The sequence below is a fragment of the Acinetobacter bereziniae genome (genome assembly GCF_016576965.1).
GTDB classification, from domain to species: domain Bacteria; phylum Pseudomonadota; class Gammaproteobacteria; order Pseudomonadales; family Moraxellaceae; genus Acinetobacter; species Acinetobacter bereziniae.
On record NZ_CP066119.1, the window covers coordinates 3,575,270 to 3,690,612 of the forward strand.

The 115,343-nt window shown below is 37.7% G+C and carries 99 protein-coding genes, 1 other RNA gene and 1 pseudogene (2 of these 101 running past the window's edge); 35 read left to right on the top strand and 66 right to left on the bottom strand.

Features of this window, described 5'->3' with window-relative positions:
• The 6 genes from I9192_RS16715 to I9192_RS16740 form a co-directional block, all read right to left on the bottom strand.
• On the bottom strand, positions 1-999 hold the 5' portion of the coding sequence (locus I9192_RS16715) for a purine-cytosine permease family protein (RefSeq protein WP_005033274.1). Its footprint begins 396 nt before the window's first position; the window shows 999 of its 1,395 coding nt (coding positions 1-999); its start codon is at positions 997-999; the stop codon falls past the left edge of the window.
• Between the two features lie 368 nt (positions 1,000-1,367).
• The gene (gene tgnC, locus I9192_RS16720; protein ID WP_005033278.1) at positions 1,368-2,837 is read right to left on the bottom strand and encodes a (Z)-2-((N-methylformamido)methylene)-5-hydroxybutyrolactone dehydrogenase; all 1,470 of its coding nucleotides are present in this window, start codon (positions 2,835-2,837) and stop codon (positions 1,368-1,370) included.
• An 11-nt stretch (positions 2,838-2,848) separates the two neighbouring features.
• Positions 2,849-3,886: a flavin-dependent trigonelline monooxygenase oxygenase component gene (gene tgnB / locus I9192_RS16725; RefSeq protein WP_005033280.1), complete on the bottom strand. Its 1,038-nt coding sequence runs from the start codon at positions 3,884-3,886 to the stop codon at positions 2,849-2,851.
• Positions 3,887-3,888: 2 nt separating this feature from the next.
• Positions 3,889-4,821 (bottom strand): flavin-dependent trigonelline monooxygenase reductase component, encoded by a 933-nt coding sequence (tgnA, locus tag I9192_RS16730; RefSeq protein ID WP_005033283.1) that lies wholly within the window; start codon positions 4,819-4,821, stop codon positions 3,889-3,891.
• Between the two features lie 24 nt (positions 4,822-4,845).
• The gene (locus tag I9192_RS16735; protein WP_005033285.1) at positions 4,846-5,637 is read right to left on the bottom strand and encodes an alpha/beta fold hydrolase; all 792 of its coding nucleotides are present in this window, start codon (positions 5,635-5,637) and stop codon (positions 4,846-4,848) included.
• Positions 5,606-6,208 (bottom strand): amino acid synthesis family protein, encoded by a 603-nt coding sequence (locus I9192_RS16740; protein ID WP_005033287.1) that lies wholly within the window; start codon positions 6,206-6,208, stop codon positions 5,606-5,608. The genes I9192_RS16735 and I9192_RS16740 overlap by 32 nt, the downstream gene beginning before the upstream one ends.
• Positions 6,209-6,356: 148 nt before the next feature.
• On the opposite strand from I9192_RS16740, the gene I9192_RS16745 reads away from it, so the two are divergent.
• A complete protein-coding gene (locus I9192_RS16745) occupies positions 6,357-7,019 on the top strand; it encodes a GntR family transcriptional regulator (RefSeq protein ID WP_005033289.1) in 663 nt (220 codons plus the stop codon).
• A gap of 47 nt (positions 7,020-7,066) precedes the next feature.
• Positions 7,067-7,354 (top strand): DUF1330 domain-containing protein, encoded by a 288-nt coding sequence (locus I9192_RS16750; protein WP_005033291.1) that lies wholly within the window; start codon positions 7,067-7,069, stop codon positions 7,352-7,354.
• Between the two features lie 129 nt (positions 7,355-7,483).
• On the opposite strand, the gene I9192_RS16755 is transcribed toward I9192_RS16750, so the two are convergent.
• The 7 genes from I9192_RS16755 to I9192_RS16785 all read right to left on the bottom strand — a co-directional run bounded on the left by I9192_RS16755 (position 7,484) and on the right by I9192_RS16785 (position 17,067).
• Positions 7,484-9,712 (bottom strand): TonB-dependent receptor, encoded by a 2,229-nt coding sequence (locus I9192_RS16755; protein WP_005033293.1) that lies wholly within the window; start codon positions 9,710-9,712, stop codon positions 7,484-7,486.
• Between the two features lie 140 nt (positions 9,713-9,852).
• Entirely contained in the window at positions 9,853-10,839 is a 987-nt protein-coding gene (locus tag I9192_RS16760) for a siderophore ABC transporter substrate-binding protein (protein WP_005033295.1), read from the bottom strand.
• Between the two features lie 4 nt (positions 10,840-10,843).
• A complete protein-coding gene (locus I9192_RS16765) occupies positions 10,844-11,614 on the bottom strand; it encodes an iron ABC transporter ATP-binding protein (protein ID WP_005033297.1) in 771 nt (256 codons plus the stop codon).
• A complete protein-coding gene (locus I9192_RS16770; RefSeq protein WP_005033300.1) occupies positions 11,611-12,558 on the bottom strand; it encodes an iron chelate uptake ABC transporter family permease subunit in 948 nt (315 codons plus the stop codon). Before I9192_RS16770 ends, I9192_RS16765 begins: the two co-directional genes overlap by 4 nt.
• Positions 12,558-13,499 carry an ABC transporter permease gene (locus tag I9192_RS16775; protein ID WP_004829639.1) on the bottom strand — a complete coding sequence of 314 codons (942 nt, stop codon included), beginning with the start codon at positions 13,497-13,499 and terminating at the stop codon, positions 12,558-12,560. Before I9192_RS16775 ends, I9192_RS16770 begins: the two co-directional genes overlap by 1 nt.
• Positions 13,490-15,268, bottom strand: coding sequence for an ABC transporter ATP-binding protein (locus tag I9192_RS16780; protein WP_005033302.1), 1,779 nt, complete (start codon positions 15,266-15,268; stop codon positions 13,490-13,492). Before I9192_RS16780 ends, I9192_RS16775 begins: the two co-directional genes overlap by 10 nt.
• The gene (locus tag I9192_RS16785; RefSeq protein WP_005033304.1) at positions 15,262-17,067 is read right to left on the bottom strand and encodes an ABC transporter ATP-binding protein; all 1,806 of its coding nucleotides are present in this window, start codon (positions 17,065-17,067) and stop codon (positions 15,262-15,264) included. Before I9192_RS16785 ends, I9192_RS16780 begins: the two co-directional genes overlap by 7 nt.
• Before the next feature lie 206 nt (positions 17,068-17,273).
• Between I9192_RS16785 and I9192_RS16790 the strand changes: the two genes are divergently transcribed.
• On the top strand, positions 17,274-17,882 hold the full coding sequence (locus I9192_RS16790; RefSeq protein ID WP_005033306.1) for a TetR/AcrR family transcriptional regulator: 609 nt from the start codon (positions 17,274-17,276) through the stop codon (positions 17,880-17,882).
• 142 nt (positions 17,883-18,024) lie between these two features.
• Here I9192_RS16790 and I9192_RS16795 read toward each other — a convergent pair whose 3' ends face one another.
• Positions 18,025-18,870: a siderophore-interacting protein gene (locus tag I9192_RS16795; RefSeq protein WP_010590936.1), complete on the bottom strand. Its 846-nt coding sequence runs from the start codon at positions 18,868-18,870 to the stop codon at positions 18,025-18,027.
• Positions 18,871-19,060: 190 nt separating this feature from the next.
• Positions 19,061-19,528, bottom strand: a complete 468-nt coding sequence (gene soxR / locus I9192_RS16800) for a redox-sensitive transcriptional activator SoxR (protein ID WP_005033313.1) — start codon at positions 19,526-19,528, stop codon at positions 19,061-19,063.
• A 321-nt stretch (positions 19,529-19,849) separates the two neighbouring features.
• On the opposite strand from soxR, the gene I9192_RS16805 reads away from it, so the two are divergent.
• The 3 genes from I9192_RS16805 to I9192_RS16815 are packed head-to-tail and all read left to right on the top strand — an operon-like array spanning position 19,850 to position 24,468.
• Positions 19,850-20,278, top strand: a complete 429-nt coding sequence (locus tag I9192_RS16805; protein WP_005033315.1) for a DoxX family protein — start codon at positions 19,850-19,852, stop codon at positions 20,276-20,278.
• Positions 20,275-21,375, top strand: coding sequence for an efflux RND transporter periplasmic adaptor subunit (locus I9192_RS16810; RefSeq protein WP_005033316.1), 1,101 nt, complete (start codon positions 20,275-20,277; stop codon positions 21,373-21,375). Before I9192_RS16805 ends, I9192_RS16810 begins: the two co-directional genes overlap by 4 nt.
• A gap of 12 nt (positions 21,376-21,387) precedes the next feature.
• Positions 21,388-24,468, top strand: a complete 3,081-nt coding sequence (locus I9192_RS16815; RefSeq protein ID WP_200149945.1) for a MexW/MexI family multidrug efflux RND transporter permease subunit — start codon at positions 21,388-21,390, stop codon at positions 24,466-24,468.
• 360 nt (positions 24,469-24,828) lie between these two features.
• Here I9192_RS16815 and I9192_RS16820 read toward each other — a convergent pair whose 3' ends face one another.
• The 4 genes from I9192_RS16820 to I9192_RS16835 form a co-directional block, all read right to left on the bottom strand.
• Entirely contained in the window at positions 24,829-25,581 is a 753-nt protein-coding gene (locus I9192_RS16820; protein WP_200149946.1) for a PA1136 family autoinducer-binding transcriptional regulator, read from the bottom strand.
• 109 nt (positions 25,582-25,690) lie between these two features.
• Complete coding sequence (gene hchA, locus I9192_RS16825) at positions 25,691-26,560, bottom strand: glyoxalase III HchA (protein ID WP_151804076.1); 870 nt, start codon at positions 26,558-26,560, stop codon at positions 25,691-25,693.
• 397 nt (positions 26,561-26,957) lie between these two features.
• Positions 26,958-27,818: a Vmh family MBL fold metallo-hydrolase gene (locus I9192_RS16830; RefSeq protein WP_046760571.1), complete on the bottom strand. Its 861-nt coding sequence runs from the start codon at positions 27,816-27,818 to the stop codon at positions 26,958-26,960.
• A 4-nt stretch (positions 27,819-27,822) separates the two neighbouring features.
• Entirely contained in the window at positions 27,823-28,500 is a 678-nt protein-coding gene (locus tag I9192_RS16835) for a DsbA family protein (RefSeq protein WP_200149947.1), read from the bottom strand.
• A gap of 134 nt (positions 28,501-28,634) precedes the next feature.
• Between I9192_RS16835 and I9192_RS16840 the strand changes: the two genes are divergently transcribed.
• Positions 28,635-28,976, top strand: coding sequence for a winged helix-turn-helix transcriptional regulator (locus tag I9192_RS16840; RefSeq protein WP_005033331.1), 342 nt, complete (start codon positions 28,635-28,637; stop codon positions 28,974-28,976).
• Positions 28,977-29,262: 286 nt separating this feature from the next.
• Here the strand turns inward: I9192_RS16840 and pobA are convergent, their stop codons facing one another.
• Complete coding sequence (pobA, locus tag I9192_RS16845) at positions 29,263-30,477, bottom strand: 4-hydroxybenzoate 3-monooxygenase (RefSeq protein WP_151805803.1); 1,215 nt, start codon at positions 30,475-30,477, stop codon at positions 29,263-29,265.
• 133 nt (positions 30,478-30,610) lie between these two features.
• On the opposite strand from pobA, the gene I9192_RS16850 reads away from it, so the two are divergent.
• The 5 genes from I9192_RS16850 to I9192_RS16870 all read left to right on the top strand — a co-directional run bounded on the left by I9192_RS16850 (position 30,611) and on the right by I9192_RS16870 (position 39,345).
• Positions 30,611-31,420, top strand: a complete 810-nt coding sequence (locus I9192_RS16850; protein WP_042088222.1) for an IclR family transcriptional regulator domain-containing protein — start codon at positions 30,611-30,613, stop codon at positions 31,418-31,420.
• Between the two features lie 291 nt (positions 31,421-31,711).
• A complete protein-coding gene (locus tag I9192_RS16855; protein ID WP_200149948.1) occupies positions 31,712-33,922 on the top strand; it encodes a TonB-dependent siderophore receptor in 2,211 nt (736 codons plus the stop codon).
• Between the two features lie 165 nt (positions 33,923-34,087).
• The gene (locus tag I9192_RS16860; protein ID WP_005033336.1) at positions 34,088-35,149 is read left to right on the top strand and encodes an alpha/beta hydrolase; all 1,062 of its coding nucleotides are present in this window, start codon (positions 34,088-34,090) and stop codon (positions 35,147-35,149) included.
• 854 nt (positions 35,150-36,003) lie between these two features.
• Positions 36,004-37,689 (top strand): aspartate-alanine antiporter, encoded by a 1,686-nt coding sequence (aspT, locus tag I9192_RS16865; protein WP_200149949.1) that lies wholly within the window; start codon positions 36,004-36,006, stop codon positions 37,687-37,689.
• A 54-nt stretch (positions 37,690-37,743) separates the two neighbouring features.
• Complete coding sequence (locus tag I9192_RS16870; RefSeq protein WP_200149950.1) at positions 37,744-39,345, top strand: bifunctional aspartate transaminase/aspartate 4-decarboxylase; 1,602 nt, start codon at positions 37,744-37,746, stop codon at positions 39,343-39,345.
• A gap of 134 nt (positions 39,346-39,479) precedes the next feature.
• Here I9192_RS16870 and I9192_RS16875 read toward each other — a convergent pair whose 3' ends face one another.
• The 9 genes and pseudogenes from I9192_RS16875 to I9192_RS22605 all read right to left on the bottom strand — a co-directional run.
• Positions 39,480-39,941 carry a hypothetical protein gene (locus I9192_RS16875; protein ID WP_171496307.1) on the bottom strand — a complete coding sequence of 154 codons (462 nt, stop codon included), beginning with the start codon at positions 39,939-39,941 and terminating at the stop codon, positions 39,480-39,482.
• A 253-nt stretch (positions 39,942-40,194) separates the two neighbouring features.
• On the bottom strand, positions 40,195-42,255 hold the full coding sequence (locus I9192_RS16880) for a choline transporter (protein WP_005033340.1): 2,061 nt from the start codon (positions 42,253-42,255) through the stop codon (positions 40,195-40,197).
• Positions 42,256-43,185: 930 nt separating this feature from the next.
• Positions 43,186-44,394 (bottom strand): IS256-like element ISAbe10 family transposase, encoded by a 1,209-nt coding sequence (locus I9192_RS16885; RefSeq protein ID WP_100886046.1) that lies wholly within the window; start codon positions 44,392-44,394, stop codon positions 43,186-43,188.
• A 317-nt stretch (positions 44,395-44,711) separates the two neighbouring features.
• Complete coding sequence (gene arsH, locus I9192_RS16890; RefSeq protein WP_151751413.1) at positions 44,712-45,416, bottom strand: arsenical resistance protein ArsH; 705 nt, start codon at positions 45,414-45,416, stop codon at positions 44,712-44,714.
• Positions 45,417-45,421: 5 nt separating this feature from the next.
• A complete protein-coding gene (gene arsB / locus I9192_RS16895; RefSeq protein ID WP_151751412.1) occupies positions 45,422-46,465 on the bottom strand; it encodes an ACR3 family arsenite efflux transporter in 1,044 nt (347 codons plus the stop codon).
• 7 nt (positions 46,466-46,472) lie between these two features.
• Positions 46,473-46,946 (bottom strand): arsenate reductase ArsC, encoded by a 474-nt coding sequence (locus I9192_RS16900; protein ID WP_151751411.1) that lies wholly within the window; start codon positions 46,944-46,946, stop codon positions 46,473-46,475.
• Between the two features lie 6 nt (positions 46,947-46,952).
• On the bottom strand, positions 46,953-47,273 hold the full coding sequence (locus I9192_RS16905) for a metalloregulator ArsR/SmtB family transcription factor (RefSeq protein ID WP_042090135.1): 321 nt from the start codon (positions 47,271-47,273) through the stop codon (positions 46,953-46,955).
• A 58-nt stretch (positions 47,274-47,331) separates the two neighbouring features.
• The gene (arsC, locus tag I9192_RS16910; protein WP_200149951.1) at positions 47,332-47,766 is read right to left on the bottom strand and encodes an arsenate reductase (glutaredoxin); all 435 of its coding nucleotides are present in this window, start codon (positions 47,764-47,766) and stop codon (positions 47,332-47,334) included.
• Between the two features lie 88 nt (positions 47,767-47,854).
• Positions 47,855-47,968, bottom strand: a pseudogene (locus tag I9192_RS22605) (DUF2513 domain-containing protein); the annotation flags it as partial.
• Positions 47,969-48,217: 249 nt separating this feature from the next.
• Here I9192_RS22605 and I9192_RS16920 point away from each other — a divergent pair.
• Positions 48,218-48,781: a hypothetical protein gene (locus I9192_RS16920; RefSeq protein WP_151751410.1), complete on the top strand. Its 564-nt coding sequence runs from the start codon at positions 48,218-48,220 to the stop codon at positions 48,779-48,781.
• A gap of 115 nt (positions 48,782-48,896) precedes the next feature.
• Here the strand turns inward: I9192_RS16920 and I9192_RS16925 are convergent, their stop codons facing one another.
• From I9192_RS16925 to I9192_RS16945, 5 genes are all read right to left on the bottom strand, one after another.
• Complete coding sequence (locus tag I9192_RS16925; RefSeq protein ID WP_100885831.1) at positions 48,897-49,082, bottom strand: zf-HC2 domain-containing protein; 186 nt, start codon at positions 49,080-49,082, stop codon at positions 48,897-48,899.
• Positions 49,076-49,696: an RNA polymerase factor sigma-70 gene (locus I9192_RS16930; RefSeq protein WP_100885832.1), complete on the bottom strand. Its 621-nt coding sequence runs from the start codon at positions 49,694-49,696 to the stop codon at positions 49,076-49,078. The genes I9192_RS16925 and I9192_RS16930 overlap by 7 nt, the downstream gene beginning before the upstream one ends.
• The gene (locus I9192_RS16935; protein ID WP_100885833.1) at positions 49,693-50,451 is read right to left on the bottom strand and encodes an HvfC family RiPP maturation protein; all 759 of its coding nucleotides are present in this window, start codon (positions 50,449-50,451) and stop codon (positions 49,693-49,695) included. Before I9192_RS16935 ends, I9192_RS16930 begins: the two co-directional genes overlap by 4 nt.
• Positions 50,402-51,265: an HvfB family MNIO-type RiPP peptide maturase gene (locus I9192_RS16940; RefSeq protein ID WP_151779440.1), complete on the bottom strand. Its 864-nt coding sequence runs from the start codon at positions 51,263-51,265 to the stop codon at positions 50,402-50,404. Before I9192_RS16940 ends, I9192_RS16935 begins: the two co-directional genes overlap by 50 nt.
• A gap of 70 nt (positions 51,266-51,335) precedes the next feature.
• The gene (locus I9192_RS16945) at positions 51,336-51,644 is read right to left on the bottom strand and encodes an HvfA family oxazolone/thioamide-modified RiPP metallophore (RefSeq protein ID WP_100885835.1); all 309 of its coding nucleotides are present in this window, start codon (positions 51,642-51,644) and stop codon (positions 51,336-51,338) included.
• Between the two features lie 158 nt (positions 51,645-51,802).
• Here I9192_RS16945 and I9192_RS16950 point away from each other — a divergent pair, with 158 nt between their 5' ends.
• Both I9192_RS16950 and I9192_RS16955 read left to right on the top strand, forming a co-directional pair.
• Positions 51,803-52,408: an HvfX family Cu-binding RiPP maturation protein gene (locus I9192_RS16950; RefSeq protein ID WP_151751408.1), complete on the top strand. Its 606-nt coding sequence runs from the start codon at positions 51,803-51,805 to the stop codon at positions 52,406-52,408.
• A 741-nt stretch (positions 52,409-53,149) separates the two neighbouring features.
• The gene (locus I9192_RS16955) at positions 53,150-53,989 is read left to right on the top strand and encodes a metal-dependent hydrolase (RefSeq protein WP_100885837.1); all 840 of its coding nucleotides are present in this window, start codon (positions 53,150-53,152) and stop codon (positions 53,987-53,989) included.
• A gap of 269 nt (positions 53,990-54,258) precedes the next feature.
• On the opposite strand, the gene I9192_RS22510 is transcribed toward I9192_RS16955, so the two are convergent.
• The 4 genes from I9192_RS22510 to I9192_RS16970 form a co-directional block, all read right to left on the bottom strand.
• The gene (locus I9192_RS22510) at positions 54,259-54,738 is read right to left on the bottom strand and encodes a DUF6670 family protein (RefSeq protein ID WP_308464222.1); all 480 of its coding nucleotides are present in this window, start codon (positions 54,736-54,738) and stop codon (positions 54,259-54,261) included.
• Entirely contained in the window at positions 54,726-55,355 is a 630-nt protein-coding gene (locus tag I9192_RS22400; protein WP_227567132.1) for a hypothetical protein, read from the bottom strand. Before I9192_RS22400 ends, I9192_RS22510 begins: the two co-directional genes overlap by 13 nt.
• 173 nt (positions 55,356-55,528) lie before the next feature.
• Positions 55,529-55,978 (bottom strand): limonene-1,2-epoxide hydrolase family protein, encoded by a 450-nt coding sequence (locus tag I9192_RS16965; RefSeq protein ID WP_100885839.1) that lies wholly within the window; start codon positions 55,976-55,978, stop codon positions 55,529-55,531.
• A gap of 19 nt (positions 55,979-55,997) precedes the next feature.
• Positions 55,998-56,852, bottom strand: a complete 855-nt coding sequence (locus I9192_RS16970; RefSeq protein ID WP_100885840.1) for a metal-dependent hydrolase — start codon at positions 56,850-56,852, stop codon at positions 55,998-56,000.
• Positions 56,853-57,047: 195 nt separating this feature from the next.
• On the opposite strand from I9192_RS16970, the gene I9192_RS16975 reads away from it, so the two are divergent.
• The 3 genes from I9192_RS16975 to I9192_RS16985 all read left to right on the top strand — a co-directional run bounded on the left by I9192_RS16975 (position 57,048) and on the right by I9192_RS16985 (position 61,730).
• Positions 57,048-57,716, top strand: coding sequence for a TetR/AcrR family transcriptional regulator (locus I9192_RS16975; protein WP_100885841.1), 669 nt, complete (start codon positions 57,048-57,050; stop codon positions 57,714-57,716).
• 383 nt (positions 57,717-58,099) lie between these two features.
• A complete protein-coding gene (locus I9192_RS16980) occupies positions 58,100-60,190 on the top strand; it encodes a TonB-dependent siderophore receptor (protein ID WP_151751407.1) in 2,091 nt (696 codons plus the stop codon).
• Positions 60,191-60,389: 199 nt separating this feature from the next.
• Entirely contained in the window at positions 60,390-61,730 is a 1,341-nt protein-coding gene (locus I9192_RS16985) for a PepSY-associated TM helix domain-containing protein (protein ID WP_100885843.1), read from the top strand.
• 40 nt (positions 61,731-61,770) lie between these two features.
• On the opposite strand, the gene I9192_RS16990 is transcribed toward I9192_RS16985, so the two are convergent.
• From I9192_RS16990 to I9192_RS17035, 10 genes are all read right to left on the bottom strand, one after another.
• Positions 61,771-62,226, bottom strand: coding sequence for a copper resistance protein NlpE N-terminal domain-containing protein (locus tag I9192_RS16990; protein ID WP_100885844.1), 456 nt, complete (start codon positions 62,224-62,226; stop codon positions 61,771-61,773).
• A 37-nt stretch (positions 62,227-62,263) separates the two neighbouring features.
• Entirely contained in the window at positions 62,264-64,369 is a 2,106-nt protein-coding gene (locus I9192_RS16995; RefSeq protein ID WP_151751406.1) for a TonB-dependent receptor, read from the bottom strand.
• 39 nt (positions 64,370-64,408) lie between these two features.
• Complete coding sequence (locus I9192_RS17000; protein ID WP_151751405.1) at positions 64,409-66,688, bottom strand: TonB-dependent receptor; 2,280 nt, start codon at positions 66,686-66,688, stop codon at positions 64,409-64,411.
• A gap of 72 nt (positions 66,689-66,760) precedes the next feature.
• Complete coding sequence (locus I9192_RS17005; protein WP_100885847.1) at positions 66,761-67,171, bottom strand: DUF2946 family protein; 411 nt, start codon at positions 67,169-67,171, stop codon at positions 66,761-66,763.
• A 246-nt stretch (positions 67,172-67,417) separates the two neighbouring features.
• A complete protein-coding gene (locus I9192_RS17010; RefSeq protein ID WP_100885848.1) occupies positions 67,418-68,110 on the bottom strand; it encodes a GntR family transcriptional regulator in 693 nt (230 codons plus the stop codon).
• Between the two features lie 3 nt (positions 68,111-68,113).
• A complete protein-coding gene (gene uca, locus I9192_RS17015; RefSeq protein WP_100885849.1) occupies positions 68,114-71,716 on the bottom strand; it encodes an urea carboxylase in 3,603 nt (1,200 codons plus the stop codon).
• 14 nt (positions 71,717-71,730) lie between these two features.
• Positions 71,731-73,563, bottom strand: coding sequence for an allophanate hydrolase (gene atzF / locus I9192_RS17020; protein WP_151751404.1), 1,833 nt, complete (start codon positions 73,561-73,563; stop codon positions 71,731-71,733).
• Between the two features lie 815 nt (positions 73,564-74,378).
• A complete protein-coding gene (locus I9192_RS17025; RefSeq protein ID WP_151751403.1) occupies positions 74,379-76,400 on the bottom strand; it encodes a DUF262 domain-containing protein in 2,022 nt (673 codons plus the stop codon).
• A complete protein-coding gene (locus I9192_RS17030; RefSeq protein WP_151751402.1) occupies positions 76,401-77,828 on the bottom strand; it encodes a DUF262 domain-containing protein in 1,428 nt (475 codons plus the stop codon).
• Between the two features lie 124 nt (positions 77,829-77,952).
• Complete coding sequence (locus tag I9192_RS17035; RefSeq protein ID WP_151751401.1) at positions 77,953-80,865, bottom strand: type I restriction endonuclease subunit R; 2,913 nt, start codon at positions 80,863-80,865, stop codon at positions 77,953-77,955.
• Between the two features lie 100 nt (positions 80,866-80,965).
• On the opposite strand from I9192_RS17035, the gene I9192_RS17040 reads away from it, so the two are divergent.
• Positions 80,966-81,307: a hypothetical protein gene (locus I9192_RS17040; protein WP_151751400.1), complete on the top strand. Its 342-nt coding sequence runs from the start codon at positions 80,966-80,968 to the stop codon at positions 81,305-81,307.
• 44 nt (positions 81,308-81,351) lie between these two features.
• Here the strand turns inward: I9192_RS17040 and I9192_RS17045 are convergent, their stop codons facing one another.
• The 4 genes from I9192_RS17045 to I9192_RS17060 form a co-directional block, all read right to left on the bottom strand.
• The gene (locus I9192_RS17045; RefSeq protein ID WP_227567133.1) at positions 81,352-81,525 is read right to left on the bottom strand and encodes a hypothetical protein; all 174 of its coding nucleotides are present in this window, start codon (positions 81,523-81,525) and stop codon (positions 81,352-81,354) included.
• A 94-nt stretch (positions 81,526-81,619) separates the two neighbouring features.
• A complete protein-coding gene (locus I9192_RS17050) occupies positions 81,620-83,179 on the bottom strand; it encodes a type I restriction-modification system subunit M (RefSeq protein ID WP_151751399.1) in 1,560 nt (519 codons plus the stop codon).
• A gap of 53 nt (positions 83,180-83,232) precedes the next feature.
• Complete coding sequence (locus I9192_RS17055) at positions 83,233-84,498, bottom strand: restriction endonuclease subunit S (RefSeq protein ID WP_151751398.1); 1,266 nt, start codon at positions 84,496-84,498, stop codon at positions 83,233-83,235.
• Positions 84,498-86,069: a type I restriction-modification system subunit M gene (locus I9192_RS17060; RefSeq protein WP_151751397.1), complete on the bottom strand. Its 1,572-nt coding sequence runs from the start codon at positions 86,067-86,069 to the stop codon at positions 84,498-84,500. The genes I9192_RS17055 and I9192_RS17060 overlap by 1 nt, the downstream gene beginning before the upstream one ends.
• A 206-nt stretch (positions 86,070-86,275) precedes the next feature.
• On the opposite strand from I9192_RS17060, the gene I9192_RS17065 reads away from it, so the two are divergent.
• Entirely contained in the window at positions 86,276-86,722 is a 447-nt protein-coding gene (locus tag I9192_RS17065; RefSeq protein WP_151752360.1) for a hypothetical protein, read from the top strand.
• A gap of 104 nt (positions 86,723-86,826) precedes the next feature.
• Here the strand turns inward: I9192_RS17065 and I9192_RS17070 are convergent, their stop codons facing one another.
• The 5 genes from I9192_RS17070 to I9192_RS17090 form a co-directional block, all read right to left on the bottom strand.
• Complete coding sequence (locus I9192_RS17070) at positions 86,827-87,054, bottom strand: helix-turn-helix transcriptional regulator (protein WP_151752359.1); 228 nt, start codon at positions 87,052-87,054, stop codon at positions 86,827-86,829.
• Positions 87,055-87,135: 81 nt separating this feature from the next.
• Positions 87,136-88,071: a recombination directionality factor gene (locus I9192_RS17075; protein WP_151752358.1), complete on the bottom strand. Its 936-nt coding sequence runs from the start codon at positions 88,069-88,071 to the stop codon at positions 87,136-87,138.
• A gap of 110 nt (positions 88,072-88,181) precedes the next feature.
• Positions 88,182-89,243: a YqaJ viral recombinase family nuclease gene (locus I9192_RS17080; protein ID WP_180644642.1), complete on the bottom strand. Its 1,062-nt coding sequence runs from the start codon at positions 89,241-89,243 to the stop codon at positions 88,182-88,184.
• Between the two features lie 181 nt (positions 89,244-89,424).
• Complete coding sequence (locus I9192_RS17085) at positions 89,425-90,456, bottom strand: DUF932 domain-containing protein (RefSeq protein WP_200149952.1); 1,032 nt, start codon at positions 90,454-90,456, stop codon at positions 89,425-89,427.
• Positions 90,457-90,612: 156 nt separating this feature from the next.
• Positions 90,613-91,890 (bottom strand): hypothetical protein, encoded by a 1,278-nt coding sequence (locus tag I9192_RS17090; RefSeq protein WP_200149953.1) that lies wholly within the window; start codon positions 91,888-91,890, stop codon positions 90,613-90,615.
• Between the two features lie 630 nt (positions 91,891-92,520).
• Here I9192_RS17090 and I9192_RS17095 point away from each other — a divergent pair.
• The 5 genes from I9192_RS17095 (at position 92,521) to I9192_RS17110 (ending at position 94,485) form a co-directional block, all read left to right on the top strand.
• Complete coding sequence (locus tag I9192_RS17095) at positions 92,521-92,775, top strand: hypothetical protein (RefSeq protein WP_151798676.1); 255 nt, start codon at positions 92,521-92,523, stop codon at positions 92,773-92,775.
• Between the two features lie 3 nt (positions 92,776-92,778).
• Positions 92,779-92,910 (top strand): hypothetical protein, encoded by a 132-nt coding sequence (locus I9192_RS22475; RefSeq protein ID WP_257790575.1) that lies wholly within the window; start codon positions 92,779-92,781, stop codon positions 92,908-92,910.
• Positions 92,907-93,131, top strand: coding sequence for a hypothetical protein (locus tag I9192_RS17100; protein ID WP_100885856.1), 225 nt, complete (start codon positions 92,907-92,909; stop codon positions 93,129-93,131). The genes I9192_RS22475 and I9192_RS17100 overlap by 4 nt, the downstream gene beginning before the upstream one ends.
• Positions 93,132-93,164: 33 nt before the next feature.
• Positions 93,165-93,611: a hypothetical protein gene (locus I9192_RS17105; protein WP_200149954.1), complete on the top strand. Its 447-nt coding sequence runs from the start codon at positions 93,165-93,167 to the stop codon at positions 93,609-93,611.
• 280 nt (positions 93,612-93,891) lie between these two features.
• Positions 93,892-94,485: a hypothetical protein gene (locus tag I9192_RS17110; RefSeq protein WP_180644646.1), complete on the top strand. Its 594-nt coding sequence runs from the start codon at positions 93,892-93,894 to the stop codon at positions 94,483-94,485.
• Between the two features lie 190 nt (positions 94,486-94,675).
• Here the strand turns inward: I9192_RS17110 and I9192_RS17115 are convergent, their stop codons facing one another.
• Positions 94,676-94,975 carry a hypothetical protein gene (locus I9192_RS17115; protein WP_100885859.1) on the bottom strand — a complete coding sequence of 100 codons (300 nt, stop codon included), beginning with the start codon at positions 94,973-94,975 and terminating at the stop codon, positions 94,676-94,678.
• A gap of 111 nt (positions 94,976-95,086) precedes the next feature.
• Positions 95,087-95,956 (bottom strand): YagK/YfjJ domain-containing protein, encoded by an 870-nt coding sequence (locus I9192_RS17120; protein ID WP_100885860.1) that lies wholly within the window; start codon positions 95,954-95,956, stop codon positions 95,087-95,089.
• Between the two features lie 585 nt (positions 95,957-96,541).
• Here I9192_RS17120 and I9192_RS17125 point away from each other — a divergent pair.
• Positions 96,542-97,474 (top strand): hypothetical protein, encoded by a 933-nt coding sequence (locus I9192_RS17125; RefSeq protein WP_180644647.1) that lies wholly within the window; start codon positions 96,542-96,544, stop codon positions 97,472-97,474.
• 171 nt (positions 97,475-97,645) lie between these two features.
• On the opposite strand, the gene I9192_RS17130 is transcribed toward I9192_RS17125, so the two are convergent.
• Both I9192_RS17130 and ssrA read right to left on the bottom strand, forming a co-directional pair.
• Positions 97,646-98,788: a tyrosine-type recombinase/integrase gene (locus tag I9192_RS17130; RefSeq protein WP_180644648.1), complete on the bottom strand. Its 1,143-nt coding sequence runs from the start codon at positions 98,786-98,788 to the stop codon at positions 97,646-97,648.
• A gap of 183 nt (positions 98,789-98,971) precedes the next feature.
• Positions 98,972-99,330, bottom strand: a transfer-messenger RNA (tmRNA) gene (ssrA, locus tag I9192_RS17135).
• A 130-nt stretch (positions 99,331-99,460) separates the two neighbouring features.
• Here ssrA and glpK point away from each other — a divergent pair.
• Complete coding sequence (glpK, locus tag I9192_RS17140; RefSeq protein ID WP_005033341.1) at positions 99,461-100,942, top strand: glycerol kinase GlpK; 1,482 nt, start codon at positions 99,461-99,463, stop codon at positions 100,940-100,942.
• 63 nt (positions 100,943-101,005) lie between these two features.
• On the opposite strand, the gene def is transcribed toward glpK, so the two are convergent.
• Positions 101,006-101,485 (bottom strand): peptide deformylase, encoded by a 480-nt coding sequence (def, locus tag I9192_RS17145; protein WP_058967529.1) that lies wholly within the window; start codon positions 101,483-101,485, stop codon positions 101,006-101,008.
• Positions 101,486-101,689: 204 nt separating this feature from the next.
• On the opposite strand from def, the gene I9192_RS22405 reads away from it, so the two are divergent.
• Positions 101,690-101,893: a hypothetical protein gene (locus I9192_RS22405; protein WP_005033343.1), complete on the top strand. Its 204-nt coding sequence runs from the start codon at positions 101,690-101,692 to the stop codon at positions 101,891-101,893.
• 152 nt (positions 101,894-102,045) lie between these two features.
• Positions 102,046-103,320 (top strand): MFS transporter, encoded by a 1,275-nt coding sequence (locus I9192_RS17150; RefSeq protein WP_005033345.1) that lies wholly within the window; start codon positions 102,046-102,048, stop codon positions 103,318-103,320.
• On the opposite strand, the gene I9192_RS17155 is transcribed toward I9192_RS17150, so the two are convergent.
• From I9192_RS17155 to pnuC, 3 genes are all read right to left on the bottom strand, one after another.
• The gene (locus I9192_RS17155; RefSeq protein ID WP_005033347.1) at positions 103,317-104,459 is read right to left on the bottom strand and encodes a GGDEF domain-containing protein; all 1,143 of its coding nucleotides are present in this window, start codon (positions 104,457-104,459) and stop codon (positions 103,317-103,319) included. The genes I9192_RS17150 and I9192_RS17155 overlap by 4 nt on opposite strands.
• An 831-nt stretch (positions 104,460-105,290) precedes the next feature.
• A complete protein-coding gene (locus tag I9192_RS17160; protein ID WP_005033350.1) occupies positions 105,291-105,572 on the bottom strand; it encodes a hypothetical protein in 282 nt (93 codons plus the stop codon).
• Positions 105,573-105,590: 18 nt separating this feature from the next.
• Positions 105,591-106,175 (bottom strand): nicotinamide riboside transporter PnuC, encoded by a 585-nt coding sequence (gene pnuC, locus I9192_RS17165; RefSeq protein WP_026040281.1) that lies wholly within the window; start codon positions 106,173-106,175, stop codon positions 105,591-105,593.
• Positions 106,176-107,196: 1,021 nt separating this feature from the next.
• Here pnuC and I9192_RS17170 point away from each other — a divergent pair.
• From I9192_RS17170 to I9192_RS17180, 3 genes are all read left to right on the top strand, one after another.
• Positions 107,197-107,841, top strand: a complete 645-nt coding sequence (locus I9192_RS17170) for a YqiJ family protein (RefSeq protein WP_046760583.1) — start codon at positions 107,197-107,199, stop codon at positions 107,839-107,841.
• Between the two features lie 30 nt (positions 107,842-107,871).
• The gene (locus tag I9192_RS17175) at positions 107,872-109,578 is read left to right on the top strand and encodes a flotillin family protein (RefSeq protein WP_004829766.1); all 1,707 of its coding nucleotides are present in this window, start codon (positions 107,872-107,874) and stop codon (positions 109,576-109,578) included.
• A 219-nt stretch (positions 109,579-109,797) separates the two neighbouring features.
• The gene (locus I9192_RS17180; RefSeq protein WP_005033358.1) at positions 109,798-110,529 is read left to right on the top strand and encodes a sulfite exporter TauE/SafE family protein; all 732 of its coding nucleotides are present in this window, start codon (positions 109,798-109,800) and stop codon (positions 110,527-110,529) included.
• A gap of 267 nt (positions 110,530-110,796) precedes the next feature.
• Here I9192_RS17180 and I9192_RS17185 read toward each other — a convergent pair whose 3' ends face one another.
• The gene (locus I9192_RS17185) at positions 110,797-112,395 is read right to left on the bottom strand and encodes a BCCT family transporter (protein ID WP_005033360.1); all 1,599 of its coding nucleotides are present in this window, start codon (positions 112,393-112,395) and stop codon (positions 110,797-110,799) included.
• A gap of 257 nt (positions 112,396-112,652) precedes the next feature.
• Between I9192_RS17185 and betI the strand changes: the two genes are divergently transcribed.
• The 3 genes from betI to betA all read left to right on the top strand — a co-directional run.
• Complete coding sequence (betI, locus tag I9192_RS17190; protein WP_005033361.1) at positions 112,653-113,276, top strand: transcriptional regulator BetI; 624 nt, start codon at positions 112,653-112,655, stop codon at positions 113,274-113,276.
• On the top strand, positions 113,269-114,741 hold the full coding sequence (gene betB / locus I9192_RS17195; RefSeq protein WP_005033363.1) for a betaine-aldehyde dehydrogenase: 1,473 nt from the start codon (positions 113,269-113,271) through the stop codon (positions 114,739-114,741). The genes betI and betB overlap by 8 nt, the downstream gene beginning before the upstream one ends.
• Positions 114,742-114,831: 90 nt before the next feature.
• A protein-coding gene (gene betA / locus I9192_RS17200) for a choline dehydrogenase (protein WP_200149955.1) crosses the window boundary here: on the top strand, positions 114,832-115,343 show its 5' end (the start). The gene runs 1,186 nt beyond the window's last position; the window shows 512 of its 1,698 coding nt (coding positions 1-512); it begins with the start codon at positions 114,832-114,834; the stop codon falls past the right edge of the window.

A 115,343-nucleotide genomic window follows, 5' to 3' on the forward strand; every position in this document is an offset into this window, starting at 1 on the left:
CAGAATCAGTACCACAACTGACAGCACAATTCGAATATTCTTACTCGGTATCCATTGTCCTGCAAAGGTTTGAATCGAAGTAATGCATGACAACACTGCACCATATAGATTCATGGCATTGTGACCGATAATATTACAAAGAAATAAAATCATCAGAATGTAGCCAAATATGCCTGTGCCTGATTTAACTGCTTCCATCGCATCTGTTGTGGAACCAATACTGACCGCTACAGTTCCAAAAGCCATAGCAAAAATTGTACCGAGAGATGCACCCAAATAGGTGTAAATAAAGGGTTTATAAATGCCAATACTTTTAGGTAAATATCTTGAATAATCTGAGGTATATGGAGAAAAACTAATTTGCCAAACCGCACATAAACCAAACATGGCAAACCAGCCTTTCAGGTTGAATGTTCCTTTTGCCAAAACCTCAGCATTGATATGCGGCAGCATAATGATTAGACCAATCAACAGCGAACCACCCATAAACCAAGTCCCAATCTTATTGAACTTATGAATCAGGTGATAACCGATGATCCCAATGGTCGTTGCGGCAATTGCTCCGATCACGGTTGCTGTAGGTACAGGAATTGCAGGCACAACCGTGTGCAAAGTTTTACCCGATAAAATAATATTGGAAATAAAGAATCCAAGGTAAATCAGGGTCGTAAATAACACCACCAACAAAGCCCCATAGCGCCCAAACTGCGCACGGCTTTGAATCATTTGTGGAATACCCACTTGCGGTCCTTGTGCCGAGGTTAGTGCTAAAATCGCTGCACCAAAGAAATGTCCTGCACAAATTGCCACCAAAGCACTGATTAAGCTTAGCTTAAAAGTGAGCATCGACATTGCACCTGTAATCACAGCCAAAGGCGCAATATTGGTACAAAACCATAAAGTAAAAAGATCCCGAACCTTGCCATTGCGTTCAGAGGGATCTACATAATCAATCGAATGGCTTTCTATCGCAAAAGCATTTTTTTCATTTTGACTCATATCCTTAATCTCTCTTTGAGGAATTCATTTTCCTCAATCTGAATTTATTTGTGAGCGTAAATGTAGATTTCACAACCTACTTTGTCAGCATCCTATTCAAATGACCTGACCACGATATTGACGATAAGGCTGACTAATACGCTGTCGTTTGCGTGAATTCAGCCTAAAAAAGATAAAAGACACCCCATGTGAGACTTTTTTCAAAGCTCAACAATATTTATCCTTTTCAATTACAGTAAAAATTTATAGAACTTTAGTGTTCTGCATATATTTTCATCCTTGAAGTTAAATTCCTTGAATTAAAGTTTGATCATTTACCACATGACCATCATCTATTTCATGATCATCATTTATCTCATGACTATTATTTATCTCATGATAAAGGGATCATCAATCGGTTGATCAGAGGTACGTAACCAAACCGTTTTGGTGGTGGTGTAGTCAAATACCGCCTCAAAACCACCTTCTCGACCATGTCCAGATAAACCATGACCACCAAAAGGTGCAAGTGGTGACACTGCACGATAAGTATTGAGCCAAACAATTCCGGATTGAATCGCTTTTGTCATGCGGTGTGCGCGACTTAGATTTGTAGTAAACACGCCTGCGGCAAGACCATAAGCGGTATTGTTTGCCGTGTGTATTGCCTCAAGCTCTGTTTTAAAACTGACCACAGACAGCACTGGACCAAACAACTCATTCATTACACAATCGGCCTGAGTCGCATCACTACAATCCAAAATAGTGGGTGGATAGTAATAGCCTGCACGGTCAATACTCTCCCCACCTGTCAATAGCTTTGCCCCCTGCTGAATTGAACTGGCGACAATCTGTTCAATTTTTTGCCGTTGGCGTAAAGTACACAATGGACCGAACTCAGTTGCCATATCCTCAGGCAGACCAATTTTGATGCTTTGCACACGTTGTACCAAGCGCTGTACAAATTCATCTTTGATGCTTTCTTCGACCAATAAGCGAGAACCTGCCACACAACTTTGTCCAGTTGCAGCAAAGATCGCTGCGACTTGAGCATTTACAGCACTTTGTAAATCAGCATCTGCGAACACAATAAATGGAGATTTCCCCCCTAACTCAAGAGATACTTTGGCAAGATTTTCAGCAGAATTTCTGACAATATGCTGCGCTGTTTCAGGTCCGCCTGTGAATGCCACATGTGCAACGTCAGGATGACAGGTTAAAACAGCACCACATTCAGCCGCAAAACCTGTAATCACATTTACCACACCCGCAGGGAAACCAGCTTCATGTACTAAGCGTGCAAAAGCCAGCAAAGGTGCTGGACCTTCTTCCGACGCTTTTAAAACCACGCTACAGCCTGCTGCCAAAGCAGGACCAACTTTAACTGCGGATAAAAATAACTGACTGTTCCAAGGTACGATTGCTGCAACAACACCTACAGGCTCTCGAATAGTCCAAGCTAGCATATCAGGCTTATCAATCGGTAAATATCGACCTTCAAGTTTGTCAGCAACACCAGCATAATAGCGGTAATACTCGGCTACATATGCAATCTGGCTCGACGTTTCACGGATAATTTTACCGGTATCTTGTGTCTCAAACAGCGCCAACTCTGGTGCTGATCGTTCAATCAAATCCGCAAGTTTATATAGCAACTTACCCCGCTGAGATGCGGTTAAATCGGCCCAAGCTGAATCTTTTAATGCTTGTGAAGCAGCTGCAACCGCACGATTCACTTCATCTGTACGTGCTTCAGGCATTTTTGCCCAAACTTGTCCTGTTGCAGGATTGATACTGTCAAATTGTGCAGCACCATCCTCAAACTGACCATTGATATATAACTGAAATGGAGAAGTCATGGTCTTCTCTCCTATGCAAAAGCTGGCATCACTTCGTTGATCATACGTTCCAATGAGGCTTTTTTACGTTCAAAGCTCATTCCTGTATCGATCCAGAATGAGTATTCGTTATAGCCCATTGCCTCATAAGCTTTTAAACGATCAATCACTTCTTGCGCTTGACCAATCACATTATTTTTACGCATAGCTTCTGGACTATAGAAAGGATGTTGCGCCATTTCTTCCTTGGTCATCGGTGCGATCAGCCCTTGGCTAATTTCACGCTCATTTTTAAACCATGCACCAAAATAATTATAGAATATATTGATTTCATCTGCGGCGAGTTGAGCATCTTGCTCACTGTCAGCGACATAGGTATGACGAAGTAACATAATTTCAGGACGTGGAATGTCTGCAAATTTCTCACATGCTGCATTAAAGTTGCCCATCAATTTCTCAACTTCTTCATCACCCAAATGTAATGGTGTCACTTGCACATTACAGCCATGCTGAACTGCAAATTCATGACTATTTGGATCACGTGCTGCAACCCAAATCGGTGGATGTGGCTCTTGTAAAGGTTGAGGAGCAGAGGTTGTTTTCGGGAATTGCCAAAACTCACCTTGATGCTCGTAATCGCCTTTCCACAAGTTTTTAATGGCAGGAATCATTTCACGCAAACGTTGCCCTGCACTCCATGCATCCATACCCGGTACCATGCGCTCATATTCGAAAGAATAAGCTCCACGGGCAATACCAATATCCAAACGACCATTGCTGATAATATCTGTCATCGCTGCTTCACCAGCCAATTTGATTGGATGCCAAAACGGTGCAACGACTGTACCTGTACCTAAGCGCACATGTTGAGTTTTGTTGGCCAAATCAGCCAAATTGATAAATGGATTAGGCGCAATGGTAAAATTCATCGCATGATGTTCACCTGTCCAAATCGCATGCATTCCGCCTCGATCTGCAATCTGACAAAGTTCAACCATTTCATCATAAAGCTGTTTTTGTGTTTGCTGATCAGAAACACGTTCCATGTGTACAAATAATGAAAAACGCATAGTTAAACTTCCTCTTTAACAATTTGACGAACTGTACCTGTTGTTTGATTACCGTAATACACCCCATAAGTTTTGAGGTAATTTTCTTTACGATAACGCATCAACATACTTTCCAAGGCACTATCAACAAAAGTAAGCTGCTCAAGATCATTCAAATCTATAAACTGCCCCTTATGTGCTTGAAGTACTGGGGTATTACATAAGAAGGCAATATACTGTTGCTGTGTGGTGATATCGTCATATACAGAATATATAAAGCTTGGCGATGCCTCAGGTTGATAGACACTGAAGATTTTTTCGAGGGCTTTTTCAGCACCGTCTTTGTTGACGAGCAAATGCGGCAAAGTCCATTTGCCATCAGCAGTTTGTTCAAGCAAAATCTGGTTTTCATGACCGATTAACGCCATCATCATGACTTTCATACTTGAAATCACATCTGTCGATGATTTAGCTGGTGTGAAATAAGCACCACGATAATAACCAAGACCTGCAAAGCCTGCTGAAGCAAAGTTTTCTACTTGACCAATCAAAATCGCATGGTCACCTGCATCTACAATTTGATAAGTGGTGCAATCAAACCATGCACTCACGTGGTCAATAATTGGATTTTGATACTGACTCGTCTTCCAAGACAGATTTGCAAAACGATCATCACTTGGTCGTGCAAAAGTATTGGAAATATCTTTCTGCTCTTCGGCCAAAATGTTAATCGCAAAATGCTGAGCCTTGGCAAAATGATGATAATTGCTCGATGTCTTGGCAATGCTGACCAGTAGCAATGGTGGGTCCAAAGACACCGAAGCAAAAGAGTTTGCAGTAAAACCGAGCGCAGTTCCATCATCTGTACAGGTTGTGACTACGGTAACGCCGGTCATAAATGATCCAAAAGCATCACGTAGTTCACGTATTTTATTTATCGTATCCATTTCACTCATTGCTATATCCCTTCATCAAGCAATTTAGACGCTGGTTTCCAACCATGCTTGCATTGCATTATTCACTTTGTCTGGTGCAGTTAAATTCACCATATGTCTTTCATTTTCAATCACAATTGCTTTTGCATTTTGTGCTTGCTGAGCCATTTGTACTGCCATTTCAGCGGTTGAGTTGGGATCACCTGTTCCTGTTAAAATCAAAGCAGGACATGTGATTTTTGACCAATCATCTGCGTAGGTTGAATCTCCTTGGGCAAATGCTGAATAAGCTGTAGCGTAGCCAGCCATGTTCACATTTTGCAGCCATGTTTTTACCTTTAATGCTGCTTGGCGTTCTACTTCGCTGTCACCAAACCAACGTTGCAATGGTGTATCAATGTCGATCTTTCCTGTTTTCAGTGCTTCAGCACGCTGAAGTACTGCATCTTTGGCTTTTTCTGTGCGTTTATAAACACCATTTAAAACAGCCATTCGTTTAACTAAATCAGGACGTGTTGCACTCACGCCTGTGGTAATCAAAGAACCCATTGAGTGCCCTGCTAAATTCACAGCACCCACATTCAGTTGGCATATAAACTCAATGGTCCAGTCCACAAATGCCTGTAAAGGCGCATCATTGGTCAATTGGGTACTCTGTCCATGACCTGGCATATCCACCGAAATCACACGATAGTGTTTCGAGAAAAATTCTATTTGTGGATACCATGCTTCGGCTTGCATACCCACACCGTGAATAAGTACCAATGGCTCGCCTTCACCCTGCTCAAAATAATGAGCAATCCGATTATTTGACAGCTGCAGGGTTTTTGAGATCATGACCTAACTCTTCCAAATCTTGATAACGATCACCAATACGATGATGTGGACGACCACCTGTTGCGGCACCAATCACCACAACCAATTCATCTGCTGCAGGTGCATCAGGAATAGCAAATTGTAAAGTCAGATAATGAGAACGACGACCTTCATCATTTTTATCCATCATCGGGATCAAGATCGGTGCATTGGCAGGACCACGGGTATTGTTAAATGCTAAGTAAGATTTTGCACCGACCGCACTACGGTAAGTATTACCAAAATGTAAGGTGTGAATCAGTGCAGAAGCATGCTCAAGCTCACCGTTTAAACCCACAACCGCACTCTTACCAAATGCTTGTACAGCTTCACCTGAACCGATCTCATCCAAAATCAGACGAGTTAAATGCTCACTTAAAATAGGCGCAATACGGCGAATTTCTGGTGCCAAGTTTTCAACATAGCCCTGTGCTGCCCACGGATTTTGGATGACCGCTGCTGCTGCTACCATTTTTAAAGGTATTGCTGCTTCTTTACCACCATCGGCATAGGTCGTTTCAACATGCAGTACAGTTTTACGGATTAGATTCATTGCTCTTCCTTGTGAATTCAACTTGTCATTCGTATTATGGTATACCATAATACATGGTGAAAAAAAAGCAAGAGTTTGCTATGCTAATTTTGACAAAAAAACATGTAACAAAATTGTGCATGATTAAAATTGGGAAAGTTCAATCACCATGAATCTTAAAATTGAAAATCCACCTGTGACTTTACGTGAGTTGTGTTTGAACAAACTTCGTAATGCCATTATTACGGGATACTTCCCCTCTGGAAAAAGATTAGTTGAAAGAACCTTGTGCGAAGAACTTGGTGTAAGCCGTTCAGTGGTTCGAGAAGTCATTCGTTATTTGGAAGCAGAAGGTTTGGTTGAAATCCTGCCGAACAAAGGACCTATTGTGTCCTTGTTGGATTGGGAACTTGCATCACAAATTTATGAAATTCGTCTGTTATTGGAACAAAGTGCAGTTGCTGATTGCACCAAGAACCTCACCGATGAAACGACAACTCTACTCAAACGTTTACTCAATGAACTCGAGCAAGCATTCGCTACTGATGATATTGATCTGATTATTTCAACCTCAGCCAAACTTTACGAAACCATTTTTACCACAGCCAAACATTTTATCGCTTGGGAAGTTGTGCAACGTTTAAATGGACGTATCAGCCGTCTGCGTGTCATGACCATGAAATCCACCAAACGACAAATTTCTGGTTATCAACGCATTAAAAATATGTGTGAAGCAATCTATTTACATCAGGATGCTGAAAAAGCCAAACAAGCAGTTGCAGAACATATTGCAGAAGCGGCATCAGTGGCAAAAAATATTTTGAATGCCTGAAAGCATAGATCGTGAAATGATTTAAACCTCAACAAAGGAATGAAAAGATGTCTGCATATTGGATTGCCCACGTCACCGTACATGATTTAGAACAGTACCAACAATATATGGCTTTAGCACCATTGGCTTTTGAAAAATACGGAGCAAAATTTCTTGCACGTGGTGGGAAGTCATTGGTGATGGAAGGTTCTGAATATGCACGACATGTCATTATTGAATTTGTAGATTTGGCCACAGCTCAGGCTTGTTATCACTCCGAAGAATACCGTAAAGCCAGATTGGCACGTGAAAATTGTGCTGATGTCATGATCAGTATTGTTGAAAGCTTAGACTAAGTGATTGGAATATTTTAAGGCAGTGCTTGATCGATGCCATTGTTCAATAGATTGAAAAGAGCAGCTAAACTCTTTTCAATCTGCTCGCTGACTGGTTCTCACTGTTTGGAAAAACTTAGACAAGGCATATTAAAAGTCCAAAGAAACTGACAACATATATGTTCGTGGAGCGCCCAGTGCTAAACTGGATAACTGCGGCATTCCCCAATAAGCTTTATTGGTGACATTATTCACACTGGCACGTATGGTCATTGGAAACTGTATTAGCGCTGATTTATACCTTGCGCCCAAGTCAAATAATGTTCGACCTGAAGCAGATAATGTATTTTCCTGATTGATATATTGCTTAGAAACCGCAGTTGCATTTGCTGTCAAAGTCAAGCCATCTAAGATCGACGTATCCCACTCTAAGCCCAGCTTAGCTTGTTGTTTTGCAACACCTGTTGCGGTATTGCCCTGATTTTTTCCGCCTGCTGTTTTGGTTAATTCAGGATCAATATAAGCAATCCCCCCCAGTAGACGAACATGCTCAACAGGTGTCGTTAAAAAGCTCCATTCAACACCTCGGTTACGCTGTTCGCCATCCGCAGTGAAAATATTGGTCACTGGGTCGGTATAGCTACTTGGTTTTTCAATTTCAAACACGCTTAAAGTGTTACTGAATTGACCGATATCAACTTTTAATCCCACCTCTTTTTGCTTGGTTTTAAAGGGTGCAAATACCTCCCCAGCATTTACAGCAGTATATGGAGCGGTTGTTCCTTGGCTTAATCCTTCAATATAGTTTGCATAGAGTGACAGATAATTCGTGGCTTTAAATAAAATTGCTGCGCCTGGTGTAGTCGCACTTTTGTCATAACGAAAAATTCGATTGCCTGTGACAATATTAAGCGATTCGCTCACCACCTCCTGTTGTCGTACACCCACGGTCAGTTGCACCTTGTCTTGGGCAAAAGATAAAGTATCGGCAATACCATAACTACTGAGGCGCGAAGAAGTTTTTGAGATATGTGGTGTATTAAATGGTACTGGTTTTCCCCATACTGGATCATATAAATTTGTGATCCATTCAGCACCAGCAACATTTCTGACTCCATAATCATTTTGATCATGTTCATAATAGGTCGCATTGGCAACCCATTGGTGGGCAACTACACCTGTATTCAAATGTCCTTTGAAGCCAATATCTGCCGATTTTTTTTCAAGATCAAATGCCAATTGACCCATTTTAGTTTCTAAAGTTCCTTGTTGATCAAGCACTGTGGCGGACATTGCACCATTATATTTATAATCAGTTTTGCTCTGTCCATAACTTGCATAAGCCATCAACTGATCATTGATATCATATTCACCACGTATCATTGCTCCTTTATCTTTGGTTTCAACAAATGACCAGTCTGGATTGAGTAAAGTATTTGGCTTAGGCGGTTTTGGAATATCCACCCCGGGCGCAAGGTTAATTCCTCGATTCACACCGTCTACACGATCCTCTGCACGATATAAATCTGCAGAGAAACGGGCATTTTCTCCACGCCAGTCGAGTCCTAAAGAAAATTGTTGGGTCTGCTTATCTTGATCTTTGATTGCTCCATTTCCATCACGATAGACACTATTGAAACGCACACCAAATGCTTTATTTTCTCCAAAACGTCTCCCCAAATCCAGATGTCCCCCCCATTGGGAGTCTGACATATACGTTGCCGTGAAACGGTTTAATGCTTCATCATCCGCCCTTTTGGTCACCAAGTTAACCACACCTCCTACCGAACCTGCTGGTGGCATTCCATTTAACAAAGCCGAAGGTCCTTTCAAAACTTCAACTCTTTCAAACATCTCTGGAGAGGTGCGATAAAAAGGTGTAATTCCAAACATTCCATTCATCGACATATCACTGGTACTCGATGAAAATCCACGAATGTAGTAATTTTCACTCCACCCACCACTCGCCCCATTGGTAAAAACAGAAGGATCAGTTTTTGCAATCACCTCAGTGATATCTTTAGCTTGTTGGTTTTCAATATATTGATCTGTATAGCCAATACTATTAAATGGCGTTTCCATGAAGTCTTTATCACCCAGAAAACCTAGGTTATTTTGCGATGAAATCTGTCCTGCAAAAGTTGTAGATTTATCTTGTAACGCTTGTACATTGATGGTCGGTAATTGTGGTGATGCGGATTGAGACAAGTTTAACTTTTGGGTGTCTTCTGCATGTACTAAAGAAATCGGGATGCTTAATGTAAGCCCCCAACCCAACATCATTTGTGCAGAAATCAAGTTTTTAAGCTTAAATTTAGACTGTAAACATCTGAATAATTGCGTTTGACCAGTCGATACAACGCTATTGAAAAATTTCATATCTGTATATCCATTGATTTTTTAGACACAGCTTTCCTGAGCACACTTTTTTCAATAAAAGTATGCGATCTGAATATCTGAACGGTATGTTTTTGGCTAGATGTTTATCTGGCTATAAATTTATCGTAGAAAGACTTAATTCATAGTCGATACCCCTTGAGAACATCATTCATTAAAATTTGCATAGAACTCGGACTTGCTGCCGTGGTGTACCACGCATCTGCATCAACAAAAACAACTTTGCCTGTTTTCCATGCTTTGGTCTGACGCAACAATGGATTGCTAACATTTTGTGCATCAATTGTTGGGCGATGTTCCATAACCGCAGTACGGTCTACGATATACAAAATATCGGGATTCGCCTGTTGAATGAATTCACTCGAAATAGGTTGTCCATGCAAACTGGTATCTACCATCGTACTGGCAGGTTTTACACCCAAGTCATTAAAAATAAAGCCATAACGTGACTGAATACCAAAATTACTAAATGCACCATTGTTATGTAGAACCACCAATGCTTTTTCTGGACGAGTAGCAGTTATCTGTTGAACTTGTCTAATTTTTTTATCTAATTCAGCCACTTTTTGTTGAGCCAAAACTGTTCGATCAAAAATTTTTCCCAAACTCATCAAATGGGTTTTGATCATGTCTATATGATGATGCTGACTGTTATTAAAGTTGATGTCATAGTGTAAAGTCGGTGCAATTTTAGATAACGCTTGATACTGATTTGCTTGTAATGGCGTCATCAAAATAAGATCAGGCTTTAATGCATAGATCTTTTCCATATTCGGCTGAACAATAGCACCTAGATCTTGAACATTTTTATCTTGTTTATACTTGCTTAAAAAGTGTGGTACGTAGTCCTTTGGCATTCCCGCTATAGGAACATCCAATTGGTCGAGAAAATCTGCCTCATTCATATCCAATACAGCAACACGTTGCGGTCGATAATCCAGTTGTGTTTTACCCAGTTCATGTTTAAACACAATAGGCGTATCAAGTTGAATAGTCTGTTGTGCTTGGTCTTTGGGTTTGATTTGATCGTTGGATTCTTGGCAAGCCGTGAAATTCAACATGACCAAAATGGCAACCACAAGACGTTGAGATTTGTTGTTCCAATTCATAGATTCAAGCTCCTGATGAGTTGAAGTAGTTACACATATAGCCATGCTCACTATAGCTAATGTCAAAATTTAGCTCGTACAGGTCACTTAACTGTGCCGCAGTAATCACCCTTTGAGTTGGTCCACTCAAATAAACCGTATTGTTTTTCAAGGCGACAATATGATCTGAATAATTTGCAGCGAAGTTGATATCGTGAATCACTAAAATCACGGTTCGCCCCTGTTCATCACACAATCGACGTAAGGCCTGCATAATATGAACAGCATGTTTCATATCGAGATTATTGAGAGGTTCATCCAATAACAGCACCTCAGTTTGCTGTGCAATGGTCATTGCCAAAAATGCCATTTGACGCTGACCACCACTGAGTTCATCGAGATAACTGTCACTCAAAGCATCTAAATCTAGAAATTGGATTGCTTCATCAATCACGTGATGATCATATGAAGTCAATGAACCACGACTATAAGGAAAGCGCCCAAAAGCTATCAGCTCTTTCACGGTCATCCGCAAATTCATCCCTGGTGTCTGTCTGAGGGTTGCCACATTCTTGGCATATTCCGCGAGGTGTATCTCCCGAATATTTTGAGTATTGAATAAAATCTCCCCCTGATCTGGCTGAGACAAATTTGCCATCATCATCAATAGCGTCGATTTACCTGCACCATTGGGACCAATCAAGGAAGTTAACTTTTTTTCAGGAAAATCAATGGTCACTTCAGAGAGTATATTTTTGATACCATAGGATTTATAGATATTACGAACACTGATCATGTCACACCTCGAGTACGGACCACCAATATGAGAAAATAAATACCGCACACCAAATTGATCAAAATACTGACTGTCGTTTTATAATTAAATACATGTTCAACAAGGATTTGAGCGATTAGAAAAATTGCGACTGCAACCAGACACCCTATCGCTAGAGTAAATTTATGCTGATAACTTTTTGCAATGGCATAAGCGATATTGGCAATAAACACGCCCATAAATGCTGTAGGACCAATTAAACTGGTTGAAACTGCCACCAAAACGGCAATCAAAGCCAAATAAAATTTGACATAGTGATGATGATCAACGCCTAGTGACATTGCTTGTTCACGCCCTAAACTTAATACGTCCAAAATTGGTAAAGTATTCAGCACTCGCCATAAAACAAAGACAATCATAATCACGGCAAAGATCAGGGTTTCTGACTGAACACGGTTAAATGATGCATAACTTAATCCTTGAAAAACTGAAAATTCACCCGGACTAATTTTTAATTGAATAAATTGAGTGACAGTGCCAAGCACCATGGTAAAGACCAAACCAAATAGCAAAAGCTGAAAAAGATCTTTGTGTATGCGCGATAATAAAAATAGATGAAGTGCCCATGAATAGAACAACATCAGAAAAATACCCATAAAAAACTGAGCAGTTATGCCAAGCCATAACACCCCTTGAGTACCAAAAATAAATAACAATAGGGCTTGCCAGAGTAAATAAACCGCTTCATAGCCCATGATGGCGGGTGTTAAGACACGATTGCCCACAAGAGTCTGAAAAATGATAGAGGTACATGCCACACAAATTCCGCCCAATACAATCGCAGCAAGTCTAAATAGGCGCTGAGGAATGACATAATCCATATCAAGGTGGGAACCGAAGAATATAAAAACAATTGCAAGAGCAACGGTTGCACATAGCATTGTGCCGAGCTTGTTTATATTCATTAGCGCAGCCCTCGCAGTATCAAGAGCAAGAAGATCACTCCTCCTGCTCCACCTGCGGTGAGACCGATAGGAACTTCAAATGGATAAAGGACAGAACGCCCAACGATATCGCAGAGTAGAAGTAATGAAGCACCAGCCAAAGCAACGATGGGTAAAGTTTTTGCTAAATTCTCACCATACTTCAAAGCCACCAGATTGGGGATCACCAACCCTACAAATGGAATTGCTCCAACTGTAATCACTGTTGCTGAAACTGTAACTGCTACAAGCAATAAGCCGATTGCAGTCATCGTGGCATAATTTAGCCCCAAGCTTGATGCCATGTCTTGACCCATACCCAGTACAGTGAAACGATGTGCAAAAATATAGGTCAGTAGGATGATGGGTAAAATAAAATAAATAATTTCATAGTGCCCTTGGACTACACGAGAAAAATCTCCCATCAGCCAAGTTTGCATACTCTGCATGATATTATTTTGATAGGCATAGAATTCCGCCAGGGCAGTCAATATACCGCCATACATTAATCCAATCACAGGGACTAATACGGTGTTCTTAAAGCGAATTTGGCGAATAATCACAATGTAAAGCAAACTAGCAATCAGACAGAAAAGCATTGCAAATAGCATTTTACTCAATGTACTTGCTGCTGGAATAAGCGTGAGTGACACCAATATCCCAAGTTTTGCTGCATCTAAACCACCCGTGGTTCCAGGTTCGACGAAACGGTTACGGACAATATGTTGTAAAATCACACCACATACAGATAAGCCAATACCAGTCAAAATAATGGCAATCAAACGAGGAATACGGCTTGCAGTCAGAGTCAACCATGCTTCACTCGACATGGATAACAAGCCATTAAAATCAAGTTGTTGTGCACCAAGCAAAAGTGAACTAATACAAAGCACACAGAAAACAAAAAATAAAGCTAAAGGCATTTTGAAGTTGCCTCAGCCTGTATTTTTTTGCTAATTTTCCATCCCTTAACGTTCTGACTCTGTTTTAAATATTTGGCATAATAACCACCACTTAAGCACAGTTGTGAAGGTGTTCCTTGTTCAATTATCTGTCCATTATCTAATACGACAATATGATCGGCTGTTGCAATGGTTGAAAGCTGATGGGCAATCACCAATATGGTTTTTTCCCCACGTAAATCGTTTAACACCTCAGCAATAATTGCTTGATTTTCTGCATCCAAGGCAGCAGTTGCTTCGTCCACCAATAAAATTGGTGCATCTTTAATCAGCGCCCTAGCAATCGCAATGCGTTGTCGCTCTCCACCTGAAAGTCGAGCGCCCCCCTCACCTGTCTTGGTCTCAAGACCTTCTGGTAGACGAGCAATCATTTCTGAAATCCCCACTTTTTCAGCAACTTTTAGAATATCTGCATCTGTTGCATTGGGCTGACCAATTCGAATGTTTTCTGCAATCGTGCCAGCAAATAAATAATTATCTTGAAAAATTTGACTGATCTGTTGGCTAAGCTGTTGATCAGGCAGTTGTTTAACATCAACCCCACCAATCAAAACTTGACCTTGATTGGCATCAAAAAAACGGGCGATCAATTTGACCAACGTGGTTTTTCCTGAACCCGATGCCCCGATCAATGCCGTCATCGTTCCTGAAGGAATAAATAAGCTCAGGTCTTGTAATATTTTTTGCCCATCTTGTGTATATTGAAAATCGACATCTTTAAACTCAATTGAAGCATCTACAAGCTGTTGTGGTTTTTTTCCTTCTGTGAATACTTGGATGTTTAAAATATCTCGCATTTCCTGTAACTGACTGTCTGCACTGCGCAACACTTCGCTATAACTTGCGACTTCTAATAATGCATCAATAAAGCGACTGATAAATAACAACGATATGGCGATACTTAGCATATCCTGACTGAGAAAATGCCCTGTCATTTGCTGATTCACGAGCATAAACATAGCCAAAATTAGCAGGACAAAAACAGCTTGAATTGCCCATGTATTCATTACTGAGGATAGCGATGACAGTAAAATCAGTTTAAAACTGGCTTGACGTTGTTGATCAATTGCTTGATCAAGAAATCGCTGGCTATTTCCTTCAGCATTAAAAGCACGAAAAACAGATTGTGCCTGTGCAAACTCCACAACACGCTGACTGGTTTCAGCAAAACGCTGCTGATAAGTTTCATCTGCATATTTTGCAATTCTTGAACTGAACCAGAACACGACGACAATTAAAGGAATTGCCAACAACGCAATTAATCCTAAAATGCCATAGATAAACAGTAAACCGACAATAATCACCAATGGTGTAATCACCCCAGAAATTAAAGGGGTAAAAACATGTGCTGGAAGCTGTGCAACAGACATCATGCCTTGTGTCACCAGATGATTAAATTTTGCTGTGTTTTGAGGATTAAACCAACCGACAGGTAGGCTCGCAACATGCTGACCTAGACTTAAACGAGCATGTTCTAAAAGTGCAATTCCAACCTTGATTCCCATTTCTTCAACAACACGGCGTAAGCACCAACACAACACAATTCCAGCAAACAATAGACTCAACCAAAGTCCAATTTGTTGAATATTGCCAAGGATTAACTGTGACAAAATCAATCCCAGTAGCAAAATGCTCAAACCACAAATTAGACCATATAACAGAGCAATCCCAAGATAACGATGAAAAATAGAGACATCGTCACCCAACAGTTGAGAAAATGTTTTCAGCATAGGGTTTCTCCAGTTGATTGTTGGGTATGTTTGTCCAGATGTGACCACAATTGGGCATATAAGCCTTGATGGTTTAAAAGTTGCGTGTGCGTCCCCTGCTCAATGATTTTCCCTTGATCGAGCACCAAGATACGGTCTGCATGCATAATGGTCTCCAAGCGATGTGCGATCACTAAAAGAGTTCGATGTTGAACAAAATTGGACAGTGCATTTTGGATAGCCATTTCATTTTCGATATCCGCTGCTGCTGTCGCTTCATCGAGAATAAGAATGGGTGGATCAAGTAGAATTGCTCTAGCTATACTGATCCGTTGGCGTTCACCACCAGAAAGTTGAATCTCATCACCGATCATGGTTTGGTATTGTTTGGGTAAACGCATAATACGATCATGAATATTGGCTGCTTTTGCTGCTTGTTCAACCTCCTGCTGGGTTGCATTAGATCGTCCTAAAGCAATATTGTCATAGAGACTGGCATGAATCAGTTGTGTGTCTTGCAACACAAACCCTATTTGCTGATACAACATATTTGGCTGAATATTGCGCAAATCGACTCCGCCCAATGTGATATGACCTTGGCTTGGGTCAAAAAATCGTAAGATCAATTGCGCTATGGTTGATTTTCCTGCTCCCGATGGACCCACGATGGCTGTAAAAGTTCCAGGTTGCAGCGAAAAATCCAGTTGAGATAACACCTCATGCGTTTGATCATAGGCATAGCTCACCTGATGAAAACAGACTGTCTGATCTTCGAGTACAAGTGATTGTGTTGTTGGAGAGACCTTTAATATCGGTTTTTCTAACAATGCCAATATTCGTTGTGCTGCAGCATCGCTAGCTTGCAAATCATGCAATAGGGTATGCAATAATAAAACGGGGGCACAGATTGCCGGAGCAATCAAGACAAAAGCCAATAAATCGATGGGATTTAACCACCCTAGATATATGAAAATTGCGCCACTCAACATGACCACACCCAATATCGTGATCGGTGAAATCATGGCATGTGCATGCGCCATAGATTTAACCAACGGGCGAGTAAACACTTTAAATGCGTGTGCAAAAGTACGAACAGCCTGCTGATACCCCACCGAAGCTTGTCCACTTTGGGCGAAAGTTTTTACGATCGGAATTGCACGGGTAAATTCAACAGCAGCACTATTAATCTGCCCCATTTGAACAGCAAAATCTTGGATATTCTGCTCACTTGCATGCATGGCTTTGCGCAAAAAAAACACAAAACCTACGAATGGGAGCAGTGACAGAACTGCCATTCGCCAATCGATATAAAATAGAAAGATAACAGCAATAATAATAATACCTAGCGCTCGTCCAACAGCTGGATAAAAATGCGCAGTCAAACTATGAAGCTGCCCCATATCATCTTGAATAATTTGTTTTACTTCCCCAGAACTTCGTTGTGTAAACCATCCTAAAGGCAGTTGAGTAAGATGCTGAGTAATATCTTTTTGTAATATCCCAGTGATTTTATGGTCTGCTAAATGTGCAATGAATTCACTGAGGGTGATCAATAGCATCCCCAACAATAAACTTCCCGAACAGCCTAACAATATCCATAAGGCATCAGATAAATCGACGTTAAACATCTCCATGGTACTGTGACCAAGAAACAAAACTTTGACGAAATAGGCAATGCCGATGAGTGGCACTAAAGTCAGCATTGAACCCAAAGCAGCAATCAACGAAGCTAAAAATAAATGGAGCCGTATGGGTTTCAGAACAAAGCTGAGAGGATTAATAGATCTAGGCTGAATTTCATTTACATCACTTGCACACATAACATAAAAAACCTGTTTTGATTATTCCCGTTCCGCCAAGTTCTGATGTTGTTGAGAAAATGACAGTAAATCTATTTATAAATACAAATGAGAATTAATATCAATAGATTTAGTTGCATTGTAGTAAACTAATTAAATAAAGTAAACGGATTTGACCCACTTCTCGTCACATGGCAACATGAAAAAATCAATTGTATGGAATAATTATGCCTCCTTTAGCCAAATCATCATCTCGCGGACGACCACGTACAATCACCCATGAGCGCATCATGAATGCTGGTATAGAGATAGGTTTATTGAATATTACTTTTGTAGGTGTTGCCGCTGCGTTGGGTATTAGCCATATGGCTTTATATAAACATATTGCCAGTCTGGAAGAGCTTAAATATCTAATTGCAGAAGAAATTTTTCTGAGATGGCAGATTCCCCTACCAAAATCTCCTGATCAAATAGAATTAAAAGAATATCTCATTATTTTTATGCATTCACTGCGTGAATTGGTCAAATCAAATCCAGGTTTTACCCCTTATTTAATTCGTAGGATGGCATCAACACCATCCATGGTGACTAAAATACAGCACCATCATCAGGCTGTTGCTGAAACCTATCAACTTACTCAAGAACAGGCACGGTGGTTAAATGCAACAATTGCTTTTCATTGCATTGCTGTCGCTGACACCATTTACTCTGTGGCAGGCAAAGACCCGATTAAGGCTGATCATCGAGAAATGGAAGAAGCGGAAATGGAAGCAGAATTCATCCAAAGTATGCAAGCATTAATTATCGGCGCATTACACATGCTGAATATAAAATAACGCTATCTATAATTTCTCCATGTATATTTCATATCACACGAATTGTTAAATTTTCTTAGCATCAAAACTGTGAAGAAATCACGATGGATTGAAGGTAGCAGCAATAGCATGTCTACATCAACCTATCATGATTTCATTTACATCATATCTTTACATCAAGATCGTCAAACTCAGTTAAACCCTGCCCTTGTTGAACCAGCTTTGAATAATGTTCCAATCGAGCTTCATCGATAACGCTACTGCTCACACCTGCTTTCCAATAACCAAATACACGTACATCTTCTTTTGCCATTTTGAGTTGTTTTAGACAGAACTCTCGGATTTGGCGAGCTTGCTGACGTTCACAGGCTGCCCAAATTGTCATCTCATCAATACATTCAAGTTGTTGCACCTGTTCAAATAAACCTTGATTTTGAACATTCTGCTTAAGCCCAGTTTGATTAATGAGATGATAATTGACGCCCTTAATATCAGGTAATTCACTTAAGAGTTCAGCTTCGTGAGTGTCCAAAAATATCTCAGCTTGAACATGTTCTGGCCATTGATGCAACATTGCATATACAGCAGGAATACCCGTGTCATCAGCAAAAATATAACATTTTTTGCTTGTTTCAAAATTTGGGTTGGTATGTACACGAGGTCCAGTCAATGCCACCTTTGCGCCTATTTTTAGTGTATTTAGCCATCGCATTGCCGGACTTGGAGATGAATGACGCACTAAATCAATTTCAATTTCTTGGCTGAGCTTGTCAAAAGAGCGTATGGTATAAATACGTGAAATTGGTCGCGAATTTACACTTTGCTCTACATCAATCCGTACCGCTAAATTGGCAGTACTCCACAATTCAATTTGATCCGTTTCAATTTTCCCACGTAGTCGTATGATTGAATCAAAGGGTTGAGTGAGTGAGGTAATCGTCATTTCGTGATGTTGCATCCCACTCATATGATCTTCTTTTTCTAGTAATTCAACGTTTTGAGTTTTCATAATCTATTACCTTTGGCTCTATTTTATCAATTCGTTATCTAAATTAGCTGTGTTGAAGTACCAGCTTTTTTAACCGATGTCTAAAACAATACCATAATAAATAATGATTATCATTTACAAAATCATAGAAAAGGCAAATTTCCCCCTTTAATAATACGTGAAAAATCTTTCTTTAAATTCAAATAGAATATTATGGTTCAACACGCTCTAAAATACGTGGACCAGAACCCTCTTGCCCCAGTACATCTTCTGGATTTCGCAGAGGACATTGTTTTAACGACAAACAACCACAACCAATACACCAATCCATCTCATCTCTTAAGCGTGTCAGTTTTTGAATTCGTTCATCTAAATCTTTACGCCAACGTGACGACAGTTCAGACCATTGCTCCGCACTTAATTTGCTGCCAATTGGATAAACACTCAATGCCGTTTTTATCTCCTCCAAAGAAATTCCCACTTTCTGTGCAACTTTAATAATTCCGATATAACGTAAAACAATTGCTGGAAAACGACGTTGATTACCATTGGTTCGAATGCTTTTGATTAAACCCTTAGATTCATAAAAATGTAAGGTTGACACAGCCACACCACTGCGTTTGGCAACTTCACCCACCGTCATCATTCGATCAAAATCAATTTTTATGTCTTTTTCCATTGCAATATTCCTCAACATTACTTGAGGTTTTATAGGTTAAGTCGCTTGATTTGTCAATTGATCTACTCACAATCATCCTCAAGCTTTCAAGAAGTTTTTGGTGTTTAAGACCACAGCTTTAGTCTACAAATTTAGCTCAAAACATCGAGATCGAACTATTCTTAAGCAACCTAGAGCAGCTCAATTTTATACTGAAAAAACCGTTGACCTCAATATAACTTGAGGTTTTAGACTGCTTGACACGGTGGTAAACAACACCAACAAGCTATTCTTTTTTAAGAATTTTAATCATTCAGTCTAATTTCTTCTGGAAATATTCTTATGCCTTATTTGGTTAAATTAAGTTTAGAAAGCCAGTGGCTGTGGGTCATTGTCAAATGTAGCCTCGCCTTTTTATTTTTAAGTTCGGGGCTGGGTAAAGTGATAGATGTTGAAGCTGGATATATGGAAATGCAGGCAGCAGGTTTAACACCTGTATGGTTTTTCAATTATGCTTCCGCACTGATTTTACTGGTTGGTGCTTACTGCATTTTATTTGAACGGCACATGTGGCTAGGTTCGTTGTTGCTTTCTATCTTTTTGCTCCTGACCATTTTTATCGTACATACTTTTTGGACAATGTCAGGGCTACAAGCCACAATTGCGTTTTACTTTGCGATTGAACATATTGCTGTGATCGGTGGGCTTTGGAGTATTACCATTGCCAGCCATTTTCGCCAGCAACTCCGTAGTCATGGAGTCATTGCATGAAAAGTAAAACACTGATTTTCACAATGAGCATGATTGTACTGTTAATCGGCTGCGGCAGTTATTTTTATATCAGCTCTAGTAAAGCAACTGAATCACCCTCCTCCCAATATCCACTTGTTAAAGTTGCCCTGAGTACCGTCACTGAACAAACGGTGCCACAAACACTTTCCAGTATTGGTGAATTGGAAGCAATTCGACAAGTTCAAGTCTCTTCTGAAAGTAGAGGAATGATTGAGAAAATTTATTTCCAATCAGGACAGTATGTACAGCAAGGACAGTTATTGGTACAACTCAAAAGTAATGTTGAACAAAGCGAATTAGGTCGTTTACAAGCCAAACTGAAACAGGCAGAAATGACCTATAAACGCAGCCAACTGCTCATCGATAGCCATGCGATTTCACGTGCGGAAATGGATAGTGCCTTGGCTGATCGAGATATGACACGTGCTGAAATACAACAACTTCAAGCCACAATTAAACAAAAATCCATTCGAGCACCATTTGCCGGTGTGATGGGCATCCGCCAAATACATCAAGGTCAATTTTTAGAAGCTGGAACAGGCATTGCCAATCTGGTCGATTCACAACAAATGCTGGCAAATTTCACACTGGATGAACAACTGGCATCAAAACTCAAATTGGGACAATCTGTACAGCTAAAAATTGATGCATATCCTGAAAAAACCTACACCGCGATTGTTAATGCTATCGAGCCCATCGTGAGTAAGTCTCGAACCATTTCAGGACAAGCGATTGTGAATAATCAAGATCGCCAACTCAGACCCGGAATGTACGCTAAATTAAGCATTCAAGAAGCTCAACGCTCAAGTTTGGTTATCCCTGAAACCGCAATCACCTATACCGCTTATGGCAATACTGTTTTTGTTGCCAAACATGACGCTCAAAAAATTACCGTACAACGCGTTACTGTCGAGGTGGGTGAACGCCAACAAGGACGTGTTGAAATCAAATCTGGGTTAAAAGCAGGTGATCAAGTTGTAGTTTCTGGGCAGTTAAAATTAAGTGATGGTATGCAAATTGAGCCTACGCTGAATACGCTCGAACACCTCACATCTTCAGTAAAACCTGAAGTTTAAGAGGGTCATGCCATGAAGTTTACCGATCTTTTTGTCAAACGCCCTGTACTTGCGCTGGTGGTAAGTACCTTAATTTTATTGGCAGGCTTATTTGCCTTAAATAAACTGCCGATCCGTCAATACCCACAACTTGAAAGCTCAACCATTAGTATCAGTACTGAATACCCCGGTGCATCTGCTGAACTACTACAAGGTTTTGTTACTCAACCGATTGCACAAGCCGTCTCTTCAGTTGAAGGGATTGATTATTTGAGTTCTTCTACGGTCCAAGGACGTAGTGTCATTACGCTTAGAATGCAATTGAATCGAGACTCGACTCAGGCATTAACCGAGGTTATGGCTAAAGTGAATCAGGTTCGCTATAAACTGCCACAACAGGCTTTTGACCCTGTGATTGAACGTTCCTCAGGTGAATCAACGGATGTTGCTTATATTGGATTTTCCACAGAACAATTGTCATTGCCAGAGTTAAGTGATTATTTGTCCAGAGTTGTCGAGCCAATGCTCTCCACCATTGAGGGTGTTGCCAAAGTACAATCTTATGGTAGTCAACGTTTAGCCATGCGAATTTGGTTGGATGCAGATCGTCTAGCAAGTCGAGGGGTTACGGCTGCTGATGTTGCTAACGCCATTCGCCAAAATAATTATCAAGCTGCGCCGGGACAGGTTAAAGGTGAGCTGGTGATTTCCAATGTCAATGTCTCCACCAACCTCACCAGTATTCAAGATTTTAAAAATCTGGTGATTCAAAATAACGGACAGAATTTAATTCGACTTCAAGATGTCGCTACAGTTGAGTTAGGTGCAGCATCGACAGAAACCAGTGCATCTATGGATGGAAAGCCTGCGATATTTATCGGATTACAAGCCAAGCCAACAGGAAATCCATTGGTCATTGTTCAAGGTATTAAAGACAAATTACCTGAAATTCAAAAGACCTTGCCTCCAGGTGTCAAAGTCAATTTGGCCTACGAAACAGCACGCTTTATCGATGCATCGATTGATGAAGTTTTACACACTTTTATCGAGGCACTGTTGATTGTCATTGCAGTGATCTATTTATGTTTAGGCTCTTTGCGTAGTGTATTGATTCCAGTGATTACTATACCTTTGTCCATGTTTGGTGCATTGGGACTGATGTTGCTTTGTGGCTTTAGCATTAACTTGTTGACTCTTTTGGCGATGGTCCTTGCGATTGGGCTGGTGGTGGATGATGCAATTGTGGTGGTGGAAAATGTCCATCGTCATATCGAAGAAGGCTTATCTCCAATAGCAGCTGCGATGATTGGTGCTCGAGAAGTTGCAGGTCCAGTGATTGCAATGACCATGACTCTTGCAGCAGTCTATGCGCCTATTGGTTTAATGGGAGGGCTCACAGGTTCTTTATTTAAAGAGTTTGCATTTACACTGGCTGGCGCTGTTTTAGTTTCAGGCATCATCGCCCTCACCTTATCCCCAGTCATGAGTTCATTTCTGCTTCAATCTAAACAGCAAGAAGGAAAAATGGCAAAGGCAGCTGAATGGTTTTTTGAACAATTAACGCAAACCTATCGAAAAATATTGGATTTTTCATTGCATCACCGTTGGATCACTGTACTTTTTGCCATCGGTGTTTTTGCCAGTCTCCCCTTGCTCTATCAATTGCCACAAAAAGAATTGGCACCTCTCGAAGATCAAGCAAGTGTACTGACAGCCATTAAAGCGCCACAACATGCCAACCTAAAGTATGCTGAACATTTTAATCTTGAACTGGATAAAATCTTTTGGCGCTTTCCTGAAACCAGTACGACATGGATTATTAATGGGACTGATGGACCCGCTTCTAGTTTTGGTGGAACCACACTTTCCTCGTGGAATGAACGCACTCGCTCTGCTGATGAAATTCAACAAGGTCTACAAAGTCAGGTCGGCAGTGTTGAAGGTACCAGTATATTCGTGTTTCAAAACCCATCGCTACCCGGCTCTACTGGAGGCTTACCGGTACAGATGGTATTAAGGACTTCGCAAGACTATTCTACGCTTTACCAAACCATGCAGAACATCAAACAGAAAGCGCGTGACAGTGGGCTTTTCGTGGTGGTCGATAGTGATCTAGATTTTAATAATCCCATGACACGGATAGAGGTTGATCAATCCAAAGCCAATAGCTTAGGGATACGTATGCAAGATATTGGCGAAGCACTGGCAACATTAGTCGGTGAAAATTATGTCAATCGTTTCAGTATGCAAGGACGTGCTTATGATGTAATACCACAAAGTATTGGTCAGCAGCGCTTGACATCACAAGCATTAACCCAACAATTTGTCCGTACAGATCAAGGCTCACTGATCCCACTTTCGACTGTAGTACATTTGAGTGAACAGGTCGAACCGAATAAACTCACTCAGTTTAATCAGCAAAACTCAGCAACTTTTCAGGCAATTCCTGCTCCGGGTGTATCTTTAGGTCAAGCTTTGGCTTTTCTTGAACAGGTCGCTGTGGAATTGCCAACAGGTTTTAGTTATGACTGGCAAGCAGATGCACGTCAGTATATGCAAGAAGGCAACAGTTTAATGTTTGCATTTTTAGCGGCATTGATCGTCATTTATCTGGTGCTGGCTGCTCAATATGAAAGCCTGATGGATCCTTTTATTATTCTGATCACTGTACCTCTTTCGATTTGTGGTGCGCTGATTCCTTTGGCGTTTGGGCTTGCAACTGTCAATATCTATACCCAAATTGGTTTAGTCACACTAATTGGTTTGATCAGTAAACATGGTATTTTGATGGTTGAATTTGCCAATGAACTGCAAGTTCACGAAGGTTTAAATCGGCGAGAAGCCATTCTAAAAGCAGCTCAAATTCGTTTACGTCCGATTCTCATGACCACTGCGGCAATGGTGTTTGGTCTGATCCCTCTACTGTTCGCCACTGGTGCTGGCGCACATAGCCGTTTTGGCTTAGGGCTGGTGATTGTATGTGGCATGCTGATTGGAACATTCTTCACCCTATTTGTTTTGCCAACCATATACAGCCTGCTCGCACGTCGGCATAACCAAGATGCTGAGTCTGGTCGTTTTAAAGCACTTAAACAATTTGAAACTGCGGAATAATGGAGTTTGATTCAGGAATGAATTAAAAAACGATTCAATTCGTATGATTTAATCAGTCAAATAGATACCTTAAAATCATTCATGATTTACTAGTGAATAATTGAATAGTGAATAATTGAATAGTGAATGATTCAGGTATGCAAAAAACTGGTGTTAAATAAGCGTTCACTGTAGTGGCTTTACAAATGGCTTGGGATGGCGACTTTTGTCGCCTCTCAATTCATCACAACACGATCACGATCTAGTGAGAAGTCTAAAAGACATACGCTAATTTTTTCAGTAAAAGTATCAATCGGAATTCAGCTTTATCAGAGTTGAATGACCCACGCTTGATTTAATCAATCCCCCTCAGCAACGTCTCTATATTTCAATTTCTTTGCTGACCATTGCTGAAGCTATCGCTTGTGCTGTGGACTTTACCCCCAAACGCTTACGAACATTTCTTAAATGATTTTCGACTGTTCGCTCTGAAATTTTTAAGATTTCCGCGATTTCAATCTGTTTACGTCCGATTGCAGCCCATTTCAGCACTTCTTTTTCTCGTTGGGTCAATTTACGCTGCTGTACCGAAGTATCAGGTCGATAGGATAAAATTTTTCGGAATGCAAACTGACATATCATTTGAACCATTAATTTAAAATCATCACTGACATCAGAGAGGTTTCCAGCAAAGGAAAAAGCACCTTCTAAACCAGTTCGACCAAAAATAGGGACTTGTATTCCGCTGAGCTCATCTTGATACAACGTATTTTTAATAACTCGATAGCTTTCTTTTCCGGTTTTTTTATTTAAAGTCTTTGTCCAAAAAAAGGGTTCATCATATTCAAAAATATGACGAGTGATGGGGCAACGACGTAAATAGATTTCACGCTCATCAATATTTTCAACATTCGACCAAGGTCCTGAAACAAAGAAAATTTCATCCACCCATTCACTTTGATTGTGAGGGAAAACACTACAAACAATAATACGATCAAAATTTAATGTTGCTGCAAAACTCACCAGAATCTGAAAAACCTGTTGCAGGTAATGCGCCTGATTCAATTGATACACTGTCTGAAACAATAGATCAGCCAATTGATGTGGTGCAAATCGTAGCGCTTTATTTGTCAATTTTAATCTCTTGGTTAAAAATCAGCATTAAATTTTTATTTATTATAAACTTTTCAATTAAATTTTTAGCATCGAAAGTAGTCTCTGCAGAGACTACTTTCCTCAAAGTTTAAACCAATTCAGGATCAGCCAGTAAAGTTTCAGCCGCTAATTTACCCAAATTATTTGAAGCTAAAGGACTATCCCCAGTCAGTAGTTTACGGTCTTTATGTACTTGCCCCGTGATACCTTTATTGAGAATTTTTACCCCCAATTTTTCTAGGTTTTCACCCACCAACCACGGTAAAGCACCCGGCATATAACCAATTTCAATATTTGCACCTTGATCTAAAGAATCTGGAAAAACACAAATCTCATAATCTTTAAAAATATAGTTTTCAGGCTTTTCATCTACAGCGGCAGCAAGTAATGATGCCGGACCATGACATAAGGTAATTACATACTTATCATGTTTTACCGCCCACGCTAGTAATTGTTTTACCGCTTTACTTTCTGGAATTTTTGCTAAAACACCATGCCCACCCGGGATAAATATACCAGCATAAGGCGAATTTTCACTGATCGCCTCAGTAAGAATATCGTCAAGCTGCAATGGATTTTTAAGTTTTTCAGCATACTTGTGATAAGTATCTAAAACAGCTTTATCCTCATTGGGCATTGCCCACATTTCAAGTTTGACAGGATTCCCCGAAAGTGTAGCCACCTCCACTTCAAAACCTGCAGCATCCAAATGAAATACAGGAAGGAGCATTTCTACTGGATGATTACCTGTTGAAAAAAACTTTCCATTTTGCATCAAGATATAACGCTCATCCGTTGCAATCATCAGTATTTTTTTATTGCCTGTATACGGTGTTGGATAAGTTGTCCCATCGTAATCAGTTTTTGAAGATGTATATTGACTTAAAGAGTATGGGGATGGGAAAAAAGCATTATCTTCAGCTAAATCTGGGGTTGGCAGTTTACTTAATTCAGTCATGTTACGCTCCAAAAAATCTTTTTGTGGTTAGGCTTAGGAACTAGAGTATATTCTTGAGTAAAACACGTTTTGAATGAGGGAAAACCCCTAGACATACAAATTTAAAACACAAATATGCAGTACATTTAAATCAGATATCATTCAGTGAAAATAGGTATCTGATTCATCTGATGAAATATGACAAACATGATTCAATTAAAAATGTAATTCTGTTGTTATATTTGATTTTTAATATTTAATTGAATAATTTAGACTCGTAGCATTTTTTTCTTTTATTCTTTTTGATCATAATAAGTAGCTACAAAACCAGAAACTTAACCTAAATAAATAGATTAAGTTTCAAGCGCATATCGTATCAATCATAGATCATTTTTACATGATCAAAACAAGGATTAAATTATTTCCATTCCATTTCGCCTGTGAGCACTTTAGAACTCAACTCCAAAGAACTTTCTTCAGCTAAATTTGGATATTTTTCCTTTAATGCAGCGATAACTGATGCAGAATCTTTATGATCCTTTAAAACTTTATCGACATCCACAAGATATTGGTAAGTGAAATCAATGGCTTGTGTTGCCTTTGGAATATCACCGATATAATGCCCAGGAATAACAGCACTTGGGCTTAAACGCTTCATTTGTTTCAGTGTTTTCTTCCAAGCATCTCGTTGTTTTTCACTTTGTGTATCTGCTGTCCACAAATGAATTCCAGAAGATACCCCTACCCCACCAAGAATGGTACGGTTATGTGGTACCCAAAGATAAGATGCATATTTGCCAGGTGATTTAATTTCAATTTTTTCACCTTCTAATTCAATTGATTTTGCTTCAGTGGCATTCGGAACAATCACTTGAGTGGGTGCAGCATCTTTTAAAATCGGTCCCCAATAGGCGAATTTACCAACTTTTGTGGCTTCAATATGCTTAACCACTTCTGGCGTAGCGATCACTTTAGCATTTGGAAAAGCTTGAACCAAAGGTTCTAAACCAAAGTAATAATCTGGATCACCTGCGGTAATCACAATATATTGAAGATTTTTACCACTGTCTTGAATCAACTTGACCAAGTTTTTAGCATCATGCGTGCTAAATTGTGCATCAACTAATATTGCATCCTTTTCCCCCGAGATTAGAGTCGAAGTCACAGGAAAAATACCCTGAGTTTGAGGGTTATACACTTTATAGGTAAGTTCTGTCGCAAATGCTGAGGCGCTCAAAGCAACTGAACTGACTAGAATAGATTTTAAAAATAATTTCATTGCTTTATCTCTCTTTAGAATTAAATGAAGTTTTAAGTAATTGTTGCTCTACAAAACGTACCAAATCCTGTGGTTTATTATAAAAACCATGAATAGGAAGCTGACCAATCTCCGCATGTTGGTTTTCAAAAACCACTGTAGGAAAACCTTGTCCTCGAACACGTGATAACAGTTGACGTGTTTGATCTATGTGTTGATCTAGCTGATTTTGATCCACAGCTTCTAAGTATTTTGACCACTGGTCAGGGCTAATACCCAGTTCAGCAACGAGCTGAGCAAGCACACTATATTGTGTGACATTTAAGCCTTTCAGATAGTAAGCTTGTTGTATTAAATTTAATAACACCATCATCGAATCATGACCCAGCGCCTGCTTGATACTTAACAATGCATGTGTTGCAGGAATTGAGTTCATCTTTAAGGTGCTGTCTTTGAGCAAGCCATTTTTATAATCGTCACCAAAGTTTACGCCAGTGAGTTGATGGATTTGCTCATCATAATGAATAATTTGTGCGCGCATTGCAGCCGTCATTTGCGGTTGATGATCTTCACTATATAAACCACCAAGATGTAAACGTTGAAGATTTGGAAAACCTTCCTCAATTGCATTTATCAAAGGCAATGCACCATAACTCCAGCCACAAATCGGATCAATAATCCAGTGCAGAATCGGAGACTCCATAAACTTCCTCTTAGAAATAGATAGACTTTCGAAATATGCAAAACACATTTCAGCTGATATTTGTTATAGTAAAGAAGACAATTACTTTTTGTAAGTACTTACAAAAAAGTAAGTGACTTGATCTTGGAAAATCTATGAAAACTGACACGTCCTGTTTAGCTGCAAATGTTTTATCAAAAAATTGCCCGTCTCGAATGCAATTAATGCATTTAACTAATCGTTGGGGCGTACTGGTAATGTTTTGTTTAAGAAGAGGCACGCATCGTTTCAGTGAATTGAGACGTAGAATTGATGGTATCAGCGAAAAAATGCTGACCCAAACTTTACGTGATTTAGAAAATGATGGTTTTGTTGTGCGTAAAGAATTTCCTGTCATTCCACCGCATGTTGAATACTCATTATCTGAAAATAAAGGCATTGAAGTCGCTGAAAAAATTTATGACTTGGTGCATTGGATTGAGCAGAATAGCAATTAAGTTGCTTGCAGAATGATCCTAACGATCCTACCACGAGGATCGTTGATTCAAAATTATAAATTAATTTTAACAGCCGCGTTTTTCCCCATGGTTAAACGTGGCGAGATGACACACTTAACGTTCACATTCTTTAAGATCTCACATTCGATTTGAGGTCGAACATAAATTCATTTGCAAAATATAAGATTATTTTTTTGTGAAGCAAACAAACGTGCTTAAATTTCGCAGAAATTATGACGGCTTAATAGATCAACACGTTTAATACTACAGTGCAAATCAATTAGCATTAATCCATAGATTTCTCAGCATTAAAACTTTTAATTTCATAAGGTAAACCGACATAGTTTTCTGCCAATGTGGTTAATCCAGCATTTGATTCTAAAATATAATTCAATTCAGCCTGTTTAATTTTATGATCAAACTCGCTTTCTGTTTCAAAACGATGCAGTAAATGCGTCATCCACCATGAAAAACGTTCCGCTTTCCATACTCGCTTCAAGCATTTTTCAGAATATTCTTCAATGCCTTTCTCCGAGTCATTGTGATAAAAATCAATCAAAGCATGTGATAAATAAGCAATATCAGAGGCTGCTAAATTTAAACCTTTTGCACCTGTAGGAGGAACTATATGCGCAGCATCACCTGCCAAAAATAATTTTCCAAATCGCATTGGCTCTGTCACAAAACTACGTAAAGGTGCAATACTTTTTTCAAGGGAAGCTCCTGTTACTATTTTTTCACGGCTTTCTTCATCCAAACGATTTTTTAATTCATTCCAAAATCTTTCATCCGACCATTCATCAACATGATCTGTCACAGGGACTTGCAAATAATATCGACTCCGTGTTTGAGAGCGCATACTACATAAAGCAAAGCCCCGTTCTGACTGCACATAGATCAACTCATTTGATACAGGGGGTACATCTGCAAGTACACCTAACCAACCGAATGGGTAAATCTTTTCAAAAGTTTTGATTCTATCTTGAGGCACACTTGCACGACAAACCCCATGATAGCCATCACAGCCTGCAATAAAATCACATCTGAGCTGGTACGATTGACCATTATGCTGAAAGCTAACATACGGGTTTTGCTCAAAATCATGAATTTGTACATGCTCAGCTTCATAGTAAGTAGGTAAACCTGCCGCTTCACGAGCATGCATTAAATCTTTTGTGACTTCCGTTTGTCCGTAAACCGTAACTTGCTTCCCCTGAGTTAATTCAGCTAAATCGACACGATGCTTTAAGCCATTGGTTAAAATTTCAATACCATCATGTGGCAGTCCAAGCTTTTTTAAGTTCTTGTCCACACCCGCTTGGGCTAATAAATCTACAGAGACCTGTTCAAGAATGCCTGCTCGAATGCGTGCAGCTACATATTCAGCACTACGTTGTTCAATAATCACATGGGAGATGCCCGCTTTAAACAACAGTTGTCCAAGCAATAACCCTGCTGGTCCTGAACCAATAATCGCAACTTGTGTGGTTAAATTTTCCATAATATTTTCTCCATATCCTGACACTTAAATTAATTTCTTTGCTGTACTTTTGATATGGTGAAAACTGGATAATCACCGTATAGTGGTAACAATGACCGTATATCGGTCAAATACAATCGAGAATGAATGAACGATGAGATACGATTTAATCGAAAATAAAATTTCAGGTGAAACCATTAAGCAGGACGACTACATCGCTGGACTTGCCAAAGGACTGAGTTTACTTGAAGCTTTTGGTATTGATCGTCAAAAACTCAATTCGACTCAAGTTGCTGAACGTACTGGATTAAGCCGCACAGCAGCTCGAAGATATTTAAGAACTTTAAAATATTTAGGTTATTTAGAAAGTGATGATCATTATTTCTGGTTAACACACAAAGTATTACGCTTATCGAGCTCTTATCTGAGTTCTGCTCATCTCCCTAAAGTTGTACAACCGATTTTAAATTTATTGAGTGCACAAACAGGTTTGACTTTTTCATTGGTGGTTTTAGATGAACATGAAGTTGTGCCAATTGCACGAAGTTATTTACCCCAACAAGATAATCTACGCGTAAGTCCGTACGGCATGCATTTGGGTAATCGCTTACCTGCTCATGCAACTTCAACAGGTAAGGTTTTACTGGCAGCACTGCGTCCAGAAGAGCAAAAACAATGGCTGAACAAATATGGTTTAAAAAGACTTACTGCTTATACCATCCAAGATGAAACTCAGTTTTATCAAATATTGAATCAAGTACAAAAACAAGATTATTGTTTATCAAAAGAAGAGCATGAATTCGGTGTTATTGCGATTGCCGTTCCTGTTTTAAATGGTCAAGGTGATGCGGTCGCAGCGCTAAACTGTATTGCACAAACTCATCGAATGACTGATGAACAACTGCTTCAGCAAATTTTGCCTTTACTGAGAAATACAGCTTATGAATTAAGATGTATGATTTAAAATCATGCTTATATTTTAGCCTAATCTGTATCATTATCCCTGCTCAATTGAATGAGATTGCTTCATATTCACCAAGCTTCGCCCGATTAAGCAATTCTCCATTTAATGGAAGAATATATTAATAATAAGCACTATTAATTGTTCGATCTTATTTGAAAAATATTGAGGATCAATAACTTACCTCAAGTAAATAAATTAAAAATTTAAAAAGAGCATAAATCTTTATTGATTTTTACCCTTATTTTAAATGATAATAATTATCACTAACATCTTTATAAAAAATTTATTCCAATGAAACTTTCAACACTAAGCTTATCTGTACGTCATGTTCTTTTCAGCTCTCTCACCTTGATCAGTTGTACCGCAATCGCAGAAGACTTCTCAACCCAATTGCCAACAATCGAAGTAAAAGCCGATACAGAAAAAACCACGAGATATACTGAAAGAAAATCTCGAGCAGCAACGAAGCTTGATCTGACCTTGAAGGAAACTCCACAATCCGTAACGGTGATGACTAGCCAACATATCGAAGATCAAAATTTAAATACCGTTGAAGAAGTTTTATCACAAACACCTGGCATTTATGTACAACGCTATGGTGCACAAGGTGCAGTTGGGAATGGTGGTGAATACACATTCTATTATGCGCGGGGAAATCAAATCTTGAACTATCAGGTAGATGGTGTAATGACCTCTCCTGCAACCAGTGGCAAAAACGGTTCATCTCTCAGCAATTTAAATCCCATTATTTATGAAAATATTACCGTACTCAAAGGTGCTGCTGGACTCACCAATGGTGCAGGTTATCCAAGTGCCAGTATTAATCTCAATCGTAAACATGCAACCAGTACTACACCAACAGGTCAGATTCAACTCAATGTAGGATCAGATCAAGCGATTCGCTCAACGTTTGATGCGCAAAGTGCCTTAACATCGTCAGGAGATGTCCGTGGGCGAGTCGTCGCTGCTTATGGTCAAAGCGATTCATGGCGTGATTGGGGAGATCAACGTGATGCCACACTTTATGCGGTAGTTGATGCAGATCTCAGCGAAAAAACTCAGTTCAGTGTTGGTTCTCTACTCAGTCGCTCTCGTCTCAATGGACAAGGTGTACACGGGATTACTGTATTTGGTGATGATGGCACATTGATGCCGTTCAATCGTGAATTTAACCCCAATGCACGTTGGGCTTATAGCAATGTGGATACACTCAATTTATTTACTGAGTTAAAACATGAATTCAACAATCGTTGGAAAATTCAAGCCAATTATAACTATACCAAACAAGACATTAATGCTTTATATGGTGTCATTGGTGTTGCCCAAGTCGACTACACCAAAATGACTGCATCACTTGCAGCATCACAAAATGATTTCAGCCCAGAAGAACATAGCTTAGATCTTTCAGTCACTGGCGACTACTCTCTTTTGGGACGTGAACATGAATTGATGCTTGGTGCAAGTTATCAAAATCTAAAGAGTAATAACAATGCTTATGCAGGATATAGTAGTAAAGATACGATTAACTTAAACACATGGAATGGGCAAATTGCTCTCCCGCCAGAAGCTCGCATTGCGACTGGTGTAAGTAATAAAGACTATCAGCAAAGTGGCTACTATGTTGCAACTCGACTTAATCCGATTGATTCCTTACATATTATTGTGGGTGGGCGTTTGTCCAATTATGATTTAAAAACCCATTCTACAAATACAGTTAGAAATACAGTTTCAGATTCTAAAATCAAAGAATCCAATCAATTTACACCTTATGCAGGGATTACTTTTGATATCTCCTCATATCTTACTGCTTATGCGAGTTATACCAATATTTTCTTACCGCAAACCAACCGTGATTATGCATACAATATGTTAGCCCCACAGCAAGGTGACAATTATGAAGGTGGGTTTAAAGCAAGTTTTTATGATGACCGATTAAATATGAGTGCCGCTTATTTTCAAGCAAAAATGGATAATGTTGCTGAATCTGCTGGAAAATATAGTGATACAGATCAAGCTGTCATCAATGGATGGACAACAGCGGGATCAACTTATTATCACGGCGTCAAAGGTGCAAAAACGCAAGGTTTTGAACTTGAAATTTCAGGGCAAATTTTACCTGAATGGAATATTCAAGCAGGCTATACCCAAGCTGAAACGAAAGATAAAAATGGTCAACGTATCAATACCGATCGCCCTACACAACAATTTAAATTATTCACCACCTACAACTTACCCGTGATGGAAAATAAATTAACCGTTGGTGCAGGTGTAAATTGGCAAAATGAATTTTATGATAAAAGTAAAACAGGTCTAAATTATGAAGCTTTTCGTCAAAAATCCTTTGGCTTAGTTGATGTAATGGCTCGTTATGCAATCAACAAAGATCTTAATCTTGGACTAAATGTCAGTAATTTAACTGATGAAAAATACCGTCTAAATACGTGGGCAAATACTTATGGCGATCCACGACGTTATACCGCATCAATTCAATATAAATTTTAAAAATGAATTTGATTTAAAACGTCATTAAAGCACCATGCATGGGTCCAGTCCCATCATGGTCAATACTCTAAGTATTGATTTACATATAATACCTGCTGCTGATTGAGCAAGTGTTTACTTTTTAAATTGGTGTGATGACATCACAAATATAGAATGGATCTTTCTATGATCAAGAAAACTTTTCTCTACTTGGCTTTGGGCGTATTGTCTATGCAAATCTCAATACCCAGTTTTGCGGATAGCAGCATCAAAATTGGAGAAACACACAACTTCGTGTCCACTGTATTAAATGAAAAAAGAGCAATTCAGGTCTATCTACCAGCCAGCTATAATCAATATCCCAATCAAAAATACCCTGTTGTATATCTTTTAGACAGTGAAAGTAACTTTCATTATGTGACAGGGATTATTGAAAAATTATCTAAGTCTCCTTATCCCTCAATACCTGAAATGGTGGTTATCGGCATAGTCAATACAGATCGAGCACGTGATTTAACACCTACACCGCAAAAGCCTCAAATTAAAGAAGGACGGCTGATCGAAGGTAAAACTGGCGGAAATCTTGCTTTCTTTAATTTTTTAGAAACTGAGCTTATGCCTGACGTAGAAAAAAAATATCGTACTAATGGCTTAAATGTATTGATTGGTCATTCTTTTGGAGGAATCACTGCACTGAATCATATGCTCAACGGTCACAAAAATATTCAAGCTTATATTGTGCATGATCCCAGTATTTGGTGGGATGATGAAATCATGCTCAAGCGTTTTAAGGAAGTAAAGCACAAAGATTTTCAGCATAAAAAACTATTCTTGACACAAGTCGGCAGCAGTGAAAATACCGCCAGTTTGGACAGCCATTACAATGGTATTCAAAAATTCAATCAATATTTAACTCAACAACCCTTTGCACATTTGAACTATAAATATATCCAATATGAAGGTGAGGATCACGGCACTGTACCATTGAAAGGTAACCTTGACGGTTTGCGTTATATTTTTGAAGGCATGCAGATCAATATTAAATCAATTCCTGAAAATCCAGATCTGGTCAAACAACATTACACTCAACTCAGTCAAAATTTAGGCTTTGAATTACAACCGAGTGAAGTTTATTTAAATGCCGTTTTTGACTATTTAAAACGCTCAAATAATCCTAAAGTAACACAACAGTTTCAGCGCTATATTCTCTCGATTTACCCACAATGGCAATCCAAAAGCACATCCTAAAAGCTAGTTTTTCCTCATAGTATATGGCTGTCATTTTTATTCAATATAGGGTGGTATTTAGACCTCTACTACCACTCTGTCATTGTTTAAGTTGCTTATCTCTATAATTCACAATTAATTAATTTTTATTAAATAAATCAGACTATTGTTAATTCACTTCACCCCAAGATTATTAATTAAAACGATATATCCATCATTTTATTCAGATCAGTATGCTTATCATAATTTAAACCACTTACCATTCACTTTTTAAAATATACGATTCCACAAAAACAAAAATAAAATCACAGATTATTATTTTTACCTTATTAAACTCACAAATTATTCATATAATGACTACAATTTATAATTCCACGATTAAAATAAGTCACACGCATTACCACTCAATAAAAAAATTGAAATATTCATATATTGGCTATAATTTACCTACGGATACACATTAGCAACAGCATTAAGACAAAAAACAAAAGATAAATAAATTACTTAAATTTTCATATACTTAATAAAAATAAAAAGATAATAAAACTGCTTTAAAAGCAACAAAAAACTATTAAATTATTATAATAACTTCTTTAATCTAATTTAATTATTTAAATTTACTTATTAAAAATAACCTCTAAATAATAAATTGTTAGACAATTAAAACTTTAATCAATCATAAGAATGCAATCCCTTAAGAATAATTTTATATTCGCTGTATATTTAAATTCAACAAAAAATGATGATGAAATAATTTAAATATAAACCTAAAAATTTACAGCGCTTTAACTAAATAGTATTTTCATTGAAGGCAAAAATTTAAATATCTTATTTCATTATCAAATATAGATTAAATAATAAAGGTGGGCCGTAAAATGATTGAATGGCTACAAGGCGAGTTAAAACATAGTCCAGAAATCCTATTATTCTTATCTTTAGCAATAGGTTTTTGGATCGGTCAATTTCAATTCGGTAAGTTTCAATTTGGGGGGGTTGCAGGATCATTGCTTGTCGCAGTAATTCTGAGCTTGATTGGTGTTCCCATAGACAATGGCGTAAAAGCCATTCTTTTTGCTCTATTTATTTATGCAGTTGGCTTTGAAAGTGGTCCACAGTTTTTTAAATCACTTGGTCCACAATCGATTAAAGAAATTCTGTTGGCGATCTTTATGGCAGTATGTGGTCTGATCACTGTTTTAGCAATGGCAAAAATCTTTAATCTGGACAAAGGTTTAGCCGCTGGGCTTGCTGCAGGTGGAATGACTCAATCGGCAATCATCGGTACAGCAGGAGATGCAATTTCTCGTTTAGATTTACCACTTGCAGAAATCCAAAAGCTCCAAGCCAATGTTGCGATTGGATATGCTGTAACTTATATTTTTGGCTCCTTGGGTGCCATTATTGTCTGTGTAAATCTTCTACCAAAATTCATGGGTCGAGAAATACATGATGATGCGTTGAAGGCACAAGCAGAACAGTTAAAAGGTGCTTTTGAACTTGCACCAGGTCAAGAACTGGCAATGCCTGAAATTGTTGGACGAATCTACAAAGTCAAACAAGCCGCGGGACAAACTATTGCAGAACTTGAAACCATTGCCCCAAGTGTGACCATTGAACGATTGAAACGTAAAGATCAGTTTATTGATGTTAGCCCTGACATCAGCTTACAAAAAGATGATGTTGTGCTCGTAGTGGGTCGACGAGCAAGTATTGTTTCCATCGCTGCGTCTATCGGATCTGAATTACAGTCCTCACAAGGCATGGAAATGATCATGGATACGACCGATGTTATTTTGAGAAATTCAAAATATGTCAACCGCACACTTGGTGATATTAAGACCAATACGCCAGATTATTTAAAACATGGCATTTATGTCCTTGCGATTAAACGTAACAGTGAAGCTCAAAGGTTGAGTGATGATACTGTACTTCACCAAGGTGATGTCGTGACTGTCTATGGAACAAAAAGTGATCTTGATCGTTTAGTCAAAGAAGCAGGAAAAGCCTTACCTGAGAGTTTAAAAACAGATTGGATTTTTCACGGCGCTGGCTTAGTCGTTGGTTTGGTCATTGGTTTATTTGTTATCCGAATTGGGGATGTACCTTTAACGCTTGGCGCAGGTGGTGGTGCTCTGCTTTCAGGTCTACTCTTCGGTTGGCTTCGTAGCCGAAATCAAGTGCATGGCAACATGCCCTTAGCCGCTTCACAACTACTTAAAGATCTCGGTCTTGCTGGTTTTGTTGCTGCTGTTGGACTGCAATCAGGGCTACAGGCTATTCAAACCATTAAAGAAAGTGGCTTATCGCTCTTTATGATTGGGGTTGTGGTTACCCTAGTCCCACTTATTCTTTCCATGCTCTTTGCCCGTTATGTCCTTCGTTATGACAATGTCGCCGTAATGGCAGGAGCATTAACAGGCTCAAGAAGTGCCAATCCTGCTTTTGGTGGCGTACTAGACAAAGCTGGAAATTCGATTCCAACTGTTCCATTTGCAATTACCTATGCACTCGCAAATGTATTTTTGACCCTGCTCGGCCCACTGATTGTTGGTTTAGCATAAATAAATTTATAAATCCCAAACACATTGATATCAATATAATGAAGGAGACTTCCCATGGGGAACGTTGATTATTCAAAATACGCAAAACTCAGCCCATTTGAACTTAAAGATGAATTGATTGCTTTGGCGCAAAGCCATACTGACCGTATGATGCTCAATGCTGGACGAGGCAATCCCAATTTTCTCGCAACCATTCCACGTCGTGCCTTTTTCCAATTGGGTCTATTTTCAGCCACTGAATCAGAATTTTCTTTTTCCTATATGCCAGAAGGGCTTGGTGGATTTCCCCGTGAAGAAGGATTGCAATCACGCTTTGACCATTTCGTTTTAGAAAATCGCGACAAACCTGGTGTTGTTTTTCTTGGGAAAGCGATTTCTTATGTGCGTGATCAATTAGGACTAGATCCAGATGCTTTTTTACTTGAAATGGTCGAAGGTATTCTCGGCTGTAATTATCCAGTTCCTGATCGAATGCTCAAAGTCAGTGAAAAAATTATCAAAGAATACGTTTTACGTGAAATGGGCGTACAAGGTATGCCTAAAGAGGAACTCGATTTATTTGCAGTTGAAGGTGGGACGGCTGCAATGGCTTATATCTTTAACTCATTAAAAGAAAATAAGATTATTTCACATGGTGATCGTATTGCCATAGGTTCTCCTATCTTTACCCCTTATCTTGAAATTCCCAAACTTAACGATTATCAACTTGAAGAGGTTTTGATCGAGGCTGATCCAAATCTAGGTTGGCAATACCCTGAATCAGAGTTGCGAAAATTAGAAGATCCATCAATCAAAGCCTTTTTCTTGGTCAATCCAAGTAACCCACCTTCGGTTAAAATGAGTGATGAAGGCTTAGCGATTTTGGCTGATATTGTCAAAAAACGCCCTGATCTGATTATCTTAACTGATGACGTTTATGGAACATTTGCTGATAATTTTAAATCTTTGTTTGCGATTTGCCCTGACAATACCATTCTGGTTTATTCTTTCTCTAAATATTTTGGCGCGACAGGTTGGCGTTTGGGTGTCATTGCGTTGAGTAATCATAATATTTTAGATAAAAAAATTGCAGCGCTTTCTAAAAAAGACAAGAAAGAACTCGAAGAACGCTACTCATCCCTCACCACAGATCCATCTAGTATTAAGTTTATAGATCGCCTTGTTGCCGATAGTCGAAATGTTGCTTTAAATCACACGGCTGGATTATCCACACCTCAACAAGTACAAATGGTCCTGTTTGCATTATTCAATATGATGGACTCTCGTCAAAGTTATAAAAAAGCAGTGAAATCTGTGGTAAGAGAACGTGATGCTGCCCTTTATAGACAGCTTGGCGTTGAAGTTCCACAAGATCCAAACGCTGTTGATTACTATACCTTGGTCAATTTAGAAAATACCTCAAGAAAACTATATGGTGATGCGTTTGCTGATTGGGTGATGAAAAATAAGAATCCAACAGAATTACTTTTCCGAGTTGCTGATGAAACAGGTGTAGTGCTGCTTCCGGGTTCAGGTTTTGGTGTTCAACACCCGTCTGCACGTGCCTCGCTTGCCAATTTAAATGAGTTCCAATACGCTGCGATCGGAGCTTCATTACGCAAATTTGCTGAGGAGGCATATGAAGAATATAAAAAAATCAGCAAAAAGAATAAATAAGCATGGATAGCTTAAGTATTCGTTATAAAAGAAAAAGATCGCATGAATGCGATCTTTTTTGTTTGCGAATGGCTAACCAAGTTAAGCTCTATTTACCTGTAGCGATCAAATCTCATCACAGTATTCAAACAGTCTTAATTCTGCACTTTACATTTTATTGCTTTTGCAGGAGTAATATTGGTCGCTGAAACTAATTGAGTTGAATCAAAACCTTCAGTTTCCTCTATAAATAAATGATAGTCTTTAATTTGAATCGTTGCCTGTCCTTCATATTGGCAATAACCTTTTTTAATATTGTCTGGTAACTTAAAAGTCTTTTTTGCTGCATCAAAGTTGCTAAAGCAAAACCATACATCTCGTGTGTCACCTTTTGGACGTGGTATCAGTGCAGCTGAGGTTTTATTGGGTTCAAAGCAAATATCATCCCCCATATAATCCAAATATTCAGGGTCTAAATTACGTGAAAATTTTCCTGTTAAAGTAGCTTGTCCCTGATAATTTTTAAAACCAGACTCGGTGTTTGTGTATTTGAAGCTTTGTGCTTGTGCAAATACTGGCAATACCGCTAAGGCAATCAGTAAAATTTTGTTCAACATGCTAATTTCCATTTTATAAAGTGCTAAATTTGCTGTAATTTTACCCAATCTCAAAAAATAAAAAAACCACTTAGCTGTCTATTGCATTAGTCTTTTTCTCAACGGCTTAGCTTATTCTACTCATTGAGCTCTCACAACGATTTTTAGACTTTCACCAAAACCCATGTATTGAAAATGGATTTTAACTTAGACGCTTACTGAACTCCCCCCTTAAGTAGAACATACTTAATCGAGGGAGTTTTATATCAAAACATTAGTCTTGTGAGTCAGGATACAAAGGACGATTTCCGGGGCTAATTCGATTGATATGTAAAAAGGTCATATGACGTTCGTACTTATCTAAAATATCATTAATCACCTGCTCTTTGGTGTATCCGACCAAGTCATTGTCCTGCGAACCTTCGTACAAGAAAGTTTCTAAACGATAGTAATATTGCATACCGCGTTTACCACGCTCACTAAAGGTCGGTGTGATATAACGCACAGGCCAGATCTGATAAATAAAATTAAACTCTTCTTCGATGTAGATGGTTAAATCAAGATGATACAAGGTATCACTATCTTCCACTTCTCCTTGCGTTACTTCGATACTCATGCCACGTTTAACCAACTCATCTGCAACCGTCTGAACCGCAGGTTTACACACGCTATCGAGCATACTCAGTGTCTCACGACTACCAGGATGAAACATGACACGAGACAAACGTTGCTTCCAGTTTAGAATATCAACATTCCCTACGACAGGTGCTGCATTTGGACTACGACTCGCTTTACGATAATCTTCCAAGCGCAAGGATTTATACAAACCTGCCATCACTAACAACATGACAAAACTGAAGGGTAATCCCATAATGACTGTTGCACTTTGCAAGGCGGTGATTCCGTTCGCCATAAGCATGGCTACCGTCAGTAAGCCGATTGCAGTAGCCCAGAAGATACGCAACCAACGTGGGGCATCATGATCAACACTAGAAAATTTGGTCGTGAAGTTCCCGAGTACCAAAGCACCTGAATCTGCTGAGGTCACGTAGAAAAGCAAACCTGTAATGGTGGCAATACTGGCAATAAAGGCAAAGCCTGGATACTGAGCAAGTAAGTCATAAAAGCCATGTGCAGGATTGGTCAATACGGTTTGTGCCAGTGTGCTATTACCATCAAAGATCACACTATGTAAGGCACTATTACCGAAAATAGACAACCATGTGATAGTGAACAACAGAGGAATGATCAAAGTTCCACAAACGAATTCACGGATTGTACGACCTCGAGAAATCCTCGCCAGAAATAAGCCGACAAATGGAGACCAAGCTACCCACCATGCCCAGAAGAACAAGGTCCAGCTATTCATCCAGTCTTTTGGTCGATCAAAGGCAAAACTTTCTAAAGCTAAACTTGGGAAGCGACTAATATAATCACCAAAGTTTTGTACCAGTGCATTGAGCAGAAATTCGGTATTCCCAAGGAACAATACGAACAGCATCAAGCCAATTGCGGCATAGATATTAATTTCAGACAAAACCTTGATGCCTTTATTTACACCAGCGGTGACTGAAATAATAGTCACAATCACAGCAACTAAAATCAGTGCAATCTGAATCCAGAGATTCTCTGGGATATCCAACAGCACATGTAGACCATAATTAATCTGAACTACTGCAATACCACAGGTGGTAGCAATACCGAAGATCGTTCCGATCACAGCAGCAATATCAACCGTATGCCCAATAGGACCATCAATTTTTTTACCAAAGATTGGATATAGTGCAGAACGAATCGTTAATGGCAAATTATAGCGGTAACTAAAATATCCCAATGCCATCCCCACCAAGGCGTACATCCCCCACCCTGTTAAGCCATAGTGGAATAATGTCCAAACCATGCCCTGACGTGCAGCTTCATAAGTCTGTCCTTCACCTATGGGTGGATTCATATAATGCGATAACGGTTCTGCAACCGAGAAGAACATTAAGTCGGTCCCAATTCCAGCAGCGAACAGCATCGCAGACCAACTTAATAGACTAAACTCAGGTTTCGAATGCTTTGGACCAAGTTTGATATCGCCATAACGTGAGAAAGCGATAAAAATCACAAAGACTAAGTACAATGTTGCAGCTAATAAATAGTACCAGCTGAATTTGTCACTGACCCACGCCAACACGACATTCAATAAATGATTAGCAAAGTCGTTAAATAAAATCGTAACAAGTGCAAATGTTAAAATAAGTAGAGCTGAAATATAAAAGACCACACGATTTAAATGGTCTTTATTTGCTAATGCAGCATCATCAACTGCTCTTGGATTATCTGTTGCCATACAATCCTCAGGAAGTTAGAGAAGAAAAAGAAAATATTCATCTACATCTTTCCATCGCTTAATCAATGAAAATAAATATCTGAATAGAAAATGAAAAACAAAAGTTATTTACCCAATTTAAAATGTTTCTGATTTTTCAGTGATGTAATGATGTGATAATTGAGTTAACTTCGTGATCACTCGCATTGCTAAAGGATTAAATTGATTCTGTTTGAGTGCATTGGCTAATGCCAAACACAAAACAGCAAAATAATGATGGAGAATAATAAACCAAAGCGCATCACCGCATTTTGTAAGCCGAAGCTTGCTATTAACAAATGTCAGATAAAGACGATACTAATCACTACAGACCAAAAAATGAGTAATCAAATTGCTGAGACACTTTTATTACTTCCCCTTTCGAGGAAAGATTTGCAACCTGAGTATAACAGAACCTACAAAGTCAAAAACAATATGAAACAAATCACAACACCCCATTAACATACGGGTTCAAAGATAGATTGGAAAAGCTTAATTCAAGATAAACGGAATGAATGAAACAGAGTCATTGAAACCTTTTTGATCTTTAGTACTTGTGTGGAGGTGATTATGATAATAAGAATAATAGTATTGATAAAGAAGCTTACTGTAGAAATCAATAGATAAGCCCTCATCATCAAGAGAATATTATTGTTCTTTTGCTTTTAGATTTTTACTTGTGAATCTAAAAGCATTTAGCACCTGTTACACGTGTGTCACTCCTGTGTAACATCATATCTTGATAGTACGTTATTCTCAAATGATGTTAGTGATAGTAATTTAGGCATTAAAAAGCCCTAAACTGTTGAAGTTTAAGGCTTAGTTATTCATATAAAGTTATAAGAGTTTATATGATTTTAGATATATGGTGGAGATGGCGTGAGCCTGTAAAAACTTCTGTGTAAATGTCTCTTAAATGAAAGCGTCTAAACGACCTTCAAATTCGATCATAAACCGACTCATAGCAGCACGCCAATCCCGAATTGGCATATTCCACTTTTTTGATGCAGCTTCAATTGCCAAATAGATTACCTTTCTGACCGAGTCATCGGTTGGAAAGAGCTTACGCTTCTTGATTGCCTGCCGAATCACACTATTTAGTGATTCAATTGCATTGGTGGTGTAAATCGCTTTACGAATATCTGCTGGATAAGCAAACAAGGTATTTAGGTTCTGCCAGTGCCCGTACCAAGATTTGCTAATCTGCGGGTATTTATCATCCCATGTGCTCGCAAAGACTTCTAATGCCTGCAAGGCAGACTCTTCAGTAACAGCTTGATAAATACGCTTCAAGTCACTGGTGACGGCTTTATAGTCCTTCCAACTCACATATTTCAAACTGTTGCGTACCATGTGGATAATACATAGTTGAATGCGTGTTTGTGGGTAGACGGTAGTAATCGCATCAGGAAAGCCTTTCAAACCATCTACACAGGCAATCAGAATGTCTTGTACACCACGATTCTTTAGTTCTGTTAGAACGGACAGCCAGAATTTGGCACCTTCATTCTCGGCGATCCACATACCTAGCAGTTCTTTGTGACCCTCGAGGTTAACACCCAATGCTAGAAAGACAGCTTTGTTAATAACGCTGTTGTCCTGTCTGACCTTCACCACAATGCAATCAAGGTACACGATGGGGTAAATGTTATCGAGTGGGCGATTCTGCCACTCAATCACTTGCTCTTTAACCGCATCTGTCACCTTGGAAATCAAACTAGGAGATACATCTGCATCGTATAGTTCTTTGAATGTACTGACGATTTCACGGGTGGTCATGCCTTTGGCATACAGCGATAGGATTTGGCTATCCATGCTGGTGATTCTGGTTTGGTGTTTCTTCACTAATTGTGGTTCAAATGTACCATCACGATCACGTGGGGTATTCAGCTCAAACTCACCATCACCCGTTAGTAGTTGCTTCTTACTGTAGCCATTACGTGCATTGCCTTTGGCACTAGGCTGGTGACGCTCATGCCCTAAATGCTCAGTGAGTTCTGCATTTAGGGCTGTTTCAACGGTAAGTTTCTTTAGAGCTTTACTGAATTCATTCAGGTCAGAATCTGTTTTTAGGTTTTTGGCAAATTCTTTTGCCAGTGCCATCAATTGACTGTGATCCATTGTGGATGTCTCCATCTATCCCTATTACAGGGTACTAAGATTTGGACATTTACACAGTTTTATTTACAGGCTCGATGGCGTCAGTTGAATTTAATAAATAACCCACTGTTTTATTTAAATTTTATTTTTATACAACTCAAATTTACCCAATTTTGACCCATTAGCTTTTTGTACATTTATTTAACAGGTCAATCAATTTCAAGAACTACTAAAAATTTCCTTATTTAATCTACATTCTGTTATCAGTTTCCGCTTAAGAACCTGATCAAAACATACCTTTACAGTTAAACGGGTATGCAACCCGTTCATAGCTTCATTTAAAGATTACATTGATTCACACGTTTTGATAATTCCTCAGCCGACTCTTTTCGCTCTGAATAACGATCTGTGAGGTACTGACTTTGTCCACGAGTGAGCAAGGTGAACTTATATAGTTCTTCCATTACATCGACAATTCGATCATAGAAGGATGAGGGTTTCATCCTTCCATCTTCTTCAAACTCTAAAAAAGCTTTTGGAATAGATGATTGGTTAGGAATGGTGATCATGCGCATCCAACGGCCTAAAATACGCATCTGGTTTAAGCTGTTAAAGGACTGCGAACCGCCACTAACCTGCATCAATGCCAAAGTTTTTCCTTGCGTTGCTCGAATTGCACCGCCTGCCAATGGTATCCAGTCAATTTGTGATTTAAAAATCGAACTCATTGAGCCATGACGTTCAGGTGAGCACCACACCATCCCTTCTGCCCAAGCGAGTAAATCATGTAACTCTTTCACCTTTGGATGCTCAGTGTCCGCATCTTCAGGTAAGGGCAAACCTTTCGGATGAAAAATTTTTACTTCAGCACCAAACTGCTCCAAGATACGACCTGCTTCCATCACCGCCAATCGGCTGTATGAACGTTCGCGGTTAGAGCCATACAGCAGCAAAATACGTGGTGGATGATCCAGCTCTTTAGCTTGTACTTTTTCTAAAGTAGCTTGATCCAAAAGATTCATATCTACATTCGGAAGAGTCATAGAAATTACACCTCTGCTTTAAAAAACTTTTTTCTGAGCCATAAAGACACGCAAACTAAAGCAATCAATACTGGCACTTCAACCAATGGACCAATCACTGTGGTAAATGCCACAGGTGAAGCTAAACCAAAGGTTGCAATCGCTACAGCCAGCGCTAACTCAAAGTTATTCCCAGCAGCAGTAAACGAAATTGCTGTTGTTTTAGGATAGTCATTCCCCATCCATTTGCTCATAAAGAAGCTAATGAAGAACATCACGATAAAGTAAATCGTCAATGGAATAGCAATACGCAAGACATCTAGTGGCAAGCTCACTACATCGTTCCCTTTGAGGCTAAACATCGCCACAATCGTGAATAATAAAGCCAACAAACTCAGTGGACTGATCTTAGGTAAAAAGACATTTTGATACCAATCAAGACCTTTAGCTTTCACTAGAGTGAATCGTGTAATAAAGCCAAGGAAAAATGGAATTCCCAAATACACTAATACCGCATGGGTAATCGTCCAGAAATCGACATTGATCACTTGCCCTGCAACACCAAAATATGGCGGTAAGAAAGTCAGAAATAACCAAGCATAGGTACTAAAAAACAGAATCTGGAAAATACTATTGAATGCCACCAATGCAGCTACATATTGGTTATCACCACAGGCTAAACCATTCCACACCAAAACCATCGCAATACAGCGAGCTAAACCGATCAAGATCAAGCCTGTCATGTACTCTGGATAGCTATGCAAAAAAATAATGGCTAATGCAAACATCAGTACTGGTGCAATCACCCAGTTCTGTACCAGTGACAAAGTTAAAGTTTTTTTATCTTTAAACACTTGTGGTAGCGCTGCATAATCCACTTTGGCTAACGGTGGATACATCATCAGAATCAAACCAATCGCAATTGGAATATTGACGGAATCCACACTCATTTTATCTAAAGCGACGGAGGCTTGCGGTAAGAACACACCTATCGCAATCCCCAATGCCATGGCGATAAAAATCCATAGAGTGAGGTTACGATCTAGAAAGGATAATCTTTGTTGAGCCATGATGTTCTCATTCAATATGCGAAATTTGATTGATTGCTGCAATCAAATCAGGACGAGTCATATGAGTTGTATTTAATGCCAATAAAGCGTCTAAGCGGCGATTGATATGATCAACAGTAACTTGGAATGCTTTTAATTTTTCTTCTTTCGGCAAATCTAAATGTGAAGGATCACCCAAGCCCCAATGTGCCTTGATCGCTCCACCTAAATAAAGTGGACACGCTTCCTGAGCTGCTGAATCGCAAACAGTAATCACCACGTCAGGTTGATATTTTTCGCAGTCATCAATGGTTTTACTCCACAAACCATCTGTTGAAAGACCTAGATTTTCTAAAGTTTCTAAGGTCAATGGATGTACTTGCCCTGATGGCTTACTACCTGCACTATATGCTTTCCAACCCTCTGGGGCACGACTATTAAACAGCACTTCTGACAGGATGCTACGGCAACTATTTCCAGTACACAAAAAAAGGAATTTCATATTCTGTTACTCACAATAACTATTTATTTGGATATTTTGGGAAGCTTTATTCGCTAAGGTTTGACTGCTTACCAAAAGATTCAGAACGTCATGGCACCACGTTGGTAACTGCGGATTAATGCTGTAATACACCCATTGGCTTTGTCTTCTGTCCTGTAAGAGACCAGAGGAACGCAATAACGCTAAATGCCTTGAAATCTTTGGCTGACTCAGTTGCAACTTTTCAGTCAAATCACAAACACATAATTCTTTATTCTCAGTGACTAAAGTCACGATATTGAGTCGAGTTTCATCTGATAAGCATTTAAAAAAATTAACTTGGTCCATTCTTAATTCCCATTCACTTATTTGGATATACAGATAATCATATATAAAAGTAAAATTTTTAATTCACTCGTTGACCATTTTCATCAATCACTTTTTCACCATCCTCTTTCGTAAAAGCACCCTTCTGAGGTAATGGTAGAATATCTAAAACAACTTCTGAGGGACGGCATAAGCGAATGCCTAATTCAGTAATAACAAATGGTCGATTAATCAATATTGGATGATCAAGCATAAAACCAAGTAACTGCTCATCGCTCAAATCATTACGATCAAGGTCTAAATCCCGATAAGGATCTACATTCTGACGAATGGACTCTCTCACTGTTAATTTTGCGTCCTGAATCAATTTAGCTAATTCGTCATGACTAGGTGGTGTAATGAGATATTCAATCACAATTGGCTCGATCCCTGTATTACGGATCAAAGCCAAAGTATTCCTAGATGTCCCACAAGCTGGGTTGTGATAAATCTTCACATTTGATGAAGTTGTCATCGAATTAAGCTCTTTTGAGATTTTATGATACCTTTATATACGAATTATCATATATATGCAAATCCATATACAACCCTCCCAAAATGCTCTACGTTAACAAACTAGTTAAAGCCAAAACAAGCATGACCTTAATAGATTCAAAAGTTATATCTACGCCTTTTTCTTTAGAAGTCTCTTTAATACGATTCCAAACATTCCGATCTCTAAGCGTATCTAATAATTCATGCCCATCCCAAGTGAGTTTTAGTTATATAGAACTAATCCACTGTCGAGCTAGGTGTTGTTCAATCTGATTTGTTCAACTCATCGACAAGTTTCACTATTGCCTGAATAGATAATGCAGGAAGATACAAACAGTTAACTATGGATAAAGCTTTGAAAAAATAAATTAAATCAATTTATTCCACATACGGGGTATTATGTTAATTTTAGGAAAGTAAAAAAAACAAACATGAATCATGAAAAAAATTCAGTATTTTTATACTATTTAGACCTTACCGCGCCTTTTTATTATTTTTATCTTATTCCAGTTGCAATTGCACTAGTTGTTGTTAGTTTTGATTTTTCATTTTATGGCATATTCCCAACTACAATTACATCCACGCTTTCGAGTCAACATAAGTTTCTAAATGACTTTTTTGCACTATGTAATTTCTTAGTGATTGGGCTTATCTTTGTGAACTACTTAAGATACCCACTTCGTGCCCCACATGTAAGACAAATACGTGAGGATTATGCAAGGTTAAATCAAAACCAACAATCTATCAATGGTTGGCTTGGTATTATATTTTTCTGCTTTATTTTATGCATTATCAATCTAGTTTGGTTTTTAATTGATGACGAAGCTCTTCCATCATACAGAGAATGGCGTAGAGGCGATACACTCACTTACTTACGTCATTTTGCTCATCCTTATATTTCTACTTTTGCCATCAGTTTTCAATATGTCATCATTGTGTTCTTAGTATTAATGTTTACTAACATACTGAATAATCGAAAATATAGATCAGACTAAAAGACCATAATTTTCTATCTATTAACTATATAAAAAAAATCTAATTAATAGTTCTTTTACATTGCTCACATCAACTTGGCCTGAGGACTTTGTTTTTGGAAACAGCAGACACGAGCTACTTACCCTCATCAAAATTTTTAAACTCTTTGGAAAGGTAACTGAGTGTTTTAACTTGTTTTCCATAGCGGCGGCATGAACGGCAAAGCAATAAATGAACTTGTAAATTGCCCTGCTCTCGAAATTGAAGTGTTCGATCTAATCTTTCAGATAATAGCTGGGTGGCTTGGCGACAGGTTAACATGAGCAATCATCCTTCAATAACCATTTGTTTTCTAAACATTCGCGTAATCTTGTCCGACTTCTATACATGAGCACATTTAAATTAGTCACAGTCAGTCCTAGCTTTTCACAAATTTCATCAGAACTTAGTTCAATCATTTCTCTAAGCATGAAAACTTGTGCATATTTGGCTGGTAAATGATTCAAACAGGCATCAAAAATAATCCAAAAATCTTGTTGCTCCAATATTTCTTCTGGACTGGGCCATACCTGAGGTGCTTCATATTTATTCCAATGCCCAGAAGCATCAAATAATGCATCTATACTTTGTTCACTGTCCTCATCATTAAACAATTCACTCATCGTCATTAAACGAGATTTTTGCCGAATTAAATCAAAAATCTTGTTTTTTAAAATCGCAAAAACCCACGTTTTAAAAGCTGCTCGGCCAGTAAAAGAATCAATATGTTGAAATGCGCTCATTAATGCTTCTTGAACAGCATCTTCAGCCTGCTGTAATGATGACAGTTGTAGAATTGCGAATTTCAGCATTTGTTGTCGTAACTCTATTACAAAAGCTGGATTTTGTAGTTGTTGTAATATTTCTTGATACGCATTTTCAGGCTCTACGCTCATCCATTTTCCTCATCATTTGTATGGGGTAGATCTAACAATTTCAATCGAATTAATAGTACTTTTAACTCATCGATCTGGGTTTGAATCTGAACGCTAGAAAAAAGAGGAAACGTCGCTTTTATTAAACTTCTAATATCTTGTTCAACTAACTCTTGTTGATTGAGTTGTTCAATCACCACAGCGAATAAAACAGATAAGCTTTCTACGCAGATATTATCTTGATCATTTCGCCAAACCAATATAACACTAGGCATAGGCTCAACTTCAGCAATCATCGTGCTTGATGACCATTGATAGACTGGATATTGATAAACGAGCACCCAGACTTGAGTATTTAACTGCCATTCACTCTGCTGAGTAAGGAGTTTTTTTTCAATTTGAACTGTATCTAAATAGAGTTCAAGCCATTCAAAATGTAATAGCTCAGCTAACCAGGGGTATTCGTGTAAGCTGAGATGCTGACAATCTGTCAGATACTCTCTAAATTGTAGGGAAATATCATTATAAAACGGTGATTCACATTGCGCTTGTTGGAAAAACTCAGTTAATAACTTTTGCCACTGTATCGTAGGCAATATTGCACGAGTAATGGGATAGACCAAGTCAATAAAAGAACAAACATTATTAAAAAGTAAATCTCGATAAATCTGCATTCGTTCCGCAGGGAAAGCTTTTGGTAACTCAGATTGAGGAAAGCGAATCCAATTACAAAACTGCTGCTGTGTAGCTTGGAAAGATATTTGCTCTGTTTTCATCACCGCCCTCCTGCTGCTGAATTGTTTTAATTCTCGTCATTTCATCTTGTAACTCTTGCCATGATGGAATATTAAAATCACGCTCAATTAATGTTGGTTTTACACCACATACTTGATAAGTATATTGTAATAATTGCCAGACAGAATCGCATACTTCAGCACCATGCGTATCAATCAATAGATTTTGTTCAACTTGTTCATGCCCAGCAATATGTATATAACGAATCCGCTCTTTTGGCATTGCTCGAATAAAGGCATACCCATCACTGCCGTGGTTTATACTGTTTACATAGACGTTATTCACATCGAGTAATAACTCGCAGTCTGCCTGCTGAAGCACTTCAGATACAAAATCGGCCTCACTCATTTCAGCATTTGGCATCAAATAGGTTGAGACATTTTCGATCACCAGCCTTTTACCTAAAATATCTTGGACACGTAAAATACGTTCGGCTACATATTTAACTGCCCCCTCAGTCATTGGAATTGGCATCAAGTCGTATAAGTAGCCACGATCATGGGTATAACTTAAATGCTCGGAATAAATCGGGATATGATAATCTTCTAAAAACCCTTTAATTTTTTGAATAAACTCTAAATTGAGTGGATGTGGTCCACCAATGGATAAAGACAGCCCATGACAGATTAAAGGTGCTTTTTCCACACACCGAGCTAATAACTTTGCATGCCGACCACCAAAACCTATCCAATTTTCAGGCGCGATTTCAATAAAGTCTGGCACTTTTTTAGCACCTAAAAACTCATCAATAAAATCCCTTCTTAGCCCAAGCCCTACACCAGCCAAATTAACCATGGTGATACTCCAAATTTGGAAATGATGCCGTCTATGTGATTCATAGCGACATCATTCTTTAACTGATTGACTATTTACTACCACACTTGCCATCAGCAACTTTTTTATCAGCACCACATTTCGCATCCGTTGCTTTCTTCGTTGCACCACATTTACCATCTGCTGCCTTTTTATCAGCACCACATTTTGCTTCAGCTGCTTTTTGTGATTTCGTCATTTTGTTCGATCCACACTTGGCTTCACCACATTTTGCATCACTGGCTTTCTTCGCATGGGTTTCTGTCGAATGCGTTGTTGGGGCTGCTGATACTTGAGTTACACCAGCAACAGATAAAGCTAGCAGTGCTGCGACTGATGTGATTGAGTTGAGTTTGTTCATTGTTCTATTCCTTTAAGATAATTTACCGTGTTGTACTCAGGTACATATAGTTAGACGACTTAAACTGCCATTTATTACAGTCCAAATTAAAAATTGTGTAAGAAACACAGTTATCACCCGACTAATTACTATTCAATCGCAGTCGGTGTGAAATTATCGTGAACAATTTTATTTATGCTTTATCAAAAAAATACCAAATATTTTGTAGTCTCATAAAACATGGTGATGGTATCGCAGCACTTACATTAAGACTTTATTTAGTCCCTATATTCTGGATGGCAGGTACAAACAAACTTGCGCATTTTCAACAAACCGTGGAATGGTTTGGTAATACAGATTGGGGCTTAGGTTTACCATTCCCGATGTTGTTAGCAACCCTTGCGACTTCTGCTGAAATTATTGGAGCAATTCTATTAGCCTTTGGTTTCTTGACCCGGTTAATTAGCATTCCACTCATTATCACCATGCTTGTTGCCATTGTTACGGTACATTTACCAAATGGATGGCAAGCAATAGCTGATCCCAATGCTCCATTTGCTAGTGCTCAAGTCCTAGCTTCAACTGAAAAGTTAGAAAAGGCGCGTCAAATCTTAGAGACGCATGGAAATTATGATTGGTTAACCTCAAGTGGATCATTTGTCATATTAAATAATGGTATTGAATTTGCTGTAACTTATTTAGTCATGCTATTAGCATTAATTGTGCTGGGCGGTGGGCGCTATCTAAGTTTTGATTACTGGATAAAGCATTTTTTCTTAAAATGAAATGAATGAGGGAATAAAGTTTATTCCCTTATATCTCTCACCAGTAACTATTAAAGCAACTTGGATTACGCTTTAAACCAAAATCAGAAAGATACACTCATAGTCAAAGGTCTTACGACGATGCCTTATAGCTCTTAAATAATGATCTTTAGCATAACTGTTTAAACGGGGGGTTTCAGCTTGCAAACCAAGCTAAATCTGCTTGTCATCAAACCAATTTACGAAATGCCTTTAAAATTATGTTCTTCAAATGAAACTGCTCTATAGCCATTGGTTACATCCAACCATAGTTCAACAATTTTACGTGCATGATTCGTAAGAGTGAAAGTTTGCCCAACGTAAATACAGAATAACTAAACAAAGTATATGATTTAGCTGTCCAGTCGATATTCCAAAACTAAATTAACAATCGCATAAGTAAAAAGATGAGTAAGAAAAATCGTACTGTAATATGTAAAAGACTCTACATGTCTCATGCCAATTTCAGAAAATGACAATATTCATTAAAAGTCTCTAAAAAAATTTATGCAAAATATCACATCAAATATAAGGAATATATAAAAATATAACTAATGCTGGAAATTATGACAATACTTATTGTCAAAAATATATTGACAAATACATCCCTTATATTTTACAAAAGAACCATTCAGTACTTTTAAAAAATATTCATTATGTCCGATTTACGACATTAATAGTTCCTAAGGCACATCGTTTCCGTTTAATGGAGTAATATTTACCATGCCTACTACAATTAACGCTATACAAAAAGTTAAATCCTCTTTTCCTGTTCGAAATATTAAGTTTAATTTTGATCCTTCTACACGTTATTGGTTTGATAAAGATCCTCTTTATAGTCATTTTTTAAATACATTATCAGCAATAACAGCACAAGGAGAATTATTTTTAATAAGAATGCTTCGTACGCTTAGAGAACGTATTAATGACCCAGTATTACAAGCTGATATCAGTGCTTTTATCGGACAAGAAGCCATGCATGCAAAAGAACATACTGCATATCATCGTTACGCAGATCAAAATGGAATTGATATTGAAACTTTTGAGCAGCAATTAATTCAAATATATACTCTGCTAGATAGAACTTTACCGTTAATGGATCGTATCGCAATCGGATGCGCAATTGAACATTGTAATGGAACATTTGGTGCAGAGTTATTACGTAATGATGCGTGGAATCAGAAGATGGTTGGTCCTCTACGTGATTTATGGCTTTGGCATGCGGTTGAAGAGAATGAACATAAAGCAGTGTTTTTTGATGCCTATCATGCTGCAGGCGGTGGATATACAAGACGAATTGTATGGATGATCCTTGGATGTAGTATTTTTGCAGGATTAATGACCTATGGAACCGCCCGACTTTTAATTGCAGATAAGAAGTTTCTATCAAAAAAACATTTGCAATCTATCAGTCAAATCATTCACCCGAGAACAGGGCTATTTAATATTTCCGTCCTTAAAGAATTTCTCGATTATATTCGTCCGTCATTTCATCCATTTGACTATGATACAAAACAACTAGAACAACGCTGGCAAAAAGAGTTAAATCTTAAAGTTCAATAAAGGTAGATTTGTAAAGAGTATTCCAAGAATGAATGCTCTTCTATACAAGATCGTTTGATATCAATTAAAATTTTTAAAGTAATTAAAGACAATACAAACATCCTAAGGTCTTGAGTAATGATAGTGGGTCTATTTTTACATTTATTTTAAAAAATAGCCCACACATGGTCTCCAAATATTTTATAAAGTATTGATATTATTCAATTTACAATCTAAACCGACTACTGCGACCATTTTTAATATCTCATCTTGAGCAAAAGCAAAATCGATTATCGTCTATCAATATATTCTAAATACCCCCTACCACTAACTTTTTGGTCACAAAACTCGCCTTGCCACTGATAAGCAGAAACAAATCCAGCCGCTAAACCATAACAATATTCGGTATCAACATTTGCTTTAATATCTAAAATTTTCTTATCGTTATGATATGCACTCCATGCAAAACTTTTTGGAACATCCATCAAAAAACCATCAGGCGTAATTTCAGACTTATGCTGTAATTCCATTACCTCAAAATGAGCTTCGCCATTATATTGTATTGATGTACCATCAACATGACGATAATAAACAGATGTTATGATAGGCTGATCTTGATAACAAACAAAAACTAATAAAAGCTGTTGTTTTTCATCAATATTAATTACTTGGTAACTAAAAATCTTTACTGGTAGCTGAATATTATCAACTAACCAAGTATTCCTTAATAAGGATGTAGAAACTGCTTTCCATGACTCTAACGTACATATTCCGTCAACATTTTTTTAATACCTTGTTGTGTAATACATCCCTTATAACGCATAAGCGTACTGAAATGCTTATAAAGTTCACTATGTGCAAACCAAGTAATTGCTTGAGTTGGTTCAAGTGTTAATTCAACTTTTAAATCATCACGGTCTGTTTCTAATAAATAATTGTTCCCATGTTGAGTCAAAGATGTGTGATTTTTAAATTGAACTGCAAAGGGTTTTCTTTGAAACGTTAAATCACGTTTAATCGAATACGTTTGATAAGCATCATCAGAAGTTGATAAAGCGGTTCCATGTACCAACGATGCCGTATCCCCTTTTCCATCCTGAGATATTTTGTACTCTGAATCCGTTATAGCAAAACCAATATAACCGATTACGGATGCCCACGATAAATACCTTAATGGTTCAGGCAAGTCAGGTACCATAATTCCATAATGTGTACTACCAAAACGTTTGTAATACACATGCGGACTAAGTTCAAATTCCCTTGGTAATAAAACCTGCTTTTCAGGTTTTACAACTCCGATTAAAGCCCCTGCCGTTTGAGCAATCTTTTGATTAATCTTATCTTTGATTTTTCCTGATGACATTTTACTTGATAAGAGAACTTTCATCGAACAACTCAACTCTTTTCTTTTTCAAGTTCCATTTTAGAACTTATCAAATAAGATAAAATATCATTTCGGGACTTTGTTCGCAAAAACACTATCAGCCAAATACACTGCTTATTCTTAACCTTAATGATACACAATTCCCAAAAGTCAAAATTTCAAAATATTTTAGAAATCTATATCTTGGGACGCAAACCAGTTATTCCTATCCCGAAAACTCCTCTAAGCAACCCCTTACTAAAATTTAACCAATCAAAATAATCACGCCATAAAATTATTTTTCCATTCTCCACTTTAAATGTGCCACATACCCAAAATCCAATATGCAATGGTCCAATTTCTACAATATCTGTACGCTCGGTGAGTACAATATTTCCTTTTGCTACGATTTGATGATTTTTAACTTGTAACTTTCTTGAGCTACTGAGCGCAAGTTTGATTAAACCAGCAACCCGTTTTCCACCTCTAAAAGTCGGTAAAGAAACATTTGTATAAAGCACATCTGAATGAAGGAGTTCACTAATCACATTATGATCTTGTTCAACCAAAGCAGTCAGAAATCGTTCTACAACTTCTTCTGATTGTGCTTGAATATAAGTTGCATCAATATTAGATGTGGTTTTCATTTATGTATTTCCCTAAGATTTAAATTTTTAGATCCAAACGTTGCTGCCAGAGTTTTTCTAAAGCCTTGGTATCATGATCAAAAGGATGAAAATCAGGTCGATAATAATCTAGAAAATCTTTAACGGTTTGTAAGGTTAATAATCCTCGATGACCGACTCCCTCTTTGAGGAACTGTGCTATACCTTTCAGTGAAAGCATTCGATCTGCTTTAAGCAATCGTCGTGTGTTATTTGCAATTAAGAAAGTTAAAATACTGCCTGCGAAGGTCATATAAAAAATACGTGATACATATCCCCCGCCTGAGGCGACATAAGCATCAAAGAATACCGCTTTATGTTCATTTTCTTCAACTGCATGCCAAAGCCATAGTTCAGCAACTGGACCAACTAAACGATTATTCCAATGATCATTGCGTAAAAGTTCAGCCCCTAAGGTTGCGGTAATATGTTCAATCGCACACCCAATTGACATGATATGCATACTCGGCAATATTTTTTGCATTATGGCGTACAAGGTTTTAACTTCATTCTGTAATTTATCGATATTAATTTGCTGTTCATCAGCATAACGATTGAATGCCAAATGCTCTTTAGCATGCATGGCTTCTTGTCCGATAAAAGCACTGATTTCTGCTTGAAGTAGAGGATCATCAATTTTGTCACGAATATTTCTCAAAGCTTCTATTAGCATCAATTCCCCCTGAGGAAAAATAGCGGACATTGCATTCATCAAATGGGTGAAATAAGCATCATTATCAAACCAATAACGCTTTGAACTGGTGAAATCAAAACTTAAGCGTCTAACAGGGAAAGAAGCTTTCAAACGATGTGCTGTAGAAGATTGATTAATTTTAATAGCTTCTAAGGTAGACATATTATTTCCAATTTACAAAAGTACCCATTGGTTCTTTTGTAAATTACTTTGCATTCTTAGTCAATCAATATTTTCCATCCAATTGAAACTTGTATATTTATTTTTCAATTGAAGATTTTTTAAACAAAACAATCTTGAGCAATAAACGGGTTAATGATAGCTTTGCTAAGATTAAAAATTTGTAGAAGATTTAGTGTGGAAAAACTTTCTGGTGCTTACGGTACTCAAGCTGCAGGTTTACCCAGAGGCCGTACCAGCCTGTTAACCGAAGAAACACGAGAAAAGCAACGTCGACGTATAGTTAAAGCAGCAATTAGTGTATTCGCTGAAAAGGGGTTTGCTGCCACAACGATTGCTGATATTGTTAAAACAGCACGAGTATCTAAACAGGCATTTTATGAAATATTTGAAAATAAAGAAGATTGTTTTCTCGCCGCTGATGATTTAGGTCGAAAAGCCTTGTATGAACAAGTGCTTACGGATATCAAAGCTCAGGGGAGCAACGGCGATCAATGGATCAGGTCTGCTTTACGTGCCTATTTACAACTGTGTGTTAGTGAACAGGACTTCACTAAGGCATGGGCAATTGAATTCCCTAAAGCTGGGAGTCGATGTTTAGAGCAACGCAATTTATTTTTTTCAGAATTAGGACAAAGACTTAAATTAATTCATAGTGCTATAAAGATCAAACAACCTGAATTGTGGGTAGCTGTTCCTGATTTATTTTATGACGCGGCGATTGGCGGAGCTTATGAAATTATTTTTCGTTATATCTGTCAAAATAAATTTGAAGATCTGTTAAATATTGAAGATGATTTAGTTGATTTTATAAAATTCTCGATCGGTTATAAACAAAACATATAAATAATATCAAAATTATTGATGAATTAATTGTAAAGTATGACTAGTAAAATTACATCATTATTACTTTCTATATTTTTGGTAAAAATTACGGCAAATATTACGGTGTAGAAGGCGTTTGGACGCTTTGAGCTATTGCTATCGTACTCAGTGAATTACTCTATCCACTTATTGTTAAATTTTCTGAATTTAAACATAGAACTAAGCATATCACCTTACTTAAGTATTTTTAATTGAAAGTGAATTTTCGCTCTTTTAAAAATATGTGATTGGGAGTGCTTAGAATAATTAAGCACCTCCAATCTTCTGAAATATTTAAGAAATAAAATGCAAAATCAAATTTATTGTAATAATATAACATTACACTTGCTTTGTATGTTCTTACTATGCTTTCAAAATTTTATCTAATTTCTTCATGTTCATTACTCTCAAACTTAGTCTGGGCACAAACATCTGATCCAACGAGTTCCCTTCCCACAATTGTCATACAAGCACAAAATACAGATCAAAATGTCTTAACAACATCTGCATCAACTAAATTTACCCATGATGTACTTGATACCCCTTCCAGTCGAAGCTTTCTTTCTCAGGAAGCTTTAAAACAGCAGGATGTACAACGTATAGATGATGCCTTAAACCAAGTAAGTGGCGTATTTAGCCAAACCAATTATGGTGGCGGCTTCTGGGATAATTTCTCATTCCGTGGATTTAGTACTGACCCGAATATCGGGCCGCAAATTATTCGTAATGGATTAAGTGTAAATCGCGGTCTCAGTGCGTCTCGGGATATGGTCAATATTGAATCTCTAGAGTTTCTAAAAGGCCCAATGGCTGCGCTATATGGACGTGGAGAAACAGGTGGTTTACTCAATATCAATACTAAAAAGCCAGCATGGGAATCATCTAATGAAATCAATTTACGAGCGAATAGTCTAGAAAAATATCGTGCTAGCTTTGAGCATACCGCCCCTATTAACGACCAATTAGCATATCGTTTTGCTATTGCACATGAAGATAATCAGAGTTTTCGGGACTATGTGAGTAATTCACGCTGGTTTTTTTCTCCGCAATTAAGCTGGAAGTTATCCGATCGAACTCAATTGGACTTAGACACAGAATTCACTCGCGTAGAAGGATTATTTGATCGAGGTATTAGTGCTTATCAGAAACAAATTGTGATGAATCCAAAAACCTATACAGGTGAACCAAGTGATGGAGATCATTTACAAACTGATAATTTTTATCAAATTCGACTCACGCATGAGTTAAATGACGATTGGAAGGTCAAAAGTGCTGTAAGTGTGAAAGATAGTTTGTTAAAAGGTTTTTCAAGTGAACCTCGTCGTATACAAAGCGATGCTCGTACTTTAGAACGGCAGCGACGTTATCGAGATAATAAAAGTGATGATGTGTTATTCCAAACAGAAATGTTAGGCACGATCCAGCAAGACTGGGCGAAACATGAAATATTGTTGAGTGCAGAAACAGGACAAATGAAATATCGCCAATTGCAACTACGCCGTAATCACAGTTCAGATAGCCCCAACATCATTGATATTTACCAACCTACCTATGGAAAATATTTACCAAACCTTCCCCTATTTATTGACACTGAGGATCGACAAAAATACTTCGCCTTCAATGTCCAAGATCAGATATTTTTAAATGATCAATGGAGTGTTTTACTTGGTCTACGCTTTGATCATGTCACACAAGAGTTTGTGAATAAGATTGCCACGACCTCAAATCAAAAAGACTTACAACAAACTAGTCCACGTTTTGGTTTGAACTATCGTTTGAATGATGCATGGTCAGTCTATGCCAATTATGGCCAATCATTTGCAATTAATAGTGGGATGGATCGCAATAATCAAACCTTTGACCCAGAAAAAGGTCAAAGTTATGAGATCGGCAGTAAATACCAACTCAACCCACAAAGTCTGATCAGTATTGCATTATTTAAAATGGATAAGGAAAATGTGCTCACAACAGACCCAATAGATAACAACTTCCAGATAACGGCGGGAGAGGTCTCTAGCCAAGGGATAGAGCTAGATGTCGAAACACAACTGAATGACCAGTTATCGCTCCGTGCCAACTATAGTTACACAGATGCTCAAATTGAGAAGGATCAAACGCTTGCTGAAGGTTCCCGCTTAAGCAACGTTCCCAAACATAGCGGTTCAATCAGTACAAACTATGAATGGACGTTATCAAACAACTCAAATGTAGGCGTTGGGGCAACAGCTGTTTATGTTGGGAAACGTAGCGGTCATAGCGCCGATAACGGATTCAATCTTCCTGAATATACATTAATTAATTTAAATGCTTACTATGCGCCAAGAGAGCAAATACGTTATCAGTTCAACCTGCATAACCTTCTCGACAAAACTTATTACACGGCGAGTTATAGTGAAATGTGGATACAGCCTGGTGAACCATTGAATGCATCATTGACAGTGCAATGGAAATTTTAAAATGTTTGAATGAATGCGTTAAGGCTAGCTAAGCTGATATAGCCTTAACCATTAAACTTATGAAAGTGTAAACATATTGTCAGCATCGAATATAACCGCCAACCTTATAATACGCATTAACATTACCCTATCGTGCTATATGTTCTAAACAGTTATAATTTCATTACCCCCTATCGCTCATCATTAACTTCTGATTGCCATGCCCCAACAACCCTCTTATTGGCAAAATCTATTCCGCTTAGTCCATATTTATGCAGGAATATTTGTTGCGCCATTTATTTTTATTGCTGCTTTTACTGGCTTACTGTATGTCAGTACTCCGCAATTAGAGCAATATCTTTATAAGGAGCAGTTGTATATACACAGTGAAACTCGCCCTCAACAACAACTGAGTCTGCAAGTTCTTGCAGCTCAGTCAAAGATGGCAGAATCAGCAAGAATTACTGAGGTACGTCCAGCACCTGCATCGGATCAAACCACTCGGGTTATTTATTCAGATCCAGAAAATAAACTGAATAACCAAGCAGTTTTTGTGAATCCGTATACATTAAAGGTTATGGGGCAACTACCTGTTTATGGTACGAGCGGTGTACTTCCCTTAAGAACGCTAATCGATCAACTCCATAGCAATTTACTACTGGGTGACGTTGGAAGATTCTATAGTGAGCTTGCAGCAAGTTGGTTAGCTATTCTCAGTCTATCTGGACTTTATCATTGGTATAAACGTAGAAAATATTTTAATCAGAGCAAGACCGTCCGAAATGAAGTTTTAAAATGGCATAGCTCAATTGGAATAGTCTTGCTCCCATTATTACTCATTGTTGCGATTACAGGACTAACTTGGTCTAAATGGACAGGAGAAAATATCCGCATACTTCGCCAAGCCTTGAGTTGGCAAACACCAGTTCTCGTTAGCTCTCTTTCGGCTACTCATTCGATTGATAGTCATGCACGTCATCATACCGATATGGGTCAAATGGGTCATCAGCCGCTTATAAAAGCAGAAGATTTTGATCAAGTGCTACAGGTTGCCAGACAAAATGGTATTCGCGGTGCTGAACTTCAAATAAAACCACCGACAACGATGAATACAACATGGACAGTTTCTGAAATACGTCGTCGTTGGCCTACAGAAGCAGATAGTATCGCTATTGATCTTAGAAATAATAAGGTTATTGATCATTTACACTTTAAAGATTTTCCAATCGCAGCAAAACTCACACGCTGGGGTGTTGATGCGCATATTGGTGTTTTATTCGGCTGGATCAATCAAGTGATCCTAATGATTTATGCACTTGCTCTATGCTTTCTTATTCTTATGGCTTTCTGGCTGTGGAGCCGTACATTTAATTTAAAACAGACAACATCCAATTTTGTAAAGCAGAGCTTACAACTTTGGCGAAATGGCAACATAAAACAGAGGTTTCTTCTTCTTCTGTCTCTGGTTATCCTTCTAATTTGTTTGCCAACCTTAGCAATCAGCATAGCCGTGGCTATTGCTTTCATCATGCTTAAACAGTACCAATCCAGATTGATATAATTGGTTGGCTAGGCACTAAAAATAGTGCCTAGCCAACCAATTAAGCAATTTTATCGAGTTGGAAATCTTCAAAGAACTGATAAGGTAAACCCGTCTTAGTCTCTAAAACTTCAACATAACTATGACCTAAAATTAGCTGATTTCGCTCTTTCACACTTTGTAATTGGATTTTTACTTTCCCATTATCTAAGAAACTAAAATTTCCTGAATACAGCTCATGTTTATTATGATCGCTATTACTTGTCCGCTCTAACCGAAAAGTCTGATCTGCATAAATTTTTAAATCTACAGTCATCCCATTACATTCATCACAAAAAGTAACGCAACCAGCACAAGGAAGTGTTCCCTTATAATGACCTACCCATTTTTGAAGTTGGACATCTAAAGGTTTTTTTACTTCTGAACTGGCTTTCTCATTATTTGTAGCTGGATCATGTTGGTCACAACCCATCATTAAGCTAGCAAAAATAAAAGAACTCAATAATCTTTTCTTCATCACTGTTCAACTTAATCTATTTAATTTCGCATAAAAATCAGAAAGACCAATCAAAGCGTAAGGTCGCTTTCAATGGTTCGCCAGGCTGTACCCAGTAGTTGGTATAACTTGCGACGTAGTAATCTTGATCAAATAGATTATCAATATTAAGTTGCACACGCAGGTCTGGTCGTAGCTGTACATAGCCACCAATATTAACAACAGTAAATTCAGGCAAAGTTGTTCCATTATCAATATAGTTCGCACTACGCTGTCCATAATAGTTAATATTTCCGACTAATCCAGCCTTACGTCCAAAAACGTTCAGTTGATAATCAGCACTGAGATTTGCTGTATGTTTAGGAATATTTTTAAGGCGCGCACCTTTATCTTCAACTTCACTTTCTACAATTGCCGCATCTGTATAAGTATAGTTAGCATTAAGACGAAGATTATCAGTGAACTGATGTTGTAACTCCAACTCAACACCTCGGCTTTGTACCTGACCACTATCTACATAGCTATCAGTAATGCCTTCAGTGAGTAGGTGATGTTTTTGCATATCAAAATACGTTAGACCGAACCAACTTTGTGGTAAAAACTTATATTTACCACCCACTTCCCAGCTTTCTGTTTTCTCTGGTTCATACAGTTCATTGTCCTTATTCAACCCTGTATTCAGTTCAAATGCCTTCCCCCAGTTGCTGTAAAAAGACAACTGCTCAGTGGGCTGATAATTTATCCCTGCACGTGGTGTAAATGGTGTGAAAGCTTGTTTTGATGTCTTTCCTGTTCGGTGATCCTCAATTTGTTGTTCCAGACGATTAAAACGACCGCCTACCAGTACATTCCATTGATCATTCAAGAAAATTTGATCTTGAATGTTAAACCCAAACATATCTTGAGTTTCTTTTGTATCTTTGGTGATTCGGGTTAATGGCAAAATATTTTGACCGCACACGGGATTATAAATATCAATTTGACTCGAAACCCCAACAGCACTCCGACGTTGCAGTTGATCAATCGTATAATGACCCGCTTCAACATTTGTAACCAGTTCATGTCTGATTGCACCAGTATCAAATTTACCTCTTAAGATTGACTGAAAGTTTGTTGTGCCTGTCTCAAATTGACGGGAGCGACGGAAGCGATTTGCCGTTCTTCCATCTGATGCAATAGACGAAATTTCAGTTGATGTGCCTACGCGTTCACCATGACTATAAGTGATTGCCGTTGTATTGTTCCAATCATCATTGAATTCATGGTTTAAACGTAGTTGATACATTTGATCTTTGATTTCAATATCACCATCGCTTGGCTCACCTAAAAAGGTTTTCTTATTAACTGGGAATTTCCCATTGACCATCGGTACGCCACGATCAAAAACACCTTTAGACTCTGAAAATTCAGTATCAAGATTAAACTGGGTTTGCTCAGAAATTTTCCATGCTAATTGTGGTGCAATGTAATAATGCTGATTATCAATATGATCACGGAAGCTTTGATTATTTTCATAGGCAAGCCCAAGTCGATAAGCCAAATCCTGATTAATCGCGCCTGTAGTATCCAAGGCTGCCCTATACTCTTCAAAAGTACTTCCACTCAGACTTAAATTACTTTTTTTCTGCCATTCAGGTTGTTTAGTGGTGATATTCATAATTCCACCAATTGCTCCCTGACCATACATCGCAGCCATCGGACCTTTTAAAAAATCAATCGCTTGAATGTTCACCATATCTCGCGCGGTATGGATACCACTCACAGAGCTCAAACCATTACGCATGTAAATCGTACCCATATTCGGATCGGTACTAAATCCGCGAAATGAGTAATTGTCCCAAAAACCTCCGCCATAACTATCTTGATAAACCACACCATTTACAAACGACAGTGCATCACTAATACGTTGAACATTATAGTTTTGAATATCTTTTTCTGAGACATGGGATTTTGTAAAAGGTACATCCAATAAATCATGATTAAACTGAGTAATCGCCTGTGAGGAGGTATACCTCTCATCTTGTTTCTCAGCAGTAACCGTAATCGTTGGTAACCGCTCTGTGGTTTCTTCTACACTCAATTGCTTTTCAGATGCAACAGCATGTGTTGAACACTGAATGATAAAAATACTCCACGCTAGTGGATGAAATAAAAATTTAGACATATACGACTCTGAATTCATGAATAGACTGTTTATTAGCTTTTAAAATTTAAATGTCACACCAAGCTCAACACTTCTTGGCGCCCCGATATAAATTTGCTTAGATGAATAACCAGAGTACTCACCAAAAAATTGATCGGTTAAATTTCTTCCCCAGAGTGTAAAAGTCATATTTTTTAGATCATACGCAAGTGATGCATCATATGTCGTATAGCCTTTTACGAAATATGTATTAGCAGTATCGGTATAGAAACCACTTACATGTTTTGCAAAGCCACTCACAGTCATTGGTAATGTTTTAAATTGATAGCTCAAAGAAGCATTTGCAACTTTTTCTGGAACATTGACAGGTTGATTGCCTGAACGATTCGCACCGCCTGCTTCTATTAATTTCTTGTATTCTGCATCAACCCAAGCCAAACCTAAGTTCGCTTTTAACTGCGGTGTAATCGCAGCAGAGGCTGTAAATTCAACACCTTTAGATACCTGCTGCCCTCCCTGAACAGTTACATTAATATTGTTCGGGTCACGAGTTAAAATGTCATTTAATTCAATCCAATAAACTGAACCAACCATGTCCAGCTTACCGTCTAATACACTCGACTTAAAGCCAAGTTCAGCAGATTTGCCTTTTGATAAATCGAAACTTCCATTCGCTGTCGAGATCACAAGTAAAGAAGAAACAGGGGTAACCGCTGTACTATATTGACCATATAGCTGGGTATCTGGGGTTAGATTGTAAACACTACCTATACGCCAAGAGAATGGGTTAAAAGTAGGATTAAATTGCTGCTGACTATCAGTTAAGATGTTATCTATTGTGCGCTCTACATCAAGGCGTTCATAGCGTGCCCCACCAACAATCAACCAGTCTGGCGTTATGTTAAAAGCATCCTCTGCAAAAACAGACCAATTCTTAATCTGAGTTGAGAATTTATTGTAACTTGTCCATGCTGTCCAATTGCTGGCTGGCATATCTCCAACATTTGGATGATACGGATCAACAGCATTTAGGTTTCCACTTGGTCTGGGACTACTAAAATCGGTATAGCTATATTCAGAGCCTACGCTCAGTCGATTACGATATTTCCCTGCAATCAATTGATCATGACCAAAACTGAAGCGATCACTCCATACATCATGATCATGGCTCCAACGCTGTACCGTCCGTTTGAATAGCCCTGTTTGACTGTCAAAATTTTGTTCTGGGGATAGATAGAATTTTCGATCTGCGTGGTAATACGTGGCAATATTATTGAACGTCCATGATGGTGAAAGTTGATAATCAGTTGCCCAAGATAGAGTCGTTGTATCAGCACTTAACTCTCCACCGTATGGATTATAATTTTTATGTCGTGTTGCCTTATCAATCACTAAACCATCTGGGTTATCTAGAATATTACTTGGATTTTTGGCAGTTGATGCAGAAACTAGAGGTGATCCATTATAGCTAGATGTTTCTTTATCATGATCAAAATTTGCTGAAAAAAGCATAGATAAATGATCATTTGGTTTATACAGCAAGCTGCCTGCCGCACCAAACTTTACCGTTTTTTGGTTATCAATATCGAATAAACTATCCGACCTTAAAAAACTTATGTCTGAACGAACAGCCAGTTCATCATTTAGTGGGAGATTTCCACCAATAGCAGTTCTAAGCGTGTTGAAGCTACCATAATTCAGCATACCCTCAACTGTTGCCTGTTCTAGATTAGGCTTCTTCGTTAAAAGGTTAACAGCACCGCCTAGAGCACCCTCACCAAATAAAACAGACGAGGGACCTTTTAGTACTTCTATTTTTTCATATTTCCAAACATCTAAATCACGTGTAACAAAAGTAGATGCTCCTATACGAACACCATCTTGTAACACTGTATTGGTATTTCCTGAAAAACCTCTCATGGTTAAAACTGCTGGATTGCCTGGAACATTACCGACAGTTGCACCAGTCACATTACCAAAAGCCTCTTTAACTGTTCTCACCCCTTTTTCTTGTAATTCCTTTTGGGTGATTGTCTGAACTGTTGCAGGTGTTTCCTGAGAGGTTAATCCTAGTCGACTACTGGTGGTATTGACCTGTTTTAAATGTAGAGGGTCAACCTTAAGGTCCTGTTTTGCTTCAATAACCAAAGTTGGTAATTGAACGGCAGGTTGTGAATCATCTGCGGCAAACGTAGTTGATCCTGATATTCCATAAGCTAATAACGTAATACCCAAACGATAAACAAAGCTAATATTAATAAATTTTATCTGTGGGGTAACATAATTTGAGACAATAAAATTGTTCCCATTTAAGAATGGGTTTAACTTGAATTGAGACATTTCAATTCCTTCTAAGCATAAATATCCGCTAGGACATTGCAGGAATGTCCGTAAATAAAAAAATTTTGGAGTTTATGCAAATAAAGGAGGTGCTCTTCCCTGTGGAAGTAGGTATAACCGCTGTAAGGCAAAATAAATATGCTGGAAATTATATTCAAATGCCAGCATTCGAACAAAAAGACGGTCAAGCACTTCATCAAAGCTAAAGTCTAGACCTGTAGTTAAGTTGGCAAATACCGTACAGTATGGACATTCATGTCCAGCATCATGTTGATGGGTACTTTGAACAGTCTGGAAATTTTGATCTTCATTCAGCATATGTTGCTGATGAGAGTGATCAGATAAACGATGAGAACTATGTTGTTGAGCGGTACTAATTGTCTTAGAAAAAGCATCAGAAATAGTTACACAGACCAGCGCAATACGGTATTTTTCTGGTAATAGTGGTTGTATAAATACAACAGTTTGCAGAAACATTGCCATGAAGGCAAGGACTAGAGCAACTCTCAAGGTAGGCTTTTTCAATATTGAGACGACTGCAATCTAACACAGCCTTTACAATTTAAGCAATTTCTATTATCTCCAAAATTAACGTTACATCATCCTTAGAAGGAAATTCTATCCATTATTTTTTTATCGTTATAGTTTTTGCCCAATAATTTAAGCATTTTACTCGGCAAATTAAGGGATATATCCCATTAAAACCTAAGCTCATTTATACAGCATATTTTAAATAAACTGACTAGTATCTAACATTTGCAATGTAATTTTCTTTACCTCATCACGGCTCTGTTTGATATGCTCTGTAGTCGCATTTAGCGCAGAATCCCGCTCTTTTCTAAAAATAAAACCTAAAATAGTCTGATGCTCAGCATAAGTTGCCTCTATACGATATTGTTTGGAGAAATCTAAGCGACGAATAATTCTAATTTTTTCACTCAGTTCTCGATGTATTCGTGCCATTTCCTGATTACCTGCTGCACGAACAAGAGAACAATGGAAATCTTCATCTTGTTGAGAAAGCGCCTTAATATCTTTTAGGTATTGCTCAGGTTCGATACACCATAAATCTTTTAATACTGCCAACTCAATTGATGGCTCCCCAATTTGAGCGCAAAGTATTTCGATAGCTGCTTTTTCTAAAATGATGCGAACATCATACAGTTCTTCATAATATCTAAAGTTCAGTGGTCTCACCTGCCAACCACTTCGAAAACTAACCTCTACATAACCTTCCTGCTGTAAACGATATAAAGCTTGACGTATAGGGGTACGACTCACTTGATAAGTTTTAGCAATTTCTGACTCAGTAAAACGCTCACTCGGCATAAGTTTAAAATCAAAAATATCATTCTTGATTCTTCGATAAACCAGCTCAGACAAATTGTCTGAGCTTTTTAAAGAATTCTTTATTTCAGTCATATCCTATTCCATATAGACCAATGGCTCACCACAATGTACTGTCTGACCAGCGCGACAAGTCACAGCTTTTACAATACCGTCTTCAGATGCATATACAGGTAATTCCATTTTCATAGCCTCGATGATTGCTACAGTTTGACCTTTCTTAACCACTTGACCATGTTCAACCAATATTTTCCATATATTACCTGTCATTGATGCATTTAAAGCGACAAAGTGACTAAAATCTTGCTGTTCAATGTAATCCTTTTGGGTTTCTTCTGGATGGATAAAATCTTCTTTCCATCGTTCAACTTCAGTTTTAAAAGCAAACTGTTGTTTTTCTTTAAAGACCTCGATGCTGTCAGCTTCATCCTCTAAAAATTTACAGTATTGCGCATAATCAAATTCAGTTTCTTCAATTTGAATTTGAGCTTGACCATTGGCAAAATCTAAACGCCACTGATCTAATTCAGCTTCATTAACCTCAAAAAATTTGATTTGGTCAAAAAATTGCAGGAACCATTGTTTATCGCCAAATTGTTTATTCTTTTTAAATTTATTCCAGATCGGTAATGTGCGACCAATTAATTGGTATCCACCTGGTGAATCCATTCCATAAATACACATGTACATACCACCAATTCCCACAGTCCCTTCTGCGGTAAATGTACGTGCTGGATTATATTTAGAGCTTAATAAACGATGACGCGGGTCTATCGGTACTGCGCAAGGTGCTGTCAGATAAACATCTCCTAATCCAAGCACAAGATAATTTGCATTAAATAAGATTTGTTTAACTTCATCACGGTGTTTCAAACCATTAATTCGCTGAATAAAATCCACATTATTTGGAAGCCATGGTGCTTTGGCGCAAACACTTTCCTGATATCGTTCAACTGCACTCAGGGTGGCACTATCTTCAAATGCCATGGGTAAATAAATCATACGTGATGGTATTTTTATTTGGCTTAGATCCCCCATTTTTTCTTCTAAATAGAGCAGTTCAGCGATTAGCGTTTTTTGCGGGATGATCAAACCATCATATTTAATTTGCAAGGAACGAACACCAGGTGATAATTCTAAAATACCTGCGATACTGTGAGCACGTATCAGCTCTATCAATTTGTGGACACGTAACCTAAGGGAAAGATCCAGAATATTGTCACCATACTCAAGTAAGATATAACTATCTCCGGCTTGACGATAAACTGTTTTTGGAGAAAGCTGCATAGCCTCTCTCTGTGCCAAAATCGTCGTACCCATTTCCTCTTTAGAAATAGGGGCTACATCTGGAACAGCAGTTGAAAAGTTTTCAATCAAATCTAGCTGCTGTTGTTCTAATTGATTCGCTTGTTCTACGCTTAATGGATAAAAAGAGATTTTATCATCTGCTTTAAGTTGTCCGATTTTCCATAATTCTGCTTTAGCAATCGTTACTGGGCAAACAAACCCACCAAGACTTGGTCCATCTTTAGCTAAAATAACAGGGAAATCACCTGTAAAGTTGATTGCGCCAATGGCATATTCACAATCGTGTACATTGGAAGGATGTAATCCAGCTTCTCCACCATTTTCTCGTGCCCAACTTGGCGTTGGCCCACTTAAACGAATTCCTAAACGGTTTGAGTTAAAATGAACCGTCCATTCTGAAGCAAAGAATTCTTCAATATATTCTTGTTTAAAAAAATCAGGTGCGCCATGTGGGCCATACAGCACTCCGATTTTCCATTCGGTGCTATAGCTTGGAATTAAGTGGTTAGACAATGCTTGTGGTTGTGCAATGGCAATAGGTAACTCATTCATAAGTAAAGTCGGATTCACCATTTTAATCGTATCACCTGCACGAAGTGTACGACCAGCATGACCTCCAAAATTACCTAATGCAAAAGTCGAGCGACTGCCTAAATATACAGGGACATCCAAACCATCGCGTACTGAAAGATATGTTCGACAACCGGATTCAACTTGCCCTAACTCAAGTATCTGTCCAGACTTGACTGTGATCGGTTGCCAAAAATGAATAGCTTGATCGTCAAGATATGCAGAACATGGTGCACCTGTTAATGCAATGGTGGTATCAGCATGAAATTTTAACGTAGGCCCCATCAAAGTAAATTCAAAACCCGCAGCTTTAGCATCATTGCCTACAATTTTATTTGCCAATTGGAAAGCAAAATCATCCATAGGGCCTGATGGTGGGACGCCAATATCCCAATAACCAACACGCCCAGGATAATCTTGAATCGAACTTAATGTTCCCGGCTGAACCACTTCAATTACCCGAGGTGTATATTTAAAATCGTCTAACATCCGTGTCCAGATTTGCATACTTTCAAAGCGAATATCTGAAATAATCTCACGCGCATAATCAAGATTGGTACTAATACCGTTAAGTCGTGCTTCAACTAATGCTTGTTTCAACTTTTGTATCGCAGCCTCACGATTTTCAGCATGAACTATGATCTTGGCAATCATTGGATCAAAATATTGAGAAATTTCAGTGCCTGTAGATACCCATGTATCAACCCGAATCCCTTCAGGGAAATAAACATCAGTTAAAACACCTGGACTCGGCTGAAAATTCTTAACTGGGTCTTCTGCGTAGACCCGAACTTCTATAGCTGCACCTTGGGGCTGTATATGCGCTAAGTCATCCCAATCCAACCGATCCCCTGATGCGACTTTTAGCATACATTCGATTAAATCCAGCCCTGTTACCATTTCTGTTACAGGGTGTTCAACTTGTAGTCGAGTATTGACCTCTAAGAAATAAAACTCATCTCGTGCTGCATCATAAATAAACTCAACAGTTCCAGCGCTACGATATTGAACCGATTTTCCGAGCTCAATTGCAGCTTGATGTAGTTTTTTTCGTGTTGCGTCAGGTAAATTTGCTGCAGGTGTTTCTTCAACAATTTTTTGGTTACGACGTTGTAGGGAACAATCTCGTTCTCCCAAAGCAATCACTTGACCTTGACCATCACCAAATATCTGTACCTCTACATGACGAGCCCTATCTATAAAGCGTTCTAAAAAGACGCCAGCATCCTTAAAAAATTGCTCACCTAAGCGTTTCACACTTTCATAAGCTTCCATTAAGGCATCTTTTGAGTCACAGCGGATTAAACCAATACCGCCACCACCTGCGGTACTTTTCAGCATGATCGGATAACCAATTGTTTCCGCAGCTTCGAGTGCGTCATCTAAACTATTTAATAAACCTGTTCCGGGTGTCATTGGCACATTGGCTATGGCCGCCAGTTCACGTGCACGATGTTTTAGTCCGAATTCTAAAATTTGCTGGGCTGTAGGCCCCATAAATGCAATATCGTTTTCCTCACATGCTTGAGAGAACTCAGCACTTTCAGAAAGAAAACCATAACCAGGGAAAATCGCTTGTGCGCCTGTGTCTTTTGCAATTCGGATTAACTTTTCAATACTCAAATACGTATCTGCTGGCTTAATCCCCTGTAAAGCAACTGCGAGCTCTGCATCTAATACATGCTGAGCATAACGATCTGTGTCTGAATAGACAGCTATACTTTTGATGCCTAATTTCTTTAAGGTTCGAATGGCTCTTACAGCAATTTCACCACGGTTTGCAATTAATACAGTATGAAACATGATGCTTTCCCCCCTTAATTCGATACAGCTAGTACTGGATTATTTCGCTGTTGGATATATGCCCGCCATCCTCCCAAATGACTGATATTCTCTGCATCGTCCAAACCATAAGGTTCACAGATAAAGCCTTTTACCCAGCGCCCATCTTCAAGTTCTACATTTCCCATACCCAGTGGTGGCGGGATTTCTGCAACAAACTCCCCAAAACGAGCAGTTGGAATATCCCAAAGTTCTACAATAATGGCTTTCCCCTCAGCTTCATTACGTGCAAGGCCCGGTTTAGGCGGCACTGTCCCATTCAATGCATATAGAGAATATTTACTGGCAGTTCTGGTCGTTTCAATATGTACAGCATCTCTGCTGGTCAATTGAAAATTCAGTGGCATACCTATTAAATGAGCCCCAACAACAGCCACACGGATATGATGATCAGATCGGGTTAAATCCAGTTGAGTAGATTTCAATTTTGCTTGTGTTGCCCCTAACTTTAAATCGAGATATCGCTGCCAGAGTTTTCCAAAATGAGTTAATGCAGCATCATGCCAAGCAGGTGCAATTAAAGTAATTCCAAAAGGTAAGCCGTCTTCTCGAAACCCTGCGGGTAAAGCCAGTGCACTTAAATCAGCCAAATTGGTGAAATTAGTATATGTACCAAAATGAGAGTTAAACTTAATGGGTTCAATTTTCATTTCTTCGATTGTGTAAATTGTGGGTGATGTTGGTACGATCAAAGCATCAAATTGAGCCAATTTTTCCTGAATTTCACGTGCCAAATCTTGTTTTAGATACTCTGCGTTGTAAGCATCAATCGCTGTGTATTGATAACCCTGTTTAACTATTTCTAGAACTGTTTGATCAAATGCTTCAGGATTTTGTTCGATAAAATCTTCTAAAGCAGCAGTTCGTTCAGCCACCCAAGGTCCTTGGTAAAGTTGTACTGCGAGTTTTTCAAAAGCCGTAAAATCAATCTCTGTAATAGAAGCCTGAAAAGACTCAAGTAATTTTAGTGCTTGGCTAAACGCTTGTTCCGATTGTTGATCACCAAAAAAATTTAAAGTATCGGGTATTGCAAAATTGAGTTTTGAGGTAAAGCGTGCTGGCGCTGTTTTTGGATTTTTTCGCGAGTAACTATCTCGCGAATCATATTTTTCTAATAGATTGGCAACATATTCTGCATCTACAACTGTTAAAGCAAAAATCGAAATACAATCAACAGTCTTACAGGCAGGCAATAGACCATGATTTGAAAAACGCCCTTTGGTTGGTTTTAATCCAACAATATTGTTAAAACCAGCTGGAACACGGCCTGACCCTGCAGTATCAGTTCCCAATGAAAAAGGCACTAGACCACGAGCCACTACGCTCGCTGAACCAGAACTTGATCCACCACTTACATAATTTGGATTAAAGTTGTTTTTAACTGCGCCATAAGGAGATCGAGTGCCAACTAATCCTGTTGCAAATTGGTCCAAATTTGTTTTACCGACGACAACCGCACCAGCATTTTTCAATAAGTGGACAAGTGCGGCATCTTGTTCAGCAGGATGAGAGATGATCTTACATGCCGCTGTAGACACAAATCCTTTTACATCAATATTGTCTTTAACTGCGAATGGAATTCCATATAACGGAAATTGCTGATAAATATTCTCTAAGTCATGAGTATCGATTTGAAGATCTTCAATCTGTTGTTTGATTTGTTCGACAGTCGCAATTGAAATCCATGCATTGTCCTGCGGATCAAAGTTACTCACTAAGTCACACAATTTTTCGATATTAATTTCACCAGTTTGATAAGCCCGTTGCCAATCACTAATCGTCCAGCCACTCATTTTTTCTAAGTACATTTTTTGAATTCCATCTTGTATACAAACTTGTACTTAAAGTGCAAAAATCACGCCACAATCTTAATATGTTGTTTTTATTTAATTTATTTAATAATTTGGATAAGTTACGTATTAAATTAAATCATTTTATTAGTCTTCAATAGAAAATTGTTATTTTATAGTGCAATATAGAAATATTTATCAAACCTCAAACAATTAATTCTTATTCAAAAAATGAAAGTATATACGCTTTAAACTCTTGCAAGCTTTTATATTCAACATATACTATTGTTTTATAATGAATTTTAACATTCATATAACTTTGGTTCGCTTAATGCATGCATAAGATTTTTTGTATAGGCATTTTAAATATAACTTATTTAACTAGGTTTTTTATGAAACTAGTGAATTCAATGACCGAATTACAACTAAGTAGACAACATTCAAGTCATAAGAATAATTAATTTCATATTAAGAATTAGATCGTGAGAGTGGGACTCTAGAAATAACTTTTCAATAGCTTCTAATTAAATTTAATTCTTTAATTATCAGAAAATTAAAATCTAAAAGTTTCTATTAGATTTTAGTATTTGTGCCAAATTTTGTGACATCGCCTTTTTTAAGCAATGCTTTTTATAACAAGAATTTGGTTGAGGTGGCGGCAATTGTACTCACAATAGATTCTCTATGAGTACAGATATTTATAAAAAACTTTTCTTCAAAATTTACCCATTTTCCCCTAAATATTATTACAGAACAAAATAATTATATTATTCAAAATATAAAGCGTTTTTTTGCTACAAAATGAAATGAGTAAAATAGATAATACTCGGTATTCATAATAAAAAAGCATGCCTCTGAGAGCAAGCTTTTCCGTTTAAATCTTCTATCAGTAACTCTATCATATCATGCTGATGTTTTTCTATACTCGCTTCATTCCACTCAGATTCGTTCTTCTCAATAATCTGCATCATCAACTCTAACTTTAAACTATTGGGTGCTTTGGTACGCTTCCTAAGCCAATGCGTTTTTTGAATGGGCATATCATTGGTGAGTGTAGAATTTTCACTTTGACTAACTAAACCTAGATTACCAAAACTATCTAGAACCTGTTGAGGCAATCGCTCACCCACCTTTGGGTTCTGTGGATAAAAATGCTCAATAGAATCTTTATAGCTAAAGTAAAACTTAGCATGACTCCCTTTTTCCTTCTTTAATAAAAGATAATCTAGATAGTTAAAACAAAAGTAAGGAATCTTTCCATAGCTAAACTGTGCTTCTAAGTCTTGTGCAGTGACCAAAGTCTTGCAATCAAATTCATCAGCATACATAAAACTTTCATAGTCTTCCTTGTCTGTATGTAAGTATCGCTTCTTGATCAAAGTACGTGCAAAATTTTCCACAAATGTAAAATAGGTATTTAAACCAATCCCCTTGTCACTATGATCTATGAGCCAATATAAAACGCTCAATAACCAGTTTTTACGTGCATGTGTCGGATAAGAAACATGAAACGCAGATAGAAGCATCACTAGATTTCTTTGACCGCCTTCTAATGCTAATTCATTTTCCCCTTCCTGTTCAGATTGTGAAAAGGTATTTACATAGCTCACATTACCAGAACTATAATATTTAGGTTTCTTGAGTGACCAACCTTTGTACTGCGGGCTATTCTCACGTTTGATGACATACAGATCGAATAGATATCGTGTTTTCAAAAGTAAGTAGATAAAGTCTTTTGCATGACCTGCATCTAAAATCGTGTTTTTAAAGCTTTCTAATAAAGTCTTATCGTCGAGTGCAATCTTGCTAGCATCGCCATCTTTCAACTGTGTTTTGACATAAATCTTCAAAACTTGCATCAGGAAGTTTGGATAATCAATAATGCTTGCAAAACGTTCACCCGACTCTTCATTCGGCTTCTGACTAAGAGGAACAGGATTAAGCTTTAGAATTCCTTCCAAAGTGAGCTTATCCCCATATGAGCTCTTGCCTTCAGTACCCGCATCTTTCGATACTGTTTCGATAGGTAGGCATGACTTAAGTTTTTCATAGTCTTTGACCCACCATTCATGATATGAACCACCAAATATTTTCTTTCTCTGATCTGCGTTAAAACCATAGGCAACATATTTGTACATATCCTGACATGCTGACCACACATGATGAACAACATGACGATCTACATCATCATCACTCAAAAGACTCAAAAAATGTGCCTTAATGACTTCATGGGCTTCCAACTGTTCACCACGGTTATTCAGCGCATCAAAATAATGCGTCACATCTGCAAGCTCTGGAATCATAGTGCGTAAAATCACGACATGATTCAGCAAATAGTCTGCAAATTTTTCAAGCTCATTCTCTTGAACTATCTGCAAACACTCATCATCAATGATTTGATAGCCTCTCAGGATAGAGTGATCACCATACTCTACATTCAATCTATCTAGATCTTTTTTAAGGGTTTGATCGTTCGCAAACTTCCACAAAGAGTTTAAAATAATCGCTGATTTTTCACGGCTTTCAAAGCTTAATCTTATTTCCCTAAATTCATCTAGTGGCGATGTTTTAAGCTTAGACTTCAAAAATAAAGCTATAAGATTTAAAGTCGTAAATCGCTGTTGTCCATCTAACACTTCAAAGTAATTGTCTTTTTTCGCTACCACTAAACTACCAATATAGTAGTTTTGATTATGTGACTGAGACTTTCGGTAATAGTCATAAATATCCTGTATCAAAGCGCGGATCTGTAGTCTTCCCCAAGCATAGTTTCTTTGATATACAGGGATTTGATAATTTACATCTTCGCTCAACAATTGAAAGATGGTATATGGCTGTGTTTGCTCTTTCGACATTTATCCCTGCTCCACCATATATTTCATTTCTACAAATAGCTTTTTAATTGCTTCAACTTTGCTTTTATTACTTCTCTCGCTTAGCTTACTCGAATCAATGATATTCAAAGAAAAATTAAAGAAGTCTTTGGGTCTTAATGATTCATCCAAACGTCTAAAAAGGTTGTGATCTATGACATGACTTTCAATGCTTGATTCATAAATGCTTGATTGTGTGAGTCTTAAACTATAAGCCCAAATGAACCCTATTTCTAAAGCACTCGAAAATTCGGCTTCACCAAAACGATCGTAGTATACCAAGAGAAAAGCATTCAGTATTTTACGGACATAACCATCACCCGTCCGTGTTCGACCAGAGTAAATATAATCTTTAGAATTCCCATTGATGACTTGCCAAATTTTGTTCGACATTTCTGTTTTCAATAATGGTGTTACCCAAGCGTCCGTACCATCTGGGTCAAGTAAACCTAACGCTTTGCTTTCATAATGCGTAAACCATTCAAAAAATCGTCGCCCATTGATCATCGTTTGGGTGATTTGAAATGGATAGGCTAGATTTAGGTTATCTACTCTGCGGAAGCGATCACAATTGTACTCATCGACCATGATATGTAAGATACGATATGACTGGCTTAGTGGAAAACGATCTTCCTGATGCAGTGACAAACCTTTAAAACCATCAACCTGCTCTTTACCAAAGGTGAATGCCTTTTCCCCTTTCGTCCATTGTCTGATCGGATAAAGCAAATCGGAGAAAATCCTATGTACATCCTTTTCTTTCCTTTGCTCCCATTGCTGAACAGCTTGTGCTTTTAATTGCGCTTCTGAGGGATCAAATTCTCGCAGATGGTATGCCTTCAACAAGTCATGTGGATGTAGATCTAATCCTCTTGAGTTTTGCGAGTCAAAGAACTGGAAAGCCTCAGAGAGCTTGCCTAATTCAACGATGACGAACTCACATTTAGACAGCAGGATATCAATGTATTCTTCTAGAGGCTTAGCTCTCGGTTTATCGACTAGCCGAACAACAACATCATAATTCCTGCGTAGATTTTCTTGGCTAATACGGCACGTAGGAATCTCTAAACTGAATTCAGGCAGACTAACTTTATTTAGTTCAGCTTTTCTCGCTTGTAAGGCATGCCAAATGAGATAAAAGGTCAAAGTACGTTGCTGACCATCTACTATATCCTTTGTTGCTTCAGCTGATTCCTTATGTAAAACAATAGTCCCAAGACGATACTTATAACGATCATCATCACGATTCTTAGGCGTAATGCCTGCAACAAAATAGTCCAAATCATCAAACAGTGTTCTAAGATGCTTCTCTGTCCATTTGTAAGGACGCTGATAATCAGGAATGCTTAAAGATTGTTCATAAAGTGTTTTTAATGAGATAACGCTTGGCTCTAAAGTGGCTGTAGTCATGGTTTGTCAGTATTCATTTCGAATTGTTCGTTATAGAGCAAATTAGCAAAGGGCATATGGAATGAACACGAGACACGCCTTGGTAATGCCACTCTGCTACAGCATTAATTTTTTAGCTGACTTATTACAGCTTCAAACTATATCGGCTTAATAAATCAGATGTCTTCGCATGTAACTCTGCAAAATAACGACCACGTTTCAGCAATGGTGGCTTTTGTATTGGAAGCTCCTTAATCTCATGAGGCAACGGAAGGCGTTCGGTGAAATTAAAGTTATCTGCGAGTTTATCAAACTCAGGCTTTTTCAACTGTTCATCACGGCAGAAACCCTCATAAGCTTGCGCTCTTTCAGCATCCCAAAAGGCATAGAATTCTTGTTTCACCGTTTGACCTGTGATCATCTTTGGCAGTTGTAGTTCAATAAATTTTTCAATCAGGTCTTTTTTGTTATACATCTTGGCATCATTGCTCAGCATATCCATAAGCTCTTTGCGCCGTTGATCTTTCTGCGCAGGATTTGATGCAGAAGCAATTAACCCAAGCAATGCAATGATGTAGTCTTGATTCACACGGTCGTTATGAACAAGCTCTAATTGGAAATCAATGTCTTCTAGGACTGAGACTTTATCTTTATCATCAGATGGCTGCTTAATACGATTATATAAGTCTTTGTATTTGCCCTTATAGTCCTCTAAATCCTGAGCTGTGAATGGCGCTGTATTTTTGTCATACTCAGTAAACATGTTGAGTAAGTTATTCAGACGTAAAACTTCTCTAAAGCTTTCTACGAACTTCAACTGTTCAGCTTCAAGTTTTAAATTATCTACATCCTGACAATTTGGAGTCAGTGTTTTTAACTGTGCTACAGCAGTTTTATACTGCTCTAAGAACACACTCATTTCAGGTATGGTCACATTACTCAATGGTTTCTTATCAGAGAACAAGCGTAAAGCCTTGTCAGTCGCTTGTTTTAAATTCCGATAACAAACCACATTCCCGAAAGGCTTTGATGGCTTATAAACACGATTGGTACGTGAGAATGCCTGAATCAAACCATGATATTTTAAGTTTTTGTCTACATAGATCGTATTCAATGGTTTTGAATCAAATCCTGTCAGGAACATGTTCACAACAAGAAGTAAGTCTATCTGCTCATCTTTCTCATACTTGATGTTAAAAAATTTCACTCGCTTACCTAGATTCTGATAGTAATCATAGAAACTATCCGTTGTGTTGTAACTCGAACCATAGGTTTCATTGTATTGAGCAATATACTTGTCGAGTTTTGTCTTTCTTGACTCATCTACAGTATTTGGGGCATCCACTGGCTCTTCAGCGATCATACCCGCTTCTATTTCGTCCGCTGTATTTTGCTGATCCTGTTCATCGACACCAAATGAGAAAATTGTTCGCACTGAAATTGGTTGGAAATAGGTCTTGTTTCTTTCTGCCTCCTCTACCATTTCAGCTTGGACTTTTTCAAACAGTTCGTAGTATTGAATCAAAGTCTCAACCGAGCTGACACAGAACATGGCACAGAATTCTCTATTCCGTGTCTTTTTATCGTGGATACTCAAGATATGACGAACGATTTTTTCCAAGCGTTCAGGATTGTCATACAGCTCTTTACTATCAATCCCCTCCACTTGCTCCTTACTGTCAATATCACCCGTAGTGCTATATTTGCCCCAATAGTCAATTTGGAAAGGCAATACATTACGATCGGTAATGGCATCTACAATCAGATATTCATGCAAACGCTTTGGAAATAAAAATTCAGTCGTGAATTTCTCACCTGATTTTTTTAGTCCATTTTCTTCAAAAATCGGGGTTCCCGTAAAACCAAACATTTGAGCACTTTTAAAGAAGCGTTTGATGTTCTGATGCGTTTCACCAAACTGGCTACGATGACATTCATCAAAAATGAAAATCACTTTTTCATCTTGTAGATCAGCCATCTCCTTTTGATGGCGGTCTTTAGTAATAGCATTATTCAGCTTTTGAATAGTGGTCAGCACTAAACGATTATCTAAGGAACGTAGTTGTCTAATGAGGTTTGCTGTATTGTTGGTGCTATCTACTGAACCTTCTCTATACGCATTAAATTCCGTATAGGTTTGTTCATCGAGGTCTTTGCGGTCGACGACAAAAATGACGCGACGAATCTCAGGATTCTTAATCAGCAATTGACTTGCCTTAAACGAGGTTAAGGTTTTACCTGAACCCGTGGTATGCCAGATATACGCATTTTCTTTAGATATTTTAACATGCTCAATCATGCGCTCAATGGCATAAATTTGATATGGACGCAGGATCATTAAAAATTGATCTGAATGATGGAGCACAATGTACTGCGACAACATCTTAAAGGCATGTGTTGGATTTAAGAAAACTTGAGTGAACTCGGCAAGATCATTGATGTTTTTATTGTTTTCATCTGCCCAAGGGAAAGCAAACTCGATCGTTTTGGTGCCATTCGCGTAATACAAGCAGTTGACACCATTACTGATCACAAAGAATTGGATATAGCCAAATAAACCATCACCTGCTTTATAGGCAGTTTTTGCGTATTCAATGGTTTGCTTAAATGCTTGTTGAATCTCTACGCCACGTCGTTTTAACTCAACTTGTATAAGTGGAAATCCATTCACCAATAAGGTGACATCAAAACGACTGGTTTTACCATTTAAGGCTGAATGGTCTGATACGATTTGATTAGAAACTTGATAAGTATTATTAGTTGCGTTTTCACCAAGAAAAGATAAATGCTTAACCGTACCATCATCAAATTTTAATGGGAAACGATCACGCAGTAGTTGAGCTTTAGCAAAAACAGTTGTTTCTTTGGTGAGGTAATGCCAAACCTGTTTCCACTCTTGATCTGAGAAAGCATGAGGCAGTTGATTGAGCTTTTGGATTTGCACTTTTAAGTTATCGACTAATGCTCTTTCTGTCCGTAATATCACTCTTTCATAGCCTAACCCTTCAAGTTGTTGAATAAAGTTATTTTCCAACTCAAGTTCTACTTGTGTACCCACGCTTCAATCTCTTCTCTAGTCTTTATAATATAATGATTTACATCATTTAAAGTATTAAAATAGCACTAATTAAGCGCATTTCATATACAGCGAAAGGTCTATGGCAATTTTTGATGAAAAATTTAGTGATTCTTTTTATTTTCTAACTGTAAACGGGGAGAAACTTTTTCCAATCATGCAAGAAAATGAAAAAACGAAAGTGCTATATTTTAGAATTGGAGCTAGTGGTTCAGCTCGTATTTTAAATCATCCCGATCCTAAAAAGTGTGCTTTGGAGGTCAGTGAGTTGGAGATGTTTGAGGCTGTTATAAATCAAGGTTTCTTTACACGAATAAAACTAGTAAAGGGTAAGAAAAAACCTCAGTACAATTATCGCTATAAAAAAAGTCGCGATATAAAAGAGCTCGTAATTCATCCTGACTGGTTACATCTAAAAAAGTAAGGTGAAAATCACTGCATGGCTAAATTCATGCAGTGATAAGCTATTCAAGTTTTACTAGAAAACACAGCTATTTCTTCATCAATAATACTTAATGCATTTCCTTTGGAAATAATATAATCATATTGATCTTTCATTAGCTTACGATTAAGCAAAGGATGCTTTTCATCATCTAATTGATTGATTAGTCCTTTTTCAGCTTGAGCTAAAGCTCTTGCCAAATCTGAACGACTTTTGACTTCAGCAAAGATTAACTTTTTTTGACCCTTAGGTGTATCTATAAGTCCGGTAATCCCCCCTTGCTCTATTTAATTATCAAATTTTAAACGGATAACGAACACTTAACTCATCACAAAACCTTCTTATATCCAAATCAATCTGCTCTAAGTTTTCATCAATTTGTTCTAACTTGAATGCGACATCATCTATATCAACTTCAGGTTCAGGCTCAAACAAGTCGATATAGCGAGGAATATTTAGGTTGTAGCCATGCTCTACAATTTTTGAGCGTTCCACATACTCAGAAATTTTAGGGATGGTTTTCTTCGTTTTATAAATTTCTGTAATTTCCGCAATTTGCTCTGGCGAGATAATATTGAATGCTTTCTGCTTTTCATGAAACTCTTTGGCATTAATAAAGAGTATTTTATCGTCTGCTTGTCTATTTTTCTTTAAGACCAACATGGCAACTTCCGTGTCTATCACAGGAGATAGATTTTTCGCCAAGCCAATCACTGCATCAATACAATTCAGGCGTTCAAGCAAAAATTTACGAATAGTCCCTTCAGAATCCCCCCTAAATAGAACCCCATGAGGAATTAGCACAACTGCTATTCCATCATCCTCTAAGGAATAAATGATGTGTTGGATGAAAACCAAGTCTGCTTTTGACTTTGGAGCAAGCTTGCCATAGTTGGCAAATCTAGGATCATGTTTTTTAGCCTCATTATTATTCCAAGTTTGCGAAAACTTTGGATTACACACAATCACATCAAATTTTAAATCAGTATGTTTGGGCTTTTCTAAAGTGTCGTCACTTTCTAGTTTTAATTTTGAATAATGATATCCATTGATCAGAAAATTCATACGTGCTGTTTTTAAGTTACCATCTATCAGATCTTGTCCATAGATTTTATCTACAAAATCTAATGTTTGGTCAGTCTTAATTAGTAAGGAACCAGATCCAAAAGTTGGGTCATAAAGGTTACGAACTCGGTTTTTCTCTGTATGAATGATACTTGCCATCAATTCTGATACATGAGCAGGCGTATAAAAGTCACCTTTCTTTTTACCCAAACTCATTGCCATAAGTTCAATTAAACTAAAGAAAGCACTCCCCAAAATTTCAGGTTTATCTTTCGAGTAGAATTCAATTACATTTAAATCTACCAATATTGAACCTAATGCCTGATTTCTGGCAGTAGCTGAACTACCGAGTAATGCACTTGTAGTATCAAGATCACTTAACAAACCATTAAAAACATCTTTCGACTGATCTGTTAGGTTTTGTTGAAATTGGATAATTGCTTTATCAAACTCCTCCAAAAAGTAGTGTTCATTATTATTGCTATAAGCTTGGGCAAATGAACCTATCAAATATTTTGGCGCAACAAAATAACCTAAAGAGTCTTTCGCCTCTTCTTTTAGAGCAATCATAAGGTCTTGATGCTGATACTCATCTAAAGAACTGTACTCGATTTCACCGTTTAAGTTTTCATTTGCAAATTGCTGAAATTGATTAGATAAAAATTTGTAAAAAATCAGACTCAATGCTAAATTTTTATACTGCGTAACATCTTTATTACCAAAATGCTTTTGGAGCCATTCTCGCAATTTTTGACTTAAATATTCAGTTTTTTGTTCTAGGTTATTCATGAGGATATCTCGATAAAAAAGCAGTATTAAGATTGCTCAATACTGCTTTTATTTTATACAAACATTTGCTGTAACAAACCTTTTTTCCACTGTTTAGTTTCTTCGATTTGCTGAGCGACCTTTTCTATTTTTTGGTCAATAGCAAATAGGAAGTTAGCAATTTTAGTTTGTTCTTCTAAGCAAGGAACTATGATTTCCATTTGCTCAATAGCATATAAAGCAAGTTTCGGCTGAGCACTTGTAGTTGCAGTGCTTTCGATCAGACCAGACAAAACACCACTATCTAGAAGATAAATTAAAAAATCTTGATGACACTTGAGATTCGTTAATTTATCAGCATTTTCAGTTAAATTAGCCCCATTAAGATAGGATGGAATTTTCCCGATAATTCCTAAAGTTCCAGCTACTGATATAAAGATATCCTTATCAGTAATTGTATAACGACTAATTGTACCAATAGCATCTAACGGTACGTATCTAATATTTTCTAAATCCACACCATAACTGCGATTCATATCACTTACAGTAATATATGGATGTCCAGTGTTTTCATTTACCAAAGAATATCCCTTCGGAAGTCGTTTTCCGCCTTTTACGTCAGCAATTTCTAATAACTGCTTAACCTCCCACTTCCCAAACTCACTCCCATCATCCGCTTTAAAACGAATCTGCTGACTAAATAGCTTTTTCATCATGCCCTGTTTATATAGGCTAAGCAGTTCGTGTTTATGGGTCAATTGGCTAGTCTTTTCATCCACGGCAGAAAGAAAAGAAGCGATTTTGGTTTGTTCTTCTTTGGAAGGATATGAGAAAGGTAACTTACGCTGTTCAGATATTCCAATATAAAGCCTAGTCGCCCCTGTGCACAAAGCTAATAATTCATTCTGGAAAATTGGTGCTTCAAATGTACTTTTTATAAAGTCAGGAACTAATTTATCTTTATTTAAAACACGATAATAAGTGACCTGAGGAGTAAGCATTACATAAGGAGTTTCCAATTCAGGTACTTTTGCCACGTTACCAATTGTAGCTTTATGTGTAAGTAAAATATCTTCCTCTATAGAGAACCCTTTACGGAGACTATCAGCCTGTGATTTTCTAATTTTCTTAGACTTTTCTAGATGAACTTTTCCATCTATAACATCGGTAGCCATTACAAATGGAATACCATTTTCAACATAGTCAGCTGATACTGGATGAATTTCTCCATGATTCCCATCCATTGGCTTATCAATAATTTTTTCATCAACCAATGTTTGAATATCTACTTTTATCCAATCACCATCAAATTCTTTAAATCTTAACTTTGGTGAAGCCATTACTCCACCTCCGCAAATGGTGAATCAATGCCAAGCTCTTTACAAAAGCCTGCAATCACCGCATCAGTATTTTGACTTTCCACTTCCAAAGCTTGAAGCTGTTTTGCAATCACATTCAAATCAATCTCAACCTCTGCTTCAAAGGTATCGACATAACGTGGAATGTTTAAGTTGTAATCGTTATCTCGAACCTCTTGAATTGAGGCAACCTTGGCATATTTATCAATGTCCTGACGGTTTTCAAATGCACCCAAAATATTGTCTAAATGCTCAGACAACAACTTGTTTTGATTCTTTTGCTTGTCAAACTCATTACTCGCATTAATAAACAGAATATTGTCTTTATGCTCACGGTTTTTCTTCAGCACCAATACACACGTTGGAATAGATGTACCGTAGAAAATATTGGCAGGTAAACCAACAATTGCATCCACCACATTCATTTTTTCAATCAGGTGCTGACGGATATGCCCTTCACTCGAACCACGGAACAACACACCATGAGGCAGTACAATCGCCAATGTTCCTTCTTCGTCAAGGTGATAGAGCATGTGCTGAACAAATGCCATATCTGCTTTAGAACTCGGTGCCAGCTTACCAAAAGACTTGAAACGTTCATCACTTAAAAATAATGGATCAGCAGACCACTTTGCAGAAAACGGAGGGTTCGCCACAATGGCATCGAACTTCAAGTCCATATGCTTTGGTTTCTTTAAAGTGTCTTCTTGCTTAATGTCAAACTTAGAAAAATGAACATCATGCAAAATCATGTTCATTCGCGCCAAGTTGTAGGTGGTACGGTTCATTTCCTGACCGTAGATCGCATCAACATTGTTCCCTACTTCACGCTTCACTCGAAGCAATAAAGAACCTGAACCACAAGTTGGGTCATACACGCTACGCAAACGATCTTTGCCAAGTGTCACAATACGAGCGAGTAAAGTAGAAACCGTTTGAGGTGTATAGAACTCACCTGCTTTCTTACCTGCACCTGACGCAAATTCACCAATTAAGTATTCGTAAGCATCACCCAATACATCGGCTTCAGTATTCGAGATATCAAAATCAATCGCATCTAAATGTATTAACACTTTAGAAATCAATTCATTTCGGTCAGTCGCATTGTTGCCTAATTTGGTCGAAGTTAAATCCATATCCTCAAACAAATGTGCAAAGTCTTCAGAGGACTCAGCATCAAGCGTACTTTGCTCAATCGCTTTTAAAGTCTGAATCAGTTCATCCAAAATAAACTCATTGTTTTTAGCACGGTCTGCGAGCGTATGGAACAACTGTGTTGGCTCTAAGAAGAACCCCATGTTTTCAAGGCTTTCTTGCTTGAGTGCTTCCAAAAATTCTTGGTGCTCGGCGTTATTGGCATCTAAGTCAGTAAATTGTAAGCCTTCTTCTTTGAGTTCTTGGTTGGCACTGTTAAAGACTTTTTCAGAAAGATACTTATAAAAAATTAAACCCAAAATATAGTCACGAAACTCATCTGCCCCCATCTTACCGCGAAGGTCATTTGCGATGTTCCATAATCTTTTTTGCAGTTCTTGAAGCTGTACTTGGGTCATGTTAAAAATTAACCAAAATCATTATTTTAGGATGGGGTTACTTTGCCATATTTTTCGTTTCAAATTAAGCACTCATTTTAAAAAAGATTACTTTTGCGACATAGATTGTCGTAATAAGTGTGAGCCTATATTGTCTTATTTTATTGAGTTGATAATATAAGTTTAACAATCAAAATTACGGAATAAATATGCTTTTTGACAATAATATGAATAAAGAGTTACAGTCATTCTCTAGAAATATTGCCTCTCAACTACTCATAGGTGGATTTGCACTATTATCTCTCTATACAATTGATACGAAACCCAATTTATCTTTATTTGACTATATCAACCTTTATGTACTAGGAATATTACTTATTCTTTGGTCAATGTATTCAGCAATTAGTAATGCTTTTATTTTATATAATGACTATCGAGATTATTTGTGGCGTCAAGCAGAAAAGCTCGAGCTTATTAAGCTTATGCATACGCCTAATAAAGAAGATAATAATTTAATAGAAATATCAGAAAAATTTAAAGGTATAAGAACAAGCCTTCTATTAAAGTTTCGTTTTGAAGGTGCTATCATATTGTTAATTTGGGTTGCTTTTGGATTTGTTTATTCAATAGGTATAGTGATTGTATTCCTGCAACAAATTAAAATTTTGAATTGAGCCAGATTGTAATAATCTATTGTTTTTATTAACAATAACTAGGCTACAAGATGCTCTCAGTCTACGAGAAAACCAAAAAATAAGGGAGCCAAGGCTCCCACCTTTTATCGGTTTGCCAACTTATTTTCAATCCATTGATTAATTTCCCAAGCTGACCACCCTATACGTTTTTGTGAGATCGTGACTTTCTTTGGAAATGTTGGATCATAATACGGTGAAAACTCATCCATCATTTCATAAATCGTTGAACGACCAACACCTGTAAATAAGACAACTTGCTTAATATTAATAATTTGATTCATTTGAAAAGTTTGACCTGTGAACGCATTCATGATGTTTACTCCTGATCATTGATGCGAGCGCTACTGCTCAAATAACCCCAAGGTCTGTAATTTTTTAACCTTTGAGCTCATTCAGTTCACTGCCCTCACACTCCCCTGCAATCCCTGCTGAATATCCTGCACAAACCCATCACCCTGATTGAGCTTAGGCTTAACTTTAGATTTGGACTCAGGTTGTGCTTGTTCAGACTCAGTAACTTCATCTGTATAAAACTCCTCCACCAAATCCAAACCCTCTTCTGAATTCACCTCAAATCTTGCATTACTAAAACACTGTCGAGCCATCTGATCTAAAGCATTTTGATTAAACCCACTCTGTTTACTTTGCTGATCTATATCCTTTGCCATTTGAATGGCTTGTTGAAGATTGACACCATCTCTTAAAGTTAAGTCGACGTAATACACAGGGGTGCGATAACTTTGTGTAGTGGACTTGCCTCTGAGTGTTAATTGCAAAGGCAAACATGAAAGTAAACCATTCGATGCCGCATGGTAATAAGACAAGCGTGCTGCCAAAGTACGAATGCTGTTAAATCCAGTCGTTCTAAAAATAAAAGTACCCAATTCATCCGACTCATCTAAGTTGACATGTAATCGACCAAAGGGTTTACAGTTGTCTCCTTGTGCCAATGGACATAAATCAGGTGATGGGCATGGATGTTGTTCTACGCCTTGATTGGTTTGTCTCTGGCAAGTCTCACCATTACCAATACATACAGGTCGTCCAGTTTGGCGATCAAATAAGGTGTACTCAGCTCTGAGATTAAGCTCAGGATCATTGAAGATCATTCGTACTGGAATTGTTCTGAGTTTTTGATTTTGATTCGGTGCTTTGGCTCGAAGTTGTTCATCCAGTGGATGTTTAATCCAGCCGTCTTTTCCTTGGATTTGGCTGGTAATGGTAAATTGGTCATCCTTTTCAGGGAGTCGTTTACCATTCTTTTCAACAATTTTACCAATGCTGATTCTACCGAGTATGGGTGGTGTAATCGCTAAACCTTTGATCATGGTATTTCTCTCTTTTGAATAAATTAATGGGACATAAAAAAATCCCATACGCTCTGGCATGGGACTTTTAATTGTTTATTTCGTTTCAAATTACTTAGGCTAAATTTGTTTCAATCGTCATTTGCATAGATGTTGAAGCGCCGTGAGCCTTGTTTACTTTGTGGAAATTGATTGAGATATTCAGGGTACTGTTTGAGTAATGCCTTAGTGTCCAAGCTGATTGAGTCTTTAGACTTTTTCCACGTCACTGAGCCTGTTTTAAAGGTCGCTCGTTCAGCTTGTTGCATTTTGGCTTGTAGTTGATGTTTCATCAGATCGAATGTCTCTTGACCAGTTTCAATTTGATGGCGTGCTTGAATCAATTGCTCAAACTGTTGATTGGCTTGTTCATCTTCGGATAGGTCAGTGGTACTGAGTGGCACATGTTCAGGATAAAGCTGTTGTAAGGCTTTAGCTGCTGATTCAGATGCATCGGCATCAGGTGGAGTATCTTTTTCCACACATTCCCAGAAGTGCCGTTCAGCATTGATGATGTGTTGGATCACTGATTCAGAACGGGTCACTTTAAAAATACGGGTTTCATGTCCACAAATCAGTACACAGATATGTGCTGCTTTCTTGCCTGTCACTGCCAGTTGATGTTGTACTTGGCAAAGTACATATAGAGGTACACCATCTCGCCAAAGCTTAGCACCGTGTTCTCCTGCGGTTTTACATTCGAGAATTTGTACATCTGCATCACCGACCACTGAATAATCCAAGTTGGCTAACATGAAGTATTTATCAGGTTCAGGATGTTGGAGTACCGCATTGACCCGACGTACTTTATAGTTGGTGTGGAGACTGTAGTATTCAGCGACTAATGGTTCGAGACGTTTGCCCCAATAGAGCGGTGCATGCCCTTCACTTTCATCCTCAATGTTTTGTTGGATGCGTCCTGTTTTAATCATCCACAGTTCCAACATCGACATATAGGGATTGAGTCCGCAGGCTGCTGCACAGTCACTACTGCCAATGCCTTGTTTTCGAATTTCTAGCCATTCTTCTTGACTCATTTGTTTGGTATTGACCAAGCGTTTGGCACTAAAGAGCTTTGGGGCAATAAATGTTTGAGCAGTTGTCGATGTGATGGGTCGAGTGGATTGGGGGTTGATATTGATGTGGTTATTCATAGTTTCATTCCTGTTATTGTTAAATTTTGGGCATAAAAAAACCACATCCGAAGATGTGGCTATAAAAGAGAAACTACAGGTGATTTAAGAATAAATCCGTATTGAGTGTCTGCTATTTTTATGCAACTGTAAAGTATTACTTCAATTAAAATTTCATTATTCAGATAGATTGAATAGTTGTTTAAGCCATCATCCTTAAAGCCTGTTCCAAACCGCGTTGTTTTAAGCCTGCGCCTGCACCAAACCATGCTGAATCGAGTCGATGATCCTGACTCATTGCACGACGTTCGTGATCAGCAAATTCGGTGATAGAACACAATAATCCATAAGCTGTATCTTTGGCTGAGGAAAGTGTTGCTCCTCGCCCTTGCCCATTAAACATGGTCATAACCTTAGACATGGCTCTTCCGTTCGGTTCGGTTTTATTCGACTCTGCTTGATTGGCAACATTACGATAAAACTGAATGATGCTTTCATCCTGTTCAGCAATATTTAGGTTCGTGTTGTTAAATACGGCATCGAAATAGGCTGCGGCTTCTTGTTGAGTCACTTTTCGTTGACTGAGCTGTTTCATTTCATACATATGCTCATCCCATGCACGGATTGAAATGCCCAATTGTTGTTTGACCTTTTCAGCATCAAATTTAGTGCTATGTGGGACTTTGACCACACCTCGACTTGTATCCTGTCCTTTCAGTGCAATCGCTAAGGTGTTATTACACACCACACGGATGGATGTGAATTGGGCAGTGGTGGCTAAAGTACCATCACAAGCCGTGGCTAATAAAATATAGCCATTGCTGACATCTTTGCCTTTGAGTGCAGTCGTTTGCCCAGTTTTCGCCAAAGCCCAGAATTTCTTACCACCTTTGAGTACACCCGCTGTTTCCAGTTCAAAGCCAGATTGTTCTGTTAAGTCTTTGTAGAAATGTAGAATTTCAAGGGGTTGGACTTCTTGATAACGTTGGCTGACCACCGATAAAGGTGCATGGGTATCTGAACGATATAGAACACGCTGTTCTTCAAAAGGCATGATGATACTTTGTCCACGGTCATTCTGTGCCATGTAGCTGACATTAGACGATTCAATCCGCCAATCCATACCTGCCTGTTGCGCCCAGACCTCAATGGGTTGGTTCTGCGTCAGATGGTTGCCTAAACCATGCCAAGGGGTTTGCCCCACATAAGCCATTTGTTCAATAAGATGTGACATATTCATTTCCTTTTAGGATTAGATTAAATTGTTTAAATCTAAATTTGAGGCATAAAAAAGGCTTACTGAAGGAGTAAGCCAAAGTGTAATCAACCAGAATTTGATTTAAATCATGGATTCATGTTGATGATATATATCTGAAATTTTTTATAATTCTTATTTAAGTAAGTGAATAGTATTAAATATATTTTTCGCCCCCTCATTTGATTGCGTTAACTCAATCTCATATTCTTGATTGTCCGCATCCCAAAATTTAATTTTTTTATTTAACCTTCCACTAATTGTCAAATTATAAATTTCATTCAGTGGAATATAAAATTTAGCATCACATAGATTGACATAAACAATTAAAAAGTGTGCAGTGATTACGATTCCTTGATCACCTTTTCCGAATACAGTTTCGTCATAATATACAATGACATCTTGAGTTGTGAACATTGGACAGTTAGCAATTTTCTTGGTAATCGCAATAAAATTATTAATTTTTTTATTATCTAACTCATCAAATCTATAGAAGCTCAGATTTTTATCTGTTGGAGGAATATTATTTTTTAAAAAATCTTCTGAGAAGCTTTTCCTACCCCATCCCCCTATTTCAGAATCATGTCCAGAAACAGTTTTAATTGGTGTTTGCACATCGTCAAAATTATCTTGCCCATTCAGGCTTTCAGTAATGGCTCGGGTCATTGTCGATGTAATCGCTCCTGAGCCCGCACTAGCGGTTACTACATTCTGAGTAACGTTTGTAGTTATTTGTCGTGTATATCCTGCGACTTCTACCCCTGAAACTCTTGTATAACCTGATACTTGCTGAGGCGTTTTGATTGATACTTGTTGAGGCGTAACCTTAAAAGAAAATATATTCCGAAGTGCTGACATGATGGAAATCACCAACATGATCAGCAAAGGAATCGATAACAACATGATCGACACCCGAAATAGCACGCCCCTTGTATCTAAACCAGATTTAGAAAGACGGTTAAAGTATGTCGTTGTAATGCTTAAATATAGAATGAATGCAACAATTGAACCGATGATATTCAGATCTAATAATTCTTTTGAACCAAGTAAAAAGTATATTGCTAAACTGTAGCAAGCCTCTGGAAATAAGTTCTTTATCCCATCTATAGCCTTGGAAATATTGTATAAAATAAACAATATTAGAATGATCCAGCCAATAATCGGAATAATTGCCAAACACATGACGAGTACAGCAAGCAACATGTTCGCTAAAATCTTTTGGTATTCACCAGAGGAAAAAATATAGTAAATAAAATAAAAAAAAGAAAAAATGATCAACACGGAATAGGTATAGAGAACCGTCCAATCTGTATAAAAAAAATTAATCCCTCCTAAAATAGCCAATAGCCCTAATGGAGCATGAGAACTTGAAGGCAATGCTTCCTCATTGCTTGTGTATAACGTCTCAGACACTTTTGTTACCCCTTGTTTATATTTTATTATTTAAAAGTTAATAGCTTATTTAATAAATAATTCTTCATGAAGTAAAGCTAAATTCTTAAATGAAGATAATAAAAACCATCTATATATTCTATTTTCGTTCAATCGATTAGTCACATGTTGACTAAGCAAATTTCAGCATCTATCCTTTGTTTGCTGACCTACATTGTCAGTCGGTTTTGACAGACCGTTGTATATAGCGCATCAGATTTTACTTTCTGAGTATAAGTCTTATGTGAAACCTTCTCGTCCCCCTTTGCGGTAGAACGGGAGGGGGACGCGTCCGCGCGTGCTGGTTCTATATGCCCAGTCTGTCAACCCTCTTTCGTTCTGCCACCATAATCAATTGACAGTGATTCGGTAGAACTTCTATTGCATATAGGAGTAGTCACCATGACTCAACATTATCTATCTTTACTCTTTTCTCTAAAACCCTATCGGCTATTGCCCTGCCTTTGGCAAAACAGCTAGTTTTTCATTCAACAGACATTCAATCTAAAAACTTATTCGTCCTTGGAATAGGACGCCTTTGTCTTTGCATTTTGTCATGCTGTTGAAATGATCAATTCCAAAATAAGCAATAACAATAAATTAGGGGGAATGATGAAAATTCAAACTTCAATTTTAATCATTGGTTGTTCACTCATAACACTCGGTTGTGCCAGTAAAGCTGAACGAGAGTTTCTTGGAGGTTGCCAATCTACAGGTATGGAGCGATCTGCCTGTAAATGTGTCTATCAAAAGCTAGAGGCTAAGTACGGAGAGGAAGGATTTAAAAACAATCTTTACACCTTAAGCCAAACTGAAGCCTTTCAAAACGATATGGTGCAAACCAGTTTGCAATGTATGCGGGAGTAAGCGATGAGAGCTATTGCTGGAATCATCTGTATTGTTGCAGTCATTTGCTTTCTGGGTCTGCCATTCATCGGCATGATGATTGTTTTTGGTTTGTTTTACTTACTTGCTCAATATGCGTTTGGTGGAAATAAATGAATACATCTATTACTTCTTGGTTAATCCGTTCTTATTTGATTATCGGCTTACTGTTTGCAATCTATCAAAACTTTTGGGGTCAACATAGCTATAAATCATTTGCCTATCACTTAGGGCAAGGCGTGATTTGGCCAGCAGTCATGTTCCCATCTGTGGGTAAATTCATCGGTGGCGTACTTATTCTTGTAATCATCGGTGGCTTAGTCCTTCGGTCTAAATAAATTCCAATCTAAAAATATCTATAGGATCTTCTCATGAAAAAATTCACATTAATGGCATTCATACTGTGCATGTATTCCACATCTCAAGCAGCACCCAATATCTGGCAAGATAATTTTGCACAAGGCTTTAGTTTGTATTCCCTCCAAAATAGTCAAAACCAAAAATTGACCATTTCATGTAACAGTGGTGGTGTTTTAAACGTTGATCACTCAGTGGATCTCTCAACTGGAAGTAAAGCGTATGCAAGCTTTAACAAGCAATCATCTTTCAGCTTTATCATTGATGGAAAAGCACTTGAAGTACCCAATGAAACACGATCCAGACTGAATGGAAATGATTGGAACAAACTTATCGCTCATCTAGGAAAAGCCAAAAAAATTGATGTTTTTATTTACAATAAAAAAATGGCTTCGTTCATATCTACAAAAGCCAATAAAGCTTTTGCTAAAGAACTCGTTGAGAGTTGTGCTTCGCTATAATTCTCAAATTTTTAATCGTTGCGCTCATTCTTTTATTGCTTATATCCATGATCAAAAAAGAAATAGGCATGCCTAGGCTTAAACACCTAGGTAACTCCACCTTAGAACGATACTGAGTCATCCATGGCAAAGACCTCAACATTATGAGTCATTACAACTGCTTATTTATTTCTATATATGAATAAGTTGCTGATTTTCTTCATGATGGGTGAAACATTTTATTCGTTCTAAATGAGTTTTAACGTGATCTAACTTTATAGAATATCAAAAGGATCATTACATGAAAAATCATCTGCAACTTATCTTCAATGTGATCATTATTATTGCCCTTGCTGGAATAGCTTATCTTGTATGGAATCAATCTAAGCAATCATCAATCAGCAGAAACGTTCCATCAGATATTAATCCTGATCAAATACACGCTTCGCAAGTTGGAACAATGACAGCCCACCAACCAGACATGCCAGGAGATAGTCATCAGGTTTCTCTAAATCAAACAGAAATGACTGAGAGTATTCAAACCAATACAAACTCACCAATAAAAGTTCAATCTTGTGGTGCAGATGAATACAGTGCTGATTGTGAGAATCGAAAGATACCTCGTCTTTATTTCATGTACAGCATGAACCCTAAAAACCCTGCATGGGTCGAATTTATCACTTTAGGTAAACCTATTGGATATCCAGATATCTTGATTGAGGAAGTACAGATTACATCTAAAGATGGTCATTCCTGTATGGTCGATTCATGGGGACCAGAAGGTGAAACCATAACAGATAGCGATATAGACGTTTTAATCACCCCTGCTTGTCCTGAAAAGCAAATTAAGCATGTTGACTTAAAAATTGATGGGAAACTCTATCGATTCGTTTAATTTTTAAATTAAAAAAATTAAGTTTTTCTACTAGGATAAACCGATGCCTCTCAACACATCGGTTTATTTATAGTTCTCTTCATCATTCCTTATGACTTTAGAATATAAGAACAAAACTTAAAAATACACATGAAAACCTGTTAATCTTCTATCAAGTCTATTTTAAAGCCATGACGATCATCTACCAAATTCATGCATTAAAACTGCGATGGCAAGATTCACAATAAAACTTTATTACAATTCCTGATTCCGAAGTGCTATGTCTCAATTCAACTAAATAATCAATCAAGCCACTCAATATCACTTCTGCCAATTTCAACATCCAAGGTGATAATGATGAACCAGATGAAAGCCGCTTAATGAACATGGTTGCTAAGCCAAGCTTTGAGATGGATGTCTTATTTGAAAATAAATGAATGACTTGCTGCTGATGAGAAACAAATATTCGATGTACTTGAGTAGACTGGCAATATGGACAACATGTTGGCATACCAAACATCTCCAATGAAAAATATGAAAGGGTTTATTTCTATAAACCCTCATTTGCAATCACATAGATCGTGATCTTCATGTAGATGATGTATGACTCAGTTTTCTTTCATTAGCCGAATGTACGCATACGCTTTTTACATTTGACCCTTAAGTGCTGATCTTCTTTTTCAGGTCGAACTAAATATTTGATCGTGTTTAACATATTATTCACTTGATCTTGATCTTTACGATAAATCATCCCTATACCTAAAGTATCTCGATCAGAGAATTGCTGAAGATACTTAGGATCATGACAATTAAAATAACACCCTTTACCACTGGTGATATTTCCCCATATGTCACCTACTCGTTTGGCGATACCATAAGCTTTCTGACGCTCATGTCCTTTGTAGACCAATAATAAATGGCAGTGGTAGCCTTTATCCTTACCCTGTTCTAATGCCCATGCATATTCAATTAAACCCTCAAATATTCTATCTTTATCACGTAATCTAGTACGTAATACTCGCATATCCTCATTAAATTCTTGAATACCAACTTGGTCTTGATGTTTAAGAGGATAAGCTAAATCTACTCGAACCACTAAAATACGTGAATAATGATCAGTAATCCTCTCCATACGTTCAACTAAATTCTTCGTATTTACAGATTCACTATATTGATGATCACGTAATTGACGTAAATGCCTGCGATGGTGCTTTTTAAATCTTTCTTTAATTCCAGTAAAAGAAACTCGTTTTAATTGATCATATAAAGACTGCCAGTTATTTAGATCTCTATCAAAATCGATCAGCAATTCAATTAAAGCATCCACACAAGTAGAGTAATAGAAATCAGGATTATATATTTTATCGAGTTGAAAAATTAAATCAGTGAGTTTTCTGAAGAACCGGCGCGGTTCTCGGGATCTGTTTACGACATCATCCACAAAGTCTTCGATTTCGATAAGGGTCCTAGATTCATTAACTTGATTATTCATGTTACACCTATGAGAATTTAATTCATAGGAATACACAGAGTGTAATTTTTTACTTAGTATTGATAATAAAAATTCTATTCAACTAGCTTTATTAATTTAAATAATATTAAAAACCCACCAAAAAAAATATTAATTCACAACTCACAACCACATAGCACCTTATAAGAAGGCAATACATCAAGGCAACACTTATTCGTCAATAAAAAATAAAAAACTACATCGATAAATCCAGACAACTAATACCATTTCTTAAATATACAACGAACTTATTAAATCACAATAATTCAAATCCATCTGTACAAATTTTATAATCTTTAAAGCTATCACCTTTACCTGAAAAATTTTGACCTTATAGCGTCTTAGCTATCGATTTTATTTAAATTTTAAAATCTAAAGTTTCTCATACTTTTAAAAATCATCAAATTCACACCAAAAATTTCAAAAAATATTGTAATTTCAGTTCCAAACACCTTGACAACAAAGGGTTTCGTTAAAAAAATTTCAAAAAAAAAACCTTCAAAAACATCCTGAAAAAATGCTAAAATTTATTAAAAATACTACGCACAATTCTACAAGGAAACAACAATGCCTGGATTCAATTACGATTCATCAATAGCAGACCTTATCGACAAGGAATTAAAAAAATTCAATGATGAAGATATGTTATGGATTTACGATAAATTACTCATATTTGTCGATAAAAACCAATATTCATTCCATAGTGAAACAGATAGTCTACTTATAGGAAAACAGATAAATTTTAAATTTGATGACTTTAATAATATTAAAGAAATAACTAAAAAAATTAAATCTAGACTTGAAAAGATTGGGGAAATTGAAGAAGTTGAATATTTTTTCAAAAGAATTCAAAATTTCAATAATTTTGACAAAGAACTTTTTACATTTTTAAAAACTAATAAACGTTTATGTAATTTTGCAATTAACTTTATAGAAAATAATTCCTTAGAAAATAGAAATAATTTACCAGAATTTAAATTTATTGAAAATAATTATTTATATACCATATATCAATTCACCTTCAATGAAATTAATTTCAATAAAGATAGTATTAATGAAGTTAAAGCTATATTTATTGATGTAATTTCAAAAGACTACCACAACAATTCAAAAAACTTTGAAGACGAAGATTTCCTAAAGTGGGCATACTCATACTTAATAAATAAAAGCAGAGATTTTAAAAGATTAAAATATCGACCATCAACAAATTCAGATTATTATAATTTAATAGTCTCATTTCTTGATTACATTTTACACTTTAAAAAAGATACTCATTACTCATTAACTAATCAACTTTATAAAGCTTGGAGTCAAAAAAAGTTTAGAGCAGCAGATAAAGTGAAAAAACAATATCACCTACCATTAACAAAGGGAGCAAAATCAGAATTAAAAAAACTATCCGATTTCAAGAATAAAACTGAAAACGAAATATTAGAGGAATTAATTCATCAAATGTATTTAAAAGAAATGTGTGATGAGGATGGAAAGTTAAAATACTAGCAAGTTCGTATAGATAGTTTTTTGCATTTTATCAACAGTTAAAAGTCACCTTAAATGGCATAGCGGTGATACATTAAATTGAAAATACAGCTTCCTCCTCCATATCTGTTTCACGTTCTATAACTATTTAATCTCCTAAAGATAAGAGGCTTTTCAGCCTCTTTTTTCACGCTATAATTTTAGCAACCAATTTTTTACTTGCTCCCCATACCACTCCATAATCTTTACACGTTCGTCCCAATACTGCGCTCGATTATATGCAGAGCGAATACGGTTCTGTGGCACATGGGCAAGTTGCCGCTCAATAGCATCAGGATTGAATAAATTCGATTCATTCACTACTGTACTAAATAATGATCTAAATCCATGCGTGGTCATTCGACCCGCATAGCCCGACCGTTTAATCACAGCTAAGATTGATTCGCTACGCATAGGCTCTTTGTTATTTAAACGATGTGGAAATAACAGATCCTGATTATGTGTCAGTCGCAATGCCTGAAGTTCATCGATCATCATGTCTGTTAAAGGTACACGATGAGGTAAACCATTCTTCATACGCTCAGCAGGAATATCCCATTTACGCTCATTTAGATCAAATTCATCCCAACGTGCTTGCAGTAACTCACTTACTCGAACACCAGTAAGCATGATCATAATTATTGCATGGTGAGTTTGGGCATCTGCTGGATAAGTTTTAATTTTTCTTAAAAATTCAGGCATTTCACTTTCTGATAATGAAGCTAGGTTCTTCACTTTTTTATTTTTAAGTGCATAAACCAAATCACTTGCCGGATTATCGAATCTATAGCCATGAGCTATGGCATATTTCATGACCATACCACAACGAGACAAAGTACGCTTAGCCACCTCTAATGAGCCTCTAGCTTCGATCTTTTTAATGATTTGCAGAATCTCTGGAGCTTGAATTTGATTAATACGTTTATTGGCCAGAGCAATATAAAGCTCATCTAAAGATGCTCGCACATTACTAATATGTTTGGATGACCAAGTCTCTCTTTGGTTCTCAAACCAGTCTTCAGCCACCTCTTTAAAGAATGGCTTAATTTCCTCGTGCAACACCGACTTGGAATATTTGTATTTCAGTTCAAGTGCAAGCTCCCTTGCTTTCTTTAAACTCATATCAGGATATGAACCAAGTGACTCTGACTTACGCTCACCAAGAACAGTAAAGCGTATGTTCCAGTATTTTTGCCCTGATGGCGTTACGAGAAGTGATAGACCATTCTCATCCGAAAGGCGATATCGTTTTTCTTTTGGCTGTGCTTTTCTGCATTCTGTATCAGTAAGCTTCATCAGTATTTACCCTTTATCTAGACTAAAATAATTGGGTAAATTTTCCCAATAATTACCCAGAGAAGGCAAAAATTAGGTCAAATCAAGTCGGATGATATCGGACAAACAGGCAAATAAAAAAGCCCTTAAGTATTGAACTTAAAGGCTTTTTTACATTCAGTCAAACTTCTCTGAATTGAATTTTGGTGGAGATGGCGGGAGTTGAACCCGCGTCCGCCAACACTACACTCGAGAATACTACATGCTTAGATATCGTCAATTATTTTAACGCTAAGTGACCCGACGAACAGGGTACAAAACGCGATCCTCTAAATTTAGTACAAAGCCCCGAGGCTTGGCTTTATACGGACTTGTGTGCGTGCGCTTCGGTCGGGTTCACTGACCACAAGTATTCAGTGAAGCGGACAAACTGCCCTTAGGCAGCTAGAGCGTAAGATTCGTCGTTTGCGACTAAAATATGCAAATTTTATTTACGAGAGAAAATGCGCTCTCGGCATGCATCTATGAGCTTCATCATCAGCGTCGAAGCCAATAACATCCCCAGATAACAAACTCATCATAACATAAATGTTGTAAATTAAGCAGATAATTCACGACATTTATTCTAAATGATGCGCCTAGTCCTATAATTACGCTACTATCAGTATTTTTCAAGGGACAAATATAAAAAAGATGAGCTATTTACTCTCACTTGATCAAGGAACGACCTCTAGCCGTGCAATCATCTTTGATGAGCATGGAAAAGTATATGCTTCAGCACAACGTGAAATCCAAATCAAAACGCCGCATTCGGGATGGGTAGAACAAGATGCGATGGAAATATGGACCACACAAATTGCCGTGGTTCAACAAGCAATTGCCTCTGCCAGATTACTTGCCAAAGACATCAAAGCCCTCGGCTTAACCAATCAACGCGAAACAACCGTTGTATGGGACAAAAGAAATGGAAAGCCACTTGCCCCTGCTATTGTTTGGCAAGATCGACGTGCAACTGACTGGTGTAATCAATTGAGCCAGCAAAATTTATCTGAAAAAATTCACAAAAAAACAGGATTAAGAATTGATCCTTATTTCAGTGCAGGAAAGTTGGTTTGGCTATTGGACAATGTTGAAGGATTAAGACAACTGGCTGAGCAAAACCATGTTGCTTTTGGAACAATTGACAGTTGGCTGATCTGGAATTTAACCCAAGGCTCAGAACATGTGATCGAAGCCAGTAATGCGTCTCGTACCATGTTGATGGATTTAAAAACTCAGCAATGGGACCAAGAACTCTTAGAAATATTTAATATTCCCCCAAGTGTGCTTCCTCAAATTATTCAATCAGACTGTTATATTGCCAATACTGCGACAGGGTTATTGGGTGCTGAAATTCCAATTTGTGGTGTATTAGGTGATCAACAATCTGCGCTATTTGGTCAATCTTGTTTTGAAGCAGGTACAGCAAAAAATACCTATGGCACGGGCTGCTTTATGCTATTCAACACAGGAAACGAAATTCAGTATAGTCAAAATAAACTGCTCACGACCTTAGCATGGAACTGTCAAAACCACTCTAACTATGCCCTTGAAGGCAGTGTGTTTATGGCAGGAGCAATCGTGCAATGGTTGCGAGATGGTTTAGGCATTATCAAAAACAGTGCTGAAGTAGAAAAGTTGGCATGCCAAGTCAACACGACTGATGGTGTTGTGCTTGTACCTGCATTTACAGGTTTGGGGGCACCGCATTGGGACAGTGATGCGCGTGCATTACTCTGTGGCATGTCACGCGGAACCAATAAGTCACATATTGCCAGAGCAGCTTTGGAATCTATCGCATTTCAAGTTTCCGATGTCCTTACAGCAATGCAGTCGGATATTTCTCAGCCTTTAAAAGAACTCCGTGTAGATGGTGGAGCAAGCCAAAATGATATGCTGATGCAATTTCAAGCTGACATTTTAAATGTCCCTGTATTACGTCCAAAGCTTTTAGAGTCTACCGCATGGGGAGCGGCAGCTATGGCAGGTCTTAAAACCAATGTATTTACTAATCTAAATGAAATTTCAGAATCTTGGCAGTTAGATCGAGCTTTTGAGCCGAATATGAGCAATGATCAACGTGAATATCATTTAAGCTTATGGAATGATGCTTTACAAAGAGCAAAGTCTAGTTAAAGTGTATTCTTTGAAAACTGGGCTAAATGTTTGATCAATGCACATTCTCGCCCAGTTGCTAAATTAAATTCGCTCGACGAAAAGCACACCATTTAAATGGTCAATTTCATGCTGAACAATTCGAGCAGGAAAACCATGAAAGGTCTGAATCACTTTCTGACCGTTTAAACTAAAAAACTGCACTGTAATCTGTTCAGCCCGAGCCACTTGCCCACGTTCATCAGGTACGCTCAAACAACCTTCTTCTCCCAATACAGTTTGTACTGATTGCTCAATGATTTCAGGATTGACCATGGTGATGGCATCCATTTCAGGCGCATCAGGATAACGAGGATTAGATCGTGAAGCGACGATAATCACACGCTTAGAAATATAAACTTGCGGTGCTGCAATCCCGACTCCATTTCGCTCCAACATCGTTGTCTTTAGTGCTTTGGCAAGTTCTTCCAACCAAGTACTTGAAAACTCAGTGTCAGCAACAGGGGCTGCAATTAATTTTAAAATATCTTCACCACGTTGGGCGATGGGTAAAATGATACTCATGGTCTTATCTGATTTATTAGCATATCGTTCAATGCCTTGATTTTAACATTTAGCGATTCAATCGCAATTGAATAATTCCATACAAGCAATTCACTTTTTGCGCTCAACTCTTATTGTTCAAATATCAAATTTAAAACTGTTTCTTTAATTCAATTTTAATCATGATCTTGTAAATAACAGTCACTCACTCATGAGATTGTACCAATGAATAGTACCACCTTATTTCTCGGTTTGATTTTTAGTTCGATTGGATTAGGTTATTTTATTTATGGAAAAAAACAAAAAATGATCGTGCCCTTCATCTGTGGTATCGCTTTAATGATTTTTCCCTATTTCATTGAAAATAATCTGTTGATCAGCGCTATTGGAATGATTCTTAGCCTCATCCCATGGTTTATTCGCATATAGTGGCATCTTTTTTCCTAAAGCTTTCATAAGCGAAGACATAAATCATCAGACACCCATAATAATTTTTTGACACGATCAAAATAAAGATTGATTATTCAAGGAAAAAATTGTTTATTAAAATTTTATTTTCGACTATTTTTAGATATTACAACATGGATGAAAAAACAAATCTTAATCAGGAAGATAAACGCACGCTTGGTCTCTCCTCTTTGGGTGGTGCACTCGAATTTTATGATTTTGTGATTTATGTATTCTACGCAAAAATCATTGCTGAACTATTTTTCCCCAGCACACTGAGTCCTTTTTGGGCGATGTTGAACACCTATGGAATTTTTGCGGCTGGGTATTTCTTCCGTCCTTTGGGCGGAATTGTCATGGCACATTTTGGGGATTTAGTAGGACGTAAGCGTCTATTTAGTCTATCTATTTTATTAATGGCACTGCCAACCTTAATGATTGGTCTCATGCCAACCTATACTGATATAGGTCTTGCCGCTCCGCTATTATTACTGCTTATGCGTGTGGTACAAGGGATTGCCATCGGTGGTGAAATTCCAGCAGCATGGACTTTTGTTTCAGAACATGTCCCTGAAAAGAAAATTGGCTTTGCCAATGGTCTACTCACAGCAGGCTTATCGTTAGGAATTTTATTGGGATCACTAACATCATTATTGATTTCACTCAAATTTAATGAAACAGAAATTCACGCTTGGGCTTGGCGTATTCCCTTTATTTTGGGCGGAATATTTGGATTAATTGCTTTATATCTAAGAAGCTATCTCAAAGAAACACCTGTGTTTAAAGCCATGCAAGCACGTAAAGAACTCTCTAAAGCGCTACCAATCAAACAAGTCTTAAGCTCCCATAAGTCAGCGGTTTTGATAGGAATGCTGTTTACTTGGTTTTTAACGGGTTGTGTCGTGGTCATTATTTTAGCGATGCCTAATTTACTCACGGGGACTTTTGCTTTTCAACGTACAGATGCATTTCAAATGCAAAGTGCTGCAATCTTAATGCAGATGTTGGGTTGTGTGATTGCAGGAACATTGGCTGATCGCTTTGGTGCAGGTCGTATTATGTTCTGGGGTTCACTGTGTGTCGCTGTTATTTCAGCTATTTTTTACAACAGTTTGGAGCATGTAACTACATCCACCATTTTTAGCCTCTATATGCTATTGGGTTTATTTTCAGGTACGGTAGGTATAGTTTCTTATAGCATGGTAAAAATGTTTCCTGCACAAATTCGTTTTTCAGGAATTTCTTTTTCTTATAACGTTGCTTATGCCATCGCAGGTGGATTAACGCTCCCATTAGTACAATGGCTCAGTTTATATAGTGATATTGGTGCAATGTACTATATTGTCGTGTTGTGTTGCTTCACCCTACTGACCAGCTTAATTTACCGAAAAAAATTTGAAATACATTAAATCACTTGTTTAGATTCCATTGAATGGGTAATTTTAATTTCCAAGAAATGACGAACTTGATTGCGCCCATTCTTTTTTGCCAAATATAGCGCTTGATCTGCCTGACGAATAATTTCTTCTTTGGTAATTCCAAAAGGATTGATTGAGGCTGCAACGCCAAAACTTGCAGTAATGCTAATTTTGCGTTGAGTATCCAGTAAAATCACTTCTTTCTCAATTGCTTTACGGCATCGCTCAGCGATATCAATAGCTTTGGCGAGCTGACCACCTCTGGTCAAAATGATAAATTCCTCACCACCAAAGCGTCCAACAATATCCTCTTCATGGATATTTTCAGTCAATATCCCAGCAATTTGTTGTAAAACGATATCGCCTATATCGTGACCATATTTATCATTAATATCTTTAAAATAATCAAGGTCTAACAACACAATCGCAAAAGAGCTCTGTTGTTGTTTGAGCATATCAATATTTTCACTGATTTTACGGCGATTAAAAATGCCAGTTAAAGGATCAATAATACTCACTTGCTCAATCATTTTTTCGCGTTTACGCCACTGTGTAAGAAGAACCTCAAACAAAACTAAACTTGCAAAGAAAATTGGAAGATAAAAATACAGCATGCAATATACCCAAAATGCATTGCGATACAAGGGCATTACCAGCAGTTCTTCACTGAAAATCGGGGCATATCTAATCTGACCGCTAAGACTCAATACAATACAAATCAACATAAAACAACTAATTGGAATAACTGTTAAATAAACAACCCGCCGTTCAAACAACACCAAACCAACCGTAATCAAGCTGACAAAACCAGCAGTCGAAGCTGGACTAAAGATACCTATACAATAAGCACCATAAATAAAAATAGTGCCAAAATATGCAATCGTTATATAAGGGATAATTTTTTCAAAAATAGAAATTTTTTTTAAAGATCGAATCAGAAAAATGAGCACAAAAAAACCAATTGTGGCAAGCGACAACATCCGAATATACGTTGGATAAAAGGCTTGATTAATCCAAGGTTGTATATCTACTTTTGCTTCACTGAAATACCACCATATGATCCACAACAAAACATCTATACCACCAAGTAATAGGACCAAGCCGCACTTTTTATAATTACTCCAATTCATGATCATATTGTCGTGTATAAAAACTTCAGCGGAGGAATGTATTACCCCTCTATTTTTTTGCTTCATATTACCATTCACCCGTCAAAAATAGTGAATTACTCTCTATTTTTATTTTTCATATCGATGATTAAAATATAACACTTAGAAAAGTCAAAGTAAGTCAATTTTTTAAATACTACCATTTCTTAATTCTATTTATTTTAATATTAAGACTGAATTGAATGAAATAAGTTGGTTTGTTTTGATTTCACACATTACACAGCATTCGTTTAAACCATTAGATATATTTAACCTATTGTATTTATTTAAATAAACCAAAACAAAAAGAACTTTGTATTCAATAATAATGTATAATTACAGTAAATAAAATTCAAAAAATAATAAGCTATTTTTTTTAAAATATTTTGATACATATACTTATAGATATATTTTTTTCTAAAATGAATAAAAAAATATTCAAAATTACTGTATTTATTTAAGTTATAAAATTTAATTTTTTAATTTTAGTGTCTTGTGTTTTTTTGAATCATAACACGAGTATCAAAATCAAAAATTAGGATGTATCGAGAACATATCATCAAACTGTCTGATTAAAAAAATATGTGTTTTAATATCAATCACATCCAATAAAATTTATGCTTTTATACAGATGATTCAAAGATTTGGTGATTCAATTATTTTTTACTTTTGAAGGTTGATTTCTCTTTGAGAAAAGTTCAGCGCTCAAAATTTTTCTATTGAAATATGATTAAAAATTATCCAATATGATCAATATAGATAGCAAACATGACAATTGTATGAACGAAATGAAGCATCTGAATCATCGAGCGATTATTCTCTTATTGCATAACGAACCTTGATTAATTTTTGCACACCTTGCACATCGATCGATAAAAAATGATTTTTATATTCAATATGAATACAAAAGTCTTCTGCACCATCATCAAGACCAGATACAGTCCATGTCGTTCCTTGAGGAAAATCATTGAGCCATTGAGCTTTATAAAAATCGGATACTGAATCAAAATCAAGATACTTTTCAGGTCTATCTACAATATTTTGTGCCAGATCTTCAAATTTCTGTTTGTGTATTTGAACAAAGTCAATCAGCATGCTCGACCTTTATATCCACTAGATTTCATTATACAACTGACTCAATTGTTTCGTTTTCACTTGTTCCCATTGCCACCATCCAAATGCCGCCATAGCCACAAATGCTGCATATAAACCTGCAGTCAAAAATAAATCTTTGTACAGAAACATCGCCACATAGACAATATCAACAAATACCCACAGTACCCAAGTCGCAATGTGTTTACGACTGGTCCAATAGGTTGCTAACAAACTAAATGCCGCTAGTTGCGAGTCTAGCATCGGCAAAGCTGCATCAGTAAAATAATGCAATGACAAGCCGAATAAAAGCCCACCTAAGGCAGCAATCAACATTTGAGTAAACACGGCACCTATCGCAATGGGCTCAATTCGAATTTCATGATCTTGCTGTTTACCTTTAAACCAGTGATAAAAACCATAAAAATTCACCAGCATAAAAAATAGCTGTAAAATGGTTTCACCATATAATTTAAAGGTAAAAAATAGATAAGCGTATAAGACAAATGCAAAAAAATTAAATAACCAACACCACATATTGCGCTTTATTGTCAAACCAACACCAATCACACTAATAATAACGGCAAAAACTTCTAATGCTGACATGATAAAAAGCGCACAAATATAAGAAAGCTTATTATGAAAAAAAACACTACAAATGCAAGAAAAATGACATACCAAATTCAATTCAAAACGGCGCATACACTCAGCCATCATGTTTTATGATGATCATATAAATAGCAGTTTTATTTATACATTAAATTGGACACGCACATACATTTGAGTCGAAGATTAAAGTAAATTAGGAACATGGATTGTTTGTCATGTAAATCGAAGCTTATCGTCAAAAATAAGTTTTTAGAAATTTAATTATTTTTATCACTTCAATACAGCAATTTGAGGTGATTTTAATTTAAACTAAGCAATCACCAATAAACAAAGCGAGCCAACGCAGTTCATTTCAGCAAAACATTCATAACATCGCTCAAACTAGCACTAATAAATGCTTTTTAAGATGTTAAAAAATAGCCAAAATCTAATTTTTTCAAACCGTGTATTTATCATTCGTTAAAAAATACTGTATATGCTTAGATTGTTTGTTTATGCAATATAACTTAAAAATCTCTATAAAAAACATAGATTAAAATTAAGTTTCTTTCATTGATACTGTTCACATTTTAACCTTATTTACGAGATTTAACACTTGTTTACGTGAATACCAATGAATTAACAGACAGAACCGTCTACTATCTAATTAAGTTATGAATCTTCCCCAAAATTCATAACATTTCTCCTTAACCGAACTGTGAAAGCAGATTCGTTGTTCTACGCAATGATCACCCCAATCATTGCGTATTTTTTTGTCTACAGTTCCGTCTGTTAACTTCAACAGTTATAAGGAATCATTGAACAAAATGCAAGCAATCATTTTCAAACAACTTTTCCACTATTAAAAATGATAAGATATTGATTTTAATTAAAATCAAAAAATATTTAGTTGCAATATTTCGACAAAACCGATAGACTTTATTTATTAATTGAATTAATTGATGATAATTGTAGGATTAGTTCAAATTTAAAATATGATCTATAAAAATTTTTTAACAATAATTTTGAGCAAAACAATATGTGGGAATTATTTACACACTCATCGAACTTAGTTTTTAGCGTAAGTCTTTGCCTCATGTTGTTGTTGGGACTGGTGGAGTGTTTGCTTCTCATTATTGGTTCGAGTAGCCAAGGTTTTTTAGACCAATTTGTTCCTGATCAGCTTCTAGAAGCCCATCATCCAGATATTGATCTGCATACAGAACATGGTTTTTTTGTAAAACTTTTAGATTGGCTCTATTTGGGACGAGTTCCTGTCTTAGTTTGGTTGATTATTTTTTTGACTGTTTATGCCCTATTTGGCTTTATTGTTCAAACAATTTTCTATCACTTTACAGAACATTATTTTTCAATTTGGGTAATTGCACCAGCCAGTCTTTTTTTATGTATGCCCATAGTCCGTCTCTGTGCAGCCCTGATCTCCAAAATTTTACCCCAAGATGAAACCACTGCCATTCATAGTGACGAGTTGATTGGTCGTACAGCTCAGATTGTTTTAGGCGAAGCAAAGCAGAACTACCCTGCTCAAGCCAAAGTCATCGATCAATTTGGACAAACACATTATATTTTGGTTGAACCTGAATTAGACCAAGTCTTTTCACAGGGTCAATCGGTAATTCTCACCCAGCGAACAAAAGTAGGTTTTCAAGCAATTCTTGATTAATTTTTTAATAACAAACGAAGGCATAATAAAATGTTGAATTCAAATTTATATCAAATACTGGTTTTAGCGGGCATTGTGCTCGCTGCACTGATCATTATTGGCGTGATCATTGCCCGTTTATATAAACGTTCGAGTAAAGAAGTTTCCTTTGTTCGTACTGGTTTTGGTGGTGAAAAAGTCATTTTGAATGGTGGTGCAATTGTACTTCCTGTTTTACATGAAGTGATTCCTGTCAATATGAATACACTACGACTTGAGGTTAAACGTGCGACAGATCAAGCATTAATTACCCGAGATCGTATGCGTGTGGATGTGATGGCGGAATTCTATGTTCGTGTAAAACCAACTGCAGAATCAATTGCTACCGCTGCTCAAACGCTGGGTAAAAAAACCATGTCACCGCAAGAACTAAAAGACTTGGTTGAAGGTAAATTTGTGGACTCACTTCGTGCAGTTGCTGCTGAAATGGCAATGGAAGAGTTACATGAAAAGCGGGTTGATTTTGTCCAAAAAGTTCAACAAGTGGTCTCAGAAGATTTATTTAAAAATGGTTTAGAACTTGAAACTGTTTCTTTGACAGGTTTGGATCAAACCAGTTTTGAATATTTTAATCCACAAAATGCTTTCGATGCTGAAGGTTTAACCAAATTAACCGAAACCATTGAAGACCGTCGTAAAAAACGAAATGACATCGAACAGGACAATGACCTGGCAATCAAAGCCAAAAACTTAGAAGCTGAACAAGCGCGTTTGCAAATCCTTCGCGAAGAAGAATATGCAAAAATGCAACAAGAACGTGAAATTGCCATTCGTAAAGCTGAACAGTCTGCTGAAATCGCGACCCAAGAAGCGGCAAAAAAACGAGAAGCCGAAGAGGCGCGTATTGCCGCTGAACGTGAAGTTGAAATCAAACGGATTGCTTCAGCACGAGATGTTGAAAATGAAAATATTCAAAAAGCACAGTTGATTCAAAAAGCCCAAGTAGAACAGAAGAAAACCATTGAACTGGCTGAACAAGACCGTGCCATCGCGATTGCTGAAAAATCACGCGCAGAATCTGAAGCAAAAGCCTTAGCAGATCAAGCGCGTGCACAAGCGGTAAAAGCGGAAGAAGAAGTGACCACAGTTCGAGAAACTCAGCGAGCTGAGCGTTTAAAAGCAGTTGAGTTGGTTGCTGCGAAACAAGTTGCTGAAACAGATGCGATTGCCATTACTGTTGCAGCAGAAGCATCAAAACAAGCGGCAGTAGATGATGCAGAAGCTGTACGTATTGCAGCACAAGCGGAAGCAGAAAAGGTTCGATTAAAAGCCAAAGGTGAGGCTGATGCAAAAATGCTGCTTGCAGCCGCTCAAGAGAAACAATATCAAGTGGATGCTGAGGGTACGCGTGCAGTGAACGAAGCCAATAATGTCCTTTCAACTGAACAAGTTGAAATGCAAATTCGTTTAGCGTTATTGAAATACCTACCTGAAATCATTCGTGAAAGTGTTAAACCGATGGAAAATATTGATGATATTAAGATTCTCCAAGTCAATGGTTTAGGCGGTGTTGCTGGCTCGACTGGAAGCTCAGAATCAGGTGAACAAACTCAAGTTGCGCTTTCTGATCAAGTCGTCAACAGCGCACTTCGTTATCGCTCACAAGCACCGTTAATTGATAGTTTAATGAATGAGTTAGGCATCAAAGGTGGTGATATCAATGGTTTAACCCAATCATTAAAACCTAATAATGATTAATTTACTCATTATTTAGACATAACATGAATATTGAGCCTCTAAAGTTAGGGGCTTTTTTATTGGCTGAAATTCAATGCAAGAATGACGATTTGAATCTCAATTTTAATCTAAATAAATAATGAAGCCATTCATTCATTTCTTTTAGAATCGAGTGCTTGATCTCATCCTTTTGGTCGGAATACCATGCCCCTTTTCCAGCTCGATATAACACACTAAAAAATGACTTGGTTTATTTTCATTCTCGGTGCCATGATTGCAGGCTTTGTGCAAGGTTTAACAGGTTTTGCCTTTGCTTTAATTGCGATGTCTTTTTGGGTTTGGGTATTACCACCACAACTGGCAGCACCGTTGGTGGTCTTTGCTTCTCTATGGAGTCATCTCATCGCACTGGGGCGAGAGCAAAAACATGACTTTTCTTTTTCTTTGGTATTACCCTATTTAATTGCAGGACTCATCGGTGTTCCATTAGGAACTTACCTTTTACACTTGGTTGATGGCAATAGTTTTAAAATTATACTCGGGCTGTTTCTCATGCTTTGGTGTCCAATCATGCTTTTTGCACCTGAATTCCCACGCATTCAAGCATTGGGGAAAATCGCTGACAGTTGCATCGGCTTTGTAGGTGGAGTTTTAGGTGGATTAGGTGGTTTTTGTGGTGCAGCACCTTCTGCATGGGTGATGCTTAAAAACTTACCCAAAGCCCAACAACGCTATATTCTGAGACACTTTAATTTTGCCATTCAGTTATTTACCCTATTGGTCTATCTCTACCAAGGGGCAATTCAACGCTTACATTTACCTTATTTTGCACTGATTATTATTGCAGTGAGTATTCCAGCAATGATGGGTGCACAAATGTTTTACAAAATTTCTGAAATTCAGTTTAAACGTATCGTCCTTAGCTTGCTTTTCGCTTCTGGGTGTTTCTTGTTGTTCACAACATTGATCTAAATGATGCCATTTTTGAAAACTTGCATCATATCAATAAGGCACTTTTACAACCTTGTATTTTGAGAAAAATTTCGATTTGTGTCAGTCTTATCAATGAATGATAGATATTGAATTGAACACGACCACCAAGACTAAGGTGTCATACTGTTCACAGATAAAAGATACTGTCAAAATCATCAAGTAAATTATTTATCTAGCTATCAATTTTCCCATTCTGAATATAAGTAGATTACATATTTCAGAATGGGTGTATCTGGATTTGCACAATCAAGATGGGTCTTGACTGGAATTCTCTTGCTGGGGTGCTTGCTGTGAAATTGGTGGTTGAGGTTTAAAATGATCCTGTAACAACGCCTTTCTCATACCAAACATATACAACAAAATAATCACAGAGAATGGCAATCCACAAAGTACTACGGCGCTTTGCATGGAATGGAAGCTCCCTGCCAACAACAGACCAACACTGACCAATGTAATCACCACTGACCAGAAAATTCGTAACCAGATCGGTGAGTCACTTTCACTACTTCCACCTTTTGTTGATAAATTCGCAATCATCAATGTCCCTGAACCTACTGGAGTTAAAAATAGGACAAAACAGATCACCACGACAATACCAGCCACATAAGGATTGAAAGGTAAATATTCTAATAATTTAAACAAAGACAAAGCAGGATCAGTTAACACCATATCCCCTAGAATTTTTTGCTTTTGATTCAAAATCAAATCAATTGCAGTATTTCCAAAGATAGAAAGCCAAGCCAGTGTAAAACCAAGAGGAATCAGACATACACCCAATACCACTTCGCGAATTGTACGACCTTTTGAAATTCGGGCAATAAACATTCCTACAAATGGCGCCCAAGCAATCCACCATGCCCAGTAAAACACTGTCCACGAACCTAACCACGCACTGGCTTTTTGATTGTATAAATACACATCAAAACTTTTAACGACAAAATGATTAAGATAATCACCAATATTTTGTACCAGACCATTCAATAAATGATTGGTGGGTCCTGTTAAAAATACAAAAAGCAATAAAGCATAGAGTAAACGTAAATTAATCCTTGAAAGCCAAGCTAAACCTTTTTCAATACCGACTACCGTGGTAATCGTCGCAACAGCCATCATCACCAAGACCACACTAATCAAGGTAATATTATTATTGGGAATTTCTGGGAGTAAATAACTAATTCCTGAGACCAGAACCAATGCACCAATCCCTAAATTGGTGACCAAAGAAATGACAGTAGCTAAAATACCAAAGCCGTCAACACAGTCACCAATCAAACCATAGATCTTTTGACCAAAAATTGGATACAGTGCTGAGCGTAGTGCTAAAGGTAAGTCTAGGCGGAAGGCAAAATAGCCCAGAGTCACACCCAATAAGGCATAGAGCACCCAACCATGAATGCCCCAATGTAAAAAGCTATACATCATGGCATCACGTGCTGCTTGAATGGTTCCACCCTCACCTTCTGGCGGTCGTAGGAAATGATCAACCGGTTCAGCAACACCATAGTAGAGTAAGGCGATCCCAATACCTGCAGAGAACAACATGGAAACCCAAGCCAGATAGCCAAACTCAGGCTTATCGTCATCTTTACCTAAAGGAATTTGACCAAACCTTGAAAAAGCTAACCAAGCAACGAAACCGATGCAGCCGACGATCACCAACATATAGTACCAACCAAATAGCTGGTTGGCTTGCTCTTGTACATAGGTCAGCCAAAATTGGCTTTTTTCAGGAAATAACACAAATAATAACCCAAAAATACCGATACTGACTGCTGAACTTCCAAATACAAATAAATTTAATCGAACATGTTCGGATTCGGATCCTTCATGACTTTTTGACACCATGCTCTTGCTCCTTGCAAACGGTGTATTTTCTTTAAAAATAAGATGATAGGCACTTTTTTCGACTTAGCACACCGACCTTCAACGAACTTGATTTAGCCATTTAGATCTTATATTGCCCATCAAAGAATTATTGATTTTTGCAGATTATACTTTTTATTGATTGAACGTTCAATCAATAAAAAGTATGATTAAAATGTTATGATGCTCTACATCGAGAAATGTTAGATAAAAACCCTATTTAGGGCGAATGGAAAAGCATGACAAAGCGTAGAGTAAAACCAGAGCATGTGCGACGTGAAGAAATTATCAATGCCGCATTTCATGTGATTTATGAAGTGGGATTGTCCAATACAACCATTGCACAAATTGCAAAAAAAGCTGAATTATCAACAGGTATTGTCAGTCACTATTTTGGTGATAAACAAGGATTAATCAATACCTGTATGCAAGAAATGCTCAACGTTTTGCGTCGAAAAACCGACCAGAATAAAGCTGAAGCAGATACGCATCCAGAAAGCCAGATTAAGGCAATTATTGATTCCAACTTTGATATCAGTCAGGTCAATAAACAAGCAATGCGTGTCTGGTTAGACTTTTGGTCTGCAAGTATGCATCTCCCTGAATTGGGACGCTTGCAACAAATTAACGACCAACGTCTATATTCAAACTTGAAGTTTCATTTCCTCAAGTTATTGAACAAAGAACAGGCAAGTATTGCTGCGCGTGGATTGGCAGCTTTGATTGACGGATTATGGTTACGTGGCAGTTTAGCCAGTCATGATGAATTTGACAGTGAACTGGCACGATCCATTGCTTATGATTATGTAAAAACGCAATTGCAATTTGCGCAAAAACCTTTGCAGGAGAGACAGAATGAGTGATTCACAAGTTCATCAATTGTATATCCATGGTCGCTATGTTGCCGCGACCAGTGGTAAAACATTTAATAGTATTAACCCTGCCAATGGTGAGGTGATTGCAACACTTCAGCAAGCATCACAACAAGATATTGAAACAGCTGTTCAAAGCGCACGACAAGGTCAGAAAATTTGGGCAGCCATGACGGCGATGGAACGTTCACGTATTTTACGCCGTGCTGTAGATATTCTTCGTGAGCGTAATGACCAGTTAGCGCACTTAGAAACACTGGATACAGGTAAAGCATATAGCGAAACGTCAACTGTTGATATTGTCACAGGGGCTGATGTTTTAGAATATTACGCAGGACTTGCCACTGCGATTCAAGGTGAACAAGTTCCCCTTCGTGATTCCAGCTTTTTTTATACCCGTCGTGAACCATTGGGTGTGGTTGCAGGCATTGGTGCTTGGAACTATCCAATTCAAATTGCACTTTGGAAATCTGCTCCTGCCCTTGCAGCCGGAAATGCTATGATTTTCAAACCAAGTGAAACTACCCCGCTTACAGCATTTAAACTTGCAGAAATCTATACGGAAGCAGGTCTGCCAGATGGCGTATTTAACGTTGTACAAGGTGCAGGTCGTGAAATTGGACAATGGCTGACTGAACACCCTGTGATTGAAAAAATTTCTTTTACAGGCGGTGTAGAAACAGGCAAGAAAGTCATGGCCAGTGCAGCAGGTTCAACCCTTAAAGAAGTCACAATGGAACTCGGTGGTAAATCACCATTGATCATTTGCGATGATGCCAATCTAGACCGTGCCGCCGACATTGCCATCATGGCGAATTTTTTTAGCTCAGGACAAGTATGTACCAATGGTACACGCGTCTTTGTGCCTAAATCTTTACTCGCTGACTTTGAAAAAGCGATTGTTGAACGTGTTAAGCGAATTCGCATTGGCGATCCAATGTCAGAAAACACCAACTTTGGTCCGCTCACCAGCTTTCCACATATGGAAAAGGTATTGTCTTTCATTGAGTCAGGCAAACAACAAGGTGCAAAACTGCTTATCGGTGGTGGGCGTGCGACTGAAGGTGATTTAGCCAAAGGGGCTTATGTATTACCGACTGTTTTTAGTCACTGTCAAGATGATATGCGCATTGTTGAAGAAGAAATTTTCGGACCTGTGATGAGCATTCTCAGTTATGACACTGAGGAAGAAGTCATTCGCCGTGCTAACGACACGACTTTTGGTCTTGCAGCGGGTATTGTGACTCAAGACATCACCCGAGCACACCGTATTATTCACCAAATCGAAGCAGGAATTTGCTGGATCAATACTTGGGGTGAATCTCCTGCAGAAATGCCAGTTGGCGGTTATAAGCAATCTGGTGTGGGTCGTGAAAATGGCTTGACTACACTCGCACATTACACACGCATTAAATCGATTCAAGTTGAATTAGGTGAGTACCAAAGCATTTTTTAATGCACTCACCCCTTCCCTCTCAATCCATCCTATGTGCCATGTCATCACTTGATTGCATTGGCACCTTTAAGAAATACAAAAAGGATAATTATGAATACTCAATCCTATGACTACATTATCATTGGCGCAGGATCTGCCGGAAATGTATTGGCTACTCGTTTGACTGAAGACAAAGATGTCACTGTTTTATTATTAGAAGCAGGCGGTCCTGACTATCGTTTAGATTTCCGTACCCAAATGCCTGCTGCCTTGGCATATCCATTACAAGGTCGTCGTTACAATTGGGCGTATTTAACCGACCCAGAACCCCATATGAACAATCGCCGTATGGAATGCGGTCGTGGTAAAGGTCTAGGTGGCTCTTCGTTGATTAACGGAATGTGCTACATCCGTGGTAATGCTATGGACCTAGATCAGTGGTCAACCCACAAAGGTCTGGAAGGCTGGACTTATGCGGATTGTTTGCCTTATTACAAAAAAGCCGAAACACGAGATATCGGTGGTAATGACTATCATGGTGACAACGGTCCAGTGTCTGTGGCTACGCCAAAAAATGGTAACAATGTACTGTTCCATGCCATGGTTGAAGCAGGCGTACAGGC

Bases quoted from the DNA above. Each gene is read 5' to 3' on its own strand.
- tgnC (WP_005033278.1), bottom strand. From the start codon at position 2,837: ATGACTTCTCCATTTCAGTTATATATCAATGGTCAGTTTGAGGATGGT.
- tgnB (WP_005033280.1), bottom strand. From the start codon at position 3,886: ATGCGTTTTTCATTATTTGTACACATGGAACGTGTTTCTGATCAGCAA.
- tgnA (WP_005033283.1), bottom strand. From the start codon at position 4,821: ATGAGTGAAATGGATACGATAAATAAAATACGTGAACTACGTGATGCT.
- I9192_RS16735 (WP_005033285.1), bottom strand. From the start codon at position 5,637: ATGATCTCAAAAACCCTGCAGCTGTCAAATAATCGGATTGCTCATTAT.
- I9192_RS16740 (WP_005033287.1), bottom strand. From the start codon at position 6,208: ATGAATCTAATCCGTAAAACTGTACTGCATGTTGAAACGACCTATGCC.
- I9192_RS16745 (WP_005033289.1), top strand. From the start codon at position 6,357: ATGAATCTTAAAATTGAAAATCCACCTGTGACTTTACGTGAGTTGTGT.
- I9192_RS16750 (WP_005033291.1), top strand. From the start codon at position 7,067: ATGTCTGCATATTGGATTGCCCACGTCACCGTACATGATTTAGAACAG.
- I9192_RS16755 (WP_005033293.1), bottom strand. From the start codon at position 9,712: ATGAAATTTTTCAATAGCGTTGTATCGACTGGTCAAACGCAATTATTC.
- I9192_RS16760 (WP_005033295.1), bottom strand. From the start codon at position 10,839: ATGAATTGGAACAACAAATCTCAACGTCTTGTGGTTGCCATTTTGGTC.
- I9192_RS16765 (WP_005033297.1), bottom strand. From the start codon at position 11,614: ATGATCAGTGTTCGTAATATCTATAAATCCTATGGTATCAAAAATATA.
- I9192_RS16770 (WP_005033300.1), bottom strand. From the start codon at position 12,558: ATGAATATAAACAAGCTCGGCACAATGCTATGTGCAACCGTTGCTCTT.
- I9192_RS16775 (WP_004829639.1), bottom strand. From the start codon at position 13,499: ATGCCTTTAGCTTTATTTTTTGTTTTCTGTGTGCTTTGTATTAGTTCA.
- I9192_RS16780 (WP_005033302.1), bottom strand. From the start codon at position 15,268: ATGCTGAAAACATTTTCTCAACTGTTGGGTGACGATGTCTCTATTTTT.
- I9192_RS16785 (WP_005033304.1), bottom strand. From the start codon at position 17,067: ATGTGTGCAAGTGATGTAAATGAAATTCAGCCTAGATCTATTAATCCT.
- I9192_RS16790 (WP_005033306.1), top strand. From the start codon at position 17,274: ATGCCTCCTTTAGCCAAATCATCATCTCGCGGACGACCACGTACAATC.
- I9192_RS16795 (WP_010590936.1), bottom strand. From the start codon at position 18,870: ATGAAAACTCAAAACGTTGAATTACTAGAAAAAGAAGATCATATGAGT.
- soxR (WP_005033313.1), bottom strand. From the start codon at position 19,528: ATGGAAAAAGACATAAAAATTGATTTTGATCGAATGATGACGGTGGGT.
- I9192_RS16805 (WP_005033315.1), top strand. From the start codon at position 19,850: ATGCCTTATTTGGTTAAATTAAGTTTAGAAAGCCAGTGGCTGTGGGTC.
- I9192_RS16810 (WP_005033316.1), top strand. From the start codon at position 20,275: ATGAAAAGTAAAACACTGATTTTCACAATGAGCATGATTGTACTGTTA.
- I9192_RS16815 (WP_200149945.1), top strand. From the start codon at position 21,388: ATGAAGTTTACCGATCTTTTTGTCAAACGCCCTGTACTTGCGCTGGTG.
- hchA (WP_151804076.1), bottom strand. From the start codon at position 26,560: ATGACTGAATTAAGTAAACTGCCAACCCCAGATTTAGCTGAAGATAAT.
- I9192_RS16830 (WP_046760571.1), bottom strand. From the start codon at position 27,818: ATGAAATTATTTTTAAAATCTATTCTAGTCAGTTCAGTTGCTTTGAGC.
- I9192_RS16835 (WP_200149947.1), bottom strand. From the start codon at position 28,500: ATGGAGTCTCCGATTCTGCACTGGATTATTGATCCGATTTGTGGCTGG.
- I9192_RS16840 (WP_005033331.1), top strand. From the start codon at position 28,635: ATGAAAACTGACACGTCCTGTTTAGCTGCAAATGTTTTATCAAAAAAT.
- pobA (WP_151805803.1), bottom strand. From the start codon at position 30,477: ATGGAAAATTTAACCACACAAGTTGCGATTATTGGTTCAGGACCAGCA.
- I9192_RS16850 (WP_042088222.1), top strand. From the start codon at position 30,611: ATGAGATACGATTTAATCGAAAATAAAATTTCAGGTGAAACCATTAAG.
- I9192_RS16855 (WP_200149948.1), top strand. From the start codon at position 31,712: ATGAAACTTTCAACACTAAGCTTATCTGTACGTCATGTTCTTTTCAGC.
- I9192_RS16860 (WP_005033336.1), top strand. From the start codon at position 34,088: ATGATCAAGAAAACTTTTCTCTACTTGGCTTTGGGCGTATTGTCTATG.
- aspT (WP_200149949.1), top strand. From the start codon at position 36,004: ATGATTGAATGGCTACAAGGCGAGTTAAAACATAGTCCAGAAATCCTA.
- I9192_RS16870 (WP_200149950.1), top strand. From the start codon at position 37,744: ATGGGGAACGTTGATTATTCAAAATACGCAAAACTCAGCCCATTTGAA.
- I9192_RS16875 (WP_171496307.1), bottom strand. From the start codon at position 39,941: ATGTTGAACAAAATTTTACTGATTGCCTTAGCGGTATTGCCAGTATTT.
- I9192_RS16880 (WP_005033340.1), bottom strand. From the start codon at position 42,255: ATGGCAACAGATAATCCAAGAGCAGTTGATGATGCTGCATTAGCAAAT.
- I9192_RS16885 (WP_100886046.1), bottom strand. From the start codon at position 44,394: ATGGATCACAGTCAATTGATGGCACTGGCAAAAGAATTTGCCAAAAAC.
- arsH (WP_151751413.1), bottom strand. From the start codon at position 45,416: ATGACTCTTCCGAATGTAGATATGAATCTTTTGGATCAAGCTACTTTA.
- arsB (WP_151751412.1), bottom strand. From the start codon at position 46,465: ATGGCTCAACAAAGATTATCCTTTCTAGATCGTAACCTCACTCTATGG.
- I9192_RS16900 (WP_151751411.1), bottom strand. From the start codon at position 46,946: ATGAAATTCCTTTTTTTGTGTACTGGAAATAGTTGCCGTAGCATCCTG.
- I9192_RS16905 (WP_042090135.1), bottom strand. From the start codon at position 47,273: ATGGACCAAGTTAATTTTTTTAAATGCTTATCAGATGAAACTCGACTC.
- arsC (WP_200149951.1), bottom strand. From the start codon at position 47,766: ATGACAACTTCATCAAATGTGAAGATTTATCACAACCCAGCTTGTGGG.
- I9192_RS16920 (WP_151751410.1), top strand. From the start codon at position 48,218: ATGAATCATGAAAAAAATTCAGTATTTTTATACTATTTAGACCTTACC.
- I9192_RS16925 (WP_100885831.1), bottom strand. From the start codon at position 49,082: ATGTTAACCTGTCGCCAAGCCACCCAGCTATTATCTGAAAGATTAGAT.
- I9192_RS16930 (WP_100885832.1), bottom strand. From the start codon at position 49,696: ATGAGCGTAGAGCCTGAAAATGCGTATCAAGAAATATTACAACAACTA.
- I9192_RS16935 (WP_100885833.1), bottom strand. From the start codon at position 50,451: ATGAAAACAGAGCAAATATCTTTCCAAGCTACACAGCAGCAGTTTTGT.
- I9192_RS16940 (WP_151779440.1), bottom strand. From the start codon at position 51,265: ATGGTTAATTTGGCTGGTGTAGGGCTTGGGCTAAGAAGGGATTTTATT.
- I9192_RS16945 (WP_100885835.1), bottom strand. From the start codon at position 51,644: ATGAACAAACTCAACTCAATCACATCAGTCGCAGCACTGCTAGCTTTA.
- I9192_RS16955 (WP_100885837.1), top strand. From the start codon at position 53,150: ATGCCTACTACAATTAACGCTATACAAAAAGTTAAATCCTCTTTTCCT.
- I9192_RS22400 (WP_227567132.1), bottom strand. From the start codon at position 55,355: ATGAAAGTTCTCTTATCAAGTAAAATGTCATCAGGAAAAATCAAAGAT.
- I9192_RS16965 (WP_100885839.1), bottom strand. From the start codon at position 55,978: ATGAAAACCACATCTAATATTGATGCAACTTATATTCAAGCACAATCA.
- I9192_RS16970 (WP_100885840.1), bottom strand. From the start codon at position 56,852: ATGTCTACCTTAGAAGCTATTAAAATTAATCAATCTTCTACAGCACAT.
- I9192_RS16980 (WP_151751407.1), top strand. From the start codon at position 58,100: ATGCTTTCAAAATTTTATCTAATTTCTTCATGTTCATTACTCTCAAAC.
- I9192_RS16985 (WP_100885843.1), top strand. From the start codon at position 60,390: ATGCCCCAACAACCCTCTTATTGGCAAAATCTATTCCGCTTAGTCCAT.
- I9192_RS16990 (WP_100885844.1), bottom strand. From the start codon at position 62,226: ATGAAGAAAAGATTATTGAGTTCTTTTATTTTTGCTAGCTTAATGATG.
- I9192_RS16995 (WP_151751406.1), bottom strand. From the start codon at position 64,369: ATGTCTAAATTTTTATTTCATCCACTAGCGTGGAGTATTTTTATCATT.
- I9192_RS17000 (WP_151751405.1), bottom strand. From the start codon at position 66,688: ATGTCTCAATTCAAGTTAAACCCATTCTTAAATGGGAACAATTTTATT.
- I9192_RS17005 (WP_100885847.1), bottom strand. From the start codon at position 67,171: ATGGCAATGTTTCTGCAAACTGTTGTATTTATACAACCACTATTACCA.
- I9192_RS17010 (WP_100885848.1), bottom strand. From the start codon at position 68,110: ATGACTGAAATAAAGAATTCTTTAAAAAGCTCAGACAATTTGTCTGAG.
- uca (WP_100885849.1), bottom strand. From the start codon at position 71,716: ATGTTTCATACTGTATTAATTGCAAACCGTGGTGAAATTGCTGTAAGA.
- atzF (WP_151751404.1), bottom strand. From the start codon at position 73,563: ATGTACTTAGAAAAAATGAGTGGCTGGACGATTAGTGATTGGCAACGG.
- I9192_RS17025 (WP_151751403.1), bottom strand. From the start codon at position 76,400: ATGTCGAAAGAGCAAACACAGCCATATACCATCTTTCAATTGTTGAGC.
- I9192_RS17030 (WP_151751402.1), bottom strand. From the start codon at position 77,828: ATGACTACAGCCACTTTAGAGCCAAGCGTTATCTCATTAAAAACACTT.
- I9192_RS17040 (WP_151751400.1), top strand. From the start codon at position 80,966: ATGGCAATTTTTGATGAAAAATTTAGTGATTCTTTTTATTTTCTAACT.
- I9192_RS17050 (WP_151751399.1), bottom strand. From the start codon at position 83,179: ATGAATAACCTAGAACAAAAAACTGAATATTTAAGTCAAAAATTGCGA.
- I9192_RS17055 (WP_151751398.1), bottom strand. From the start codon at position 84,498: ATGGCTTCACCAAAGTTAAGATTTAAAGAATTTGATGGTGATTGGATA.
- I9192_RS17060 (WP_151751397.1), bottom strand. From the start codon at position 86,069: ATGACCCAAGTACAGCTTCAAGAACTGCAAAAAAGATTATGGAACATC.
- I9192_RS17065 (WP_151752360.1), top strand. From the start codon at position 86,276: ATGAATAAAGAGTTACAGTCATTCTCTAGAAATATTGCCTCTCAACTA.
- I9192_RS17070 (WP_151752359.1), bottom strand. From the start codon at position 87,054: ATGAATGCGTTCACAGGTCAAACTTTTCAAATGAATCAAATTATTAAT.
- I9192_RS17075 (WP_151752358.1), bottom strand. From the start codon at position 88,071: ATGATCAAAGGTTTAGCGATTACACCACCCATACTCGGTAGAATCAGC.
- I9192_RS17080 (WP_180644642.1), bottom strand. From the start codon at position 89,243: ATGAATAACCACATCAATATCAACCCCCAATCCACTCGACCCATCACA.
- I9192_RS17085 (WP_200149952.1), bottom strand. From the start codon at position 90,456: ATGTCACATCTTATTGAACAAATGGCTTATGTGGGGCAAACCCCTTGG.
- I9192_RS17095 (WP_151798676.1), top strand. From the start codon at position 92,521: ATGAAAATTCAAACTTCAATTTTAATCATTGGTTGTTCACTCATAACA.
- I9192_RS22475 (WP_257790575.1), top strand. From the start codon at position 92,779: ATGAGAGCTATTGCTGGAATCATCTGTATTGTTGCAGTCATTTGCTTT.
- I9192_RS17100 (WP_100885856.1), top strand. From the start codon at position 92,907: ATGAATACATCTATTACTTCTTGGTTAATCCGTTCTTATTTGATTATC.
- I9192_RS17105 (WP_200149954.1), top strand. From the start codon at position 93,165: ATGAAAAAATTCACATTAATGGCATTCATACTGTGCATGTATTCCACA.
- I9192_RS17110 (WP_180644646.1), top strand. From the start codon at position 93,892: ATGAAAAATCATCTGCAACTTATCTTCAATGTGATCATTATTATTGCC.
- I9192_RS17115 (WP_100885859.1), bottom strand. From the start codon at position 94,975: ATGCCAACATGTTGTCCATATTGCCAGTCTACTCAAGTACATCGAATA.
- I9192_RS17120 (WP_100885860.1), bottom strand. From the start codon at position 95,956: ATGAATAATCAAGTTAATGAATCTAGGACCCTTATCGAAATCGAAGAC.
- I9192_RS17125 (WP_180644647.1), top strand. From the start codon at position 96,542: ATGCCTGGATTCAATTACGATTCATCAATAGCAGACCTTATCGACAAG.
- I9192_RS17130 (WP_180644648.1), bottom strand. From the start codon at position 98,788: ATGAAGCTTACTGATACAGAATGCAGAAAAGCACAGCCAAAAGAAAAA.
- glpK (WP_005033341.1), top strand. From the start codon at position 99,461: ATGAGCTATTTACTCTCACTTGATCAAGGAACGACCTCTAGCCGTGCA.
- def (WP_058967529.1), bottom strand. From the start codon at position 101,485: ATGAGTATCATTTTACCCATCGCCCAACGTGGTGAAGATATTTTAAAA.
- I9192_RS22405 (WP_005033343.1), top strand. From the start codon at position 101,690: ATGAATAGTACCACCTTATTTCTCGGTTTGATTTTTAGTTCGATTGGA.
- I9192_RS17150 (WP_005033345.1), top strand. From the start codon at position 102,046: ATGGATGAAAAAACAAATCTTAATCAGGAAGATAAACGCACGCTTGGT.
- I9192_RS17155 (WP_005033347.1), bottom strand. From the start codon at position 104,459: ATGAATTGGAGTAATTATAAAAAGTGCGGCTTGGTCCTATTACTTGGT.
- I9192_RS17160 (WP_005033350.1), bottom strand. From the start codon at position 105,572: ATGCTGATTGACTTTGTTCAAATACACAAACAGAAATTTGAAGATCTG.
- pnuC (WP_026040281.1), bottom strand. From the start codon at position 106,175: ATGTCAGCATTAGAAGTTTTTGCCGTTATTATTAGTGTGATTGGTGTT.
- I9192_RS17170 (WP_046760583.1), top strand. From the start codon at position 107,197: ATGTGGGAATTATTTACACACTCATCGAACTTAGTTTTTAGCGTAAGT.
- I9192_RS17175 (WP_004829766.1), top strand. From the start codon at position 107,872: ATGTTGAATTCAAATTTATATCAAATACTGGTTTTAGCGGGCATTGTG.
- I9192_RS17180 (WP_005033358.1), top strand. From the start codon at position 109,798: ATGACTTGGTTTATTTTCATTCTCGGTGCCATGATTGCAGGCTTTGTG.
- I9192_RS17185 (WP_005033360.1), bottom strand. From the start codon at position 112,395: ATGGTGTCAAAAAGTCATGAAGGATCCGAATCCGAACATGTTCGATTA.
- betI (WP_005033361.1), top strand. From the start codon at position 112,653: ATGACAAAGCGTAGAGTAAAACCAGAGCATGTGCGACGTGAAGAAATT.
- betB (WP_005033363.1), top strand. From the start codon at position 113,269: ATGAGTGATTCACAAGTTCATCAATTGTATATCCATGGTCGCTATGTT.